Raw genomic sequence first — 115343 nt, 5'->3', positions numbered from 1 at the left:
CAGCAGGGAGGGCTCTCCCGCAGCGGATGCCGGCTGCCAGACGTAATTGCCGTCCTCGTCCTTCATCTTGCGGATCGCGGCCTGCGTGCCGCGATTGAAGACGAAGGTGCCGCCTGCGCGATAGCCGGACTTCAGCGTGTAGATGAGATCGATCAGCTTGTCGGCCGGGTTGGTCGCGGGGAAGCCACCGTCAACGCCGGTCTTGATGAAACCGATGTTGCCCCAGCTCCACGAGCCGTCGGCGACCTTCGTATAGTCGAGGAAGCCTTTCGGCTTGTTGGTGCCGTCGCCTGAAACGAAAGCCGTGCCTTCCTGCTGGGCGAAGGTGTCGCGCACCTCTTCGGCGATCCACTCGTCGATGTTGACCGCACTGTCGTCGAGCAGCGTCGCCGTCGCCGCCGGCATGGCGTAGAGCTCCATAGTCGGGAAGGCGAGCTCGGCCAGCGCCGGCGTATTGGTCTGGGTGCGCGCTGCAGTCTCGGCCACCCAGCCGGTGGCGAAGCCCGAAGTTGCGAACGGCTTCTTGAAGACCGATCCGGAGACCTGCCGCACGCTCGCGATGGAGCGGATCGGCGAGATGTCCTTCAGCGCGGAGATCACGGCCCGCTCTGTCTCGGGCGGCACCAGATAACCGCCATCGGCGCCGCTGTTGGTCGTGACCGCGAGCGCCTTGGCTTCGAGCCGCGACAGGTTTGCGGTCTCACCCTTGCGTACGTAGTCGTCGAAGGCACGGCGATGCTCGCGCACGGCCGCGGTCTCGATCTCCCCGCCAACCAGATGCGGCCGCTGAGCCTTCACCGCCAGCCGGTCGGCGACGCGCTTGGTCTCGTCCAGCGCGCGGTCGAGGCGGGCGAGCTTGTCGTCGATCAGGGGGTCCGACGACGATCGGCGCTCCAATTCCGAGAGCCGCTCGTCGTTGGTGTCCTTGTAGGCCTCGAATGCCCGCATGAATTCCTCGAATGCCGCGCCGACGCTGCCGCCAGCTTTGGTTTCGAGACGTTGGGTCTCGACGTTGGTGTTGTCTGTCATCTCTGTGGGATCCTTTGCTCTCGAACTCAGTGCTTGAAAAGCGTCGCGGCTGCCCGGCGCATCAGCGCGGCCAGCCTCGTCTCCTCGCTTGCGCCTTCTTTTGTGCCTTGGCCCGCATCCCGCAGGGCCTTGAGGCCAGATAGACCCGAGCGCATCAACGCGCGGGCCTCGCTTCGCGTCAGCCCAGCATCCCGCGTGAGCCAGCGTTCAAATTCGCGCTCCGTCGGCGGGGCCGACGCGAACGGCCTGGTCTTGGTCGACGTGATGCGCGCTTCAGGGAGGAGCGGAAAGGTCACGATCGAAATCTCCCAGAGGTCGATCTTCTCCAGGTGGCGCACGCCGCTCGCGCGGTCACGGCGCGCCTTCACTGTCTTGAATCCGATCGAGAGCCCGTCGAGCGCGCCCTCGCGCATCAGCGCCATGACCTCACGGGCCTTGGCGACATCACGCATCAGGCGGCCTTGCGCATAGAGGCCCCGGCTGTCCTCCTCCAGCGTGGTCCAGACTCCGATCGGCTGATTGGCATCGTGCTGAAACAGGAGCTTGATGCCGCGTGCTCCACGTGCCGCCAGGCTTTCGCGGAAGGCGCCCGGCAGCACGACGTCTCGCCCCAGGTCCTCGCGATTGAACAAGCTCGCGTAACCCTCGAAGCTGCCGTCGGCGTCGGCCTGCTTGAAATCGAGGGAGATGAACTTCACCTCGGGAACTGGCAGCATTTGCGTCGGCGGCGGCGCAAAGCCGCTCCGTTCCCATGTGCGAAAGGCCATGAGGCGTACTCTCCAGGTTGTTATGTGGTGTCGGCTGGCGCAGCGGAAATGAAAAAGCCCGAGCGGGGCTCGGGCTGGATTGAGGTCAGTTCATCTGGCCTGCCAACGGCGGCTCGTTTCCAGAACCCGACGCGTCACGAACCACAGGTAGCCCCATTCAGGATTACCACCACAAGCTTCAAGCCATTCGGCCACAATCGCGTCGGCATTCTCTTCTCTCGTCATTCCGTATTGGGTTTGCTCAACCCACTCAAGCTCACCAATTTCCCGGTGTTGGCTTCTTCGTAAGAAAGTCGGGAAGCTTTTCCGGAATTTTCGGTTTGACTGCAAACAGACGACGCGCCAATTCCTGGAGAAGCTTAGCCCTATTGGCGACCTGAGTTCTCGGTTCGGTCGGCTCTTTTTTTCGTGGCGCACCGACGCCGCTGGCGACGCTCGTTCCGAGACGGCTGCCGCTCCCGCCGCCCTCGTCCACCCACTCGCCGCCATCGGAGGTGCCGGCGGGTGCGCGGGCCTGGTCAGGGCGATACTTTCTCAGAACGGACGATTGCTCGACTTCCGTCGCTCGCTCCGGCGGCGGTTCGTCGAGGGGCGCATATCCCACCGCCCTTTTGCTTGCCCGCCTTCGGCAGGACGCGCTTCTCGTTCAGGGTCAGGAAGCTCACTTTCTCGTCATCGCGGAGCGATGCTTCGCATCGACGCGCGCCCACAGCGCCTCGCGCTCCGCCGTCAAAGCCTCGATCTGGTCGAGGTCCGGGCGCAGCTCGATCTACGACGTTAGCTCGGAACGTATCGTCCTTCGTCGAGCGCATCTAGCATGCTGCCCGCGCTAACAGCTTGCGGAAATTCTTTCTGATCTACGATTTTTTGAAGCGCCTCACGCGCTGCCTTGGGCTCTATCGCCAACGTTGCGATTGCCGCTTTCAAACGTACTTGCGCGTTTTTATGATCAAGCAACGGCAATAATGCGCGTCGTTGATCGCCTTCTCGCACCTTCAATTCCTTTTTCAAGGCATCCATTTGGTCGTATATGCGATTGTATCTCGCCAATTCGTCCATCAGCAACGCTTCGTCCTGATCAAGGGCCATCGTCGTGAAGCGCTCTACCAACTCCTCGTCGCCCATATCTGCAAACCGGTTGCGCTTCATGGCTTCAGAACCTCATTCCTGATAAGTGCTTGATGGCCCACACGCATCCTTTCATCCCAATCTTTGCCGCGCAAATATTCACGAGGAGACAGGCCGCCATAATCGTCTTGTTTCGTTCCGAACCAACTGTTGATCTGCCAATGCTTCAGCGTCGGAATGCGTACTAGGTTGTCCGGTCCGTCAATAATAGTTCGATCGCCCATCCTTCTCGGCGGCCGTTTGCTCGACGATATGATGGATATCATATCCCCTCGCGGGAGCGGCAACTCGCTTCTGCAGTTCCTCCAGAGTTTGCGGCTCGTCGAGGTATGCGGCGACGTAGGGTTCGAGCTCGTACGCTCAGACTACACCCTCCACGATCTTGCCGACGGCACCTCCATAGCGGCCCACCCATCTGGCCACTTCCTTGATCACACGGTTTCGTTCCCTTCCGCTTTCGGGGCGATTTTTCGGAATCTTTGGAGGATCACCATCGTTTTGTGCGACTTGCGCGCCCGGCTTCCAGAAGTCCGCGTCGTCGGAGTTCGCATCGGACAGGCTGCGATTGTCTGAACTGCCGCTGCCCCCACTTCCACCGCCCTCGTCCACCCACTCGCCGCCATCGGAGTCGCCGCTCGGGGCGCGAGCCTGGTCGGGACGGTACTTCTGTGAAACGACGGGTGCGTTGCTTTCCGTCGCTCGCTCCGGCGGCGGTTCGTCGAGGGGCGCGTAGCCGACCGCCCGTCACTTGCCCGCCTTCGGCAGGACGCGCTTCTCGTTCAGTTAGGAACGCGTCGACATACGCCGCCCTCATTCATACTCATCGGCGAACCCAAGAAATATTTCTCGCAGCTCCTCGTCACCCTTGTCGCCAAGCTGATTGCTCAGCTCTTCATACTCGTGCGGCTCAAAAAATCCCCACTCCATCAATGCAGCGAGGTACCCCTTCCACAGGAGAGTAACGATATCGCTATCTCCCCGTCGTTTGAGGTGTATTGAAATTCGGCTTCGTCGGGACGCTCGCCATGTCTCACGGTCTCCTCACCCGCCGGAATGTAACATCCGCTTACCAGCGCTACTCCTGCTCCTCGAAATTCTGAAAGTTTGGATGCTTTTCTAGCCTTTCGCGTATAAGCTTGAGAAGCTTAACCGTGCCTTCGCTATTGAAACAATAAGTACTGACTGGCGACTTAAGCCACATTTCGTGCAACTCGTCATCCGTAAGCGCGCCGGAAAGGGCTTCGTCGAGAAACCGCTTTAGCTTATTCACATCTCGATGCTCTACGATCGTTAGAGCAGCGTCGATCGACATCTCGACCGATTCGTCAAAAACAAAGACGTCCTGACCAAAACCGCTCGCCATATTCAAAAACTCAGGTGAAGGCTTCATGCCTCGCTCCTAATCAGGATTCAGCGGATAAGCCGAATGCACGTAAAAACCCTTGGGTGACTTATTACTTCGGACTAGACGGACCTCGACCGAATAAGTCTGTCGCATATCCGGTCCTTTCCCTTCCGGCCCGTAAGCCTCCTTGCCGGTCACCGAGTCAAAACTTTTCCGCACGTAAAGAACCGGAAGCATGTAGAGAAGATCACGCCGCACGAATGCTTCAATCTTTGCTACGTTCTCCGGCTCCGCAATTGTTGCATTGACGAGCTTATTCGCTGCGTCAACCGAGGTGAAGGAGCCCGCTCTTTTTTCTCCTAAGCCACCTAGCGCTGTTACATTAAAGCGGTTGCCGACGATTCTTGCCTTAAGATACTCATCCGATTTTCCAATGTGCCTTTTGAACGTATGGCCTCCATACTCTCGATCCTCCTCGGTAACGTCTATCCCATAGTTGCCGCCCGCCTGCGCGACACGAACATTCTCATCCCTTGCTCCCTCGTTGCGGGCCGGCGCACCGACGCCGGCCGCCCTCGCTCCGCTAAGTGGTTCCCTCGTCGTCCTCGTAGTACCACCACCGGTACCCGCGCTCGCCGAGGACCTCTTTACCTGCGAGCCTCCCGGCGTCGGTCAAGACGGCATAGGTGTAGACGAAAGGATCAAGTGTCCAATGCAGATCGTCGGAGCCGAAATAGAGCGAACCCAGGATCTCGGAAAGCATCGCCCGTGATTGTGCGGCATCAACCTCAACCGTCTGTTGCCCGGGCTCGTTCTCGGGGGCCATTAGCACCAGACCTTTGTCTATCAACTGCTCCATCGCCTCGCGAAATAGCGCCACTTCCTCAGGACGACCCTGCGTTTCGTCAATCACCGTGTTCAGGAGCGCCACAAGCTCCTGCTCGGCGGCGCATTCTTCCACCTCCGCCAGAACGCGCGCTTGTATTTCGTCTCTTGAGATCATGGTTCGCTCTTTCCCTTTTTGTCAGGGATCGCCATGTGTGCACCTTCACCCTTACCCGACCCCCGGCGATATCTGTAATAATAGCTATTCGCACGTTTCTCGGATGGATCCGTGCGCCACGGTGTTGCTTCTGGCCGTTGCATAATCCTCACTTCCTCACCGGTCGCCGGATTTTTGTATATCAACCCTGGGTCTCTCGCGGGCTTTTCAAGTCCGTAGCCCCGCGCTTGGAGTTCTTTCACTAGTCTGTTCACACCCCAATCCGGATTGGTGTCAGGGATCGTGCTCAGCTCCTTGATCCGGGCCTGGGCCGCTTCATTCCACGCATGAAGATGCCTGATCCGCCCGTCGAGGTTGTCGGGATCGACGACGCTGACCGGACCTTTCCATTGCGGGTCCAGCTTTCGCAGATCCTTCCGCAGCGGCGTGGCTGTTGCCGCCAAGTCATTGAACTGTTTTTCCTTCGCGATCCCTGACTGAATCTGCTCGTCGGTCTCGTCCCTCAGCCGGCGACCTTCTTCCTGGGTCGTCGGCGGCCGCCCTCTGCCGCCGGCGCGGCCGCCGCGGCCACCTATAAGATGGACCAGCCCTCCGCCGCTTCCTCCACCACCGCCCTCGTCCACCCACTCGCCGCCATCGGAGGTGCCGGCGGGTGCGCGGGCCTGGTCAGGGCGATACTTTCTCAGAACGGACGATTGCTCGACTTCCGTCGCTCGCTCCGGCGGCGGTTCGTCGAGGGGCGCATATCCCACCGCCCTTTTGCTTGCCCGCCTTCGGCAGGACGCGCTTCTCGTTCAGGGTCAGGAAGCTCACTTTCTCGTCATCGCGGAGCGATGCTTCGCATCGACGCGCGCCCACACCTTTGGTTGCTCGCCTTCGGCAGGATCGCGCTCAGACTAGGATGCTGGCCACGTCACTTGCCACCTTTCTCACCACCGTTTTGCCGCCACCACTGATAGCCACGCTCGTCAAGAATCTCGAACGCAAGCTCTCGCCCCTTCTCCGTTGCGACGATCTCAACCATAGGCAACTTTTCATTCCATTTCCATAAACGCTCTTCGGGCGCAAAACTGACGCTTGACTCCAATTCCGATAGCATTTCAAACGATACATCAGGCGATTTCTCTGACTTGTACTCAACACGCAAGACCGCAAGCCCGGATTGAATCAGCTCCTTCAAAGCATTTACACTGTCATCAATCTCAGCTTTCTCGCCTAGTGGGTCCATGACGGTATTGACAGTGGACGAAAAATTTTCTGCTCCTGCCTCTTCCAGCTCAGATAAGATCCTTGCTGCAAGCTCACTCAAACGTTTAATCTCATTCATATCTAGTCTTCCGATTGTACCTTGTTAGGCAACGGTATAGGCTGGCCCCAACGATCGCTCTTATTTTTTCGATAGCGGTAGTAATATTCGAATTCATGCTTCTGCTGTGGATCTGTTCGAAATCTTTTTGTTGGCCTTACCATAATTCGAACTTGAGCACCTGAATCGCTCTCAAAGAAGGATCCAGGAGCGTCGGTTGGCCTCGTGAATCTATAGCCTTGTACGCCAAGCTCTTTACGCAGTCGATTTGCACCCCATAATGGGTTAGTGCTCGGCACGGCATCTCGCGTGAGCTCGGCCCATCGCGCTTGTGCTTCGGCCAATTCTCCTTCAGCTCGACGAATTGCACCTTCTGCCGTGCCCGCCGATACGCTCGGGCGGGGATTCCAACTCGGATCAAGCTGCCGTACTTGGTCTCGCATCCGCCGCGCGGCCTCGCCGGTAATTCTGAGTTGCGTCTCCTGCGCCGGAGAAGCCGTCCAAGTATCTCCCCGCCTTCTCGTTGGTCTCGATGGCGCCTGTGCGACACGAACATTCTCCTCCCTCGCTCCGTCGTCGCGGGCGGGCGCACCCACACCGCTCGCGACGCTCGTTCCGAGACGGCTGCCGCTCCCGCCGCCCTCGTCCACCCACTGGCCGCCATCGGAGTCGCCGCTCGGGGCGCGGGCCTGATCGGGCCTATATTTCCGCCCGCCTCCGGCAGGATACTTTCTCAGAACGGACGATTGCTCGACTTCCGTCGCGGGCTCGGGCGGCGGCTCATCGAGCGGCGCGTAGCCGACCGCGGCGCGCTTCTCGTTCAGAGTCAGGAAGCTCACCTTCTCGATGCGCGCCCACAGCGCTTCCCGCTCCGCCGTCAGCGCCTCGATCTGGTCGAGGTCGGGTTTGAGATCGAGACTTGTTCCGTATGCTGGCGCGAGCCACGACGCCAGCGCCTTCGCCGTCCGCGTCACCAGCGGCAGCACCGTGGATCGCCAGAACGCGCGCTGCGCCTCCTGGTAATTGGAAAACGTGTTGTCGCCCGGGATGCCGAGCAGCATCGGGGGCACGCCGAACGCCAGCGCGATCTCGCGCGCCGCGCCATTGCGGGCCGCGATGAAGTCCATGTCCTTCGGCGACAGAGACAGCGGCTTCCAGTCTAGGCCGCCTTCGAGCAGCAGCGGGCGTCCGGCGCGGCGCGGGCCCTGGAAGCCATCCTCCAGCTCCGCTTTCAGGCGCTCGAACTGCTCTGGCGTCATGCGCCCGTCAGCGCCGCCGTAGACCAAGGCACCCGAGGGACGCGCCGAGTTGTCGAGCAGCGCCTTGTTCCAGCGGCCGGAGGTGTTGTGAATGTCGATGGCCTGCGCCGCCGCCTCGACCGGGCTCATGCCGTAGTGGTCGTTGGCGGGATGGAACAGACGCACGTGCAGGATCGGGCGCACGCCCGAGACCGGCTCCTCCTCGAAGCGCACCGTTCTTCCCGCGCAGGTGTACTCGTAGGCTTCCGGCCAGCCCTCGGCGCCGGGCACCACCTTCATGCGGTCCGGGCGCAGCGCGTGCAATTCGCGCAGGCGGCCGTCGAGCGCGACCGCTTCGACGTAGGCGTTGCCAGCGACGAGGAGATAGCCGTACCAGGCTTCGAGAAAGTCAGTGCCGGTCTGGTCGAGGCTGGGCTTCGCGAGGAGATCGAGCAGCGGATGATCCTCGTGCTCCTCATCGCCCTCGAACAGCATCAGCGGCACCGAGGCGGCGGCTTCCGCGATCATGCGCACGGCGCGGTAGACGATCGCGTTCTGCATGAAGCCTTCGCGGGCGAAGGCCTCGTAGTCGCGCGGCGTCCAGACCGGGCGGCCCAGCGTCTCCAGCACGATCAGCGGGCCGGTGGCGCTGGCTTTCGACTCCTCCACACCAGCGTGGAGCGGAGTGACAGCGGCAGCAGCGGGCTTCGCCCGGCCAGGCCAGAGGCCCGCCAGCGTTTCCAGAATACGCGGCATTGAGAGATCCTTTTAGGGGGCAGCGGGCAGCGGGCAGCCGGCAGCAAAACGGAAGGCGCGCCTGGAACGTATTCCTATGCGCTGCCTGCTGCCGGTTGCCTGCTGCCTCACCTTCAGAGTTGCCGGATGGCGGGGGCGGCCTGCCGGTCGATCATCAAGTCAGTCAAGGCCCAGACCAGCGCGTCGACGCGATCCGGGCTGCGTCCCTTCGCCAAGCCGTCCGCACCGAAGGCGAGCATCTGCTCCTCCAACGTGGCGTGCACGCCCACATGAGCAATTCGGCCTTCCGCATAGAGAGCGGCGACCGGCTCGGCGCGAAGCCACTTGCCGCGCGTTGCCCGCACGGTGCGCACCGCGACGGCCTCGTCGATCTGACGCAGGATGGCGATGACGAGATCGCCGCCCTGATTGACCTCGGCGACGACGCGGTCGGCCATGAACTCCCGATAGGCACGCACGGCGGCGCGGGCCCACACCTGCGGCTCGCGGCCCTGCAGAGAGCGGTCGGCCGCGATGTAGGCACGCCCGTCGGCCGCGAGGCCCGCCACGATGATGCCGCAGGCATCCGAGTTGGCGGTGGCCGTCACCGGCGGATCGACGGCGACGACGATGCTGGTCAGCTCCGGACAGTCCTTGACGCGATGGCGCTCGATCCAGTCTCGCCGCCACAGGCTGCCCGACTGCTCGTCGACGATCTCGCCGAGCAGCTCCTGGCGTCCCAGCGCGGTGCCTGCGTAGCGGCGCTCCATCTCGGCGATGAAGGCGGGCGCGAGGTTCGCGGCGTTCGCGACCGTGGCAGCACGCGTGATCACCGTCGCGGGGTCGGCCATGATGGTCTTCAGCAGCGGCAGCGGACGCGGCGTGGTGGTGACGGCGATGGCGGGATTTTCGCCGAGGCGCATTCCGAACTGCAGCATGTCCCACGTCTCCTCGGGCCGGCGCCACTTCGCCAGCTCGTCGCACCAGGCGGTATCGAATTGCGGTCCGCGCAGACTGTCCGGATCCTCGGCGGAGAACATCTGCGCGATGGCTCCGTTGGGCCAGACGAGTTGCGACTTCGAAACCTCGAGCTCGGGGCGCTCGTCCTCGCCGTGGATCGCGAGCAGACCCGAGACGCCGTCGATCATCACGCGGCGCACGTCGGCCAAGGTCTCCCCGACGAGGGCGATGCGGCGCGCCGGCTCTTCGCCCAGCGGGGGAATGCCGAGCGCTTTCGCCCGCACCCATTCCGCCCCTGCCCGCGTCTTGCCCGCGCCCCGTCCGCCGAGGATCAGCCACACGCGCCAGTCCGCGCCGCCTGGCGTCGTCGCGGCTGGAAGCTGATCGTCGCGCGCCCACACCTGCCAGTCGGACAGGATGAAGCGCAGCGTCTCAGGGTCGAGGCTTGCGAGATCCGCGCTCAAGCGTCCCGCCTGCACCGAGGCGTTCAAGGCGCTCCGCAATCTCGCGGCGCATGCGCTCCGCATCGGCGCGGCTGCGGACGGCGGCGCGTCCGGTGTCTCTCGCCTGGTCGAATTCAGCGACGGCCTCCGTGATCTTCTCGAAATTGTTGATCAGGGTGGCGAGGGCGCGGCTTTCGCGTTCCTCGTCCTGGGCCGAACGGATCTCCCCGCTCGCCATTCTCTTCTCCATGTGCTCGAGCTTCAGACTGATGGCGCGGTAGAGGCGCCCGACGATCGATTTTCGCGCCCCACGCGTCGGCAGGCGGCTCCCGGTCTTCGGTGCGCGCCCGGCAGCGGCGTCACCGTCCGGCGGTGTCTCCCCGGTGGCGGGCCGGACGACGGCAGGCCCTGCCCCCCTTCCACCGCGCCGTTTCCTGACCGGCTCTCGCGGCGGCCAGCCTTCCTTTCGTGCCCTCGCCGCGATGCGTTGGTGCGTGAGCCCGAAGCGGGCCGCGATTTCGGTGAGCGGCACGGACGCATCGGCATAGGCCGACCTCACAGAGGCCCACGTCTCCTCGTCGACCTGCATGCGCCGCCACGCCGTTCCGGCTCGAATGTGTTCAGGAAATCAGGAAAGCCGAAAGCGCCCGGACCGGACATATCCAGCCAGGCCCGCGCTCACGTTACTTCCTGATGTTTGGGTGTTTCGCGCCGAGAGCGTCATCGACACTTTCCCGACCATACAAAAACACTATCACTCTACCGTCGCGCTGTCAACGATCTACCGTATAGATTTCTATGTTTATTTTATATTAGATGGGTAAACTTTAATTGTACTTATTGAATACAAAACACACCACAGTAATCGTGGGAGGGTCCCCGGGGATAAGTTTTATGATCGCCATCCCCCGCGATGGCTCCAGCCTATCCCCAGCCGCCGCGCACAAGGCTCTCGCTCGGCGTCGTGCCAGCGTATAAATAACCATAATGGCGTGGTGATTTGAGTCCGCGACAGGCGGGACGGGAGAGGCTCGCCTTCCCGCCTTTTCGTTGTTCGCGTCCGCCGGAAAACGGGACTCTACTGACAGGATTGGCACGTTGAGCGACTGGTTCTTCAAGCGCGGACGGCGTGAAGGCATCGACTGGATGAGCCTCGACTCGCGGCTCGACTCGTCGGCCTCCGAGTTCTGGTCGCGCTGCAAGGATCTCTGGGACGCCGGGTCGAGCTTCTTCGCACGCTTCAAGCTCTCCGGCTGGCGGCGCCTCTTGAACGAAGCCGCGTCCGAGGGCTTCACGCTCGCGTTGGGCGGCCTCTTCGTTCTCTATGCGCTCGCGCTGCCTGCCTTCCTCGAATTCGACGAAGGGCGCTTCCTCACCGGCAAGTATAGCGTCAAGTTCCTCGACGCGGACGGCAACGAGATCGGCCAGCGCGGCATCCTGCACAACGACGCGGTACCGCTCGAGGAAATCCCGGACGCCGTGATCAGGGCGACGCTGGCCACGGAAGACCGGCGCTTCTTCGAGCACTTCGGTGTAGATTTCCTCGGCACTGCACGCGCACTCGTCGAGAACCTGCGCGCGAACGACGTGGTGCAGGGCGGCTCGTCGCTCACGCAGCAGCTCGCCAAGAACCTGTTCCTTTCCTCCGAGCGCTCGATCGATCGCAAGATCAAGGAGGTGTTCCTCGCCTTCCTGCTCGAGACACGCTTCACCAAACGCGAGATCCTGAAGCTCTATCTCGACCGCGCCTATCTCGGCGGCGGCGCGTTCGGCGTGGAAGCCGCCTCTCAATTCTACTTCGGTAAGTCCGTGCGCGAGGTCAATCTGGCTGAAGCCGCGTTGCTGGCCGGCCTCTACAAAGCGCCCACCAAGTACGCACCGCACGTGAACATGCCGGCCTCGCGCGCGCGCACGAACGAGGTGCTGCAGAACCTCGTCGAAGCCGGTTTCTATACGCCCGCGCAGGTTCATGAGGCACGCCTGCACCCCGCGCAGATCGTGGAGACGCGCGCCACCACGAGCCCCGACTGGTTCCTGGATTGGGCATTCGAGGAGGTGCAGCGGCTCGCCGAAGGCAAGAACCAATACGTGCTCACGGCCCGCACTACGGTCGACCTCACCATGCAGAAGCAGGCGGAGGAAGCGCTCGTCACGTTCCTCAAGCAGCGGGGGCGCAGCTTGCGCATCAACTCCGGCGCTCTCGTCGCGCAGGAGACGGACGGCGCCGTGCGCGCGATCGTCGGCGGACCGGACTACGGCGAGAGCCAATTCAATCGCGCCACGCACGCCCGCCGCCAGCCGGGCTCGTCGTTCAAGATCTACGTCTATGCCGCAGCCCTCGAGAACGGCTACTCGCCCGATACGATCGTGCGCGACTCCTCGCGTGCCTGCGGCCGCTGGCATCCGCAGAACTATGGCGGCAGCCATGGCAGCGGCTCGCGTATGCCGCTCTGGATGGCACTGGCAAAATCGTTGAACACGGTCGCCGCCGAGTTGTCGTTCGCAGTCGGCCGCGAAAAGGTCATCGAGATGACCCAGCGGCTCGGCATCACCGGCGTCCGCAAGACGTGCTCGATGGCGCTCGGCGATTACGGCATCGTGCCGATCGAGCACGTGGGCGCCGCGGCCACATTCGCCAACGGCGGCAAGAGCGCGAAGCCCTACGCCATCCTGGATCTGGTCAACTCGCGCGGCGAGGTGATCTACAGCCGCGAGCGCGACGAGCCCGAGCCCGCCCAGCTCGTTTCGCGGAAGGTGGCCGAGGGCATGAACCAGATGATGAACAAGGTGGTGACCGACGGCACCGCGCAGAAAGCGGCACTCGACTTCACCCACGTAGCCGGCAAGACCGGCACGAGCAGCGGACCGGTGGACGTCTGGTTCGTCGGCTACACCGGCAAATACGTGGCCGGCATCTGGCTCGGCAACGACGACAACCGTCCGATGGCTGGCGGCAACACGGGCGGCCAGCTCGCAGCTCCGCTCTGGCATTCCTTCATGTCGGTTGCCCATCGTGACATGAACATCCCAACGCTTCCCGGCCTGCAGCCCCACCCTGTGCAAGTCGCAGAGATGCAGCGCATCGCCGAGCTGAAGCGCGCCAATCCTGCGGCAGCCGCAGCGGAGCTCGGCAGCGCGAAGGCGTCCTCGCCGATGATGTCCTCCTCGGCGCGCGATGCGCTGAAACGCATCACCAGCGCCTTGCGCAAGGCCGCGGGCGTTGCCGAGCCGCCGTCCACAACACCCGGCGCGCCGTCCGGGCCAACGCCCATCGATGGCCAACCGCACGAGCCCGCAACGCCGGGACCGCGCAACAACAGAGCCGACGCGGAACCGTTCGGCTCAATCCTGAGATCCGAGCGCTCCGCATCGCCACCGGGCGCAACTCTCGCCCAGCGCGCGGGCGGCGATCGCAATTCTGCCTCTCCCGCCGTGCCCTGATCCATGACCGTCGCAAACGCGCTCCGCTCCCTCACGTCCCTGAACTTCATGAGCTTCACGCTTCACAAGCTGAAGAAGCGGCTCATCGTGTTCATGACCTACACAACGGACTGGGCTCTGTTCATTGGCGTCGTGCTGATCCTCGGGCTCGGATCGAGCTGGTACATGATCGAGCGCGGCTCCTCGCTCACGACGCTGACCGTCGGGCCCTGGGTTTCGTGGACCGCCGCGGGACGCACCGATGCGGATCCCTACACGCGTGCGCATGAGGCGCGCCTCGGCATCCTCCCGCTCAGCACGGAGGTGGCGCAGACCTTCATCGCCCGTGTCGACAGCGAAGGGCGGACGCTTCACTCGTCTTGCGACTACGTGATCGAGGGCGTGGAGGATTCCGCGTTCTGGTGGAGCCTCACGGTGTTCGACGCCAACGGCCGGCTCATCCCCAACGTGCTCGGCCGCTACGGCTTCACCAGCGACACGATGGCCATCAATCCCAACGGCACCTACGCCGCGAGGCTTTCACGCGACGCGCATCCCGGTAACTGGCTGCCGATCGGCGGTGCTGGGCGCCTCGCCATCGCCTTCACGGTTCTCGATCTCGACACCCGCACCATCGCGCAGGACGGCGAGGTCGAGCGGCTGATCCCCACCATCACGCGCAAGGGGTGCTGAGACATGCTCAAACGCCTCTGGGCCCGCATCACGTCGATCAATGTGCCGCTGGTGGCGGCCGCGCTGTTCGCGAGTGCCATCCTGCACATCCTCGCCACGCTCGCGACCCCGCTTCTCACGCCGACCTCGGGATACGGGCGGCTAGCAGGCGAGTTGCCGGAGAACGCGATGCAGATCGTCCCGCCGGTGACGCCCGATGCGCAGCCCTTGCCGTTCATGTCTCCGGATGCCCGCTATGCGATCTGCAGATTCGACACCACGAACGGCGCTGTGAGCCTTTCGGCGGTGCTGCCCGAGCCGGGCTGGGCGCTCTCGCTCTTCTCGCCGTCCGGCGACAACTTCTTCAACTCGGTTGCAGGCCCCGGCCGCAGACCCGAGGTTTCCATTCTGCTTGTGCCGGGAGAAGATGCGTGGCGCACGGGCGGGCAATCGTCACCCGCAACGGCCATCACGCGGGATGCAACGCTCACGATCTCGGCCAACGAAGGGATCGCGGTCGTGCGCGCACCGGAAAAAGGCGAAGCCTATCGCGCGCGCGCGATGGCGGATTTGAAGCGGGCGCGCTGTCAGGTTCAGCGCACGCGCGCCTCCTAATCCGCGAGACGGTCAATCTTCGAGATCGAGCCGGTCGCGCCTGCGCGAGCGGCGGCTGCGCGGCTTGCTCGCGGCCTCCTCCTCGCTCCAGCGCTCATAGCGAACGCCCGGGAAGAGAACGATATCAGCCGAGCTGTTCGCTCCGCGCTGATCGGTCAGAGGTCGATAGCGGAACGGCGACCGTCTGAATTCCAGAATGCTGGCCATCGCGTGTGCTCCCTCACGCCGTCGGTCCTGGTGGTGTTTCCCCGCTCGTCTGTTCTTTTCCGGGGCTCTTTTCTGTCCCGCTCGTGGCGAGACGCGGCGCCCGGTTATGCTCGCGACCAATACCGTCGTATTGGGCTGCTGCTTTGGTTAATGAAATGTTAACGGCGCGGCTGTTGCGCTTTGCGATCCGGGCGAGCGTGGCCGGGAAGACTCAGAGGTCCGCGAGCCAGCCGTCTAGGCCGTGCGCTCCGTCGCGCGCTTCCACCTCGACAATCCAGAGGTCGGGATCGGTGCGCACCTCGCGCTCGAGATAGAGATCGACGTCGGCGTCGGGGCGCGCTTCGCCCTTGAAGCACCCGAGCCAGCGCCTGTCCGTTTCGAGCCCAGCAAGAGTTGCGGGCGCGGGTCCGAACAACGACGATGTCCCGTCGAGGCGATTGATGCGGATGTAGATCGCGCCCGCGTCGTCGTCGCCGTGGCGCACGACGTAGGCTTGCCTGCCGCCGGACGCGCAGCGGCGCACATAGGCTTTCACCCAGATTTCGGATTTGAGCCGCATTGCTTCGATCTGGTTTCCGTGCGGGAATCCGGCGCAGCGCCGGTGCGCGCGTCCGCTCGCGTTTCAAGGATAAGGGCTATTACTGGGTCGCGCGCAATGCGTCACCGGCGAGCGTCGCCAGCTTGGCCAGCAGCTCTCCGGAAATCCGGCCCGTCTCGCTCATCTTTCGGTCGACTTCGAACTTCCGGATCGCACGTCTCGTCTGATCGTTCAAGCGTCCATCCGGCAGTGTCGAGATATAGCCGAGCTGGCGGAAGGCGCGCTGCACCGCGCGGATCACGGCCTCCGCCTCGGGGCCTGGAGGCGACTTGCCCGTATCGGCGGCCTGAAGCTCCGCCGAGCCGAGCACGATATGCTGAAGAAGAGCCTGGCGCGGCTCACCGGTCAGCGGCAGGCCCGCATCGCTCTCGTACGCCATGATGGCGCCGCGGGTCACGAGCCCGATGACACCGTCCACGGCTCCGGCCTCGTAGCCTTTTGCCTTGAGCTCGCGCTGGATGGCACGGGTGAGATCCGAGCGATCGACTGTTTCCGGAATGGGCTTCACGGCACCCGTCTCGATCGGCGGCACCGTCGCGCCACGTTCGCCCGCCGCTGCGTCGGGCCTCGATAGTCCGGAAATGGCGGGCGGCTGGCTCGACCAGCCATCGCCGACTGACGTTCCCTGGCGCGCGGCATCGATCCCGGCGATCTGGCGGCCCGGCGGCTGAAACACGAAGATGTTGGTGGCCATCGCTCCCGAGAGGACCGCGAAGGTCAGGAGCGTCAACCGCACTGCAAACGGCGTCATCCTCAGGTCCGGCCTGCGTTCATTGTCCCGCCAAGAACGGAGTATCGTGGGGCGGCTGTTAAGATGGCGTTAACCTGCCCCGGGGCGGTGCGCCGGAATTCTGGCGTTGCGTGCGGGTAGGCGCGTCAGATCGATAAAATTTGCCGATGTTTTTCGGATAACTCTCTTAAATGACGTCTTAAATTGTCATGCTCGCGGCCGGGCTTCCTCAAAATTTTTGCCGTAGCGTCCGTGTATCGGGACCTTCTGGGGTCATTGTGTCCGAGACCGGAGTTGCACGAGCCATGTCCTTGTTCAGGATTGCAGTCGTTCTTTCGCTTGGCGTCGCGCTGATGCCATCCGACAGGGAACAGCAAGAGGCGCTCTACGAGCGCGCGGCCACAGCTGCCCACTGGACGATGACCTACTGCGACCGCAACGGCCAGCAATGCGTGATGGCCGGCGAGCTTTGGGAGGCGTTCCTGCGCAAGGCCGAGTTCGCCGGAAAGCTCGCCTACGACGTCGCGATCCGGAGCTCCGTGGACCAGGTTCTCCCGGACGGGCCGCCAGCGCCGATTTCCGCCAAGGCCCGCGGCACGCTGAGCCCGGATGACCTCCGGCCAAACTGGCGGGGCGACAAGGTGGAGGAAGGTGGCGCCTGAGGCGCCTCTCCGAGGCGCCGCGTCGAGATCAACTCTTGCGCTGGCCCCAATGCGGCGCCTATGTCCTATTTGTCGGCACCTCGAGCCGGCCGACAGAGGACACTTGCTTATGAATCTTGTCAGCCTTCAGTCCGACTTCGAGCTTCTGGACGACTGGGAAGACCGCTACCGCTACATCATCGAGCTGGGGCGGTCGCTCGAGCCGCTGCCTGAAGAACTCAAGACCGAAGAGACGAAGGTGAGAGGCTGCGTGAGCCAGGTGTGGCTCACGAGCGAGACGACGCCCGGCCAGAACGGCGACGGTCCCGTGTTGCATTTCCGAGGCGACAGCGACGCTCACATCGTGCGCGGCCTCATCGCCGTGGTGTTCGCGCTCTACAACGGGAAGCCTGCCCGCAAGATCCTGGAAATCGAACCCGGCACGGTGTTCGAAGCGCTCGGTCTCAAGGATCACCTGACGCCCCAGCGCTCGAACGGGCTCGCCTCGATGGTGGAGCGCATCCGCTCCGATGCGCGCGCCGCGCTCGCCACTTAGATCGGCAGTCCCCTCCCCTACGCGCCCTCGCCTGCGCCTTCCGGATCTCTTCCGCCGTCGATGGCGGGACGAAAATCGCTCGCGCCCCAATGGCGCACGACCGCGTTGCGCGGCGGCAAAGTGGCGGGCGCTGCAAATCCATAGTGGCGCGCGAGCGCATCCAGCGCCACTCCCAGCACGACCTTACCCGATCGCTGCGGCCAGCCGGCCCGCTTCTCCACCTGCTCGAGGCCCTTCAGATGGCAGCAGACATCGATCAGAACGCCTGACAGCTCAGGGCCTACCGCTGCCAGGGCACGGCGTACGCGCTCGCCCGCTGCAATCACGTTGTCTGCCAGATCCACTCCGGCGCCCGGCGCACCGCGCCTTCCACCTCCTGCCGTCGCGGCCAGGTTCCAGCTTTGCGTGACGCTCGGCGACATCTGCGCGAACCAGAAGTCCGCGCGCAGCCGCTCGCCTGCGTTGTACTGGGCTTCGCTGATCAGCGGGTTGCCATCGCCGTCTTTGCGATTGAACAGCCACGCTATAGGACTTTCCGCCGGGTTCCGCCCGGGGCGTGCGCGATCCGCGCGGGACGCAGACTTGCGTGCGCGCGGCGAGGCGTTCGGCGATGGGGATCGCGCGTTCCGTGTCATGGCTTTCTCCAGGACGTGTCAGATGGTGGCGTGCGTGTGGAGCAGGCCGTTGCCTACGAGGGATGGGACGATCCACTCCATCAACTCTAGGGCGCGATCGAACACCGGATCGTCGCGGCGATCCTCAATCACGGCGCAAGCATGGGCGACCGTCGTGCGGTCACGTGCGAAGATGTGGCCGACGTCCGTAAGGCTCAATCCGCACGACACGTGGGCGATATACATTGCCGCCTGCCGGGCGAGCGCGACGGAGGCTTTTCCTCGCGAGGGCTTGGAGAGATCCGCACGCTTTACTCCGAACACGTCTCCGATGGCCTGCTCGATCAGGTGGCGCAAGCGGGCAGCCTCGCGATCCGAAAGCGCACGCACCGGCTTCGCCGCCGCCTCTTCACGCGCGCCATGTCCGTGGTCGTGCGGGGAACCGAGGAACCAGGCGGCAATACCTTGCGGATCGGCGTTCGGCACAGCGGCGGGATCGGTCGCGGGTCTAAGGCTCATCGAGGCACCGTTCAGCATGGTCTCTGTTTCGTGCGAGGAGCGTTTGTCGTGTCGGATCATACGCGGCGATCGCGGCCGGCCCAGACCGAAACTACCGGAGCAGTGAACGGCGAGGATAAGTGCTAAGCGAGGCCTCTCGTGTTGCGTCGCGGCATACAATCCCCGCAGCGCGCACTCATGGGAGAGTGGGATCTTCACCAGAGGAGTCCCCCTCTTGCCCGATTGCCCCGCTTCCCGCGAGCCGCGCGCCGATGACGAACGCGCGCGGGAGCTAGCCCGGCTCATCCCGCTCTGGCCCTCGGAAATCGCGGACACTTCCCGCGAAGGACGTACACGTCTCGTCGCCAAGCTCGAATGTGCCCTCAAGGCAGAGCGGAGGCGCGGACGCAGCGGACACTGGACCTATGACCTCGCGCGCCATGCGGCCCTGGTCCGCATCTGGCGGCACGAGCGCGCCGCGCTCGCGGCGCTCACGAAACAGGCATCCTCGCAAAAAGAAAGCGCGCGGACCGCTGGTGCCGCGCGCTTGTCTGTTGTTCGCCGATCGAACTTTCAGCCGAGCTGAAGGCGCTCGCTTGCGCCTCTCTGCCGAATGCTTCGCTCTACTTCTCGCGGCGGGTGCCGAGGCCCATCTTCTTGGCGAGATCGGAGCGCGCACGCGCGTAGTTGGGCGCAACCATCGGATAATCATGCGCCAAGCCCCACTTCTCGCGGTATTCCTCCGGCGAGAGGTTGTAGTGCGTGCGCAGATGGCGCTTCAGGGATTTGAACTTCTTGCCGTCCTCGAGGCAGACGATGTGATCGGGCATCACCGACTTCTTAACCGGAACCTTCGGCTTCAGCTCCTCGCGCTCGGGCTGAACCGTATTGCCGGTGGCGCGGCTCAGCGCGGCGTGCGTGTCATTGATGAGCTGCGGCAGGTTCTCCGCCCCGATCGTGTTGTTGCTCACGAATGCCGACACGATCCTCGCAGTCAGCTCGACCAATTCCGGCTGGGCCCCGTCTTCCATCGATCCATTCCTTCCAAGCAAACCCACAGCGATCCGCGACTGCCGAAATCTTCACCGGGGGAAGTCAATCGCAAGGCTATTATAGTCTATGCGTAACAGCCTCAAGCTGAATTCAACATGATCTTACTGTCGCGCCCCGGCTGTGTTGTAGCGTGGACGCCGAGGTCTTTGGACATCATTCCCAACTTGATGTCAACTTGAGGTCTCCGGAACTTGCCCAAATCCCTAACCGCGTCAATGCGCTCCAGGGATTACCCGAGACCGGAGGTTGCTATCGGCTAAATTTGCGCGGGTGGTGACTTCAAGCTTTACCGGCGTGATTTCGCACCTATTCCAAATAAATCTGACGCGCACCTGCCTTGCTTGCATCACCAATTGTTCGTTAAGATTGACATCCGGCTGACGAAGGAGCGGTGCTTTTTGGGCCGTTGCCGCCCCGCATTTATGGCAACTCAACATGTTGCAGAGCAACACGCCGGTTCGGCTCGGCTGTGACGCGCCGTTACCTCGCTCGCTGCGGGAAACCGCCATTTGACTTTGGCCGCGCACTTTGCCGAAACATGACATCCTGACGTAGAGGCGCCGCCTGGCGGTGGCCCCGGTCACCACTTTTCCACCCTCACAGAAGGCTGCCCCATGCACGCCCCCGTCTCCCGCACCGAACTTCCTGCCCCGCCCGTCGCGCAGCGCAAGCCCGTCGTCTCCACCCATCACGGCGTGACGCTGACGGATGACTATGCGTGGCTGCGCGCGGACAACTGGCAGGACGTCATGCGCGAGCCGGCGCTGCTCGACGCGGACATCCGCGCCTACCTCGAAGCGGAGAACGCCTACACGCAGGCCGCGCTCGGCTCCACGGCCGCGCTCCAGGCGGAGCTGTTCCAGGAGATGAAAGGCCGCCTGAAACCCGACGACAGCACGGTGCCGGCGCCCGACGGGCCGTTCGAGTATTTCGCGAACTACGTGGCCGGCGGGCAGTATCCGCGGCTCTGCCGGCGCGCGCGCAACAGCGAGGGTGAGCACGTCCTGCTCGACGGGAACGCTGAAGCCGAAGGGAAACCCTATTGGGATCTCGGCGGAAAGGCTCACAGCCCGGATCACCGCCTGCTGGCCTATTCGGTCGACGACAAGGGATCGGAGCTCTACACGATCCGCATTCGCGATCTCGAAACGGGCCGGGATCTCACCGACGAGATCCCCGACACGCGCGGCGAGATCGTGTGGGCGAACGACAGCCAGACGCTGCTCTACATCCGTCTCGACGCCAATCACCGGCCGCTTTTCGTCTACCGCCATCGCATCGGCACGCCAGTCTCGGAGGACGTGCTCGTCTACGAGGAGAAGGACATCGGTTTCTATGTGGGTCTCGACAAGACGCTGTCAGGCAAGTTCCTGATCGTCGATGCCCACGATCACCAGTCGAACGAGGTCTACCTCATCGATGCGGACAAACCGGACAGTCCGCTGGTGCTCGTCGAAAAGCGCGTGCACGGGCACGAGTATCAGGTCGATCATCATGGCGACCGGCTGATCATCACCACCAACTCGGGCGGCGCGGAAGATTTCCGGATCTGCGAGACGCCGGCCGACAAGCCTGGCCAAGCCAACTGGCGTGAGATTCTCGCGCACAAGCCCGGGCGGCTTATCATCGACGTCGCCGTGTTCAAGGATCATCTCGTGCGGCTCGAGCGCGAGGACAGCCTGCCGCGCATCATCGTGCGCGCGCTCTCGGATGGTGCGGAGCATGCCATCGCCTTCGGCGAGGAAGCCTATGCGCTCGGCATGTCGGAGGGCTACGAGTTCGACACGACGACGCTGCGCTTCACCTACTCGTCGATGACGACGCCGGCCGAGACCTACGACTACGACATGGCCAAGCGCACCCGCGTGCTGCGCAAGCGCCAGGAAATTCCTTCAGGCCACAATCCGGCAGACTACGTGACGCGCCGCCTGTTCGCGCCCGCCGCCGACGGCGAGACGGTTCCGGTCTCCATTCTCTATCGCAAGGGCACGCCGCTCGACGGATCGGCGCCGCTGTTCCTCTACGGCTATGGCTCCTACGGCATCTCGATCCCGGCATCGTTCTCCACGACGCGCCTCTCGCTGGTGGATCGCGGCTTCATCTTCGCCATCGCGCATATTCGCGGCGGGAAGGACAAGGGCTATCACTGGTACACGGACGGCAAGCTCGACAAGAAGCTCAACACCTTCACCGACTTCATCGCGTCGGGCGAGCATCTCGTGGCGCAGGGGCTGACAAAGCGCGGCCGTATCGTGGCCAACGGCGGCTCTGCGGGCGGTATGCTGATGGGCGTCGTCGCCAACATGGCGCCCGATCTGTTCCTCGGCATCATCGCCGACGTGCCGTTCGTCGACGTTCTGAACACGATGCTGGACAAGGATCTGCCGCTCACGCCGCCGGAGTGGCCGGAGTGGGGCAACCCCATCGAGAGCGCGCGCGAGTTCGAGATCATCCGCTCCTACAGCCCTTACGACAACGTGGAGGCGAAAGCCTATCCGCACATCTTCGCCTACGGGGGCCTCACCGATCCGCGCGTGACCTACTGGGAGCCCGCCAAGTGGATCGCAAAGCTGCGCAGGCTCAACACCAGCGACAACCTGGTGCTGCTCAAGACGAACATGGAAGCGGGTCATGGCGGCGCGTCAGGGCGCTTCGAGCAACTGCGTGAGATGGCGCTCGACTATGCGTTCGCGCTCAAGATCACCGGACTGGCGGCGGTTTGAGGGTGCTCGCCTCACACCCCTTTAATTCCGTGAGTCTGGATCTGCCCTCTGCGCTGCTCATGGCGCCGCCACGATGCTGGCGGTGACGAGCGGGAGAACTCCGCCGCGATCTGGACCCCGACCTCCGTCGGGGTGACGAGACACGTTTCCGCAGCGCACCTTTGTGTATCCCTCCGCGAGAGGGCGGTCATGGTGTGTTGGGAATATCGCCGCGCAGCAGACGGTCGACGTAAGCGGGAACCACCTGCGTTGCGGGGCCATAGATCGCCTCCGCGAACAGGGAGCGGCCTTCCGAAGGCTCCAGGTTGAGCTCGACCGTGTGGGCGCCGCAGCTCCGCGCCTCCGCGACAAAGCCTGCCGCCGGGTAGACATTGCCGCTGGTGCCGATGGACAGGAACAGATCGGCGTCCTCGAGCAGCGTGCGAATGCGCTCCATGTGGTAGGGCATCTCGCCGAACCAGACCACGTCCGGGCGCATGCCGCCCGCCTTGCCGCACGCGGCGCACTCCGTTTCGAGCCAGAGGTCGCCGGTCCAGCGGCGGCGATCTCCGCAGGCCGCGCACAGCGCCTGGAAGATCTCGCCGTGCATGTGGATGAGGTTGCGGCTGCCCGCTTCCTCATGCAGCGCGTCGACGTTCTGCGTCACGATCCAGACCTCTCCCTCGTGCTCACGCTCGAGGCGGGCCAGCGCATGATGAGCCGCATTGGCGTGGACCCCGCCATGCGCGCGGCGGCGCATGTTGTAGAACTCGTGCACACGCACGGGATTGCGTGCGAAGCCCTCGGGCGTCGCGACCTCGCGGTAGTCGTACTTTGCCCAAATGCCGTCCCTGTCGCGGAACGTCGAAATGCCGGACTCGGCGGAGAGGCCGGCGCCGGTGAGGATGACGATGCGCTCCTGGCCCATCGCTCGGCTCCATCCAAAGAAAAAGCGGCCGCCCGCGAGGACGACCGCCGATCGCTTCGATCTCGCGAAACGGTTCTACTTCTTCTTCACCGTGACGACGAAGGAAATCTCGGCCTTCTTCGGCTCGCTTCCAGCGCGGCTGATGGTCTGACCGGTCTTGTATGCCTTCGAGAAGCCCTCGATACGGCCGGTGTTGGTATCGACCGTGAAGTCGAGATCGCGCTTCTTCGCGATCTTGTTGATGTCGATCGGATCATCGACGCTGACGTCCTTGTCGATCAGCTCAAGCTTGACGTTATGGACGCCCGGCGAAACGGCCTTGGAGAGCTTCCAGTCCGGCTTCACCTCTTTCTTGTCGCTGATCTGCGAGGTGGTCTGGGCCGCACCGTCAATGGTGACGCGCGCGAAGAAATCGCCGCTCGAGAGCTCGTCGGCCTTGTCCAGCGCCTTGAACTTGACGATCGAGACGGTGATCTCGTGATTGTCCTGAGCGACCGCCTCTACGGACACTGCGAGCGAAAAGCCCAATCCAACTGCCATCAGTCCGGCGCCCAACGCGATCGCGTGCCTCGCCGTTGCCCTGCCAATAACTCCAAACATCTGTCACTCCCCAAGAAAATGCCGTAGCAGCTCCGGCATTCCTTGGCGCCCCCTCCTGCCGAGGGCGCGCGCAGAAGGTCCGGCCGCCTGGATTCAGGCTAGCAGCAAAAGGACGCCCGTGTCGCCCGGCGGGCCGGGCCCGGGGATTGATCCTTGGGGTGCCGTTGCCGATCTGCGACAATTACCGAGGGGGACGCCTTCCCTCCTGGGGGCGTCCCACCTCATACCTTTGATCTGTTAGCTTATTTTCTTCGATGCTTACGACAATTTCCGCGTGCTCTCACTGGCTGCGACGCGAAAAGGAGATCGCGTAGGCCGGAGAACGGATCTGGAAAATGCCGTCGTTCTTTGGGCCTTCAATTCCGTCCACAACATTCGTGGGGTCGAACATCCCGGCGTCGCAGGTGGCGTCCTTCTCCAGGGCCGTGATCGTCAGCGTGCCAAGGTTCACGGCCTTCCGGTCCTCAGGCCAGAGCGCCGTCGGATCGTCGAGGGCGTCTCCCTCCTGCCCGAGGATCGCGGCCAGCTCGAACTCCGCGGGTCCCTTTGCCAGCCGCTCGGTCAGCTCCGGCTTGTAGAAGTCCGGTGCCTTGGCCTTGGCATCGTCGTCCGAAAGTCCGACCTCCCCACCCTTGGGCACGAGCTTCCACTTGATGATCTGGCTCTTTCCGGCTGCGTTGGTGAGCGTGAACGTGTGCACGCCGAAGTAGCTCGCAGTGGCATAGCTGGCAGGAACCGGGCGCGCGGTGAGCCACGTCTTCTGATTGGTCGATTCCGGATTTGCCTTGAAGAAGGCGTCGATCTTGTCCTTGTCCTTGGTCGCGACCGTCTGCAGGAGCTCCAGGAACTTATCGGGCGACTTGGCGACGAACACAGGCGCGGAGATCATCACGAGATCGGTGGTATTGCCGTTGCCGATGTCGAAATGGAGGGCGAGACCGCGCGCGTTGTCCTTCTGGTTGTTGGGCGCGTCCGGATTGCCGCCGCCCATGGAGAAGCGACCGACGACGGGCCATGGCCCCTTACCCGAGAGGTGGGGCGCCTTGGAATAGTCCGCCGCCGCGGCCGTCGGCGCGAACGATCCCTTGACACAAAAACCGTTGGTGTGGGCCGTGCGCTTGCCGTCGTGCCGGCCGAACACGCTATTCAGCGCGTTCACAAGGGCTTCCGGATCGGTATCGGCGGTGGCAATCGTAGGGAATGTCGCGGCGAGAAGACAACAAAAGAAAGCAGAACCGGTAAAGCTTCCGTGTTTCATGGCAATGTCCTTCCGAGGATCACGACCCCGTTCGTACGACATTTTCCCGACGTGAAAAAGACACGGGTCCTTGAGCCCACCTCGCGCTCCGGCTGTGGCGTGCGGGCTTCATGCCGTGGGCGGAGCAAACGGGCGCACCATACGCCTCAAGGTCGCGTCGCGGTCGACGAGATGATGCTTCAGGGCAGCGCCGATGTGCAGCGCCAGGGCCACGAGCAGCGCGTAGGCCAGGGTGGCGTGCAGCCATGAGACGATCTCATTGAAGACCACGCTCTTCTCCTCGAGCAGCTTCGGCACGACAAGGACGCCGAAGACGTGCACGGGCCGCGCATAGGACACCGACTTCAACATGCCGGTGAGCGGGATGGCGATCGTCATGACCAGAAGGGCGAGGTGCATCCGGTGAGCCGCGCGCGCTTCCCATGCAGGAAGCCCCGGGACCGGGGCGGGAAAGCCCTCGCGCACGCGCCAGACGAGCCGCAAGAGAGCGAGCGTGCCAACCAGAACTCCGAACGACTTGTGGACCTGGATCATCGCCGTTTTGTCGGGCCCGCTTTCCATCGCGCCGACTAAGAGCCCAAAGCCGAGCATCCCGACAATTCCGAGGGCCACGAGCCAATGGAGCACGATGGCGGTCTTGCTAAATGCTGCGGCTCGCGGCGTCATTCGGACTCCTCCGCCTTCGGCCGTAACAGCTCCAGGCTGTCGAAGCTCTTCGGCTGCGTCTCGATCGTGCAGTCGCGGTCGTCGTGCGGGTCCTTGCAGGTCACGAAGATCCCGTGCGGATAGGCGTTCACATCACGGCATGCCGCCTTGAAACGCTGCCAGCCCTTCTGAGGCGGCGGGAGCTGCTCCAGGTGCTGCACGCCGCAGGACGTTCCGAGATAGAGCAGCCGCAGGATCATGTAATCGGGAATCTCTGCGGCGGCGGGCGCGGCAAGCGCTGTGAACCACGCCCAAGCGAGCGCGGTCCGCCGGGCACAGGCCGCTCTATTGTGGCTGCGCATCGATATAGGTGCGGATCGCCCAGATGGCTTCCTGATTGAGGAGACCTTCGAACGGCGGCATCTTCTGGCGGCCGCTCACGACGGCGCCCTGCAACACGCGCGAGATGAACCACGCATCCTCGCTTTCGGTCTCACCGAGCTCGCGGAGATCCGGCGCCATGCCGCCGGACTTCGCTTCGAGACCGTGGCAGCGCGCGCAATTCGAATTGTATCCGCGTGAGCCGATCTCGACGGCGATGTCGTGCTGCTTCTTGTCGTTGCGATAAGGATTGGTCGCGCGCCATTCGTCGCCAAGCGGCTCGAGGCCGGTGGTGTCGACCGGCTGGGGAGCGCCGTCACCGTGCGCGAGGGCCGCCGTGGCCGGAAAAGTGATTGCGAAGAAAATGGCCAACGCGGCCTGTCTCAGTATCATCGTGCTGCCTCGTCGTTAATTCGTGGTCGATTGGTCCTGCGGCTCGAGCCAGATCCGCCAGCTCTCGCTTCCGCTGACATCCAGAAAATAGGTCCCGGGCTTCTCGATCAGGTAGCTGTCCTCGCCCCCGCCGCCGATGTGCAGGTTCTGGACAACCTCGTTGGTGTCGGACTTCAGATAGAGGACGAAGATCGCTCCGTCGCTCTGGTAGCGAAGGCGTGTGGGCCGTTCGATCAGGAAGCGGTCCGTCACCTTGTTGAGACGTCCGGAGAACTGCGGCTCGATGAGTTTGCGCACCTCGCGGTCGTAACAGACGAGCCTCTCTTCGTTGTCCGCGATTGCGAGACACGCGCGCGGCCCTTCCGGCCGATCGCCGGCCAGAGCCTGCGGCGCGCCGAGCACGGCAAAGCCGAGCGCGAGAACGGCGATCCCCCGAGCCCGGCCGAGCGTGCTCATTGTCCGGGTGCGGCTGGCTCCCATTTGTCCTTGTCGTTTTCCCAAACCCTGTCGCCTGTCTGCCAATGGATCGGACAGCCGGTGCATCCTTCCATGAAGGCATCCTGGAAGATGGCGAACCTGATCTTCACGCCTTCGAAGACTGCGTTCGAGAGATCGGCCTCGTAGAACTTGGTCTCCTGGACATCGGTGTTGATGAACTTCGTACCGATGAACTTGACACCCTTGGCCATGGCCTTCTCGAGCGTCGCGGCCGTGAGATCGGCGTTGGTGAAGTCAGCCTTCGCCATGCGGACGAAAGAGAGATCCGCGCCCTTCAGCGTGGCGCCCGGTAGCTTGGCGCCGCCCATGAAGGCGATGGTAAGACGCGCACCATCGAGGTTTGCGCCCGACAGGTTCGCGCCCTGGAGGTTTGCGTGGCGAAGATCGGCGCGAGCGAGGATCGCGCCCTTCAGGTTCGCACCTTCGAGGTTCGCGTTCCTGAGATCGGCGTGGCGGAGATCAGCCCCTTCACAGGAGGTCTTCGGTGCAATGGTGCAGCCGTTGATGATCCAGGGATCGGGACGCTCCTCGGTATTGACGATGACGGGATAGCCTTGCGCGTCAGCTCGCACGGGGACGGAATCGGCGATAAGGATCGCCGACAACGCCAGCAAGAGCGGCCGCACGCCCAGACGGAGTGGACGTGACATCATGGTGATGCCTCATGTTCCGAGTCATGCAGGAGAGGGCAGCCGGCCCCGCGTGGCCAAAGCCGGCTGCCAGTAGCTCAAGCGGGCCGAGAGGAAGGGTCCGCCCGCTCGAGTGGTTTATTCGGCGGATGCCGTGGTACGCGGCACCTCGAATACCCAGAACGAGCCGCCCTGGCTCACCTGCTTGGTCTGGTCGGCCATGTCGCCGCCCCACAGCGGAACAGCACCGCCGTAACCCGACGCGAGACCGATGTACTGCTTCCCGTCGCGTTCCCAGGTGACAGGCTGCGATACGACGCCCGAGCCAGTCTGGAACTTCCACAGCTCCTTGCCGGTCTTCGCATCGAAGGCCTTCACGAAGCCGTCGCTCGTGCCCGTCATCACCCAACCGCCCTTGGTCGTGAGCGTGCCGCCCCACAGCGGCATCTCTTCCTTGTGCTCCCAAACGATCTTGCCGTTCGTCGGATCGAGGGCGCGGAGGACGCCGACGTGCGTGTCGAACTGGCGCTTGATGCGGAAGCCCTGGCCGAGGTAGGCGGCACCCTTCTTATAGGTGACGTTCTCGGTCCAGTAGTCCTCAGACCAATCGTTGGACGGGATGTAGAAGAGCTTGGTCTCCTGGTTGTAGGACATGGGCATCCAGTTCGTACCGCCGAGGAAATTCGGGGTGACCTTGATGACCTTGCCCTTCGTCTCGCCCTCAGCCGGCGCCGGAGGACGCTGACCCTCGACCTCGTTCGGCCGGCCGGTTGCGAGATCCCAGCTCGTCGCCCAAGAGATGTTGGGAACGAACGGATAGATGCCGAGCGCGGAGCCGGCCTGCTTCGAGATCTTGCCGTCTCGTGCGGTCAGCTTGTCGAGGTCGGTGATGAACAGGTAACCGTTGCGGTCGGCGTGGGCGCCGGCGCGAATGGTCTTTCCATCCTTCTCCATCTCGAACAGCGTGATCGGGTTGTTGCCCGAGTAGTCCCACGCATCGTTCGGCGTGTGCTGGAAGAAGCCAACGGGCTCGCCCGTCGACGGCTCGATGTAGACCTGGCCCGACGTGTAGAGGCTGTCGTAGGGCTTCCAGTCGCCGTTCGGACCCGAGCGGTAGTGGAAGTTCCAGGGTGCCGGGTTGCCGGTGCCGATGACGATCGTGTTGGTCTTCTCGTCATACGTTGCCGTCTGCCAGGGGGCGCCGCCACCGTGGTTCCAGGCCTCGACCTTCTTGCCTTCCTTGTTGTTCGGCCACGACGGCGCCTTGGGATCGCCGGTCGGGGTCGACTCCTTGCCGTTCAAGCGGCCAACGTGGCCCTCGACGAGCGGGCGCATCCAGATCTCTTCGCCGGTGTCGGGATCGCGCGCATAGAGGCGGCCGACAACGCCGAACTCGTCACCCGACGAGCCGTGAATGAGGAGAACCTTGCCGGTCTTCTGGTCTTTGACGATGCTCGGCGCGCCGGTCATCGTGTAGCCAGCGGTGTGGTCCTCGAACTTCTTGCTCCACACGACCTTGCCGGTCTTGCGGTCGAGCGCGACGATGCCTGCATCGAGCGTGCCCATGTAGAACTTGTCGCCGTAGAGCGCGCCGCCGCGGTTGACGACGTCGCAGCAGGGACGGATGTCGTCCGGCAGGCGGTGAGCATACGTCCAGAGACGCTTGCCGGTCTTGGCGTCGAGCGCAAATGCGCGCGAGTACGAGGCGGTCACGTAGATGACGCCGTCATGGACCAGCGCCTGGGTCTCCTGACCGCGCTGCTTCTCATCGCCGAACGAGAACGACCAAGCGGGCTTCATATTGGCGATGTTGTCGACGGTGATCTGGTCGAGGGTGCTGTAGCGATGGTTGCGAACGCCCATGCCCCAGCTCACGACGTCATCCGTCGTCTTCTCGTCGTTGAGAATGTCTTCCCACGAAACAGGCTTGCTGCCAGGTGCTTCGGCGTTGGCCACAAAACTACCGGCAAAAGCGGCGAGCGCGAAAGTCGATGCAGCAGCGAAAAGCGTCGCGTTGACGCCCCGGAGGGGGTGTCTACGTTGCATGGCGTTTCTCCCATTTTAATTTTATCAGAGGCGATATATTTCGCCGCCTCATCTGCACAAATCAAAAAATTGGAACAGATGTCCATTCGCCTTTTGGCGAAACTCTGATGTATTTACTGGTATCCCTAGACCATCGTCTAAGGCCTAACTTCCTGTTTTTCCCACCTCAGTTCGAGACTACTTCCCTGCTTGGGCTGGGATTTACTTGCGTGTTATCGGAATTACTTCCCGACCCCTGTTTTCCGGTCCATTTCGCCGAAACTTTACCGGGCTGGAAAAAACAAAAAAGCCGCCCCGATTCCGAGACGGCTTCCAGAAATGCGAAAGGGCCCCGTTTCGGGGCCCTTTCTAATCCGTTGCCTATTTCTAGGCAGCTTCTGCGCGGTAGGCCGGCAGCTTCTTATCCTCCTCGAGTTCGAGATCGGATTTCAGTGCGATGCCAACGTATCTGACACCATCCTTCTTTTTGACTTTCTGTATTCCGAACTCGGCAATCTCGCGACCAAAGGTCGGCAGTGCTAGAGGCTCCTTCTGTCGTTCTTCACACCATACGCAGTAGGCTTCGTAGAGTGATGTCGCTGAGACGGTGTGTCCGTCCTGACTGTCGACGCTCTCCTTGTAGAAGCGCTGGACGTCCGTTTCGGGGACCAGCAGCTTATTCGGCGGCAACGAGCGATTGTCGTTGGCTCCGAAACGCGGCTTTCTGATTGCCACAGCCGCCTGCTGAGGGGCTGCCACCGCTGCCGCAGCGGTGCTCTGTACCGTCGCCATCTTGGGCGCGGCAGGGGCTTCACGGTCGTAGAGGCGCCACTGGCTGAAGGCAATGTACATGCCGAAGCCAGAGCCGATCTCAAGGAGCAGAGCGATAAAAATAGTCATCGCCATCTGAACCTGATCGACGCTGAGGCCGGAGAGCTTCGCAAGCACGGTTGCCTGCGGATCCGCCTCGCCCATGACCGTCATTGCATCGGTCTTGCCGAGCTTACCCTGGATCTCTGCGATCCGGGCTTCGAGGGTCTGCGCCTGCTGGCCAGAGGCCATCTCGGCGGTCAGACCGTGGTACTTCTGACAGAAGTCGCGACCGACCTTGCCAGTGACATCCGTGCAGGCCTTGGTGAACGTCCAGGCGCGCTGGTTCTTGAGACCATCGATCTCACCTTGCACGGTGGCTGCCGGACGGTGCTGCGGGATCCAGGACAGCTGGTCCTGTGCCCGCTTCAGGTCGCCACGCAGGTCCTTGTAGACCTGGGCTTCGACGGCGCGGTGACCGGTCGTATCGAACCGGTTCAGCGCGGCATGGCCGAGCGCAGAGGTCAGCGAGTAAGCCGTGACCACGAGGCCGACGATGGCAGAGGCCGCTGCTTGCGACCACATCTTGTTTCGAATTGCGGCGAAGAAGAAGAATGGGATCAGCGCTTTGAGACAGTCTGCTGCGACGCTGGCCGCACCATAGATCTGTCCGTCGAACTCAGTTCGACCGAGGCTGAAACCAAAACGCCAATTCATAGCTGCTGAGACGGCGAGTAGTACGCCGGCAGCTAGAATTCCGAACACGCCTAGAGCATGTCGTATTTTCATTGCCCTCTCCATTGTCGACTCGCGCGCACTGCCCGATTGGCAGGCGAAACGAGCCTCGTGCAGTCTGCTGATCTGGAGGGTAAGCAGACCGGCCAGCTCCGACCCCGTACTGGCGCCCGACCAAGCAGCGTACCGTTCTTGCCCGTTGAGCTAGAACTGCCCCCCAAGGCAGTCCATCAGGCCGACCGGCACTCCCCCTGCGGCGAGCGCACATGAGCTGAACCCGCTCACCGTGACTTCTGGCTTGTGCACAGGGGACACCGCCGCTCGATGCCAATGTGCAAAACAGAAGCTCACGTGAGCCTCGATTACGCAGAACACATCCCTCGACGGGGAGGCTACTGCGATTCGAGTGAAAGCCGTCTACCTTTTATTAAGAGAATCAGTTTGCTAGATGATCTGCGCGCAGAGGCAATGCCGAAGTGCATCACATGTGGCTCATTTGCACGCTGATTCTCATCCACAAGATGCGGCGCCCTTATGCACCGGTTGTCCGCAGATTTGCATTGAAAATCCACAGACTACCCCCAGCCTTCACCGCAGGCTGAAAGCGGCTGACATCCGACAGGCCGCCGTCTCGTTCCGGACACGCGCCAGCAGAAAATTCAGGCGCCCTATCGAGGGCCGCGCCGGGAGACGGCCCAGAAACCGACATCGAGATTTTGCGTGGGCGATGCATCGTTCAGCATGGCCGCGCGGGCCTCGATTTGTTAGACTTCCAAAATCGGCGCGAGGATGGGTGCCGGCATGAATGGTGCGTTGACGGCGTATCCAGCCGGCCGGCGTCCGCTGACGAGGGTGGTTCCCTGGTCGGCACCGTGCGTCCCGGATGTTGTCTCGTGGCGTCCGTGTTCGGGAGTGTCGTTTCATGCGGTGGTACATCAGCTATCCAATTCTAGCCGCTGGCCTTGTATTCGGCGCCCACACCTTCTTCCCTGGGGAGGCCAGTCTCTCCCGTTCCTTTGCAGATCCCGGCGCGGTCAGCGTCGTCGCGCCCCCGCCGGTAGCCACCGTGGTGCTGGCATCCGAGCACGAGCGGGCGCCGCAATCCCGGCTGGCCGCCTTCTCACCGGGCGAGCGGCTGCTGTTGGCGGAACGGCCGAGGGCTGCGGTGCTCGACTATCTGGCGCATAAGCTGGCCCCGCTCGACGTTGTTCCTGCCGCCCCGGTGCCCGCGCCGCAGCCGGTCACCGCCTCCACATGGAAGAGCGCAGTGATCCGAGAAGGGCGCGCTCCCTTACAAGACAAGGCCACGGCCGGCGACACGCCGCGGGTGGCGCTCGCCCGCGACATCCAGCGCGAGCTCAAACGCGTGGGCTGCTATCTGGGTGACGTCGACGGGCGGTGGGGCGGTGGCTCCAAGCGCGCAATCCTCACGTTCATGGACCGCGTGAACGCCTCGCTGCCGACGCGGGAGCCCGACGTCTTCATGCTGTCGCTGCTGCGCGCCCAGAACGAGTCGGTCTGCGGCCCGTCGTGCCCGCTGGGCCAGAGCTTCACGGAAAGCGGCCGCTGCCAGCCGACGACGCTCGTCGCGCAGGGCGGAAAGGCCGTGAACGACGGGGCACAGCGGCTCGCGATCGCGGAGGAGGAAGCCGACGCAACGTGGGAGCCCGTGGTCGCCGACGCCTCCACGACCCGCAAACCGCCGCTCTATGGCCGCATGAGCATCGGCGGCCCGAAGCCGGACGACGCGGACACGCTCGGAGGCGCTTGGCCCGGCGGCACGGGCGTCTCGGCCGTGACATCCGGGCACCTGGAGCGGACCGCCGCGCTCGAAGCGCTGCCGGGTCCCGGCGGGCTCGGCGAGGACACCGCGGCACTGACTGCGAAGGTCGCGAAGACCTCGTTCGATTCCTTCGACGCTCCCCCGGCACGGCGCAACAAGGCGGCCAGCAGCGGACGCTCGAAGTCCGCACGCGCGGCGCCTGCGCGAATGAGCAACTACCGCCACGTCCAGCGCCTGTTCGAGCATCCGCTCGGGCGGATGTAGCCCGGGCAGGCTTCTGATCGGTCCAGCTTTCAATCCCCCGGATTACCAGGGGATTGCGTCTGGGTCTGAGAGAGTATCCATGCCAGGAAGTCGGGAGAGCCGTCCTCCACCGGCAGCACCATCAACGCCGGGTTCTCATAAGGATGGCGGCGGCGGGCTTCCTCGATCACGCGGGCGGACAGCGAGCGCCGCGTCTTGATGATCATCACCACCTCCGCGTCCCGGTGGCGGGCGCCCTTCCAGGTGTAGAGGGACACCATGCCCGGCAGGATGTTGACGCAGGCCGCGAGCCCGGCATCCACGAGGGCACCCCCGCATTCCTCCGCGGTTTCAAGCGAGGGAAATGTCGAATATACGAGAACGGCCTTGTCGTTTTCCTGCAAGTAGGCGAGCCTCCCTGTCCGGGCGATCCAGGTTTTCGAGTGTAGCGCCTGCCCCGGCGATCCCCAACCGCTGCTTCAAGCCGAAAGGCGGCGAGCCGCCAACGGACCCCACCTCCGCAGCGACGCGTTTCAAATCATCATGGCCAAATCGAAAAGCAAGTTCGAGAAGATCGCATTCGTCGCAAGCGAAGTGGCCGAGGCGCAGGACGCGCTGGCGCGGCTCTCGGCGCGTTATGGCTCGGCGGAGCCGCGCGAGGCGGACGCCATCGTCGCGCTCGGCGGCGACGGCCTCATGTTGCAGACGCTGCACCGCTTCATGAACGACAGGATCCCGATCTACGGCATGAACCGCGGGTCGGTCGGGTTCCTGATGAACGAGTACCGCGAGGACGGGCTTCTCGAGCGTCTCGCCGAGGCCGAGATCAGCCGCGTTCATCCTCTGTCGATGGTTGCCTACGATGCGCAAGGCAAGGCCAGCAAGGCGCTCGCCATCAACGAGGTGTCTCTCTTCCGCGAGACGTTCCAGGCGGCGAAGCTCAAGATCTCGATCGACGGCACGGTCCGGATGGAGGAACTGATCTGCGACGGCGTGCTGGTGGCGACGCCCGCAGGCTCGACCGCCTACAATCTTTCCGCCTACGGGCCGATCGTGCCGATCAACGCGCAGCTTCTGGCGCTCACACCGATCAGCCCCTTCCGGCCGCGGCGCTGGCGCGGGGCGCTGCTGCCGAACAAGGCCCGCATCAGCGTCACCGCGCTCGAATCCGACAAGCGGCCCGTGAGCGCGGTGGCCGACGCCATCGAAATGCGCAACGTCGTGAAGGTCGAGATCGAGCAGGCCCGCACCATCGACCTCTTCATGATGTTCGACCCCGGCCACAGCCTGGACGAACGGATCCTGGCGGAGCAGTTCCGCTACTGATCCGCCGCCGTGCCTGCGCGCACGGCCGCGGGCGTCTCAGGACGCCGGCTTCCAGTGGCTGACGATGTCGTCGAGGTTCGGGCGCTCGCGCTCCTCGGGCTTCTCCTTCGGGGTTCCGATGTGCACGAAGGCCGCGATGCGCTCGTTCTCGCCAAGGCCCAGGCCCTTCTTCACCGTGGGGCTGTAGGCCACCCATTCCGTGAGCCATGAGGTTCCGTAGCCCAGCGCGTTGGCGGCAAGGCAGAGGCTGAAGGCGGCGGCGCCTGCCGAGAGCGTCTGCTCCCATTCTGGCGCGCCGGGGCGCGGCACGATGCGGGACACGACGGCGACCACGAGGGGCGCTCTCATGAAGCGATTGCGCTCCGTCTCCAGGCGAATGCGGGACGGCTCCTTCTCCTCGGCCTCGCAAGCCGCCGCGAACAGCTCGCCCGCCGCCTGGCGCGCCTCTCCTTCGAACACGATGAAGCGCCAGGGCACCAGCTTCTTGTGATCGGGCACGCGGGCAGCGATGGTCAGGATACGGCGCAGCTCGTCGCCCGACGGCGCCGGGGCCTCGAGCCGGTCGGGCTTCACGGAGCGCCGGGTTGCCAGGGTTTCGAAAAGGGCTTCGTTCATTGCAGATGCTTCCCTGAGACTTAAATTCGAAGGGTGGGGCTTGCCGGCCTCGCTATCGCAGTTGCGCGTCTGATACAATCTCCCCATCGCGATTGAGCAAAACGGATTCGTTCCCCGATGCTGGTCCTGCGCCGCCTGGCCCCTTCTCTCCTGCCGTTTTTCGGGTTGCTGCTGCTTTTTGTCCCTGGCGCCCGCGCCCAGACGGCTCCCGAAGGCCCGGCCATCGTCATCCTCGACGGGTCCGGCTCCATGTGGGGCAACATCGGAACGGAGCGCGCCTCCAAGTTCGATCTCGCCCGCGGGGCACTCCGTCAATCCCTGTCCGACATCTCCCCGCGCGTGCGCCTCGGATTGATGTCGTTCGGGCAGCGGCGGCGCGCCGATTGCAGCGACGTGGAGGTGCTGGCCGCTCCGGAAGCCGGGCCGCCTGAGCGCATTCTCTCGATCGCCGACAAGCTCAATCCCAAAGGCAAGGGGCCGCTGGCCCTGGCGCTGCGCGAAGCCGCCAAGCAGATCCAGCCCGGCGAAGCCGGCTCCATCATCGCGATCCACGACGGAATGGACAATTGCGCGCAAGACCCGTGCGCGGTTGCAGCCGACATCGCCAAGGCCAACGCCAAGACGCGCGTGTTCCTGATCAGCTTCGGCCTCGAAAAGCCGGACGTTCAGCGGCTCGCCTGCGTCGCCAAATCGACCAACGGCAAGGTGATCGAGGCGCGCGATTCGACAAGCCTCGCAGCCGGCCTCTCCGAAGCGCTGACGCTCGCCAATCTCGAGCGGATCGATCCCGCAACGGGCGCGGCCGTGCCGCTTCCCAAGGCCGCCCCGCCACCAAACCCCGAGGGCGCTCCGGGCCTTCGCCTCTCCGCTTCGCTCGCCTCCGGCTCGCCCCCTCTCGCCGCTCCGGTGCACTGGACCGTCGCCAAGGCCGACAAGCCGGACGCAGTGCTGAAGTCGGTCAAGAACCGCGAGCTTTCGGTGGACCTCGACCCCGGCTCCTATGTTGTCGAGGCGCGCTTCGGGCAGGCCTCCGCGCGGCAGACGCTCGAGGTCGCGTCCGACAAGCCGACGGCCGCGCGGCTCTCGCTCGCAGCCGGACTGCTGAAGATCAAGGCGCATGCCGACAAGGCGGGCGCACCGCTCACCAATCCCCTGGTGACGATCTCGGTCAAGACCGCCGATGGCAGCCAGCGTCCGTTCTGGGTCGGACGCGCCGCCGATACCGAGATGGTGGTTCCGGCTGGGCAATACATCGTGCGGGTGCAGGATGGCCTGGCTGAGCAGACGACGGAAGTAACGCTCACCGAAGGGGCGGGCGCGGATGTGACGCCGGTGCTCGGCACGGGGCGCCTCGAGCTTTCCGCCGTTGCGGCCGCCAACGGACAGCCGCTGACCGACGTGATCTACCTGATCGAGGAGGACGATCCCGACGCGCGGAAAGGACGGCGCGAGGTGGCACGCTCGGCGGATCCCGCGGCGGCCTTTACGCTACCGGCCGGAACCTACTACGTCGTCGCCCGCCAGGGCGTCGCCGAAACGCGCGACCGCATCGCGCTCGGAACCGGCGACGTCGTCAAGCACGTGGCGACCTTCAGCCTCGTGCAATTGACGGTGACGGCCAACGCCGGCGGCGGAGCAGACCAGCCCGTTCTGATCCGCATCCTGAGCGAGGACCAGACGCATCGCGAGATCGCACGCGCCAACGGGATGACCGGAACGTTCCTGCTGCCGCCCGCGCGTTACCGGGTGGAGGCGACCGTGAGCGGCCTCAATATCAAGGCGCTCGGCACCGTCGACATTTCCAACGGCCGGGGCGGCGGCGTTCAGCTCACGCTGGAATCGGGCGAGGTCGCCGTCGGCGCGAGCGCGGCACAGGGGCGCCATTGGCGCATCAAGGACGCCAGCGGACGCACGGTCCTGCATTCCGGCCCAGGCGAGGCCACGTCCGCGCGGCTGGCGCCGGGGCGCTACGTGCTGCTGACAGACGGGGGCGAGCGCAGGACCGAGCAGGCCTTCGATCTCAAAACCGGGGAGCGGCGCGAGCTTTCGCTCGGTTCGCCGTGATGCGTCGGGGGACTGTGCCATACTTCAACCAAGGTCTCGCGGCGTGATCCGGCGATCGCAACTCCCAAACCCGAGCAAGTCTGTCCCGATGCGCATGGCCATCATGAGGGAACACCGTTCACGCGTCCGCCCGCTCACCGCGGCGGCGTTGGGTCTGCTCAGCCTCGCGTGGGTCCTCTCGCCCGGCGTCGCGCGAGCCCAATCGCCCGCTGACTGGCTGACGGGACTGCAGGAGCACGTCGCACCTCCCGGACAAGGCACTCCTTCTCCGCAACCGGGCCGCGAGAGCTCCGGGCCCGAGCAGAGCGAGGAAACAGCCTATGTGCGGATGGTGGCCCGGCTTACGGCCGATGGCGAGGAGATCGAAGAGGGCCTCACCTGGCGTGTCTACGGCCATGCGGCCGGTGAAGGAAAGACTTCGCTGATCGCAACCAAGCAGGACGCGCGGCCCTCGTTCAAGCTCAAGGTGGGCGACTACATCGTCAACGCCGCGTTCGGGCGGGCCCACATCACGCGGCGCATTTCCGTAAAGCCGGGAGGACCGGCAGACGGGACGATGGAAGAGTTCGTGCTCAACGCGGGCGGCCTGCGCGTCAAGGCGCTGGTGTCCGGCGCGGACGCTCCGCACAACACGGTGAGCTACGCGATCTATTCGGATCGCGACCAGACCGACAATCGCAAGCTCGTGCTGTCAGCCGCCAAGCCGAACCTCATCATTCGCCTCAATGCGGGCATCTATCACATCGTCTCGACCTACGGCGACTGCAACGCCGTCGTGCGCAGCGACGTCACTGTGGAAGCGGGCAAGCTCACGGAAGCGACCGTTACGCATTCTGCGGCGAAGGCCACGCTCAAGCTCGTGCACCGGGCTGGCGGCGAAGCGCTGCCCGACACGCAGTGGACGATCCAGACCCCGCAGGGCGATGAGGTGAAGGAGAGCGTCGGCGCACTCCCGACGCATATCCTCGCGCCCGGCAACTACACGGTGATCGCGAAATCACAGGGCCGCGTGTTCCAGCGGGATATCGCGCTCTCGAATGGCGAGACCACGCAGGTCGAGCTGATCATGAAGTGACGGGGCAGTAGGCAGTGGTTAGTAGGGATTCCTGAGTCCGGCTGCTCTCAGAAGTCGTTCAGCACCCAATCGGTGGGGCAGCCGTGCTTGCGCATCAGGTTCTCGGTCTCGCCGAGCTCCGCCTTCTGCTTGAGGTCGTGAAAGAGCGCGCGGGCGATCTGCCAGTGCTCACACGCGGTCGTCAGGTCTCCCGCCGCGCGCGCAAGCTCGGCAAGCTCAAGGCGCGCCTCGGCCTGGATGGCGGCGAAGCGGCTCTTTGCGGCCGAGCGGACGCTGGACCTTAGATGATCGGCTGCCTGATCGACGCGTCCTGCCGCGATCTCGTCGCGCGCAAACGACAGATAGAGGCTCGCAAGTGCGGCTTGGTTGTTCTCCGCCTCGGCGGCCCGGATGAGCTCTGGCCAATCCGCGCTCTCCGCCGCCATGGGCTCGGCCTCGAGCGCGCGCTCCTCCGCGACGGCCGCGGACGCGTCCTCGCGGGGCGCGGCTTCGCCCGGGGGCGTATCGGAGGATGGAATTGCGCGCAGCACTGCGGTTGCCTTTTCGGATCTCGGCTCTGGCGGCCGGCGCGTTCTGAGGATGACGATCAAGAGCAGGACGATGGGAACTAGAAGGGCAAGTGTTCCGGCGAGGCCGGTGATCTCGATGACGGCGACCACGAGGCCCGCCATTGCGACGCTCACGCTCACGCGCGGTTCTCCCTCATCACAGTCTCATATCTGCAAACAGCCTCTCCTCAGCGCAGCGGCGCCGCGGACAGAAGCCCCCCCCTCGTCCAAAGATTGTTGAGGCCGCGCTCAAGCGCAAGCGCGGATCTCGATCCGACGTTGCGATCGAACAGCTCTCCGTAGTTCCCGCCCTGCTTCACGAGCTGATAGCTCCAGTCGCGCGAGAGACCCATGGGCTGACCGAGATCCGCCTCGAGCCCCAGGAAGCGGCGTACATCCAGATTGTTCGAGCTGCGCAGGCCTTCGATGCCCTGGCTGGTGATGCCGAGCTCTTCGGCCGCGATCAGCGCCTCCACGGTCCAGCGGACGATGGAGAACCATTGCTCGTCGCCCTGGCGGATGACGGGGCCGAGCATCTCCTTGGTGATCAGCTCGGGCAGAATCACATGCTCGGCCGGATTGACGAGGCGGCTGCGCTCGGCCGCGAGGGTGGTGATGTCTCCGGTCAACAACGTGCAGGCGCCATCGGCGTAGGCCTTCGCTGCGTCGACCCACTTCTCGGACGCGACGAGCTGGTATCGCATCTTGCGGGTCTGAAAGTAGGTCTCGAGGCCGCGCTCGGCGCTGGTGCCGGTCATGACGCAGACGGAGGCGCCGGACAGCTCGAGCACGCTCGCCACCGCATGGCCGCGCCTCACCAGGAAGCCTTGGCCGTCGTGGAACAGGGTTCCGACGAACCGCACGCCGTATTCGGTGTCGCGCGAAAGCGTTCTGGCGCTGGCGCGAGGCAAGAGGTCCACCTCGCCGGAGGTCAGAACCTGGAACCGGTTTGCCGAGGACACGACCCGGTACTTCACCGCATCCTTGCGGCCCAGGACGGCTGCGGCCACGGCGCCGCAGAAATCGATGTCGAAGCCGGCCCAGGTGCCGTCGGCGGCGACGGCGGCAAAGCCGGGCATCCCCTCGGTCACGCCGCAAACCAGATGCCCCCGGGTGCGCACCTCGTCGAGCGTCGACGCGTTGCCTGCCGTGGAGGCCGCGGGCAGGCCCATCAGAGCGGCAGCCATGACCAGGACCAGCCCGCGCGCTCCCTGAGACCTAGGGTGCGCGAGATCGGTCGTCTGGCGATCAGGCGTCACGGGTGGGGGCCTCCGGATCAGTGGAACGTCGGCGGCAAACCCAGCGCTCTGGCGGGCCCGCCGGCATTTCGTGTACCGTCGCGTGGGTCGCGAAGGGCGGCCGCGCCGTACGCATCCCGCCCGTCACACATCCCGCGTTGCGCCCGGATGGTCAAGCCCTTGACCACAGTGGAAACTTGCGTCAAAGGGCGCTCGGCTCACCCCTCCCGTGCAGGTGGCGCCGGATCGATCTCCGCACGGCCCGATTTATGATTTTCTGCTGCTTTTCAAGGCGGCTCGGACGGCACGTCCTGCCGATCCGCCCGAGGGATCCGAACCTATGACGAAACCGAAAGATGGCTCCGGCAAATCCCGGCGTCCGGAAACCGAGATCCTGCACAGCGGGCGCGACCCCGCCCGCCAGCACGGCTTCGTCAATCCGCCGGTCTATCGCGGCTCGACCGTGATTTTTCCCACGCTGGATGCCATCGAGGCTTACGATGAGCAGCCGTTCAAGTACGGGCGGCACGGAACGCCCACGACCGCCGCGCTGGAAGAGGCGATCTGCAGCCTCGAAGGCGGCGCGCGCACCCTGCTCACCTCCTCGGGGTATCAGGCCGTCATAACCGCCATCCTCGCATTCGTGAAAGCCGGCGATCACGTGCTGATGGTGGACAGCGTCTACCAGCCTACGCGGCGCTTCTGCGATACGCTGCTCGCGCGCCTCGGCGTGGCGACGACCTATTACGACCCGCTCGCGGGGGGTGGCATCGCGGAGCTCATTCAGCCGAACACTCGCGTCATCTTCACGGAAAGTCCGGGCTCGCTGACGTTCGAAATGCAGGATATCGGCGCCATCGTGCAGGCGGCGCGCGCACGGGACGTCACCGTGCTGATGGACAACACGTGGGCGACGCCGCTCTATTTCCGTCCCCTCGACCACGGCGTGGACGTGTCGATCAACGCCGCCACGAAATACATCGTGGGTCATGCAGATGCCATGCTGGGTGCGATCACGGCGAACGCGCGCACGGCAAAGCTCGTCGAGGATGCGCGCGCCACGCTCGGCGGCTGTCCCGGCACGGAAGAGACCTATCTCGGGCTACGCGGGCTCAGGACGCTCGCCGTTCGCCTCGAGCGCCACCATCGCTCGGGCCTCGCGGTCGCCGAATGGCTGAAGGCACGGCCCGAGGTGGAGCGCGTGCTTCACCCCGCCCTGCCCTCCGATCCCGGTTATACGCTGTGGAAAACGCAATACTCCGGTGCGTCGGGCCTCTTCTCCATCATCCTGAAGCCCGCGCCCCGCAAGGCTCTGGCTGCCATGCTCGACGGAATCGAGCTTTTTGGCATGGGCTATTCGTGGGGCGGCTTCGAAAGCCTCATCGTTCCGTTCAACCCGAAACGCTACCGCACTGCAACGCAGTGGACGGCGGAAGGACCGGCGCTGAGGTTGCATGTGGGTCTCGATGACGTGGGCGATCTCATCGCGGACCTGGACGCAGGCTTCGCCCGCCTCAACGCGGCGCGTTAGCGTTTCTGAAAACCGGCGAGTTCGGGAACGAGCTTCTCCGGCATGGCGCATCCAGACCTAGCCGGTGAAAAGTGGTTGCCTGATCCGGCGTGTTTCCAAGCACGCTCCGAAGCGTCCGCGAAGTTGAACGATGAATTGCTTGAGGCGAAATCGTCTGCTTTCAGGCTCCCGGCCTCGCGCGCCGTAAGTGAGATTACAGTTAGCACATGCACAAAACTGCATGGCAACTGACGATCATTCGCGACTTATTCTTTTCACAATCGAAGAGCCTAAGAAACTCAGGCTGGAGCTTGATCGCAATCACCACGATCTAGACCTTCGTGGTATAGACGGAGCGTGACGGCCTCACTAATTAAGCTGCATATTAGCCAGAATAACAAAGAACCAGGCCTGCCTCGGCACACCTGGATTACGCACCCTCGAGGAGGAGCCCCCCATGATCCAACAAGCCCTGAACGAGCTTTCCCAGCAGATCCGGATTCGTCCGCGCTATGACAACTTTATCGGCGGTCAGTGGGTGGCCCCGGTCAAAGGCCAGTATTTCACCAACCTGACGCCCGTCACCGGCAAGCCGCTCTGCGAAGTCGCGCGCTCGTCGGCAGAGGACATCGAACTCGCGCTGGACGCCGCCCACAAGGCCCGCGCCGCATGGGGCAACGCCTCTCCGGCTACGCGCTCCGGCGTGCTGCTCAAGATCGCCGATCGCATGGAGGCCAACCTCAAGCTGATCGCCATGGTCGAGACGCTCGACAACGGCAAGCCGATCCGTGAGACCATGGCGGCCGACATTCCGCTCGCCATCGACCACTTCCGTTACTTCGCTGGCTGCCTGCGCGCCCAGGAAGGCTCGATCGCCGAGATCGATCACGACACCGTCGCCTATCACTTCCATGAGCCGCTGGGCGTCGTCGGCCAGATCATTCCGTGGAACTTCCCGCTGCTGATGGCCTGCTGGAAGCTCGCACCCGCACTCGCCGCCGGCAACTGCATCGTGCTCAAGCCCGCCGAGCAGACGCCCATGAGCATCATGGTGCTGATGGATCTCATCGGCGACCTGCTGCCCCCGGGCGTCATCAACGTCGTCAACGGCTTCGGCATCGAGGCCGGCAAGCCGCTCGCTCAGAACAAGCGCATCGCCAAGATCGCGTTCACGGGCGAGACGACGACCGGCCGCCTCATAATGCAGTATGCCTCGGAGAACATCATTCCGTGCACGCTGGAACTCGGCGGCAAGTCTCCGAACATCTTCTTCGCCGACGTCGCCGATCAAGACGACGACTTCTTCGACAAGGCGCTCGAAGGCTTCGCCATGTTCGCGCTGAACCAGGGCGAGGTGTGCACCTGCCCCAGCCGCGCGCTCGTGCACGAGAGCATCTACGACCGCTTCATGGAGCGCGCCGTCAAGCGCGTCGAGGCCATCAAGCAGGGCCATCCGCTCGATGCTTCGACCATGATCGGCGCCCAGGCGTCGAACGACCAGATGGAGAAGATCCTCTCCTACATCAAGATCGGCCAGGACGAAGGCGCCAAGGTGCTGACGGGCGGCGAGCGTAACATTCTCTCGGGCGAAGCGTCCGAGGGCTACTACGTGAAGCCGACCATTCTGGCTGGCCACAACAAGATGCGCGTGTTCCAGGAAGAGATCTTCGGACCGGTCGTGTCGGTCACGAAGTTCAAGGACGATGACGAGGCGCTCGCCATTGCCAACGACACGCTGTACGGCCTCGGCTCGGGCGTGTGGACCCGTAACGGCACCCGCGCTTATCGCTTCGGCCGCGCCATCCAGGCTGGCCGCGTGTGGACCAACTGCTACCACCTCTACCCGGCTCACGCCGCATTCGGTGGCTACAAGCAGTCGGGCATCGGCCGCGAGACGCACAAGATGATGCTCGATCACTACCAGCAGACCAAGAACATGCTGGTCTCCTACAGCCCGAAAGCTCTGGGCTTCTTCTAGGGTCTGGCCGGACCTTCCGAAGTCGGTTCCTTCCATCACAGCGCGGCCGAAAGGCCGCGCTGTTTTTGTTTGGAACAGGCACCGGAAGCCCGCGCCTTTCGAAAGCTCATGCCCGGCATGACGACGCTTACCGCGACCAAGGCCGCACGAGAGCTGATCGCAGAGCTCAAAGGCGAGCATGGCTCCCTCACCATTCACGTGTCCGGGAGCTATGGGGTCACGGTCATCTGCCTCAAGACGGACGAGCTCAACCTTGGCGCCCGCGACGTGCTGATGGGAACGATCGACGAGGTTCCTCTTTTCCTGATGACGAGCGAGATCGAGTACTGGCGTGGCAGCACGCTCATTCTCGATGTCGCGCACGGACTGGGACCGGGCTTTTCGCTCGAAGGGCCTCGCGGCGTTCACTTCACGTTGCGCAAACGGGCCAATCCCAGCAAACGTGTCTGGGACGCGAACGCAATCCTGGCGGCGGGCGCGCCGCCTTCACTTCCATTCAAGGACACCAACCGATGACTGATACACGCCCTACCCTCCGCTCGCTCCTCGCTCTGCCGGATACGCCCGCGCCGCTCTCGCAATCGGCGCTCGTGCTGATCGACTGCCAGAACACCTACCGTGAGGGCATCATGCAGCTCGAAGGCGTGGAGCCCGCGCTCGCGCAGTGCGCCAAGCTTCTGAAGCGCGCGCGCGATTCCGGTGCGCCCGTCATTCACATTCAGCATGATGCAGGACCGGGCAGCCCCTACGACGTGCGCGCGCACATCGGCTCTATCGCCGACGTGGTGGCGCCGGCCGCCGGCGAGAAGGTCATCACCAAGGCGTTTCCCAGTTCGTTCGAGCAGACCGATCTCGACGCCGAATTGAAGCGCCTCGGCGTTACGGACCTGGTGCTCGCGGGCTTCATGACCCATGTATGTGTGAACTCGACGGCGCGGGCAGCCTTCAATCACGGCTACCGCACGACGGTGGTGGGCAATGCCACGGCCACGCGCTCGCTCAAGAACCCCGTGGGCGGCGATCTGTCGGCCGAAGAGCTGCACAACGGCGCGCTGACGGCGTTGAGCGACATCTTCGCGATTGTGGTACCGTCCGAGGACAAGGTGCCGGCTTAACAAGGCGCCTCGGTCGGGAGGCATGAAGGAGGTCACAATGGTCGAACGAGTTTCGGCAACGCCGGAAGCGCTCGCGATGATCGAGAAGATCAAGGGCATGCACGGTCCGCTGCTGTTCCATCAGTCGGGCGGATGCTGCGACGGCAGCGCTCCCATGTGCTACCCGCGCAAGGAATTCCGCGTCGGCGCGCAGGATGTCTATCTGGGGGAGATCGGCGGGCAGCCGTTCTACATGGGCGCGGCGCAGTTCGACTATTGGCAGCACACGCATCTCATAATCGACGTGGTGCCCGGCCGCGGATCGGGCTTCTCGCTGGAAGCCCCCGAGGGCGTCCGCTTCCTGACGCGCTCGCGCGTGTTCACGGAGGCCGAATACGACGAGCTGGACAAGATCGGCCGTCCGCCAACCGGCGCCGAGCGCGAGCCAGTCCTGTCGTAACAAAGATTTGCCGGCCGCGGTGGTGCTGCCTGTGCAGCGCCGCGGCCGGCCCGTAACTCTGTGCGGGACGTTCTGCGCGAGACGGGGTTTTAGCGGCGCGCGCTTTTGCGCCCGGCGCCCGCAGCCTTCGCTTGCGCCTCAGCCTCGATCGCGGCCTTTGCCTCGGCCGCCGTGGGCTTGCCACGCATATCGAACTTGAGCTTCTCGAGCGCCTTCAACGCCAGCGGATCGAGCCCGGCGCCGCCTTCGTCCAGGTGCTCGAAGATCTGCTTCTTCATGCGCGGCTCCCAGAACTTCTGGATGTGATCGGCGATGCCGACCACCGCGCGCTCCTCGCCCTGAGAGCGGAAGAACTTGCCGATGTCGTTGGCCATACGGACGAGCGCGTCAGAGGGGGAGTGCATGCGTTTGGGTCTCCTGGCGAATGCCGTCGCCAGGCTGCGCGGCAAGTGCGATACGATGAGGGTGGGTGAAAATCTCGAATGCGTCGGGACGCGCGACAGCGACAAGGGTGATCCCGGCCGTCTCGGCGACGCGCAGAGCCAGCGCGGTGGGCGCAGACACGGCGACGAGGATCTCGACGCCGAGCGCTGCCGCCTTCTGAACCATCTCGACGGATACGCGGCTCGTGAGAACCACGAAGCCCTTCGCAGGATCCAGGCCAGCGCTCATCACAGCGCCGACGAGCTTGTCGAGCGCGTTGTGGCGTCCGACGTCCTCGCGGAGAAGCGCGATCGTGCCCTTTGCCGAATCCCAGAACGCCGCCGCATGCACGGCCCGCGTTGCGATGTTGAGCGTCTGCTGGGGCTGCATGGCGGCGAGGGCCTTCTGCACCTCGTCCGCAGTCGCCGAAGCTGACTTGCCGACGCGCCGAGGTTCCGGTACGGCGGCATCCAGGCTCTCGACGCCGCAGAGACCACAGGCCGTCGGCCCGGCAATACGGCGGCGGCGGGCGGCATGGTTGCGCCCGCTCTGCGGCGCGAGCCACATCCGCGCCTCGATGCCCTTCTCCTGCTCCACGATCTCGATCTCCCGGATCTCGGAGCGGCCTGCGATGATCCCTTCGGTCACCGAGAAGCCCACTGCGAAATCCTCGAGGTCGGCCGGCGTCGCCATCATGACGGCATGTGTCGAGCCGTCATAGACGAGCGCCACCGGCACCTCTTCCGGGATGAGCCGCTGTGTGTCCTCGACGCGGGCTTTAGACACCCGGCGCGAGGGCACGCGCGCAGACGTCTCCGCCATCGAAGCTACTCCGCGGCTTCGGCCGGCACGATGCGCCGGGTGAGATCGGAGAACTCCTCGTACTCCTGCTGATACGTGGTCGGGCCATTCGAGCGCGAGACCTCGACCGCCGTCACCTTGTACTCGGGGCAGTTGGTCGCCCAGTCCGAGAAATCCGTGGTGATGACGTTGGCCTGGCACAGCGGATGGTGGAACGTCGTGTAGACGACGCCCGGCGCCACGCGATCGGTGATCAGCGCATGGAGCGCCGTCTCGCCCGCGCGGCTCTTGATGGCGACCCAGTCGCCGTTCTTGATGCCGCGAGCCTCCGCGTCGTGCGGATGGATCTCCAGCACGTCCTCGGGATGCCAGACGACATTGTCGGTACGCCGCGTCTGCGCGCCGACGTTGTACTGCGACAGGATGCGGCCGGTGGTGAGGATCAGCGGATACCGCGGTCCGGTGCGCTCATCGGTCGGCACGTACTCCGTCATCAGGAAGCGGCCCTTGCCACGCACGAACTCTTCGATGTGCATGATCGGGGTGCCCTCGGGGGCCTCGTCGTTGCACGGCCACTGGACCGAGCCGCCGAGCTCCTCGATGCGCTTGAACGAGATGTTGGTGAAGGTCGGCGTCAGACGCGCGATCTCGTCCATGATCTCGCTCGGGTGCTTGTAGTTCCAATCGAGGCCGAGCTCCTTGGCGATGAGCTGGGTGACCTCCCAATCGCCGTAGCCATTCTTCGGCTTCATCACGCGACGCACGAGCTGCACGCGGCGCTCGGCGTTGGTGAAGGTGCCGTCCTTCTCGAGGAAGGTGCAACCCGGCAGGAACACGTGGGCATAGCGCGCGGTCTCGTTCAGGAAGAGATCCTGCACGACGACGCACTCCATGGCCTCGAGGCCAGCGGCGACGTGATGCGTGTTGGGATCGGACTGGAGAATGTCCTCGCCCTGGATGTAGATCGCCTTGAACGAGCCCTCGACGGCCGCATCCAGCATGTTGGTGATGCGCAGACCCGGCTCCGGATCGAGCTTGCAGTTCCACTCCTTCTCGAAGAGCGTCCGCGTCGCGGTATCCGAGACGTGGCGATAGCCCGTGAGCTCGTGCGGGAACGAGGCCATGTCGCAGGAGCCTTGCACGTTGTTCTGGCCGCGCAGCGGGTTCACGCCGACGCCGGGCCGGCCGAAGTTGCCGGTGGCCATTGCAAGGTTCGCGATGCCGATGACGGTGGTGGAGCCCTGCGAGTGCTCCGTGACGCCGAGGCCGTAGTAGATCGCGCCGTTGCCGCCGGTGGCGTAAAGGCGCGCGGCTCCGCGGATGTCAGCCGCCGGAACGCCGGTGTACTGCTCCATCGCCTCCGGAGAGTTGCGCTCCTCGGAAACGAAAGCCTTCCACTCCTCGAACGCGTCGATCTCGCAGCGCTCGCGGATGAACTTCTCGTTGAGGAGGCCCTCGGTCACGATGACATGAGCCATGGCCGTGACGACGGCGACGTTGGTGCCCGGCTGGAGTGCCAGATGGTAGTCGGCCTTGATGTGGGGCGACTTGACGAGATCGGTGCGGCGCGGATCGACGACGATCAGCTTCGCGCCTTCACGCAGGCGCTTCTTCATGCGGCTGCCGAACACGGGATGGGCGTCCGTGGGGTTGGCGCCGATGACCATGATGACGTCGGACTCTTCGACCGAGTCGAAGTCCTGCGTACCGGCCGACTCACCCAGAGTCGTCTTGAGACCGTAGCCCGTCGGCGAATGGCAGACGCGGGCGCAGGTGTCGACGTTGTTCACGCCGAAGCCGGCGCGGATGAGCTTCTGCACGAGGTAGGCCTCCTCGTTCGTGCAGCGCGAGGAGGTGATGCCGCCGACAGCGGTGCGGCCGTACTTGTCCTGGATGCGCTTGAACTCGGATGCGACGCGGCCGATCGCCTCTTCCCAGGTGGTCTCACGCCAGGGATCGGTGACCTTGTCGCGCACCATCGGCTTCATGATGCGATCGGGATGGGTGGCGTAGCCGTAAGCGAAGCGGCCCTTGACGCAGGAGTGGCCGCGGTTGGCCTTGCCGTCCTTCCACGGAACCATGCGCACGACTTCCTCGCCGCGCATCTCAGCCTTGAAGGAGCAGCCGACGCCGCAGTAGGCGCAGGTGGTGATGGCGGAATGCTCGGGCTGGCCGATCTCGATGACGGGCTTCTCGATCAGCGTGGCAGTCGGGCAAGCCTGCACGCAGGCGCCACACGACACGCACTCGCTGTCGAGGAAGGCTTCGTTCATGCCGGGCGACACGCGGCTGTCGAAGCCACGGCCGGAGATGGTGAGCGCGAAGGTGCCCTGGACCTCCTCGCAAGCGCGCACGCAGCGATTGCAGACGATGCACTTGGAGGGATCGTAGGTGAAGTACGGGTTGCTCTCGTCCTTTGCCAGCCACTGGTCGTTGGCGGCGCCGTCGACGCGGCTCTTTGCGAAGACGTGGTTCGCACCATCGTAGCCGTAACGCACGTCACGCAGGCCGACAGCGCCGGCCATATCCTGCAGCTCGCAATCGCCGTTGGCCGCGCAGGTGAGGCAGTCGAGCGGATGGTCCGAAATGTAGAGCTCCATCACGCCCTTGCGGATGGCTGCAAGACGCGGGGTCTGCGTCTTGACGGAGATGCCCGGTGCGACCGGCGTGGTGCAGGATGCGGGCGTGCCGTTGCGGCCCTCGATCTCCACGAGACAGAGGCGGCAGGAGCCGAAGCTCTCCAGCATGTCGGTGGCGCAGAGCTTGGGGATGGTGGTGCCCATGTCCATAGCGGCGCGCATGATGGACGTGCCTTCGGGCACCGTCACCTCGACGCCGTCGATGGTCAGCGTCACGAGCTTCTCGGACTTGGACGCCGGGGTGCCGAAGTCGGTTTCTTTGATCAGGCTCATGGGTTACTCCGCTGCCTCGGCCAGCTTCTTGCCAGGCCGGCCGAAATCTTCAGGGAAATGTGTCAACGCGCTCATAACGGGATATGGGGTGAACCCACCCAAAGCGCAAAGCGATCCGAATTTCATCGTGTTGCACAGATCTTCGATGACGGCCAAGTTGGCGGCCGTATCGACGCCCGCCATCACCTTGTCCATCGTCTCGCGACCACGGGTCGAACCGATGCGGCACGGCGTGCATTTTCCGCAGCTCTCGACAGAGCAGAACTCGAAGGCGAAACGGGCCATCTTGGCCATGTTCGCAGTCTCGTCGAAAACCACGATGCCCGCGTGACCGATGAGGCCATCGCGCGCGGCGAAGGCCTCGTAGTCGAACGGCGTGTCGAACAGGCCGCGCGGGAAATAGGCGCCGAGCGGGCCACCGACCTGAACGGCCTTTACAGGACGCCCCGACAGGGTGCCGCCGCCGATGTCGTCCACCAGCTCTCCCAGCGTGATACCGAACGCCGTCTCGAACAGGCCGCCGAACTTCAGGTTGCCGGCGAGCTGAATGGGCATCGTGCCGCGCGAGCGGCCCATGCCGTAGTCTGCGTAGGCCTTCGCGCCTTCCGCGAGCACGAACGGCACCGCGCAGAGCGAGAGCACGTTGTTGATCACGGTCGGCTGGCCGAAGAGACCTTTGTGGGCCGGAAGCGGGGGCTTGGCGCGAACGAGGCCGCGACGGCCTTCGAGGCTCTCCAGAAGCGACGTTTCCTCGCCGCAGACGTAGGCGCCAGCGCCGATGCGCACCTCAAGCTCGAACGCGTGCTGGGAGCCAGCGACGCTGGACCCGAGGTATCCGGCCGCCTTCGCCGCGTCGATGGCGGCGTTGAGCGCGATCGCCGCGTGCGGATACTCCGAGCGCAGGTAGATGTAGCCGCGCGTGGCGCCCACCGCGATGCCGGCGATGGTCATGCCTTCGACCAGCAGGAAGGGATCGCCTTCCATGATCATGCGGTCGGCGAAGGTGCCGCTGTCGCCCTCGTCCGCGTTGCAGACGATGTACTTCTGCTGACCCATCGGCGTGTCGTGGACCGTCTTCCACTTGATGCCGGTCGGGAAGCCGGCGCCGCCGCGGCCGCGCAGGCCCGACTTCGCCACCTCGTCCACGATCTCGATGGGCTTCATCGCGAGTGCGCGCTCGAGGCCCTTGTAGCCGTCGTGGGCGCGGTAGTCCTCGAGCGAGACGGGATCGGTGATGCCGCAGCGCGCGAACGTCAGGCGCGTCTGGCGCTTGAGATAGGGATGGTCGTCGACGACGCCGATCGAGAGCGGATGCTTGATCTGGTCTACGGGCTTGCCCTGCAGAATGCCGGCCTTGACCAGGCTCTCGACATCAGAGGGCGCGACCGGGCCGAAGCCGTAGCGCACGCCTTCACGCTCGATTTCGACCAGCGGCTCCAGCCAGAGCATGCCGCGCGAGCCGTTGCGGACGATCTGAACCTGCACGCCGGCCTTTTTGGCGGCTGCGCCGAGCGCGGTTGCAACCTCGTCTGCGCCGCATGCGACTGCCGCGGCGTCGCGCGGAACAAAAATGCGAAGCGTCATGACTGGGCCTCCTTCAGGAGCTGGTCCAGACGGTTCGCGTCGACACGGCCGACGATGCGGCCATCGATCATCGCGGAGGGGGCGGTGGCGCACAGGCCGAGGCAGTAGACGGCCTCGAAGGTCACCCGGCCGTCAGGAGTTGTATTGCCGCATTCGACGCCGAGGCGAGACTCGGCGCGCTCGACCAGCTTCTCGCATCCCATCGACTGGCACGCTTCAGCTCGGCACAACTTCAAGATGTGCTTGCCGGGCAGTTGATGGCGGAAGTCATGATAGAAGGTGATGACGCCGTGCACCTCGGCACGCGAGAGGTTAAGTTCCCGCGCGAGCACGGGAGTTGCCTCTTCCGGAACGTGGCCGAACGCTTCTTGAAGAGCATGGAGAATGGGCATCAACGGCCCCTCCAGCCCTTTGTGATCAGCGACGATCTCGACCGTGCGCTCTTCGCTCCACGGTTCGAAACGGCTCATGGCGGCCCTCCAATGTATTTATAGTTATTTCAATGTAGATCAGGTTAGCGACCCCAAAGATCAATAGACGTGTTTCGTGCCACGATAGATTGTTTCTATCGGGTGACGCGAATTCTTTCCCCTAATCGTCAAGTTTCTTTGCGGGAAGTTGTTGCTTTCGTTAGGTTTCCTATGCGCTTTGCTAGCGCAATGAAGGCCGCGACCACAGGCGAGTGGGGTTCGCGCTTGGTGACGATCAGCCCGATCTTGTGCGTAACAGTCGGATTGACCAGGGAGATCGACCGCAAACGACTCGGTCGATCGAGCGTTTCGGCGAGCCGCGACGGCAAGATGCTGGCCCATTCCCCCGACATCACGTGGGCATAGAGGATGAGCATCGAGTTGCTCTCAAGCGTCGGCTTCTGATGCACGCCCGCCTCCGCCAGATGATGATCGATCAGGCGGCGGTTCTGCATGTCCGGGGTGAGAAGGCACAGCGGAAGCTGCCCGGCCTCTGCCCAAGTCACCTGCTCGCGCTTGGCCAGCGGACTTTCAGGCGCAACCAGCAGCACGTAGTGCTCATCGTAGAACTGGATGGTCTCGAAGCGCGGCGGGGGCTCCGCGTCAACGTAGGAAATCCCGATGTCCACCTCCAGATTTTCGAGCCGGGTCAGGATCGAATCCGAGGTCATGGAGAGGATGGTGAGATTGACGTCGGGGTACCGGCGGCGCATGGGCACCGTCAGCTCGGCCAGAAACGGCAGGGACGTGGGGATGACCGCAAGCCTGAGATGGCCCGACAAGCCCTTCTTGAGGGCATCGATCTCCTGGCGCATGGCGCGGGCGTCGCCCACGATCCGGCGCGCCCAATCGAGAACACGCTCCCCCTCCGGGGTGAAGCATCGAAACCGCGAGCCACGCTCGACGATCAACACACCGAATTGATCTTCAAGGCTTTTCAGTGCCGAAGAGAGTGTTGGCTGGGTGACCCCAGACGCGTCTGCCGCTCGGCCGAAGTGACGTTCACGTGCGAGGGCCAGGAGCAGTTCAAGCTTATCGATCATGACCTAACTGGGAGCCGCTGGGCTTAAACTATAGACTACAGGGCTCGCCAGCGCACGGCACAGTTGTCGGGCACTGCCCGCTTTTTTCTCATCGAAGCCGATTTGGCGCCGGCATTGTCGACAATAACGCGAATGTTAACGGAATTGTCGTCCGGACGAGGCCACGCGCCGTCCTGGATCCCGCTGCCCGGCGTCTTCCCCCGACGGCGATCGCTCAAATTGCAGGCAATGCGTTTCCCGGCGATTCACCACATCGGGAGGATTACATCCTGCCGAGGACCAGAGGACTGCGGAATTTACGAGTTCTAAGACGTTGCCGGATGAACGTTAGCGGACCTCATTCCGGAGACAGCTCCATGTTTGCGTTCATCGCGTCTCAAATGGCCTCGTTGCTCGGCAATCCCACCGCCGACGACCGGCGCCGCCGCAACCGTGCCTCGTCCCGGATCGCGAACCGCGCGCAGGAGTTCGCGGGCGACCAGAACGGTAGCATCGCCATCATTTTCGCGTTGTCGCTGGTCGCGTTCTGCCTGTTCGTGGGCGCGGGCGTCGATTTTGGCCGCTGGCAAGCGGCGCGTCAGCAGACCATCGCCGCCATGGACGCGGCCGTGCTGGCGGGTGGACGCATTCTCCAGCTCAACGACAAGGACGTCACCGGCGCCCGCGAGGCCGCGCTCAAGTATTACCAGGAGAACACCAAGAACCGCCCCGAAGTGATCGACGATACGATTGCCTTCGACGCCGTCGACAACAACACCGCCTTTGCCGCGACCGGAAACGCCTACATCAAGACCGCGTTCCTGGGCTTTGCGAACATTCCGAGGCTCGCGCTGCTCGACGTCTCCGAAAGCCAGTACTCGAAGGCCCTGCTGAAGGCCGGCGGCAAGGAGAACACGCCCGTCGAGATCTCGATGATGCTCGACGTCACGGGCTCGATGGGCGGCACCAAGATCAGAGATCTGAAGACCGCGGCCACCGACCTTGTCAACATCGTGATCTCGGACAGCGCCAACGCAAATCCGGTGCGCGTCGCGATCGTGCCGTTCGCGGAAGGCGTGCGCCTCCCCTCGAGCGCCAACACCAAGGCCCGCGGCACCCCGGCATCCTCTGTGACCTACCCCTACTCGACGCGAAACGGAACTTCATCGATCTCCTACTACCCGACGGAGTGCGTGGTCGAGCGCACGGGTGCCAACAAGTATACCGACGTGGCGCCCGGTAGCGGCAACTACGTCATGACCCTGTTCAACAGGGCAGGCGGCAGCTACGGCATTTGCGGCCTGCCCGCCGCCGACGAACTGGTTCCGCTCACGAACAATAAGACGACGCTGACGAACAAGATCGCCAACCTCGTGCTGTCGAATACGACGGCGGGCCAAATCGGCACGGCGTGGACCTGGTATACGCTGTCACCGAACTGGAACTCGCTGTGGTCCGCCTCGAGCGCCGCCGCCGCCTATGGCAGCGACACGCGCAAGATCGCGATCCTGATGACGGACGGCGAGTACAATCTTCAGTACGACGCCAAGGGTGTTCAGACGAGTTCGACCGGAGCCGGCAGCGCGGCCAACGGAGATTCCGCGACACAAGCTCGCGCTGTCTGCACCGCCATGAAAGCGAAAGGCATCACCGTCTACACGGTGGGTTTTGCTCTCGGCGGCAACGCGACCGCGATCCAGACGCTCGACCATTGCGCCACGGACCCGTCCAAGGCGTACACGCCGAACACGGGCAGCGAGTTGCAGCAGGCCTTCCGCGACATCGCGCTCAAGATCAACCAGCTCTATCTGACGCACTGACCGGCCTCTCCCCGCCATCAGTCCGCCACCGACGCGCCGGATGCTGAAAAGCCCGGCGCGTTTTCTTTTTCGTTGGCCAGGCGACTTCTCCACAGGATGGCCGATGGGATGCGTGCCTGACGCGGCGCGGCGTGCCAGACTGGCATTCGACCGACGAGCTTGAAGGGCCCCTTCATTTGACCACCAGACCCGTGTTTGCCGCCGCAGGGCTCGTCCTCGCGCTTCTGCTCATGGCCGGATGCTCGTCCGGCCCCTCCAACACCGCGCCGCCTCCGGCACCGGACGCGGCGGGAGGCGACGGCGTGAGGCGTAGTCCCGTCGTTGCGGGCCGGCGCGCGCGCGTGTTCGTCATGGCGGGCTTCGGGGCCAAGTGCGAGAGCCTGCCCGCGCCCGCCATCGCCATCACGGCGGCGCCGAGCAAAGGCACGGTCACCTTCGAGCCCGGTCAGGAAACGACGATCAATACGAGCGCCTCCGGGACCTGCATCGGTCAGCGGGTGCTCGGCACCGGCATCTACTACACCGCCCGGGAGGGCGAGACCGGCGCCGACACGTTCTCCATCCAGGCCGAGCTTGGCGGGGACGTCACACAGCGGACGTTTTCCGTGGAGATCGTTCAGTAAGCGCAACAGGCTTTGGGCGCCCGGCCTGCATTGGGCGCGTTTGTCTCGTCCAAAAGTCGCAGGAATGCCCGGTTGTCCCCTCCCCCTCGCGACCGTAGGCTAGACGCCCGCTGTTCGTTCCCGGAAGAGAAGCCCCCTATCGCGTCCTTCTTATTCGGGACACCGGATCAGAGTAACGACAATCTGTTGCTCTGAGCTTCCTTCGAGTGCCTGACCGTCGTTTCCGATGTAGGCCGCACGCTTGCATCCCGGCCGATCAAGCCCTCGCACCAAGATCTGTCGTGCTTCTGTTCCGGAAACCCGGATCATTCCTTCTTCCGGAAGCACGCTGCCCGTCCGCCAGGCCTCGCTTCGCCCCGGCCTCGTCCTTTGTCCATTCGCTCGATATTCATGGCCAACAAATCCCAGCGCACGCGCATCACCGCCCAAGAAGCGTTGCAGTTCCACGCTCAAGGCAAGCCCGGCAAGCTCGAAATCACGCCGACGAAGCCGCTCGTCACCCAGCGGGATCTGGCGCTGGCCTATTCGCCGGGCGTCGCGGTTCCGGTGGAGGCCATCGCCGAGAACCCCTCGCTCGCCTACGACTACACCAACAAGGGCAACCTGGTTGCGGTCGTCTCCAACGGCACGGCGATCCTCGGTCTCGGCAATCTCGGCGCGCTCGCGTCCAAGCCGGTGATGGAGGGCAAGGGCGCGCTGTTCAAGCGCTTCGCCGACATCGACGCGCTCGACCTTCTGGTGGACACCGAGGACGTCGAGGCCTTCATCAACTCTGTGCGCTACCTCGGACCGAGCTTCGGAGGCATCAACCTCGAGGACATCAAGGCGCCGGACTGCTTCATCATCGAGGAGCGTCTCAAGGAGCTGCTCGACATTCCCGTGTTCCATGACGATCAACATGGAACCGCCATCATCGCGGCTGCGGGTCTCATCAACGCGCTCGAACTCACGGGACGCGACATCGAGAACTTCACGCTGGTGGTGAACGGCGCGGGTGCGGCGGGCATCGCCTGCATCGAGCTTCTCTGCGCGCTCGGCATGCCGAAGAAAAACGTCATTCTCTGCGACACCAAGGGCGTCATCTACCAGGGCCGCAAGGACGGCATGAACCAGTGGAAGTCGGCGTATGCGTCGAAGACAAAGGCACGGACGCTGGCGGAAGCGCTTGCAGGCGCCGATGCCTTCTTCGGGCTCTCCGCAAAGGGTGCCGTAACGCAGGACATGGTGGTCTCGATGGCCGCGAAGCCGATCATCTTCGCCATGGCCAATCCCGATCCCGAGATCACGCCCGAGGAAGTGCAGGCCGTGCGCGACGACGCCATCGTGGCGACGGGACGGTCTGACTATCCGAACCAGGTCAACAACGTCCTCGGCTTCCCCTTCATCTTCCGCGGCGCGCTGGACGTGCAGGCGCGCACCATCAACGACGACATGAAAATCGCGGCCGCACGCGCACTCGCGGCCCTCGCGCGCGAGGACGTCCCGGACGTGGTGATGGCGGCGTTTCTCGGCCGCCGCCCGACGTTCGGGCCGGAGTACATCATTCCTGCGCCGTTCGATCCGCGCCTCATCAGCCACGTGTCGCCCGCGGTTGCGCAGGCGGCGATGGATTCCGGCGTCGCGCGCCGCCCCATCGTCGACATGGACGCCTATATCTCCCGCCTCAAGGGGCGGCTTGATCCGGTGTCGAGCTGGCTGCAATCGGTGTTCGAGCAGGTGCGGGCTGCTCCCAAGCGCATCGTGTTCGCCGAAGGCGAGGATCCGGCCGCGATTCGCGCCGCCAACAGCTTCTATTCGCAAGGTCTCGGCGTTCCCGTGCTGGTGGGGCGCGAGGATGTGATGCGGGAGCGCTTCCGCGAGCTCGGCATAAAGTTGCGCAACGAGTTCGAGATCATCGATCTCAGGAACTCGCCGTTCAAGGACGAGTTTGCCGATGCGCTCTATGCGCGCCTTCAGCGCCGCGGCTTTCTCAAGCGCGACTGCGTGCGCCTCGTCACCAACGAGCGCAACGTCTTCGCGGCGCTGCTCGTCGCCAGCGGACATGCCGACGGCATGGTGGCGGGCGTCACCCGCAACTGGACCAGCGTGTTCCAGGACGTGCTGAGGGTCATCGACCCCAAGCCGAACCGGCACGTGATCGGCGTGAACCTCGCACTATGCCGCGGCCGGGGCGTGCTGGTGGCGGACACCAATGTCAACGACGTGCCCACGGCCGAGCAGCTTGCGGACATCGCAACCGAAGCCGCAAATGCCGCGCGCAAGTTCGGCATCGATCCGCGCGTCGCCCTCCTCAGCTACTCGACCTTCGGCCAGCCGCCGAGCGAGCGTTCCGAACAGGTGCGCGAAGCCGTGCGCATCCTCGCCGAGCGGGATGTGAACTTCGAGTTCGACGGCGACATGGCCGCGGACGTGGCGCTCTCGCAGGATCTGCTCAGCCTCTATCCGTTCTGCCGCCTGACGGGGCCTGCGAACGTGCTGGTGATGCCGACGGTGCATGCCGCCTCGATCTCCATCAAGATGCTGAAGGAGCTTGGTGGAGCGACCATCATCGGACCGCTGCTGGTGGGCCTCGAGAAGAGCGTGCAAATCTCCACGCTCGGCGCGAAGGATTCCGATATCGTGAACCTGGCCGCGCTGGCGGCCTACGACTTCGGCGGCTGAGCGGATCGTCTGGTCCCTATTGCGTCTGGCGGTCGTCTGAACATTCGGCGCGCAACGGGGTTTTGCCCAGATGCACACGCACTCACATCCGCATTCCCGCGGCGGCGGTCATGACCAGGACCACCGGCACGACCATGACCACAGTCCTGCTCACAGCCATGCGCACGTGGGCGCGGGGGTGAGCGAGCGGCGCGTGGGGCTCGCGGCGCTGCTCACTGGCTTGTTCATGCTGGCCGAGTTCGCGGGCGGCCTGATCTCGGGCTCGCTCGCACTCATCGCGGATGCCGGCCACATGCTGACCGACTCCGCCGGTCTCGCGCTCGCCTGGCTCGGCTTCCGGCTGGCGCGCAGGCCGGCCGACTGGAAGCGATCCTACGGGTATGACCGCTTCGGCGTTCTGGTTGCATTTGCCAACGGACTCCTGCTGTTCGCCATCGCGGGGTGGATCGTGATCGAGGCCGTGCACCGCATCCGCGATCCGCAGCCTGTCATCGGCGGCGTCATGCTCGCCATCGCGCTCGCAGGACTTCTCGTCAACGTGCTTGCCTTCTGGCTGCTTCAGGGCGGCGATCATGACAACCTCAACGTCCGCGCTGCGGTGCTGCACGTGATCGGCGATCTCCTAGGGTCGGTCGCGGCGCTCGTGGCGGCGTTGATCATTCTCGTCACCGGCTGGACGCCGATCGACCCGATCCTCTCCGTTCTCGTTGCCGTGCTCATTCTCGGCTCCGCCTGGCGGATCGTCCGCGACAGCGCGCACATCCTGCTCGAAGGCACCCCGAGCGGGCTCGATCCGCGACAGATCGGTGACAGCCTCAAGGCCGCGATCCCCTCGGTCCATGACGTGCATCACGTTCATGTATGGTCGATCAGCCAGGAGAGGCCCATGATCACGCTGCACGCCCGCGTGAGCGACACCAGCGCGCCCGAGACGATCTCGGCCGCGATCAAGGAGCACCTGCGCGCGGAATACGGCTTCGATCACGCGACGGTCGAGCTCGAATTCGAGCGCTGCGCGGGCGGTCACGCCGATCATGCCGACCACGCCCCTTCGCCCGCCGCGCCGAGGCCCTGACCACTACGCGGGGATACCTATTGCGCTCGCGGGGAGGCCCCGCAATACTTGTTCCCCTAGAGACGAAAAGGGGGGAAGGAATGGCGTCTGGCGGGGAGGTGACACGAAGGAACGCCTTGAAACTCGGCCTTGCCGGCGCGGCGAGCGCGGCTGGCCTCAAAGCGGCGGAAGCAGAGACGGCGGCGCCTGCGGCTCAGGGAGGGGCCCGGAAGCCGAACATTCTCTTCCTGCTCGTCGACGAGCAGCGGTATCCGACCGTTTACGAGAGTGCCGCACTCAAGCAATTTCGTGCGTCATATCTTCCCGCTCAGGGCAGGCTGGCCCAGCAAGGCGTCTCGTTCGAACGCCACTATGTGGCCTCCGTCGCCTGCGTGCCGAGCCGCACCTCTCTCTACACGGGTCACTATCCTTCGCTGCACGGCGTCGCGAATACTGACGGGGCGGCCAAGGCAGCCAACGACCCCGACATGCACTGGCTGTTGCCCGGCTCTGTGCCGACGCTCGGGCATTACCTGCGGCACGCCGGATACCGGACGTTCTGGAAAGGCAAGTGGCACGCCACCGAGGCCGATCTCAAGGTGCCGGGCACCGAGCAGGTGATCACCAGCTACGACGCCAAGGGCGTCGCCGATCCCGCCAAGGAGGAGATCTACCTCAAGGCCGACACGCTGGACCCGTTCGGGTTCTCGGGCTGGGTCGGCCCCGAGCCGCACGGCTCAGATCCGTTGCGCTCAGGCTCGTCCGCGGCTCCGGGCAACCAGGGCCGCGATCCCGCCATCGCCGCTCAGGTGGTGCGCACGCTGAAGGAGCTCGATGCCTCCAAGGACGAGAGCCCCTGGTTCCTGATGGCGTCGTTCACCAACCCGCACGACATCGCGCTCTGGGGCTTCTTCACGCGCCTCGCCGCAAAGTTCCAGGAGCAGTACGATTTCAGCGTGCCGGAGACGGTTCCTGAGGAGGTGTTCGACCGCGCTCTGTTCGCCCGCACGCGCCTCGAGAAGCTCGACGACAAACCCTCGTGCCAGAAATCCTATCGCGACGCCTACAGCCAGTTCATGCAGGCGAGCGCCGCCACGCGCGAATACTACCGTCTCTACTATCGCCTCCACGCGGACGTGGACCGTCACCTGGGCGAAGTGCTGGCGGCGCTCGAGACGACGCGGTTCCTCGATAACACCATCATCGTATTCACCTCCGATCACGGTGATCTTCTCGGCGCTCACGGCGGCCTGTTCCAGAAGTGGTACATGGCCTACGAGGAGGCGCTGCGCGTGCCGCTCGTGGTGGTGATGCCGGGAAAGGAGGCCACGCCTCGCACCATCCCGATGCCGACCAGCCACATCGACATCGCCCCTACGCTCCTGGGGCTCGCGGGCGTCGACCCCAAGGCCGCGCTGGAAGCGATCTCGCCCGGCTTCACCGACGCGCTGCCGCTCGTCGGGCGCGACCTCTCTCCGCTGCTGCGCGGCGAGGTGGGGCCGGAGAAGCTCGCCGAGCCCATCTACTTCATGTCGGACGACGATCCGAGCCGCGGGCTCGACCAGAAGAACTTCATCGGCCTCTCCTACGATTCCGTGACGCAGCCGAACCACGTCGAGACCGTGATCGCGGACATCGGCGGCGAGATCTGGAAATACTCGCGCTATTTCGATCACCCCCGCTACTGGAGCGCGCCCGGCACCCCCGGAACGGAGGGCGTGCGGGACGTGGTCAACAAGCTCAAAGGCCGGGAGGGCGACGAGGAAGGCAAGTCCCGGCGCATCTACGAGGAGAAGGTCAAGACGGTGCCTCTGCCGAGCGAGTACGAGATGTACAACGTCTCGGCGGACCCGATGGAGCTAGAGAACCTTGCCGGGAAGCCCGAGTGGAAGGAGCGGGAGAGCTCGCTGCGTGATCTCCTCGTCGAGCAGTGCGCGCGCAAGCGGCTCACCCCGCAAAGCGGCGCCGTGCCGGGAGAGATCGGCTGCCGCCAAGCCTGATGCCACCGGTGTCGCTTGCCAGGACCGCCGGCACTGGATAAGTCAGTGGTGCATCGGCTGGCGACGGCACGGAGCCGAGGCCGTATGACCGGTCCCATGAAAATCTTCGTGATTACAACACGATCCCATAGCTCAGTCGGATAGAGCACCTGCCTTCTAAGCAGGGGGTCGCAGGTTCGAATCCTGCTGGGATCGCCAAAATTCAGGGTGTCAGAGCCGTTTGGGAGGGGCGCACGCGGTGTGCGCCGCGATCGAGCCCGCCTTTCGGGGGGGGTGCGCTGGCTGGCTAACGGCCGTGTGTCCGGCCCTCGCTGGCTGGCGTTTTCACTCGCGCTCCTTACGCGGAAGGAGCCTGAGGCTTGCCGGCCACAACCGGGAGGTGGGCCTCGACCAGGGCCTGAACGCGTGCGAATGCGGCTTCGGCACCGGCGACGACGCGGCTTTCTTCCGCATCGGTCAGTGAGACGGCATCGAGCGCCGCCGTGAACGTGCGCCAATGCAGGCCACGGCCTTCCGGAGCGCCCGCGAGATGGCGCGCACCGAAGGTTTCGCCGAGGCCGAGCTTGATCGCCTCCTTCAACAGGAATGCGGCGCCGAGGTTGGAGCCTTCGGCCACATAGAGCCAGCCGAGGGCGGTGGGAACATCGGCGATCATTCCGGCCTTGAAAGCGGGTGCGGCGTTGTAGCTCGGCAGCGCAGTGCCGAGATCGTTGAGGTCCTCCGCGATCTGGGGCAACCGACGGCGGCCGGCGAGATCCGGCAACAGACGATCGAGCACCGCGTTATCGTAGAGCGCGTCGATATCGCGGTGGAACGCGTGCTGCACGACGGCAAACTGCGCATATCGTTCCTTCGAGCCGAAGGGGTCTGCCGCCATGACGCGGCTGTCGAGCCGCTCGTGCGCGGCGTGCGTCCGCGCCTTGAGGCGCTTGGCGCGGCTCGTTTCCGATGGAGCTTCAAGTTCCGTTGTCGTCATAAATGTCCTTTCGTCAGGTGGTGGCGCAAGACGCTGCCGCGCAGCGGTCGTATAACGGCATTCCCGCGATGCCTATTCAAAGCGACATTGCCCGCCGTGCAAGTCTCGCCTGTGAGGCGTCGTGGCCGATGGGCCACATTATACATAAGACGGTGCCCACGGCGCGCCCTTCGCGCAACTTCGTCAGCCTCAAGCGTTTTTCGTTGCCGGACACGGAGCATGTCCGAACGCGGTGCAGCCCGCTTCGTATGCTCGATACGTCGTAGATGCGTGATATATTGGCATCCAACTGGAAGCGTGGATGGGTGGCGAACTGATGTGGTCGCAGGTTTATGACCCATTCGGCAGCGTGGTCCTCTCGACTGCCGTAGCGGCCATTCCCGTCGTCGTGCTGCTGGGTGCGATCGGTCTTTTCGAGGTCCGCGCTCACATCGCAGCCATGCTGGGCCTTGCCGCGGCTCTTGCCGTCGCGGTGCTCGCCTATGGGATGCCCGCGCATATGGCGGGGCTCGCCGCGGCCTACGGCGCCGCTTTCGGGCTGCTTCCCATCGGATGGATCATCCTCAACGTCATCTTTCTCTATCAGCTCACGAGCGAGAAGGGCGAGTTTGCGATCCTGCAACGCTCGATCAGCGCCATCAGCGACGACCGGCGGCTGCAGCTCCTGTTCATCGCCTTCAGTCTCGGCGCATTTTTCGAGGGTGCTGCGGGCTTCGGCACGCCGGTCGCGGTCACGGCGGCGATGCTGATCGGCCTCGGCTTCTCTCCCCTCGCCGCCTCGGGCCTTTCCCTGATCGCCAATACGGCGCCCGTCGCATTCGGCGCGCTCGGCACGCCGGTAATCGCGCTCGCGGCGGTGACGGGGCTCGATCTCCACGAGCTTTCCGGCATGGTGGGACGGCAGTTGCCGTTCTTCTCCGTGATCGTGCCGTTCTGGCTGGTGTGGGCCTTCGTCGGCTTTCGCAAGACCTTCGAGATCTGGCCGCCGATCCTGGTGGCTGGGGTTTCGTTCGCCGTGCCGCAGTATCTCGTCTCGAATTTTCATGGCCCCTGGCTGGTGGACATCGTGGCGGCCCTCGTGTCGATGGTCGCGCTCGCGGCGTTCCTGCGCGTCTGGCAACCGTCCGAGCCGATGCGCGCGATGCCGCGCACACCGTCCGAAAGTCCGTCGTTCACGGAGCCCGAAGACATTCGTCCTCTGAGCAATCCGGCCATCCGCAGGGCGTGGACGCCATGGATCGTGCTCAGCGTGTTCGTGTTCCTGTGGGGCACACCGCAGGTGCGCGCGGCACTCGACGGCCTATGGGTGGCGAAGATCCCGGTCACGGGGCTCAACGAGCGCGTGCAGAAGATGCCGCCGGTGGTCGCGGCCCCACACGTGGAAAGCGCCGTCTACACGCTCAATCTCATGTCGGCGACGGGCAGTGGAATACTGCTGGCTGCCATCGTCTCGGGTCTCTTTCTCGGTTACAGCCCCGGCGGGCTTCTGCGTATGTACGGGCGGACGATCCATCTCGTGCGCTACTCGCTCCTCACCATCGCCTGCATGCTGGCGATCGGCTTCGTGACGCGCTACTCTGGCACCGACGCCACGCTCGGCCTCGCTTTGGCCAACACCGGGTGGCTCTATCCGTTGTTCGGCACCCTCATCGGTTGGCTCGGCGTGGCGCTGACCGGCTCCGACACCGCTTCCAACGTGCTTTTTGGCGGCTTGCAGCGGGTTACCGCGGAGCAACTCGGCATCAATCCAGTCCTCATGGCGGCGGCCAACAGCTCCGGCGGCGTCATGGGCAAGATGATCGATGCGCAATCCATCGTCGTCGCCTCAACGGCCACGCGCTGGTACGGGCACGAAGGCTCGATCCTGCGCTTCGTGTTCTTCCATTCGGTGGCGCTTGCGACGCTGGTCGGACTTTTGGTCATGGGACAGGCTTACGTCTGGCCGATGACGTTACTTGCTCCGCAACCTTAGGGACTTCGGAAGAGTCCCGCGACGGGAGACCTGAACACACCATCACGACGCAGTTGGCGGCTTCCAGCCGCCGGAAAATCGGGAGACGACAATCATGGCGACCATCACCGTGAATGGCGAAAGCCGCACCGTGGACAGCGATCCGGGCACGCCGCTGCTCTGGTATTTGAGGGACGAGGCGGGGCTGACGGGAACGAAGTACGGATGCGGCGCGGGGGTATGCGGCGCCTGCACCATTCATCTCGACGGCGTGGCCGTGCGCTCGTGCATGACGACCATCGAGATGGCAGACGGAAAATCCATCACGACGATCGAGGGCCTCAGCGCCGACGGCGAGCATGCCGTGCAGAAGGCATGGCGGGAACTCAGCGTGCCGCAGTGCGGCTTCTGCCAGGCGGGGCAGATCATGCAGGCCGCCTCGCTGCTCGCCAAGAACAATGCGCCATCGGACGACGAGATCGTCGAGGAGATGGGCGGCAACATCTGCCGGTGCGGATGCTACCAGCGCATCCACGCGGCCGTGCGCCTTGCAGCCGGAGGAGTGTGAGCCATGCTGCATTACATCGAAGAGCATACGAAGACATCGAGCCAGCCCGTGGGGCAGAGCGCCATCATCGAGAATGTGAGCCGGCGCACGATCCTGGGCGGCGCACTGGTGGCGTCCGGCCTCGTGCTCGCGGTCAAGATCCTGCCTGCCTATGCGCGCGAACCGATGACGCCTTACCCGACCGGCGCCGAGGGCATGTCCGACAAGACGGTCAACGACCCGCATGTCTTCATCGCCATCGACAAGAGCGGCGACGTGAAGATCGTCACCCATCGCTCGGAGATGGGCACGGGCATCCGCACGAGCCTGCCGATGGTGGTGGCTGACGAGATGGAGGCCGACTGGTCGCGCGTCTCGCTGGTGCAGGCGCCCGGCGACGAGCCGAAGTACGGCAACCAGGACACCGACGGCTCGCGCAGCATGCGCCACTTCATCCAGCCGATGCGCCAGTGCGGCGCAGCCATGCGGCAGATGCTGGAAGCCGCAGCGGCGGCCAAGTGGGGCATCGACGCCAAGCTCTGCCGGGCGAAGGCGCACAAGGTGATCCGGCTCGATGCCTCCGGCAAGGAGACGGGAGAGACGATGGGCTTCGGCGATCTCGCGGAAGCGGCCATCGCCTTGCCGACGCCCAAGGTCGAGGATCTGCTGTTCAAGACGCCCGACGAGTTCACCCTGATGCGGAAGGGCGAGACGAAGATCGCGGACCTGCGCAATATCACCACGGGCAAGGCGATCTACGGCGCGGACGTGCGGCTGCCGGGCATGAAGTTCGCCGTGATGGCGCGCCCGGACGTGCTCGGCGCGAAGATCGTGAAATACGATGCCTCCGAGACGCTGAAGACGCCCGGCGTGGAGAAGGTCGTGGAGATCGAGGGCTTCTACGACGTGCCCCGCAAGTTCCATCAGCTCGGCGGCATCGCCGTGGTGGCGAAGTCGACCTATGCGGCACTCCTCGGCCGCGACGCGCTTCAGATCGAGTGGAACAACGGCGAGAATGGCAGTTACAATTCCGCAGCCTACAGCAAGGAGATGGAGGCAACCGCCGCGAAGCCCGGCAAGGTGATCCGCAACGAGGGCGACGTGGACGCCGCATTCGCCGCGGCCAAGCAGGTGTTCACCGCCGACTATCACGGCCAGCATCTCGTGCAGGCGCCGATGGAGCCATTGGTAGCCGTGGCGCGTGTTGCCGACGGCAAAGCGGAGATATGGGCGCCCGTTCAAAGCCCCTACGGCGCACGCAAGGACATTGCGGAAGCGCTCAAGCTGCCGCTCGAGAACGTGACGGTGCACGTCACGCTGCTGGGCGGCGGCTTCGGCCGCAAGTCGAAGTGGGACTTCATGATCGAGGCCGCGCTGCTCTCGCAGAAGCTCGGCGAGCCCGTGCTGCTGCAGTGGAGCCGGGAGGACGATACGCGCCACTCGTTCTACCACACCACATCGGTCGAGCGGATCGAGATGGCGATCGACGACAAGGGCAAGGTGACCGGCTGGCGGCACCGGACCGTGTCGCCGTCCATCCTTTCGACGTTCGCGCCCGACAGCGGCTACCAGTTCCCGATCGAGTACGGCATGGGCTTCGTCGACGTTCCGTTCGACGTGCCAAATTTCCGTTGCGAGAACGGGCCTGCCAAGGCGCACACGCGCATCGGCTGGTATCGCTCGGTGTCCAACATCCAGCGCGCGTTCGCTGTGCAGTCGGCCGTGTGCGAGGTAGCCCATAAGCTCGGGCGCGATCCCAAGGACTTCCTGCTCGAAATGATCGGGCCGGACCGCAAGATCGACCTCAAGGCGTCCGGCTTCCCGGACGACTTCTGGAACTACGGCGAGCCCTACGAGTCGTTCCCGATCGATACGGAGCGGCTCAAGAACGTCATCCGCGTCGCGGCGGAGAAGGCCGGCTGGGGCAAGACGCTGCCGGAGCGGCAGGGGCTCGGCATCGCCGCGCACCGTGCGTTTGCGAGCTACGTGGCGAGCGTGGTGCACGTCGTCATCGACGACGACGGCACGATCCGCGTTCCGGAAGTGACGACGGCCGTCGACTGCGGCTTCTACGTCAATCCGGAGCGCATCCGCTCGCAGATCGAAGGGGCCGCGGTGATGGGCATGTCGAATGCCGTCTACAGCGGCATCACCTTCAAGGATGGCGCGGTGGAGCAGTCCAACTATTCGGACTTCAACGTCGCGACGATGCACAACTACCCGAAGAAGGTGAACACGATCATCATCGAGCCCAAGACCGCCTCGTGGCACACGGGCGGCATCGGTGAGCCTGGCGTGCCGCCGTTCGCGCCCGCGCTTGCGAACGCGATCTTCGCAGCGACGGGCAAGCGGCTGCGCAGCCTGCCCATGGGTGAAAAGGTCACCTGACGTCCTTTGGGCGAAGGCAAAAAAATCGCGCCGGTTTCGCAGAGACCGGCGCGGTTCTGTTGTTAGGGCGCGGTGCCGGGCGGCTCAGTGCGTCCAGGCGCCGATGCGGCCAAACTTGAAGTTGTCAGCGTAAGCCTTGCGGATGAGGGCGCGCGGCTTCGGCTCGTCCAGACGATAGGGGATGCCGTTGCGCTCGGCGTAAGCGATCGCCTCTTCCTTGGTGTCGAACTCGAGCCGGACCTGGGTGCGCGTATCGGCAGAGCCGGTCCAGCCCATCAGCGGATCGATCTGACGGGGAACATTGGATTCGTGCTCCAGCACCCACTCTTTCGTGCGGGCAAAGCCCGACTGCATGGCGGTTTTGGCTGGCTTGAAAATGCGTGCCGACACGGAGGGCCTCGCTGATTCCTGTACCTCGTCTGTCCTTAGCGCCGCGGGCGGCTTCCGGCAAGCCGGTGTGGCATTCGCTGCGTGGGACGCCCTCGTATCACGGCGCGAAAAGGGCCGATTTGATGTGGATCATCCGGGCGGGCAGGCAAGATCAGCGCTTCAGGATCAGCTCGTCGCCCGGCGCGCGGTCCTGCCATCCGGCACGCTCCAGTTCCGGGTCGAGGTGTTCCTCCACCGGCCAGCCGATGCAGAGGTAAGCGACAAGCGTCCAGCCTTCGGGAACGTCCAGCGCCTTCGTCACGATGTCCGGCTCGATGATCGAGATCCAGCCCATGCCGACCCCCTCCGCCCGCAGAGCAAGCCACAGCGTGTGGATGGCGCCGACGACCGAGTAGCGCAACGCCTCCGGCATGGTCTGGCGGCCGAGACCCGCGCCGCGCTCCGTGGTTTCGTCGGCGAACACGGCGAGCTGGACGGGAGCGGCGTCGAGGCCATCGAGCTTGAGGCGCGCGTAGAGCGCGCGGGCTTCGCCGTCGTAGCCTTCGAGGGCGGACTGGTTCGCCCGCCGGAAGGAGGCGCGGACGACGTCGCGGCGTTCCTCCGAGGTGACGTGCACGAAGCGCCAGGGCTGACAGTTCCCGACGGATGGCGCGTGGCAGGCCAACGCCACCAGCTCGTCGATGAGACCGTCCGGCAGGGGATCGGTGCGGAAGCGGCGGACGTCGCGCCGCCACAGGATGAGATCGCGGAAAGCCGCAGCAAAGCCCGAGCCGAAGGCCGGCGCATCGCTCATGGTTTCGCCATCCCGGGTCCAAGCAAGGCGCGCAGGCTCGCGGTCGCGCCGACGACGATGACGGCCGGAGCCTCGATGCCGTGCGTGCGCACGTCCGCAACGAGATCGCCGAGCCGGGTTTCGAGAACACGCTCGCTCTCGCTCGTGGCATGGGAAATGACGGCAACGGGCGTCGCGGAGCTCAAGCCACCACGCTCGAAGGCTGCCGTAATCTGGGGAAGCTGGGCCAGCGCCATGTAAAGGATGATCGGCTGGCCGGTGGCGGCAAGCAACTCCCATTCACGCGCCGCGCGGTCTTCGTCCGCACGATGACCGGCCGCCAGGATGACGGCGTGGTTCGTGTCCCGCGTGGTGGCCGGGATACCGGCGAGGGCGGGCGCGGTAAGGCCGGAGGTGAGCCCCGGCACGATGCGGAACGGAATGCCTTCGCGCACAAGGGCCGCGGCTTCCTCCCCTCCCCGTCCGAACACGAAGGGATCGCCGCCCTTGAGGCGCAGCACGCGGCGCTGCTTCTTGGCCTCGGCGATGATCAGCTCGTTGATGTCACGCTGATGCGGCGAGGGACGTCCGCCGCGCTTGCCCGCGAAATGGATTTCGGCGCCGCCGTGCGCCAGGCGCAGGATGCGCGGATCGACCAGCGCGTCGTGAATGATGGTGTCGGCCGAGCGGAGCGCATGAATGGCCATGACCGTCAGAAGGCGCGGGTCGCCCGGACCGGCACCCACGAGCCAGACTTCGCCCGGGCGCATATCCGGGAAGGGCGGAAAGATGTCCGGCGGAAAGTTCATGGCGGGGAGACGGGCTCGGGTTCCTGGAACGGGTTCAGACGACGGCTCGGTGGGGCGGGAGACAGGACACTACACCTCCGGGCGGCGCGCGTCCGGTCCCTGTCCTCGCGACGTTCGAACGCAGCGCGGGACTTGGCCGCCCGGAACACCCCGGGTTGCAGAGCCAGCTCGGCCCGCTCGCAGCGCCGCGATGCGGTGATCCGCCGGCCGATTGGAGGTAGCCATCGACGCGCTGGCCTGTCAAACAGGGCTTCCTCCTTCCACTTGGGACCTCCTTGGCCATGGCCGCCGCATCGCTCCCTCGCCTCACCCTCGTTCTCGGCGGCGCCCGCTCGGGAAAGAGCCGGTTCGCGGAGGATCTGGTGACCTCGCTACCCGCCCCCTGGACCTACGTGGCGACGGCGGAGGCTTGGGACAGCGAGATGAAGGAGCGCATCGCGCACCACATCGCGCGGCGGGGGGACGGCTGGGTGACGCGTGAGGCGCCGCTTGGACTTGGCGACGTTCTCCTCACCCAGGCCGGAAATCCGAGCCCGGTGCTGATCGACTGCCTGACGCTGTGGCTCACCAACGTGATGCTGGCCGAGCGCGATGTCGCGGCCGAGCGGGAGCGCCTGCTCGACGCACTCGCGGCGCCCGGAGGCCCGGTGGTGGTGGTCTCGAACGAGGTGGGCCTCGGGATTGTGCCCGACAACGCGTTGGCGCGTGCCTTCCGCGACGAGCAAGGCCGGCTCAACGCCGCCGTGGCCCAGCGCGCCGACCGGGTAGTGCTGATGGCCGCCGGGCTTCCGCTCACGCTGAAGCAGCCGTCGTAGTCTAGAAAAGCAGGAGCGCGATGAGCGCGAGCAGGCCGATGGTGACGGCCTGGAGCACGTAGGCGATGCGGAACAGCCGCAGCGCGCGGTGGATGTCGGCAGTGGTGGCCTCACGGCGGCCCGAGCCCATCCAGGCGTCGTCGATGCGCTTGCCGCCGTAGCTGCGGGGGCCTGCAAGCGCCAATCCCAGCGCGCCCGCCATCGCGGCCTCCGGCCAGCCCGCGTTGGGCGAGCGGTGACGCGGTGCATCGCTCAATGCGGCCGTGGCGGAGGCACGCCAGTCGGCCCCTGGCATCAGACGCGCCGCCGCGACGATCCAGAGCGCGGAGAGACGCGAGGCGGGCAGGTTCACGAGATCGTCCAGCTTGGCTGCCGCCCAGCCGAACGCGAGATAGCGTTCCGACTTGTGGCCGATCATGCTGTCGGCCGTGTTGATGGCCTTGTAGAGCGCGCATCCCGGAAGGCCGCCCACGACCAGCCAGAACACCGGTGCCACGACACCGTCGGAGAAGTTCTCGGACAGACTTTCGATGGCGGCGCGCGATACGCCAGCTTCGTCCAGGGTTTCGGGGTCGCGTCCGACGATGCGGCTGACGGCCGCGCGCCCGCCACGCAATCCGCGCTGCTCCAGCTCCTCGGCCACGTGGGAGACGTGCTCGTCCAAGCTGCGGCCCGCGAGGAGCGAGCTCGCCAGCACCGCCTTGACCGCGAGCGCGGCGAAAACCGGCAGCACGAGATCGAGGCCGACATCGATCAGCATGACGGCAGAGAGCGTGACCAGGAGCACCGTGGCGAGAGCGAGGATGCCGCGCAGGCGCCGCCGCGGAAACGTCAACTGCGCCTCGTTCCAGGCGGTATCGGCGCTGGTGATCAGCGCGCCCATCCACGTCACGGGATGGCCGATGCGGGCGACCAGCTTCTGCGAGTAGCCCGCGAGGGCCTCGATGAAGAGGGCGAGAAAAGCCAGCGCGAATGTCATCAGCTCACCGTCGGGCGATCAGAGCAGGCGTGCTATCATAGGTGACAGTGCGGCGAAACAAGCTCGTTACGCGAGAAGCAGGGCAAAGAGCAACGCGCTCTCCGTAATTTCGATGCTGGCACCGTGGCAATCGCCGGTGATGCCACCAAGGCGAACCCGCCAATAGAGAGCGAGGGCGAGTGTCACGGGCAAGGCAGTGAGCAGAACCGGCACGAGAAAGGCGGTGGCGAGGGCAAGGGCCGCCCCTTCGAGCACGACGACGCGTGTCGAGATCCCTGCCGCAAGGCGGCTTGCCATGCCTTCCGTGAGCGGTGGAACGGCGCGGCCGAGCGCCAGCGTTCCCCAGCGCGCCCAGACGGCGATCAGCAGAATGCCGATCGCGGCGGCTTTCATGCCCAGCGCCTCGATCACCGCCGCGAGAAGGACCAGCTTGGCGGCGATCTGAAGCGCGATGGCGATCGTGCCGAAGCTGCCGGTGTGGGGATCGCGTGCCACCTCGACGAAACGCTGCGGATTGCCGTGCGCGGCGCCGAGGCCGTCCGCCACGTCGCCGAGGCCATCGAGATGCAGCCCGCCGCTCACGGCCACCCAAGCCAGGAGAGCCAGCAGAGCGCCGACCCAGGGACCGAGGCTCGCGCCGAGCGCGGCGAACACCGCCACCAGGAGGCCGACCATGGCGCCCGCCGCGGGCAGCCAAGGGGCCGCCAGTGCAAGGCTGCCTGCTTTCTCAGGCGCGAGCGGCGGCACCGGCAGGCGCGTCAGGAACGAGAGGGCGACGAAAAATCCGCTCATGCGCCCTCGCCTTCCTCGGGCTGCGCGATCTCGACGATCTCGCCCCACAGACCATGCTCGGGATGCGTCCCCATCTCGACACGCACGCGGGTGGCGCAGGCGATGCGCACTGCCCATAGGCGCTCGAGCGGCAGGCCGACAAGAATGGACAGGGCCATGCGGATGGTGCCGCCGTGCGCGACGACGAGCACGGGGTCGTCCCGGCGCGCCGCGAGGCGGCGCAGCGCGGCATCCACACGCGCCCTCACCGCGCTCGCGTTCTCGCCGTTCGGGGGCGGATTTGCCTCGGGGTCCGCGTAGAAGGCCGCGAAGCGATCGTCGGCCGCGAGGTCTGCGCGCGACCGGCCTTCCCAATCGCCGAAATCCATCTCCCGCCAGTCCGGATCAACCTCGACGTCCTGTGCGCTCCAGTGGGTGGCGATCTCCGCGGTCTCTCTCGCACGCGCAAGCGGTGACGCGACGACGGCCGCCCAGGTGCGCCCGGCGAGTTGCCGCGTCACGGCCTTGCGCCCGGCGCCCGACAATGGCGGGTCCGACCGGCCCAGCAGGTCGTTTGCGAACGCGGTCTCTCCGTGGCGAAGGAAATCGACTGAGGTCATGGCTCGGCGCGGCCGGAGACGGCAGCCTCCTCGAACGTCGCCATGCCGTTGTGTAGCGCACAGGCAAGCCGCAGCACGGCGAGCGCGGTCGCTGCGCCGGATCCTTCGCCGAGCCGCAAGTTGAGATCGAGCACGGGGCGGGCCTCCAGGGCATCGAGAACGATGCCGTGACCCTGCTCGGCCGAGCGATGGGAGAAAATGAGCCAAGGCCGGCAGCCCGGATTGATCCGCGTCGCCGTCAGCGCGGCGACGGTGACGATGAAGCCGTCAACGAGCACGGGAACCCGTGCCTGGGCCGCTGCGACCATGGCGCCCGTGAGCGCCGCGATCTCGAAACCGCCGACCGACTGCAGAACACGTACGGCGTCGCTCACCGGTCCCGCGAGGCCGTGGCGTTCGAGGCCGGTCTCGATCACGTGGACCTTGTGCGCTATCCCCGCGCTGTCGAGCCCGGTGCCCGCGCCCGCGATCTCGCCCGGCGCCTTGCCGAGCAGCGCGGATGCGATGGCTGCCGCCGACGTCGTGTTGCCGATGCCCATCTCGCCGAACAGCACGAGATCCGGCTGCCTCAAAGCCTCGATCGCTCTCCGGCCGGCTCCGAGCGCCGCGTCGCATTCCTCGGCCGTCATCGCCGGCTCGACGCTGAAATCGCGCGTGCCGCGGCGCGTCTTATCGGTGACGACTCCGGGTAGCGGGTCCGCCGCCAGCGTACCCGCGTCGATCACGGAAAGCGGTACGCCGAGTTCGCGCGCAAGCACCGAGACGGCTGCACCGCCTGCCGCGAAGTTCTTCAGCATCTCGACGGTCACGGCTGCGGGAAAGGCGGAGATGTTCTGCGCGGTGACGCCATGGTCTCCGGCGAACAGGATGATCGGCGCGTTGGTGGCGCGCGGGCGCTCCGTTGCCTGAAGGGCCGCCAGCGCGATGGCGAGCGTCTCCAGCACGCCGAGAGAGCCTGCGGGCTTTGTCAGGATTGCCTGCCGCGACCGTGCAGCCTTTTCGTAGTCCGAGGACGGAGCAGGGCACGGGTCATATATCCAGGTGCTGGGCATGGGGCTCGCCGAGTTTTGGGCCGCGTCCGCTGCATGGCATGCCCTGCGGCCCCCGGCAACTGCGATGGCGGCGGCGCGCGGACATGCCGATTGATCTCGATCCAATACTGTGGGAGCGGATGGGCCGTTCCGCCCGCTCCGGGCGCCTTCCGACGTTAACCTCAAGGACCGCCCATGAAGCTCAGGCGCATTCTGGAAGGTGAGACGCCTGTCGTCCAAATCGCCGCGAACACCGGGTGGGTGCGCGTGTCCCGGGCGCTGGCCGCGCTCGCGCCCTCTCATTCTGAGGCCGAGACCGCGCTTTGGTCGCGGGACACCATCGCGCTTCTGGGTGCGCCCGAGGAAGTTCGTTCCGGGCTGACCGAGGCAGCACTCGGCCTCGCGCCGGACGACGCCATCGCGGGCCGCCCGCTGCTGCCTTTCGAGCCCAGGTCGTTTCGCGACTTCATGCTCTACGAGCGCCATGCGATCGATGCGGCGCGCGGGTTCGTGCGCCGGTTCACGCCGCGCGCCTGGCCGGTCGTGAAAGCCTATGAGGCCGTATTCCGCCGGCCGTTTCCGGCACTCAGGCCGGATGCGCTCTGGAACCGGCAGCCGATCTATTACATGGGCAATCACCTGGCCTTCGCGCTCGACGGCGAGCCGCTCACAATTCCTTCGTACACGCGCGCCCTCGACTATGAGCTCGAGCTCGGCTTCGTGCTGGCACGCCCGCTTTACAATGCCACGCCGGAGGAAGCGGAAGCGGCCATCGGCGGGCTCGTGGTGGTGAACGACTTCAGCGCGCGCGACGTGCAGCGTGCGGAAATGCGCTCGGGCTTCGGCCCGCAGAAGTCCAAGCACTTCCGAAACGGGATTTCGCGCGTCGTCGTCGGCGCCGACGAAATATTGCCGCGCTGGCGCGAGCTTTCCGGATTCGTGCGCCTCAACGGGCGCCTCGTGGCCGAGCCCAGGAGTGCGGGGCCGCGCTGGTCTCTCGGCGAGGCGCTGGCGCATGCATCGCGCTCGGAGCGGCTCTATTCTGGCGAGTTGTTCGCCACGGGTACCCTGCCCGGAGGCAGTGGCATCGAGACGGGCCAGCTCCTCTCCGACGGAGATACCCTGGAAATCGGCATCGAGGAGATCGGGAGCATCACGACCCCGATCGTCGCAGAGGAGACACGAAGATGAAGGTCATCGATCTCTCGAAGCCGGTGCAGTTCAATCGAGACGATCCGTTCTTCATGCGGGTCAAAGTGAAGCACAAGCCGCACCGGATGGCGAAGCTGCTGGTGCGGCTGCTCGGGCTTCCTTTCCGCCTGTTCCCGCGCGACTTCGCAGGCTGGGCCGACGACACGGTGACGATGGGCGTGCACGCGACGACGCACATCGATGCGCCCTGGCACTACGGTCCGCTTTCGGGTGGCGCGCGGGCGGAGACCATCGACGAGATGCCGCTCGACCGCTGCATCGGTCCAGGGGTCGTACTCGATCTCTCGCACAAAGCTGACGACGATCCGATCACGGTCGCCGACATGGAGGATGCGCTCGCCAAATCCGGCGCGACGCTCACGGATCGCACCATCGTGCTGATCCGCACCGGTCGCGACCGCCTGATGGGCACCAAGGACTTCTGGCAGACCGGCACCGGCATGAGCGCGGCGGCGACGGAGTGGCTGCTCGATCGCGGCGTCACCGTGATGGGGATCGACCAGTGGGGCTGGGATCTGCCGTTCCGGGCGCAGATCGCCAAATCGAAAGCCACGGGCGATGCCTCATTGTTCTGGGAGGCGCACCGGGTGGGGCAGCGACGGCCTTACTGGCACATGGAGCAGCTTACGAATCTCTCCGCACTGCCTCCGCACGGCTTCGAGGTGGCGGTGTTTCCCTTGAAAATCGTCGGGGCCTCGGCCGCGCCCGCCCGCGTGGTTGCCATACTGCGCTGAGCCTCACGCTTCAGAGCGCGGGCTTTTCTTTTGTTTTCATTCTGTTTTACGCGCTTCGGCGCGCGTTGCCGGATGCGCACGCGCGTAATTTTCTTCCCCACGGCACTGTTGGATCGGGAATTTTTCCCTGTATAACGGGATAACATTTCTACGCCGTCCGCAGGCCCATAATGAAAAAACCGACGCCGGAACCGCCCCTTACTCAACTCGACCCGAACCATCCCAACTACGATGCCATCCTCCTCAAGAGGGCGCGGCTCGAAGCGCATCGGCGCAGGCGCCGGGAGAACCGCGGGGAACTGGACGTGCCGGACCGGAAACAACCGCCTGCGAAGCCCGGCAAGAAGCCCTCCCGGCGGCGGGAGGACTGACGAGCGGACGCGATCTCCGGCCTTTTCTCCCGTTTGCGTGCTTGATCCCTCCCGTGCGGGCCCCATCTTTGGTGCGTCGGCGATGCATTCCAAGATGAGGGACCCCGAGATGACCGATCGCACCTCCCACGATCCGGATGACGCCAACCTCACGGCGGATCGCAGAAGCCTCGTTCCCTCGTTCGAGATGTCGCGCCGTCAAGCGGTGTTGACGACGCTCGCCACCGGGTTCGCACTCGCGACGCAGCCGGTCTCCGCCGAAACGACGATCACGACCGACACGAGCGGCCTCGTCGCGGGTGAAGTTCAGATCCCCGCGAGCGATCGCGAGATCCCCGCCTATCGCGCGATGCCGGCTACGGGCGGACCGTTTCCTGTCGTGCTCGTGGTGCAGGAGATCTTCGGGGTTCACGAGCACATCAAGGATATCTGCCGCCGCCTCGCCAAGGAGGGCTATTTCGCGCTCGCGCCGGAGATGTTCGTCCGCCAGAGCGACGTCTCACAACTCAAGACGATCGACGAGATCCGCCCCATCGTGGCCAAGGTTCCGGATGCGCAGGTGATGAGCGATCTCGATGCGGCCGTGACCTTCGCGGCGGCTTCCGGCAAAGCCAACGCCGACAAGCTCGCCATCACCGGCTTCTGCTGGGGCGGGCGCATCACCTGGCTCTACGCCGCGCACAATCCGAAGCTCAAGGCGGGGATCGCCTGGTACGGGCGCCTCGCGGGAGAGCCGTCGCAAACCACGCCCAAGCATCCCGTCGACGTGGCGGCAGATCTCAAGGCACCGGTGCTCGGCCTCTATGGCGGCGCGGACCAGGGCATCCCGCTCGACACCGTCGAGGCCATGCGGGCTGCCTGCGCGAAGGCGGGAAAGACATGCGAGATCGTCGTGTTCGAAGGAGCGCCGCACGCGTTTCACGCGGACTACCGGCCGAGCTACCGGGCCGAGCCCGCCAAGCAAGGCTGGGCGCGGCTGCTCGCCTGGCTCAAACAGCATGGCGTCAGTTGAGCCGGCTGCACGTGCTCAGTCGGGCGTGCCTTCATCCGCTCCCGACTTCGGGCGGAACCAGTCGCGTATGCTCTCCCAGAATGCGGCGAAGGCGACGAGCAAGGTCACCAGCAGCACGGAGATGACGAGTTGAACGACGCCGAAGTTCGCGGCGTCCTCCGCCACGAACCATCCCGCGATGATGGCGGCTACGAACATGATGGGTCGGATGAGCCAGTTCAGCATGGTCGTCAGGCCTGTTTCAGATACGAATTGCGCCTATCCTGTCCAAAGTCAGCGCCCGGCCGTTTGACACGGAACAAACGCACACCTGTACGCCCCTCCTCCGGGAGCGTCAGGCGCCCGGAGCCGGATCCTCTGCCTCCTTGGCTTGCCGCGAGCGGCCTTCCACGAGGCGCTGGAATACGACGTACAGCATCGGGATCAGGAAGATGCCGAAAATGGCCGCCGCGAGCATACCGGCGAGCACCGGCACGCCGACCGCGATCATGCTGTCGGCGCCGGGGCCGTTGGCGATCACCAGGGGCACGAGTCCCATGATGAAGGCGAAGCTCGTCATCATCACCGGACGGAAGCGCAGCCGTGCGCCGTCTATGGCGGATTCGAGCAGCGTGTCGCCCGCCGCGCGCCTCTCGATGGAGAAGGCGACGATCAGGATCGCGTTCTTCGCAGCAAGCGCGATGAGCACGACGAGGCCGATCTGCGCATAGAGCGTGAAGCTCATGCCCAGAACCCACAGCGCTCCCATCGCACCCAGGATGGACACGATGACCGATAACAGCACGGGCACCGGCACCATCCAGCTCTCGTACAGCGCGACGAGGAAGAGATAGGCAAAGACGAGCGCGAGACCGAGCACGATGGTGGTCTGCCCGGCGGACTCGATCTGCTCACGCGCCTGCCCCGTCCACTCGTAGGCGTAGCCCGCGGGCAGCGTGGTCTTCGATACGTCCTGCATCGCGTCGATGGCTTCGCCAGGTCCACGTCCGGGGCCGGGGCTGCCGTTGATCGAGATGGCGCGATAGTTGTTGTAGCGGGTGAGCGTGCGCGGTCCGACGTCGAGTTGCACATCCGCGATGCTCGACATTGGCGTCATCTCGCCCGCGGCGTTCTTCACGTAGATCGCGGAGATGTCGGTGATCGAGCTGCGGTATTTGGTTTCCGCCAGCATCCGCACCGTCCACGTGCGGCCGTAGAGGTTGAAGTCGTTGACGTAGTAGCCGCCAAGCGTCGCCTGGAGCGCGGCGAACACGTCGGAGAGCGTGATGTTCAACGTGCGCGTCTTGTCGCGATCGATGTCGAGGCGGATCTGAGGTGTCTCGGCTTCGAAGGTCGAGAACACGGCCGCCAGCTCGGGCCGCTGATTGGCCGCCACCGTCAGGGCGCGCATGACGGCGGCCATGTCGGCGGGGCTCTGGCCCTGCAGCGCCTCGAGCACGTACTCGAAGCCGCCCACCTGCCCGAGACCGGAGATCGAGGGTGGGTTGAGGGCGATCAGATTGCCGTCCGGAATGCCGGCGAGGGCACCCGTGAGCCTGCGCGCGACGACGGTCGAGTGCATGTCGCGGGCCGTTCGCTGCTCATAGGGCTTCAGGCGGATGAACATCACGCCACCGTTCGAGGCCGAGCCGCCGCCGAGGAAGTCGAGGCCGAGAATGGTCGTCACTGCGTCGACGGCGGGTTCCTTCTCGATGATGGCGGCCGCCTTGGCAGCCGCATCCGACGTGCGGTTGAGGGACGCGCCCGCCGGAAGGTTCAGAACGGCGATGACAAAGCCCTTGTCCTCGTCCGGCAGGAAGCCCGACGGGGTCTTGGAGAAGATGAAGTAGGTGGCGCCTGCGATGAGGCCCAGCGCGATGATGCTTGCCGAGGCCACAGCAACGAGCCGGCGCACCACGCTGGCGTATCCGTCGGCCACGGAATCTATGGCGGCCGTGACGCGCTTCATGAGGCCGACGGGATGCCCCGGCCGCAGCAGCAAGGTGCAGAGTGCCGGAGACAATGTGAGCGCGTTGATGGCGGAGATCACCATCGCGGCGGAAATGGTGATGGCGAACTGACGGAACAACACGCCGGAGGAGCCGGGCAGGAACGCCACGGGCACGAACACCGAGAGGAGCACGAGCGTGATCGCGATCACAGGCCCCGCGATTTCCGACATGGCCTTTCGGGTGGCGTCCGCGGGTGAAAGATGCGGCTCCTCGTGCATCACGCGCTCGACGTTCTCGACCACGATGATGGCGTCGTCCACGACGATGCCGATGGCGAGCACGAGGGCCAGCAGCGAGATGGTGTTGGCGGAATAGCCCATCGCATAGAGCACCGCCAGGGCACCGATGATGGCTACTGGCACGGCGATGAGCGGGATCAAGGTGGGGCGCAATCGGCCGAGGAACACGAAAACGACGATGGCCACCAGCACGAAGGCTTCGATCAGCGTGTGGATGACCTTCTCGATCATCGCGGAGACGAAGTCGGCCGTGTTGTAGACGTAAGCGAACTCGACGCCGGGCGGGAACCTGTCCCGCAGCTCATCGAGACGCTTCGATACCGCGGTCGCCACGTTGACGGCGTTCGCGCCGGGAGAAAGATAGATGCCGACTGGCGCGGCAGGCTTGCCCTGATACTTCGCCTCGCTGTCGAACGTCGCGCCTTCGATGTCGACGCGGGCCACATCGCGCACGCGCACGAACGAGCCGTCGCCCGTCGCGCGCACGATGATGTCGCCGAACTCTTCAGGCGTGGACAAACGGCCCTTGGTGGTGACGGTGAGCTGGAGGCGCTGGTCCGGAGACAATGGCGCTGCGCCGATGCGCCCGGCTGCTGCCTGGACGTTCTGCGATTGCACGGCGGCGATCACGTCCTGGGTCGAGAGCCCGAAGTTCGCGAGCTTGCCGGGATCGATCCAGATGCGCATCGAGTAATCGCGCGCACCGAAGATCGACGCGTCGCCGACGCCCGGCACGCGCTTCAGCTCATCGAGAATGTTGAGCGTGACGAAGTTCGAGAGAAACAGTCCGTCCTTGTCGCCTTCAGGCGAGTAGAACAGGAAAACCTGCAAAAGATCGGTCGAGACCTTCGAGATCGTGAGGCCCGTTCGCCTCACCTCCTCCGGCAGCTTGGCGGTGGCGAGGTTGGCCCGGTTCTGCACGTTGACCGTATCGATATCGGGGTCCGTGCCGAGCAGGAAGGAGACGGTGAGCGAGTAGGATCCGTCATTGGCGGAGGTGGACTTCATGTAGCGCATGCCAGTGACGCCATTGATGGCGTTCTCCAGAGGCTGCGCGATGCTCTCCTCCACCGTCTTCGCATCGGCACCCGCGTAGGAGGCGCTGACGCGGACGGTCGGCGGAGCGATCTCGGGATACTGGGCGACCGGGATGACGCCCATGGCGATCACGCCCGCAAGGGTCAGCACGATGGAAATGACCATCGCAAGACGCGGGCGGCGGATGAAGACATCGAAGATCATGGCGCCGCCTAGTTTCCGGGCTGTTCGAGGCCACCGGCCTGGAATTCGCTGGGTTCCACTACGATACCGGGACGAACCTTCTGATGGCCGCTGATGATGACGCGATCACCTTCGGCAAGGCCCTTCGTCACGATGATGCGCGGGCCGCGCTGCTCTCCGACCTCGATGCGGCGGATCTCGACCTTGTTCTCCGGAGTGACCGCCAGAACATAGGCCCCCTGCTGATCGAGCATGATCGCGGACTGGGAGACCATTAGCTTGTGGTCGGGGTTCTTGGAGACCACGTTCACGCCGACGATCTGCTGATCCACCAGAAGGCGGTCCGGATTGGGGAACTCCGCCCGCACCGTCACCGTATCCGTGCCCGCGTTGCTCTCGACCTCGGAGAACTTGATCACGCCGTCGTGGTCGTAAGCCGTGCCGTCCGGCATCTTGAGGCGTACGACAACATCCGCAGCGGTGAGCTTTTCCTTCCGCACGATCAGCAGTACGCGCTGCGGCACGGGAAACGCCACGTACATGGGATCCTGGCGCACGACCGTGACGAGCGGATTGCTGCTCGGCCCCACGTACTCTCCGACCGAGTAGGTCGCCCGGCCGGTGCGGCCGTCCATGGGCGCGCGGATCTCGGTGTAGCTGAGATCGAGCTGGGCCTTGGTCAGCGCCGCCTCCTGGGCCTGCACGTTGGCGCGGGCCTGGGATAGCTTCGAGGTCGCTTCGTCGAGCGTGGACAGTGAGGACGTGCCACGATCGGCCAGCTCCTTCGTGCGTGCGAAGGTGGCCTGCGCCAATTCGAGACCGGCCTGCGCACTCGCGAGGTTGGCCTTCGCTGCGTCGAGAGCGGCTTCATAGGGTGCGCGTTCAAGTGTGAAGAGCGTCTGGTCGCGCTTGACCTCCTTGCCCTCCTCGAAGCCCCGCTTGTCGAGGAAGCCATCGACGCGCGCACGGATCGCCACCTTATCGATGGCCTGCACGCGTCCGATGTAGGTGCTCTGGTCCGCCACGTCGTAATTTCGCACCGTCTCGACCACGACGCTCGGCGCAGGCTGGGCGCCGCCGGGCGGGGCCTGGGCGAAAGAGGCGCCTGCACTCAAAGCGGCAGCGGCGGCGACACCCCACCCTAACAGCGTGCGCCCGATCGGGCGGAGGAGGCCGGCAACATCATGAGCCATCATTCGCAAAGCCTATCGTTTCAAACAATGACACTGGTCTGACAAAACGCCCGGGAAGGCAGGGATGACAGTATCCTAGAAAGCACACGCACTGAGACGGATTGCGAAGCCCCAGCATATCCGCTATGTTTTTAGAAACGGAAACGTTTCCTAATGTCAAGCCTTTTGAACCGAGCCCCGGACACACACGCCTCCACGCCCAAGCGGCGGGGACGGCCTCCCGCGCTGTCGCTCGACGCGCGCCGCCGCCTGATCCTCGAAGCGGCCGAGGAGGTTTTCTTTGCCTCGGGCTACGGCGCGGCGAGCATGGAGGAGATCGCGCGTGTCGCGGGCATGTCGAAGAAGACGGTCTATGGGCTCTACCCGGACAAGCGGCAGATGTTCGGAGCTCTGATCACTCACGGCAGCGCGTTTCTCGAGAGCGATGCGGTCACGACGGACGAGCCCGATGAGATCGTGGCCGAGTTGCGCCGGCGCCTGCTCAAGCTCGCCGAATATGCCCTGCTACCGCGCCAGATCGAGATCACGCGCCTCGTGATCTCGGAAGCGCGTCATTGGCCGGAGCTGGCCGACGAGTTTCACGCGCGCGGCATGACCCGCGGCTTGAGCTACATCTCCGAATGCCTCGCGCGGCTGAAAGTTGCGAAGCCGGATGCCGCGATCGCCAACGTCACTCAGACGGCAACCGCGCTCTGCGGAGCCGTCATCGGCGACTTTCACCTCAGGGCCTTGTTCGAGAAAAAGCGGCCCCTTCGCCGCGGCAAGCTCATGGCGCAGGTGGATCTCGCGATCAGGATCGTGCTGCCGCGGGTCGCGGATGCAGCGCCCGGCGGCGGGCGGCACAAGCGCCCAGCCTGAGCCCCTCCTCTCGCGTCTCCTCCTTGGCCGCACATCTCACTCGGCGGCCGGTCACTTGGCGGCCGGAGCGGCCCGCGCCGTCGGCGTGACGATCTCCACCTGATCCCCCGCGCGGAGCAGCGCATTGGGGCTCACGATCACCCGGTCCTCGACCGTGAGGCCCGACGCGATGACGACGCGCTCGCCAAGATCGCGCGAGACGGCAACAGGCTTCAGCCGGACGCGATCCTCGGCGTCCACGATGGCGACCATCTGGCGGCCCTCCCGCGTGACAAGCGTGTTGGTGGGGACCGTGACGGCGCCTTCGGCGGCGCCGAGATCGATGGAGACCTGGCCGCTCAACCCTGCGGGAATGCGATTGCCGGGGTTCGGCATCAGAAGCTCGGCGCGCATGGTGCTCGACGTCTGATCGATGAGGCCGGATGCGCGCACGACGCGCGCGCTGAATGTCTGATCCGGTAATTCCGCGAACGATACCCTCGCCTGCGCGCCGGGCTCGACCTTCAGCGCGTAAGACTGCGGCACGTCGATCTCGATGCGAAGCTCGTTCAGGCGGCCGATGCGGAGCAGATAGCTGCCCTCGCCCGCCGCCGCCGACGTGACCTTGTCTCCGCGCTCGACCTGCCGCGCCACAACCGTCCCGGCAAAGGGAGCGCGGATGGTCTGGAAGCTCTGCACCTCTTCGAGCCGCTTCACCTCGGCGAGGGCGGCGGCGAGATCCGCGTCGGCGGACATCTTGGTCGCGCGGCGCTCGTCCACGGTCTGCTCGGAGACATGCCCTTTTCCGACAAGGCTTTCGGCACGGTCGAGGGTGGCGCGTGCGAGCTCGAGCCGGGCCTTCATCTGATCGGCGGAGGCGCGCGCCCGCAGCAGCTCCTGCTCAACCTCGGGCGCCTCGATGACGACGAGCACGTCTCCTTCCCTCACGTGGTCGCCGATGTCCACGTGCCGCTCGGCGACGACGCCGGTTGCGCGCGACGAGATGAGCGCCTGCTCGGCCGGCGCAGTGCGGCCCGCGAGCGTCAGCGTCGAGCCTCCCTTGGCTGCCTCCGGTCGCACGACGCGGACCGACCGCAGCGTCACCTTCTTTTCCTTTTCCTTTTCGGGAGCGGCTTCCGCCACGGCCTTCTCCGTCCGCAGGCCGAGTGTCTTCAGGCCCTGGCTGAAAAGTGCGCCGCTATCCTTCTGCGTGGCGAGCCAGACGCCTCCGCCTACGATCGTCCCGATGGCGAGGTTCGACACAAGGATGGTTCTGAGGCTCATTCACGGTGCTCCGTCGTTCACTCGGCCGGGGCGTGAGCGCCCGCGGGGGCGGCTTGCACGGCGGGTTCGGGTTTCGCTTTGCGCCGGCCTAAACCGGCCAGCGTCGAGAAAAGGAACGGCACGAACGTCAGCGTCGCGCAGGTGCCGAAAACGAGACCGCCGACGACAGCGCGTCCCAGCGGCGCGTTCTGCTCGCCGCCTTCGCCATGCCCCAGCGCCATCGGCAGGATGCCGACGATCATCGCCGTGGCGGTCATCAGAACCGGGCGCAATCGCGTGCCCGCCGCGTCAACGGCGGCTTCGGCGGGTGTTGCGCCTTCGAGCAGACGGTCGCGCGCGAAACTCGTGACCAGCACGCTGTTGGCGGTCGAGACGCCGATCACCATGATGAGGCCGGTGAGAGCGGGAACCGACAGCGGCGTTCCGGTGACGAAGAGCGCGAACATGGCGCCCGAGATTGCGACCGGCAGACCGCCCATGGCGATGAACGGCATCATCCACGACTGGAAATTGACGACCATGACGAGATAGACGAAAACCGCAGCCATCATCAGGCCGCCAAGCATCTCGGAATAAGCCTGGTCCATGGACTGAGCCTGGCCGGCGACCTCGATGCGGTTGGCGGGCTTCAGGCGGGGGCGAAGCTGGTCGATCGCCGCCGTCACGTCCGCATAGACGCCGCCGAGATCGCGGCCCTGGACGTTGGCGAGAATGGTCGTCGTCGGTTGCAGCGTGGTGCGGTCGATGTTAGCCGGAATGTTGCGGAGCTGAAGCGAGGCGAACGAGCGCAGCGTCACCGGCTGGCCGCCTGCCGCAGGGCGCACGGGCGTGTTCAGCAACTGCTCGAGCGACGTGAGGTTCGAGGGCGGCGCGACCACCTGCACAGTATAGGAGGTCCCCTGTGTGGGATCGACCCAGAAGCTCGGCGACACGGTTCCGGACGCGCCCAACGCGGCGAGCAGCGCGGTTGCGGCATCTTGCGGTGTGACACCGATCTGAAGCGCGCGCACGCGGTCGATCTCGAGGTAGTAGGACGGCAGATCCCGCACCTGGCGCATGGCGACATCCACCGCGCCGGGGATCTCGCGCATTCGGGCCATCAGATCGCGCGCGATCTCGGCGTTGCCGAGGACGTCGCGACCGATGAGCCGCACTTCAATCGCCGTCTGCGCGGCGCCCGCGAGGGTTTGCGAGGTCGCGTCGGCAGGCCGGAAGTAGACGGTGAGCGCGGGGAATTTCTCACGCAGCATGTCGCGGATCTTCGCGATGTAGAGCGCGGTCGGCGCGTGCTTGTCGGCCAATTGCACCAGGATCTCGCCGTCGAACGAGCCAATCACGCCACTCTCGATCCAGGCGAGGTTGATGGGTTCGGGGCTGCCGATATTCTCGGCGATGAAACCCACCTCCTCGGGCGGGATGACGTTGCGGATCTCGCGCTGCACGTCGGCGAAGGTGCTCGCAGTCTCCTCCAGCCTCAACCCAGTCTGCGCGCGGACATAGATGCGGATCATGCCGGCATCCGTCTCGGGGAAGAACTCGCGCCCGAGCTTGGTCGCGGATACCGCACCGAGGCCCAACGCAAACACCAGTCCGGCGATGGGGATGATCTTCCACTCGAGTTGTAGCTTCGCGAGGCCGGCGACGAGCCGTTCGAGAAAGCCGAGCAAGCGATCGACGCCCGCGGCGAAGCGCCCGGACAGGCTCTTCCCGTGACTTCCATGCCCCGACGACGAGGACAGCATGAGCGTCGCCAGCGTCGGCACGAGCGTGCGGGAGAGGATGTAGGAGGCAACCATCGCGAACACGACGGAGAGCGCCAGCGGAACGAAGACGAACGCGGCCGTACCGGTGAGCAGAAACAACGGCGAAAACACGATGCAGATCGCAAGCGTCGAGACGAACTCGGGAAAGGCGACCTCGCTCGCGCTTTTCAGAACCGCCTCGTTCAACGGATGGCCGAGATCGAGATTGCGGTTGATGTTCTCGATCTCGACGAGTGCGTTGTCGACCAGGATGCCGATCGCGAGCATCAGCCCGCCGAGCGTCATCAGGTTGAATGTGTTTCCGGTGGCGGCGAGACCCGCGATCGACGCCAGAAGGGCAAGCGGAATCGAGGTCAGCACGATCAACGACGAGCGCCAGCTTCCGAGGAAGACGAGCACGACGAAGGCGACGAGCAGTCCCACGATGATGGCCTCGACCATCACGTTATTGATGGCGCTGGTGACGAACACCGACTGGTCGAACACCGGGGCGATGGTGATCCCCTCGGGCGCGGCCGCCTGCAGCTCGGGCATGCGCGCCTTGATCTGATTGATGATGTCGAGGGTCGAGGCGTTGCCGAGCTTCAGGATCGAGACAATCACCGCGTTCTGGCCGTTCAGGCGCGCGATGTTGCTCTGGACGGCCTGCCCGTCGCGGACGCTCGCCACTTCCGACACACGGATCACGCGCCCGTCCACCGAGCGCAGCGGCAGGTCGGCGAAGGCCCCGACCGTCTCGGGGCTCGCGTTGGTCGTGATGGCGATCTCGCGCGTGCCGACGCGCAAGGCGCCGGACGGCAGCGTGAGGTTCTGCGTGGCGGTTGCGCGTGCGATGTCGCTCGCGGAGATGCCGTAGGCCTGGAGCGCTTCGGGCTTGAGGTCGATCATGACCTGGCGGGACGCGCCGCCATAAGGGAGAGAGAGGCGGATGCCGCGGATCGACTGAATCTGTGCGCGGAGCTGAAGCCGGGCATAGTCATAGAGGGCGCCGTCCGTCAGCGTATCGGAGGCCAGCACGAGCTGAATGATCGGCACGCTCGACGGCACGTAGGGAACGATCAGCGGCGGGTTGGTGCCGGCGGGCATGCGCCGCAAGATCGTCTGGCTCACGGACGTCACCTGGGAGAAGGCTCCCGTCACGTCTGTGCCGGGCTGGAAGGCGACCCGGACTATGCCAACGCCGTTGATGGTCTCGGAGCGCACCTCACGCAAATTGTCGACGTTGTTCATGATGGCAAGCTCGCTGAACGAGGTGAGCTTGCTCGCCATTTCCTGCGGGTTGAGGCCCTGATAGGTCCAGATGACGTTGATGGCGGGAATGTTCACCGGGGGCAGAATGTCGGTGGACATGCCACGGCCGGACAGCGTGCCGATCAGCAGAAGCAGGATCGCCAGCACGCCGATGCTGTGGCGATGACCGACGGCATACCTGACGATCCACATGCTTGGTTCCCAATCCCCGTGAGCGGGCGTTCGCCCTTCGGCTCGTCAAACTTTCGATCGGAGCGACTGCCCTCTCTGCGGGCGTGCTCCAGCGTGAATTCGAGATCGCTTCCCACGGCCACAATCCCAGCGCCGGAGATCTAACATCTCAGATTAAGGCAAGCTTAAAGGCTCTCGCGTCCCCGGAACGCGAGGCGTTTTGTCAGACCGGCTCGATAGCCGCGCCTGCGATCTGCTCGAAATTGCGCTTCTCCTCCTGGTGCAAGGTCACACGTGACACGTCGATGACAATCTCAGCACGCAGGCCCGGCGCCGGGGCTCTGTTCTGCAAGCGCAGGGCAAGGCCGTCCTTCTGCAAGGCTGTATCCGCGATCGAAAGGCCGAGCCCGCTTCCCAGCGCGCTCTTGTGGCGGCCCCTGAAGAACCTCTTCGTCACCATGCCGATCTCGTCCGCCGGGATGCCCGGGCCATCGTCCTCGATGGTGAGCAGAACCACCCCCGCCGCCTGGGCCAGCGACCAGCACACCGGCTCGGGACCCCTGCTGTACTGGATGGCGTTCTCCGTGAGATTGCGCACGGCGGCATGGAAGGCATCCGGATTGACCCGAATGCGGCACCCGAAAAGGCGGTCATCGATGGAGGCGGGTGACGGGTTCTCTTTCGTTCGCAGATCGTCGCAGACGGCGCGAATGCGCGTGCCTGCGTCGATCCATTCCTGCGGCGACTGCGTGCCCGCCGCATCGATCTGCGCGAGCGCGAGAAGCTGGCGGGCCATCCGCGTCGTGCGGTCGGCCGAGACGAGCGCATTCTTGAGCGCGGTCTCCCTCACCGCCGGGTCCTGCGCCGCGAGCGCGACCTGAACCTGCGTGCGAAGCCCTGCGAGCGGCGTTCTCAGCTCATGGGCGGCGAAGGCGGTGACGCTGCGCTCATGCTCGCGGGCGATCACGACCTTCTCGAACAGCCCGTTCAAGGCATCGACCACGGGGCTGATCTCGCGCGGGGTATCGCCGATGTCGATGGGGTCCAGCGCGTCCGCGTTGCGCCTGGAGACGGCCTGCGTGAGACGCCGCAACGGGGCGAGGCCCTGGCGGATGGCTGCCCAGATCAGGCCACTCAACACGATGAGAACGACGACGCCGGGACCGGCGAGGCCCCACATCAACTCTCGCACGAGGCGCTCGCGATGGCTGACACTGTCGCCGACGAGCACGCGGATTCCCCGCTCGCGGTCCTCACGCGCGAAGACGCGCCAGCGCGCGCCGTTGATCTCCTGGTTCGAATAGCCGCTGCTCACGTGCGTGAGCTGCGTCATGGGCGCGGCGCTGGACTTGCCGACGAGGCGGCCGTCGATCGACCACACCTGGCAGGCAAGCTGGAAGTCCGAGATGGCGGGGTGAGCCGTCGACTGCTGATTGGGCAAGCGGAGGCCGGACACCTCCGTCGTCACCCGCACGTCGGCATTGTCGATGAGCGAACTCACCATGCGGGTCGCTTCCTCGAGGCGGGCGTCCAGCACCCGCTCGAGCTCTTTCCGGCTCCCCGAATAAATCCAAGCCATGCCAAGAGCCCACACGAGGCTCGTCGCGATGAGAAGGAGCGCAAACAGGCGTGCATTCAACGAGTTCATGAGGAGACCCACATCGTGGACATACGACGCCCATTCATAGCCGATCGGAGGCCCGCAAGCTTAAGGCAGGCTTAAGAAAGTGAGCCCCTGGATTTCCTCAAGAAAACCTCCATAACTGACCCAAGACGCAGGTAAGAGGATCGATATGCGGGTTCTGGTCGTAGAGGATGACCCGGTTCTTCAGAACGGCCTGACGGTCGGCCTCGGCATCCACGGGATCACCGCGGAGGGGGTCGGCACGTGCGCGGATGCGCTGGCCGCACTCGGCACGACGACGTTCGACGGCGTGGTGCTGGACGTCATGCTGCCGGACGGATCCGGCTTCGACGTGCTGCGGGAGCTGCGCCAGCGCAACGATGCGGTGCCGGTTCTGCTGCTCACCGCGCTCGACGCCGTGGCCGACAGGATCCGGGGGCTCGACAACGGGGCGGACGACTATCTCGGCAAGCCGTTTGACCTCGACGAGGTGGCCGCGCGTCTGCGTGCGTTGCGCCGCCGGGCCGTGGGCCGCGCAACGCCGACCATCCTTTGGCAGGACATCGTGCTCGACACGGAGCGGCGGACGGCCACCACCAACGGCGAGCCGATCAATCTCTCACGCCGCGAGTTCGCGCTGCTGCTGGCGCTCGTGGAACGGCCGGGCGTGATCCACTCCAAGGCCGATCTGGAGGCGATGCTCTACGGCTGGCAGGAGGAGATCGAGAGCAACGCGGTGGAGGTGCACATTCATCACCTGCGCGCGAAGATCGGGCGCGACCGCATCGAGACGGTTCGCGGTCTCGGCTATCGCGCCAAGGCCTGACGCCCCGGCGTAGCGCGCAAGTCTTCGTAGCTTCCTCTTACATATCAGACTTTCTGCTTTTCATTTTCGATCTTCGTATTTGCCTAGCGCTTGTGCACGCGCGACTAGTCTGCCCATCCGGACAGACAACGCTCAGCGCAAGGATCTGCTATGGCGCGACTTCCACTCCGCACCCCCGAGGACGCACCGGAGGCGGCACGCGCCGCGCTGGAGACAGCGCAAAAGAACAATGGCTATCTGCCGAACCTGCTGCGCGTTCTCGCCAACGCTCCGGTTGCGCTCGAAACCTATCTCACGGTCTCCGGCATCAATGCGCGTGCCTCGCTGTCCCTTCCCGAGCGGGAGGTGGTGCAGATCACGGCGGCGGCTACGCATGGCTGCGGGTTCTGCGTTGCCGGGCATACGGCAATCGCAACCAAGAAAGCCGGGCTCGACGCGGCGACGGTCTCGGCGCTGCGCAGCCTCTCGCCTCTGGAAGATCCGCGGCTCGAGGCCATCGCCATCTTCACCCGCGCGGTGATCGCGGGACGCGGCGCCGTTTCGGACGACGCGCTTCGAGCCTTCCGCGAGGCCGGCTTTGACGAGGCCGCGGCGCTCGAGGTGGTGCTGGGTGTCAGCCTCGCCACGCTGTGCAATTTCGCCAATAACCTCGGCCAGCCCCCCCTCAATCGCGAACTCGAGCCCTATCGCTGGGACGGCCCCGTGGCGTCCGGCACACCGGCAGCGGCCGCCGAATGAGCACACTCGAACATCTCGCGCGCCCGCCGCGTCTCGCATCCGACGTCAGCGGCTGGCTGGACCAAGCGGCGGACGGGCTCGACACCGGCCGCGAGCCAGCGGCGGGGGTGCTTCCGGCGCTGAGCCGGGCAGGCCTCGCAGCGATCGGCGTGCCGAGGGAGCTGGGAGGCGCCGGGGGGCACCTCACTGACGCGGTGGCGGCAATCGCGGACGTCTCCGAGCGCTCACTCTCCGCCGGGTTCGTGCTGTGGGGACACCGCACCTACATCGAGTACCTTCTGCAGAGCCCGAATGCGGCCCTTCGCAATCGCCTTCTTCCGGGCCTGCTCGCGGGAACGGTCGCAGGCGCAACCGGTCTTTCGAATGCGATGAAACATCTCGAAGGGTTGGAGGAGCTTTCGTTCGAAGCGCGCTCCGAAGCCGGACGGCGCCTCGTGAGCGGGAAGCTGCCGTGGGTGACGAACCTGCGCGGGGATGATTTCCACGTCGCGGTTGCCGTGGCGCAGGGGGATGCGCCGCCTTTCATTGCCTCGCTGTGGTCGCAGACGCCCGGCGTCGCTCGTTCGGCCGATCTCGATCTCATCGCGCTCCGCTCCACCAACACGGCGGCGATCACGGTCTCGAACACCGAGCTCACGCCGCAGGATGTGATCCATCCGGATGCGCGCGCCTGGCTGCCTCAAGTGCGGCCAGCGTTTCTCGGTCTCCAATGCGGCATGTCGATCGGTCTCGCGCGGCGGGCTCTCGCCGAAGCGCGGACCGCCTCGGGCGCGGGACGAAGCGTTCTCGCGGAGCCGATCTCGGACCTCTCCAACGCGCTACTCCACCAGGAGCGCGCGCTGCTCGACGGGTTGCAGCTCGGCGTCTTCGAGACGAATGCCGCCGCGCTCTTCCGCATTCGCATCGCGCTCGCCGACCTGGTGTCCGAAGCCGTGGGGCTGGAGCTGCAGGCGAGCGGCGGACGCGCGTATCTCAGCGCGCCGGGCCAGCACTTCGCGCGCCGCTGGCGAGAATCCGCGTTCATTCCGGTCATCACGCCGAGCATCGTCCAGCTGAAGACGGCTCTTGCCCGGCATCCGGCGGTCCAGGCATGACTCAAGCGGGGCCCTCACCTCTACTCGCGGCCCGCGCGCTGTCCCTCGCCTATCCCGGGGTATCGCGGCCGGTTCTTGCCAGCTTCGACCTTTCGCTGCTGCCGGGCGAAGTGGTCACAGTTCTCGGCCCCAGCGGCGTCGGAAAATCGAGCCTGCTGCGCGTGCTGGCCGGGCTTCAGCAGCCGACGTCTGGGGTCGTTCAGATCGATGGAGCGCCTGTTCGCGATGTCCATCCCCGCGTCGCCATTGCGTTTCAGAACCCCGGACTTCTGCCCTGGCTGTCGCTCGAACGCAACGTGGCGTTCGGGCTCGATTTCAAGCACCAGCCGCATCTTTCCGCCAAAGAACGCGCGGCTCGTGTAGAGCGCGCCGTGGCAGAGGTCGGCCTCGCTCATGCACGAACGCTGCATCCTTCCGCTCTCTCCGGCGGCATGGCGCAGCGCGCTTCCCTGGCCCGCTGCCTCGCGCGGCAGCCGAAGGTTCTTCTGCTCGACGAACCGTTCGGCGCGCTCGACGAGATCACGCGCGCGGAGATGCAGCAGCTCCTGCTCAAGGTGGTGCGCGACTTCGGAACGGCGGTGGTGCTCATCACCCACGACATCGACGAGGCGCTGCTCGTTTCGGATCGCGTCGTGCTGATCGGCGGCTCGCCGGGGCGGGAAGCCGGACAATGGCGGATCGATCTTCCGCATCCTCGAGGTGAGCAGGTCGCGGAGCTTGGCCGGATCCGCGTCGAGATCGTGACGCGGCTGCGGCAGGCGACATCGCGGCTCAACTGACTGGATCTGACTGGAGGGACCACACATGAACGAAGACTTCTTCTCGCGCCGCGACATCGTCAAACTGTCAGCGCTGCTCACCGCCGGCGGCGCGCTGCCGTTCCTCGATGCGTTCAAAGCCCGCGCGCAGGCTCCGGACGAGCCGGTGAAAATCGGCTACCTGCCGATTACCGACGCGACCCCGCTGCTCGTCGCCCACGCCAACGGCCTGTTCGAGGCGGAAGGGATCAAGGCGGAAAAGCCCGTTCTGCTGCGGAGCTGGGCGCAGCTCGTCGAGGCCTTCATCTCGGGACAGGTCAACGTCGTTCACGTGCTGTCGCCGATCGCCGTTTGGGCGCGTTACGGCAGCAAAGTGCCCGCCAAGGTCGTCGCCTGGAACCATACGTCGGGCTCGGCGCTCACGGTCGGCAAGGATATCAGCTCGGTGAAGGATCTCGGCGGCAAGACCGTCGCCATTCCGTTCTGGTACTCGATCCACAACATCGTGCTGCAGGAGCTTCTGCGGGCGAACGGGCTCACGCCGGTCACGAAGAAGACGGACGTCGCGCCCAACGAGGTCAACCTCGTCATCCTTGCGCCACCGGACATGGTGCCGGCGCTTTCGGCCAAGCAGATCGCAGGCTACATCGTGGCCGAGCCGTTCAACGCCGCCGGCGAGACGCTCGGCGTCGGCAAGGTTCTGCGCTTCACCGGCGACGTGTGGAAGGATCATGCGTGCTGCGTCGTCCTCCTGCACGAGCGTGATCTCAAGGAGCGCGCCGCGTGGTCGCAGAAGGTGGTCAACGCGATCGTCAAGGCGCAGGTCTGGACGCGCGAGAACCGGGTCGAGACGGCCAAGCTTCTCTCCAAGGACGGCAGCAACAAATATACGCCGCACACCGTCGAGGTTCTGACGAAGGTGCTCGCGCCGGAAAAAACCGACATCACCGGCTACCTTGCTTCAGGTGCCATCCTTCACAAGGACTGGAACGAGCAGCGCATCGATTTCCAGCCCTACCCCTATCCCAGCTATACTGAAGAGCTGGTGCGCCTGCTCAAGAAGACGCTCATCGAAGGCGACAGGGGCTTCCTCGATGCGCTCGATCCGGCGTTCGCGGCGAAGGACCTCGTCGACGACAGCTTCGTCAAGACGGCGATCACGGCCAACGGCGGCCTCACAGCGTTCGGGCTTCCGGAGGGCTTCGAGCGCAAAGAGGTGATCGTCACGTGAGCGACATCGCAGGCGAGCTGAGAGAGAGTGAGGTCGAGACAGCCGTCTCCGCACCGCGTGCGGTGCCGGGACGCCAGGACGCGGGTCTCCTGCTTGGCCTGACGGGGCTCGGCAGCATCCTTCTGCTCTGGTGGGCGCTGATCCACTTTCTCGCGGCGCCGGGCGGATTGGGCGAGCGGTTCAGTCCGCTCGCCGCCTTCGCGAGCCTCCGCGATCTCGTCACCGGCTCCGATCTCTTTCTGCACGTGGCCGTGAGCCTGAAGCGCATTCTGGTGGCGCTCGGCTTCGCGCTGCTCATCGGCGTGCCGGTGGGGCTTCTCGTGGGGCTCAACCGAACCTTCGAAGCCGCAACCTCACCGGCATTTCAGTTCCTGCGGATGATCTCGCCGCTGTCGTGGATGCCGATCGCCGTCATGGTGCTCGGCGTCGGCGACACTCCGATCTATTTCCTGCTGACGTTCGCGGCGGTCTGGCCGATCCTGCTCAATACGGCGGCGGGCGTGCGCAACCTCGACCCCGCGTGGCTTCAGCTTTCCCGCAGCCTCGCGGCAACCCGCTGGGAGACGCTTCTCCACATCGTCATCCCCGGCGTGCTCGGCCATGTGCTCACCGGCGTGCGGCTTGCGATCGGAATCCTTTGGATCGTGCTCGTGCCGTGCGAGATGCTCGGGGTCTCTGCGGGGCTCGGCTACTTCATTCTCGATACCCGCGACCGGCTCGCCTACTCCGAGCTGATGGCGATGGTGCTCGTCATCGGCGCGCTCGGTTTCCTGCTCGATTGGACAACGCGCATGCTGCACCGGCATTGGGGACATGCGGGCTGAGTGGCGGGTCTACTCGAACACCACCGGCATCACCGTGCGGCGTGCCAGCCAATCCGGAACCGGCAAGCCCTTGGAGGCGAGGAAGGCGGGGTTCAGCAGCTTCGACTGATAGCGTGTGCCATGATCGCAGAGCATGGTGACGATGATGTGCCCCGGCCCCAGCTCGCGGGCAAGCGCGATGGCGCCGGCGATGTTGACGCCGCTCGACCCGCCCACGCACAGGCCCTCCTCCGTGATGAGGCTGTGCAAAATAGGGATCGACTGAGCGTCAGGAACCTCGAATGAGAAATCGGGCGTGAAGCCTTCGAGGTTCTTGGTGATGCGGCCTTGGCCGATGCCCTCCGTCACGGACGATCCGTGAGAAGCGAGCACGCCCTTGGTGTAATAGGAGAACAGGCTGGCGCCCGGCGGATCCGCGAGCGCGATCTTGACCGATTTGCTGCGCGCCCGCAGGCCGAGCGCGACGCCCGCCAGCGTTCCCCCCGTGCCGACGGCAGAGACGAAGCCCGCAACTTTGCCATCGGTCTGCGTCCAGATCTCCTCGGCGGTGCTGCGTACATGCCCGTCGCGATTGGCGACGTTGTCGAACTGATTGGCCCAGACGGCACCGCCCGCCTCCGTCTTCGCGAGCGCTTCCGCCAGACGGCGCGAGTAGTGCACGTAGTTGTTGGGATTGGCGTAAGGGACCGCCGGGACCTCGACCAGCTCCGCTCCGAGCGCGCGCACGGCATCCTTCTTCTCGATGGACTGCGTGTCGGGCATGACGATCACGGCGCGGAGGCCGAAGGCGCGGCTCAGGGCTGCAATGCCAATTCCGGTATTGCCGGCCGTGCCTTCCACGATGACGCCGCCGGTCTTCACGGCACCACGCTTCAGCGCATCCTCGATCAGGAACAGCGCGGCGCGATCCTTCACAGATTGCGCGGGGTTCATGAACTCGGCCTTGCCCAGGATCGTGCATCCCGTCAGCTCGGACGCGCGCCGCAACTTGATCAGCGGCGTGTTGCCGACAGCGTGCACGATACTTTCGGCAAAGGTCACGAGCGCATCCCCCTCATCTGCTTTCCGGCAATCCACCGGCCCCGATCCGTAGCGCGTATCGAGGTGACGGCGGCCTCACAACGCGACACGACGAAGCGCTGCGCGCCCGGTCGAGGCTGATTGAGGCCCCGACCTTCGCCCGCGTGATTTGCATAGTCCCGATCGTGCTATCGCTCAGGCGCGACGACGCGCGGGCCACGATCGGCTTTCGCGACGGTAGCCCCCTTTCCACGCATTATGAATTGAATTTGGGAGGATCGTGCGAGGTTTCGCCGGGCATCGGGGCACGGACTGCATCCGGCGTCATCCCTGCGCCCTGAACGAAATCGTCCGCTTTCCCGCGCGCGGGCTGCACCCTCCTTGAGGATCGCTCCCTCCGGAATTTTTCTTTGCCTCGCCCGCGGAACACTTCGCGCCAAGTCACGTTGTTGGGCTGGCGCGTCGCATCGCGGCGCAGACCGTTAAGGGCACCGGACCTGGCACGCGCCGTCCGGTGCCCTATTGGTATGGGCGGTTTCCAGGATCTTTCGCGAAGCCGAGGCTCAGGCGCGGAGCACGTCCGCCAGCTCCAAGATGCTGTCGATGACGACGTCCGCGTGCGGCTCGAGGTCTTCGCGGAGCGACGGCCCGGTGAGCACGCCGACACGCAGGCCGAAGCCAGCGCGCGTGCCCATCTCGAGATCGTGGATGGAATCTCCGATGATCGCACAAGAAGAGGGGTGCAGCCCCGTGGCGGCCGCGAACGCGAGCCCCATGCCCGGCTCCGGTTTGGCACCGTGGCCGCTGTCGCAGCCCACCAGAAATTCGAAGTGCCTGACGAGATCGCCGCACCGGCCCATCGAGGCGTGCAATCCTGCCACCGTATCGTTCGTCGCAAGCCCAAGCCGGTAGCCCAGCGCACCGAAGCGCGCGATCTCGCCGGAGGCGCCCTCGATCAAGGTCGCGTATTTCCCGCCGCCATCGCGAAAGTTCCGCGACACGATCTCGACCAGATCCGGAGGCGCCCGCTCGCCAAGGGCGTCTGCGAAGCACTTCGCGATTCCAATCACGCCCGCCGCCGAGAGGACGGCTCCGGGGGCGACGATGTTGGTATCGGGATCGTGTCCGCCCGCACGCAGGAGCTCCGCGGCAAGGATCGCGTCCCCGCCCGCCGCGTCGATAGCCATGTCGCGGTTGATGGGGATCCAGGTCTTGTAGAAGTCCAGGATGGTCCCGTCCTTGTCGAAGAGAAGACCTGTGATGCGGCTCATTGAGGGCTCAACCGTCGCTTATGTGTTGGATTTTCAACCGAGGCCGCGGGCGACCTGGCAGATGCGTCACGCATACCTTCTGACCGGGCGTGGCACCACCAAACCTTAGCACGCTTAAATGTTGCAACAATCACATTTTTTGTTGCGGACCACTCATGGGTAGATTGGCGCAAATTGGGGACCAACCGGCGCACGCGCCGTACTTAAAGCGCGAAAATCGAGTCGCGAGGCCGGGCGCGGGCTATTCGCTATCGGCGACGACGATCTCGACGTCCGCGTCGCGAAGCGCTTCGAGCAACTCGCCCTGGGGCGCCACATCCGTGATGAGCATGTCGACCTCGTCCAGCTTGCACACGAGCTCGAGGCTCGTATTGCCAAACTTGGCGTGGTCGACCATGAGCACATTGCGCGCCGACTGCGCGACGATGGCCCGCTCGCTCCAGGCAATACCCGACACGACCTCGGTGCCGCCATCCGGCGTCAGTCCACTGACGCTCAGCAAGCAGGTATCGAAGCGGAACTTGTTGATGAAGGCCGTCGCTTCGGGCCCCCACGTGCAGCCTTCGGCCGGATCGAACTCACCCGGCACGATGACGAGACGGGTGCGTGAATCCGGTGGAAAACAAAAGCTTGCCGCGAGATTGTTCGTGAAAATGGTGAGGCGGCGGTTCTCGGACGCGAGGTGCTTGGCAAACGTATAGGCCGTGGCACCAGGCCCCAGCATCAGCACATCCTTGTCGGCGAACAGCTTGATGGCCTGACGCGCGATCGCGGCCTTGCCTTCCGCGAAGGCAGCGAGGCGCTCCGACCATGGCGGCTCCGAGCCGACGGACTTCGCGACTGCGCCGCCGTAGTGGCGCTGAACCAAGTCGCGCTCATGCAGAAAATCCAGATCCCGCCGGATCGTCTCGGTGGAAACGTTGAGCGTGCGCGCAAGCTCAGTGATGCGCAACGACGCGTTGGCGTTGATCGCCTTCAAGACCCGCTCACGCCGATCTTCTGGCCTCAGCTTGGTCATCGTCCGTAATCCCTCGGTTGCCATGGAGAGCGCCTCTTGTTGGCCCCGTTTGCGTGGACTTGCCAAGAGATAATCATAAAATATGGCACTTCCAACAAAAGATGTTGAAGTGACACATGCGACATGTTAGAACCGCCACATAAAGTTCTGACGTTGGCTCTCCAACCGAGGGGGTTTCCAAGATGATGGATGCGGCGACGCCCGACGTTGATGTCAGGAGCCACATCGCGGCCCTGCCCTTCTGGCGCAGCCCCGTCTCGATCGAGCCCCTCGTCGGCGGCCTCTGCAATAAGAACTTCATCGCCGAGGCTTCGTCTCAGAAGTACGTCGTGCGCGTGGGGCGGGACATCCCGGTCCACGGCATCTCCCAGGCTCTCGTGCAGAACGCGATGCGGGCTGCGGCGGAGGTCGGCGTTTCGCCCGCCCTTCGTTTTGCCAGCGGCCCCGTCACGGTGAGCGACTTCATCGACGGGCGCCACCTCAGGCCCGACGACATGCAGGATGACGCAATCCTTGCCGGGCTCGTGCGCCGCATCCGCGAGCTGCACGCAGGCGGGGCTGCGATCGATGGGCTGCTTCCCTACTTCTGGCCCTTCCAGGTCGTGCGCACCTACGCGCGCTACTTGAAGGAGAACAAGTCACGCATCGTGGCCGACGTCGACGCATTGGCCAATCACGCCAACGCGCTCGAACGTCTCGTCTCTCCCTTCCATCCGGTCTTTACGCACAACGATCTCGTTCCGCAGAACATCATGATCGACAAGGCCGGCACACTGTTCCTGATCGACTGGGACTATGGCGCCTACGGTCATCCGCTGTTCGACGTCGCGGCCATCACCGCCAACATCGACGACGACAGCGAGGCGATCGACGCGAAAATCCTCACGCACTATTTCGGCGGCTTGAACGACGAGATCTGGAAGCAGTTCCGCATTTTCAAGCTGGTCGTGAATTTGCGGGAGACGCTGTGGGGCGCCGTCCAGGAGCTCGCATCGAAGCTCGATCGCGAGATCGTGGAAGCGGGCATGTCGTCCCTCTATCCCGATCAAGAGCAGGGCTATGCCGGCTACACCGAAATGAACCGCAAACGGTTCCTCCGAAACCTCGAACACTTCAAACGCCAGCACGGCTGAGGATCATTTCCTCAGCCATTTTCTTGGCCGCCTCGCCACCAGAACAGAAACGCCTACAGGGTGCACATGAGCAATAAAATTCCCGCGCAAGCACGTATTGTCATTATCGGCGGCGGTATCGTCGGATGCTCGGTCGCCTACCATCTGGCGAAGATGGGCCAGAAGGACGTGGTTCTTCTCGAGCGCCACAAGCTGACCTCCGGCTCGACTTGGCATGCGGCCGGTGCCGTCGGACAGCTCCGCTCCAGCGCGAACATCACGCGCCTGCTCGGCTACTCGGTCGATCTCTACGAGAGCCTCGAAAAGGAAACGGGCCAGGCGACCGGATGGGTGCGCTGCGGCTCCTTGCGCCTTGCCCGCACCAAGGACCGCCGCGCCGAGTTCGAGCGCGCTTCAACGACGGCCCGCTCGTTCGGGCTCGAGTTCGACATCATCACGCCGGCCGACGTGAAGAAGATCGTGCCGCAGCTCAATGTGGAGGGCCTCGATTGCGCGGCCTTCGTGCCGAGCGACGGCGTCGCCAATCCGAGCGATATCACCATGGCGCTCGCCAAGGGTGCGCGCATGGGCGGCGTCAAAATCCTCGAAGACGTCGTCGTCACCGGCATCGAGACCGAGGCGGGCGTTGTCAAGGCGGTCAACACCAAGGGCGGCCGGATCGCTTGCGAGATCGTCGTGAACTGCGGCGGCATCTGGGCTCCCGAGATCGGGCGGATGGCGGGCGTGAACGTTCCGCTTCAACCCTCGTATCATCAGTACTTCGTCACGGAGAAGATCGAAGGTCTCGCCCGGCACATCCCGACCGTCCGCGACACGGACTACCAGACCTACTTCAAGGAGGACGTCGGCGGCCTGCAGGTGGGCGGATACGAGTTCAATCCCATTCCGTTCGACGTGCCCCGGATTCCGGAAGGCCATGAGTTCAAGCTCATGGAGCCGGATGTCGATCACTTCGAGCCGCTGCTCAAGAACGCGATGGAGCTGGTGCCGGATCTGGCGAACGTCGGCGTGAAGACCTGGTTCAACGGCATCGAGTCCTTCACCGAGGACGGCATGTTCATCCTCGGCGAGGCGCCGGAGGTGAAGAACTTCTTCGTTGGCGCCGGCTTCAATGCTTTCGGCATCGCGGCAGGCGGCGGCGCGGGACGGGCGCTCGCGGACTGGATCATCGAGGGCGAGCCTGCCTACGACATGTGGGCCGTCGACATCCGCCGCTTCGGCAATCATCACCGCTCGCGGCGCACGGTCATGGCCCGCTCGCTCGAAGGACAGGCGCAGCACTACGCGATGGGTTGGCCGCACCTCGAGTCGCAAGCCGCGCGACCGCTGCGCAGAAGCCCGATCTACGATCGCCTCAAGGCGCAGGGCTGCTCGTTCGGCGCCAAGTTCGGATGGGAGCGCCCCAACTGGTTCGCACCCACCGGCGTCGAGCCGCGCGACATCTACAGCTTCGATCACCAGAACTGGGTGAGCCATGTCGCGGCCGAGCACAAGGCGGCGCGGACACGCGCGGCGGTGTTCGACCAGAGCTCGTTCGGCAAATTCCTCATCGAGGGTCCTGCGGCAGAAGCCGAGTTGCAGCGGCTTTGCGCAAACGACATTTCGAAGCCGGTGGGCAGCATCATCTACACGCAGATGCTGAACCGCCGCGGGGGCATCGAAGCCGACGTCACCATCAGCAGGCTCGACGAGCAGCGTTTCTATCTCGTCACCGGCACGGGGTTCGGCACCCACGATGGCACCCATCTTCGCCGCAACATCTCGCGCGCGGCTCCCGTATCGGTGCATGAGGTCACCTCCGCCTACGCATGCTTCTCGGTCATGGGGCCAGCCGCGCGCGAGATCCTTCAACCTCTCGCGGAAGCGGATCTCAGCAACAGCGCCTTCCCGTTCGCGACGTGCCAGCAGATCTTCATCGCGGGCGCTCCCGTGATCGCGGCACGCGTCACGTTCGTGGGTGAGCTCGGCTGGGAGCTGCACATTCCGACCGAGTACGCACTCACGGTCTACGAGGCCATCATGGCCTCGGGCGCGGCGCATGGCATCCAGAACGCGGGCTACCGCGCCATCGATTCCCTGCGGCTCGAGAAGGCCTATCGCGTGTGGTCGGTAGACATCGGCTCCGACTATACGCCCTACGAAGCGGGCCTCGGCTTCGCTGTGCGCCTCAACAAACCTGCGGACTTCATCGGCCGCGAGGCGTTGCTCAAGGCCAAGCAGGCCCCGCTCACCAAACGCCTTGTCACGTTCAGCGTGGACCCGAGCGTCGTGCTGCTCGGCCGCGAGACCATTTACCGGGACGGCAAGCGCATCGGCTGGCTGACGTCGGGCGGGTCCGGTCACACGGTCGGCCGCAGCATCGGCCTCGGCTACCTCAGATCCGACGGCGACCTCGACGATGCGTCGCTGCGGGCCGCCAACAACTACGAGCTGGAAGTGAGAACGCGCCGCGTTCCCGCAACGCTCCATCTCGAGCCGCTCTACGACGCCGCAGGAGCGAGGGTCCGCGCCTGATGCGTCTTCCGCCGGGCGATCCGGCTCCCAGCAAGTATCGACAGCCGTGTAGAAAAGGGGACTAAAAATGGGAAAGTGTAGTTGGCCTCAAGCACTGTGCGTCACCGCCGTCGCGATGTCCGCGGCATTCGGGAGCGCCGCTCATGCAGCGGAGTCCTCAGAGCCGATCAAGTTCGTCCTGAATGACTGGACCGGCCAGCTTCTCAGCAGCCGGATCATGGGCGAGGCGCTGAAGCGCAACGGCTACAAGATCGAATACACCACGGCTGACACGATGGCGCAGTTCCAGGGCCTCGAGACCGGCGATCTCCACGTTCAGATGGAAGTGTGGACAACCACGACGAAGGACGTATTCGACGCCGCGATCAAGACCGGCGGTGTCGAGAATCTCGGCGAATCCGGCATGAACGCCCGCGAGGAGTGGTGGTATCCCGAGTACATGAAGGAGAAATGCCCCGGACTTCCGAACTGGGAAGCGCTCAAGAGCCCCGAGTGCGTCAAAGCTTTCTCCACGCCTGACACCGAGCCCAAGGGGCGCTATCTCGGCGGGCCGGTGACGTGGGCCGGCTTCGACGATGAGCGCGTGGCCGCGCTCGGACTCAATTTCGAGGTCGTCCACGCAGGCACCGATGCGGCGCTGTTCGCCGAGCTCGAGTCCGCCTACGCCAGAAAGGCGCCGATCATCCTCTGGATCTACTCGCCGCATTGGGCGCCCGCCATCTACAAGGGCGAATGGGTCGAGTTCCCGCCCTACACGCCCGCCTGCTACGAGGAAAAGCGCTACGACTGCGGCAAGCCCAAGGGGCCGATTTTGAAAGCCGCCTGGGCAGGCCTGAAGAAGAAGTGGCCGAAGGCCCATGCCGCCATCTCGAAGTTCAAAGTCGATACCGACGAAATGAACGCGCTCATCCTCAAGGTCGACCGGGACAAGAGCTCGGTCGAGGATGTGGCCGATGGCTGGCTCAACGCCAACGAGGCGCGCTGGCGCGCTTGGCTGGAGTAGGCATCTCCGTCTTGGGCGGACGGATGCCGTTCGCCCAAGACCGGTCTCGTTTCTGCCGCTCCTTGGATTCTCGCCTCTCTCCGGAACGATGCGTCAATGAAATATGCCCCGCATATCCTAGCCGAACGGGCTGTCAAACTGAGCTGCCGCGACCTTTGGAAGGTCTACGGCGCCCACACGGACACCTTCACTGACGCAGCCGAGCTCAAGGCGAGCTCCGAGAAGGCCGGCACGCTTGCCGCCCTGCGCGATGTCCATCTCGATATCCGGCACGGAGAGATCTTCGTGATCATGGGACTGTCGGGATCCGGCAAGTCTACGCTTCTGCGCTGCCTCACCCGCCTCGTGGAGCCGAGCTTCGGCAAGATCATGCTGGACGGCGTCGACCTGATGACGCTCTCCCCCAAGGATCTCATGGAGGTGCGCCGGCACAAGATGGCGATGGTGTTCCAGCACTTCGCTCTGCTTCCTCATCTCTCAGTCGCCGACAATATCGCACTCCCGCTGCGCATTCGCGGCGACGAGACGTCCCAGATCACGAAAGTCGTATCCGAGCTGACGGCCCTGGTGGGCCTCGCCGGAATGTCGGAACGCCTGCCGCATCAGCTATCGGGCGGCCAGCAGCAGCGTGTGGGCCTTGCGCGCGCACTGGCGGGAAATCCCGAGCTGCTGTTTCTCGACGAGCCGTTCTCCGCGCTCGATCCGCTCATCCGCCGCGAGCTTCAGGATGAGCTGATGCGGCTCCAGGCGCGGCTTCACAAGACAATGGTTTTCGTCACACACGACTTCAACGAAGCCGTTCGTCTCGGAGACAGGATCGCCATCATGAAGGATGGCAAAGCCGTGCAGACGGGAACGCCGGAGGAGATCGTTGCCGAGCCGACCGACAGCTACGTCGCTTCTTTCGTCGCCGGCGTCGATCAGACCCGCGTGATCAGTTGCGGGCGCATTGCGGCACCCGCGCGGCCCTTCCCTTATGACGTCACCGTGGACGGCAGAAAGAAGATCATCGAGATCGCATCGCTCGTCGCCGGTGCCCACGGGCCTGTCGGCGTCAAGGACGCGAGCGGACAGGTGACGGGCGAGATCGACGCCGCCACCATCCTGCGCATGATGTCCGTCACCGCTGCGGAAAGGTCGGCGTCATGAGGGGAGCCGCGACCCTGACAGTTCTGCGCGACAAACGGCTCTGGGCGGCTGCGGCGATGCTTGCCGCACTGAGCGCCGTCTCGTCGCTGGTCCCGTGGACGGCGAGCTATCCCGCCGCGTGGAAGCTGCCGATCGACGACGTGATCACCACGTGGCTCAAATACATCGTGTCCCACATCTCGCCGGTGACGCGCGCGCTGGCCTCGGTGGTGCAGCTGCCGCTCGACCTCGTGACTGCGCTCCTCGTCAAGGGCTTCGCGTTCAACATCGGAGAGACCCACATCGAGCTGCCCGCGCTGTCCTGGCTCGGTCTCTCGGGACTCCTGGTGTGGGCCGGATACTGGGCCAGCGGCTTTCGCCTCGCAGCGCTGCAAGCGGCCGGATGCGCCTACCTGCTTCTGTTCGGGCAATGGGACGGCGCGATGCTGACGCTGGCATCGGTTCTGGTTTGCGTACCCATCGCCGTCATCACCGGTCTCCTCGTGGGCGTGCTCGCGCATGCGCGGCCGAGCGTAAACACGTGGCTGCTGACGCCGGGCCTCGACATCATGCAGACGGTGCCCGCCTTCGCCTACCTCATTCCGACGCTCCTTCTGTTTGGCTTCGGCCCCGTTGCCGCGATGATCGCGACCGTCATTTTCGCGATGCCGCCAATGGCACGCGTCACCGCGCTGGTGCTCGATCAGGCTCCGCAGGAGATCCGCGAGCTTGCCACGATGATCGGCTGCTCCAAGCGTCAGGCGATCTGGCGCATTCTCCTGCCGTCGGCGCGACCGATGCTGCTGGTCGGCCTGAACCAGACCGTGATGATGACGCTCAACATGGTGATCATCGCCTCGATGATCGGCGCGGGCGGGCTCGGCTTCGACGTGCTGCGCGCCCTGCGCCAGCTCGACATCGATCGCGGCTTCGTCTCGGGAACGGCCATCGTCGTGATCGCCATCATGCTCGACCGCCTCGGCGCGGCGGTCGCCAATCGTGCGCGCCCCGATGTGGAGCAGGCGCCGGGCTGGGGGCAATCGTTGATTCTCCCCCTCGGCTGGCTTTTGGCTGCGACCCTGGCCGGCGTGTGGATCGAATGGCTCGCCAAATTCCCCGATGCGCTGCGTCTTTCCACGGGCGGCGTGCTGAATGCGACCGTGAGCTGGATCAACGTCAATTTCTTCGACGCGATGGAGGCTCTCCGCATCTTCACGCTGAAGAACCTCATGAACCCGATCAAGTTTTTTCTGGCGGACATGCCGTGGCTGGTGCTCGCCGGTCTCGTCACGCTCGCAGCCTATTTCATCGCAGGGCTCCGCTTGGCGCTTCTCAGCGTGCTGGTGCTCGGCTTCTGCCTCGTCACCGGCCTCTGGGACAAGGTGATGATCACGCTCTATCTCTGCCTGTCGGCGACGGTGGTTTCGGCGCTGATCGGCATTCCGCTGGCGGTTGCGGCCGCGCGCTACGATGCGCTCTACCGCGCGGCCAACGTGGCGGTCGAGCTTCTGCAAACGTTGCCGAGCTTCGTCTACCTCATTCCCGTTGTGATGCTGTTCCGCGTCGGCGATTTCGCAGCGCTTCTCGCCATCGTCGCGTTCGCCATCACGCCCATCGTGAAGTTCACGATGACCGCGCTCAGGACTGTACCTTCCGATCTCGTCGAAGCCGGACAGTCCATGGGATGCTCCAGATTCCAACTCGACCGGCTCATCCGGCTTCCGGTTGCGCTTCCGACCATTCTTCTCGGCATCAACCAGGCGATCCTGTTCGCACTGGCGATGGTGGTGATCACAGCGCTCGTCGGCACGCGCGATCTCGGCCAGGAGGTCTACATCGCGCTCACCACCGCAAATCCGGGACGGGGGCTCGTGGCCGGACTGTGCCTCGCCTTCCTAGGAATCTTGATCGATCGCATGTTCCGCGCCGGCGCGAGCCGCCTGCAACACACCACGACGGCGGGAGCCGCGTAGGCGGTCCGGATCGTCCACATCATCTAACGAAGCACGCAAAGAGGATTGCTCAGAATGACAGTTGATGCCGCAGAAATCGTGATCATCGGAGGCGGGGTGATCGGCTGCAGCATTGCCTACCACCTCGCGAAGGCAGGCAAGACCGACATCGTCGTGCTGGAACAGTTTCAGTTGACGCACGGCGCGACATGGCACGCAGCCGGCGTGGTGGGACAGCTCCGCCCTTCGCGCAACGTCACGCGCATGCTGCAGAAGAGCATCGCGCTCTATGATGTGCTCGAGAAGGAAACCGGCCAGCCCATCGACTGGAAGAAAGTCGGCAGCCTGCGCATCGCGTCCTCCAAGGACCGCATGAAGGAGTTCCGCCGCTCCGCCACGACCGCCAAGTCGTTCGGCCTCGATATGCAGCTCCTGACGCCGAAGGAGGCGCAGGACCTGTTTCCGATCATGACGCTGGACGGCGTGGAAGGCGCGACGTTCATCGACTCGGACGGCTACGTCGATCCGGCAAGCCTCTGCCAGGCGCTGGCCGCGGGCGCACGCCAGCGTGGCGTCAAGTTCATCCAGAACTGCGAGGTGACGGGGTTCAAGGCGGAGGGACGCCGCATCGTCGAGGTGCAGACCAGCAAGGGTCCCATTCGGGCTGAAACGGTGGTGAACACTGCCGGCATGTGGGGGCACGAGCTCGGCAAGCTGATGGGATGCCGCGTGCCGGCCTTCGCGGTCGAGCATCAGTATCTGATCACGGACCCCATCCCCGATCTGCCGAAGGGCATGCCAACGGTGCGCGATCCGGATCTTCTGCTCTACTGGAAGCCAGAGGTGCGCGGCATCGTGGTGGGCGGCTACGAGCCCAACACCCCGGCCTTCGCCCGCGACGGCATTCCCAGGGGCTGGGACCAGCAGCTCCTCCAGGAGAATTACGAGCGCTTCGAGCAACTGGCGCTCAATGCGGCGAAGCGGACTCCCGTCGTCGGAACCGTCGGCGTGCGCGCGATGATCAACGGCGCCATCCCCATTTCGGCAGACGGCGACTTCGTCATGGGCGGCGTCTCCGAATTCGATAACGTGTTCGTGTCGTGCGGGTTCATCTACGGCATCGCCGCAGCCGGCGGCGCGGGCTCGGTGATGGCGGAGTGGATTATGGAAGGGCGGCCGGCCAACAACCTGTGGCCTCTCGATGTGCGGCGCTTCAACTTCCACCACAACACCAAGTACTTCATGTACGACCGTGCCATCGAGATCTACGCCAAGCACTACGCGATGAAGTGGCCGGTCGAGGAACACGAGTCCGTCCGCAACATCCGCTGCTCGCCGCTCTACTACCCGCTGAAGGAGCAGCGCGCGGTTTTCGGATCGCGCGCCGGATGGGAGCGCGCGAACTGGTTTGCGCCAGCTGGCGTCGAGCCTGTCGACAAGCCCTCGTTCGACTGGCCCAACTGGTTCGAGCACGTGGCCAACGAGCACAAGCAGGTGCGCGAGGGCGTGGCGATGATCGACCTCTCCTCGTTCGCCAAGATGGAGCTTTTCGGCCGGAACACGCTCTCTTCGCTGCAGCAGCTCGCGGTTGCGGACATGGACCAGCCGGTGGGCAGCCTCATTCATACCCAGCTCCTCAACGAGCGGGGCGGCATCGAGGCGGACATGACCTTCTGCCGCCTGGAGGAGGACCGCTTCTACGCCGTGACCGGCACCGCCTATGGCGAGCACGATTTCGGCTGGATCCACCGTCATCTGCCGGACGACGGCTCGGTGCGCACCGTCGACGTCACCTCCGGCTATGCGGTGATCAACCTTTGCGGCCCGAAATCGCGCGCCGTTCTGGCGAAGGTGGCGGAAGAGGATGTAGGCGCCGCGGCCTTCCCCTATGGGCAGATGAAGGCGCTCACCGTGGGCGCGGCCCCCGTGCGGGCTATGCGCGTCTCGTTCACGGGTGAGCTCGGATACGAGCTGCACATTCCGACCGAGTATGCGCTGCACGTCTATCACGTTCTGCGGGAAGCGGGCGCGGAGTTCGGCCTCTCCAACTTCGGCTACCGCGCGCTCAACAGCCTGCGCATGGAAAAAGGCTATCTGCTCTGGGCGAGCGATATCTCTCCCGACTACTCGCCCTATCACTGCGGAATGGACTGGCTCATTCCCAAGACCAAGGGCGACTTCAAGGGGAACGCAGCCCTGAAGAAGATTGCCGCGTCCGGACCCGATCGCAAACTCTGCATCCTGGCGCTCGACGGCAAGGCTCCTGTCAACGGCGGCGAGGCGATCCTGCGCAACGGCAAGGTGCTCGGCGTCACCACGAGCGCGGACTACGGACATACGGTCGGCGCGCCTATCGTCTACGGTTACGTGGCAGCCGAGGAGGCCGAGCACGACACCTACGAGGTCGAGGTGTACGGCGAAGTCTATGGCGCCAAGCGCGCGGCAAAGCCGCTCTACGATCCCGAAGGACTTAAGATCAACGCCTGAGACGTGAGGAAACAGGGATGGATACGCAGGAAATCGACAGACAGAAACGTGCGCGCGAGATCGCGGCCTCGGTGATCTCGGGCGGCAGCGTGCGCCCCGGGGATGTCGCCATCGAGCTGCTCGGCGGCATGACGAACCGGAACTACCGGGTGACGGTCTCGGATGTGAACTACGTGGTGCGCATTCCGGGCGAGGGCACTGAAGAATACGTGGACCGGAAGGCGGACGAGCAGGCGAGCCGCATCACGTCGGATCTCGGTGTGAACGCCCCGCTCGTCTACTACGACTCGGCAACCGGCGTGATGATCACCAAGCTCATCGAGAACGGCGTGACGATGAATGCCACGGTGTTCAAAGATCCCGATGCGGTTCGCCGCGCCGCCCTCGCGTTCCACAAGCTTCACACGAGCGGCGCGAAATTCCGCAACAGGTTCGACGAGAAGGTCATCGCCCAGAGCTATCTCGATCTTTTGCGCGGGAAGAATTCGCCACTTCCCGAAGGCTATGACCGCGTGCAGCGGGAAGCCGACACGATCCGCGAAGCGCTTGCCAAGGCCTGCACCGAGCACGTGGCCTGCCACAATGATCCCGCGCCCGAGAACCTGATCGACACGGGAAAGCGCGTGCACATTCTCGACTGGGAGTTCGCCGGTAACAACGACGCGTTCTGGGATCTCGCCGATCTCGCCGTCGAGACGAATTTCTCCGAGGAGCAGGACCGCATTCTGCTGACGGCCTACCTCGGCCGGGAGCCCACGCTTTCCGAATACGGGCGCATCGTGCTGCACAAATCCATGGTGTTCCTGCTGTGGACGCTGTGGGGCGTTCTGCAAGAGGCGAACAAGAACCCGCGTCCCGCCTATCACTTCAAGAGCTACTGGGACTACGCGATGGATCGCTTCGTGCGCTGCCAGGAAATCATGAACGCAGACAATTTCGGCAAGCTTCTGGAGGCCGTGCGCAAGGGGAGCTGACGCTCCCCTGCGCGCCTACGAGCAGCTCTACACTTGAGGACCTTCGACTATGAAAATTCTGGTGCCCGTGAAGCGGGTGGTCGACTTCAACGTGAGGATCCGCGTGAATCCGGACGGTTCGGGCGTGGATCTCTCCAACGTCAAGATGTCGATGAACCCGTTCGACGAGATCTCCATGGAGGAGGCGCTGAAGCTGAAGGAGGCCGGGAAGGCCGCGGAGGTGATCGCGGTCTCCATCGGACCTGCCAAGGCCGAGGAGACGCTCCGCTCCGCCCTCGCGATGGGTGCCGACCGCGCGATCCTGGTCGAGACGGACGATAGCGTCGAGCCGCTGGCGGTGGCGAAGATCCTTAAGGGTGTCGTGGACGCCGAAGGCCCCGGCCTCGTCATCGTCGGGAAGCAGGCCATCGACGACGACTCGAACCAGACGGGCCAGATGCTGGCTGCGCTGATGGGGCGGGCGCAAGCGACATTCGCCTCGAAAGTGGAGCTCGAGGGCGGGAAGGCTGCGGTCACGCGCGAGGTCGACGGCGGGTTGCAGACGATCGAGATCGAGTTGCCCGCGGTCGTCACCGTCGATCTGCGCCTCAACGAGCCGCGCTATGCCTCGCTTCCGAGCATCATGAAGGCGAAGAAGAAGCCGCTCGAGAAGAAGACCCCAGCTGACTACGGCGTCTCGACGGCGGCCCGCCTCAAGGTGCTGCGTACGGAAGAGCCGAGCACGCGCAAGGTCGGCATCAAGGTGAAGTCCGTGGCCGAGCTGATCGACAAGCTCCGTGCCGAGCCCGGCGTCCTCTAGCTCAAGAAAGGGAATGCGAAGCCATGGCCATCCTCCTGCTGGCTGATCACGACAATACCGCTCTTTCGGAGCAGACCGCCAAGGCGCTGACCGCCGCCCTCCAGATCGGGCGCGACGTGCACGTGCTGGTCGCGGGCAAGAACGCCAAGGCGGCGGCCGAAGCTGCCGCGAAGCTTTCCGGCGTCACAAAAGTTCTCTTGGCCGAGAGCGACACGCTCGCAAACAACCTTGCAGAGCCCCTCGCCGCTCTCATCGTTTCGCTTTCGGGCGGATACGACACGCTGATCTCGGCCGCGACGTCCGTCGGCAAGAACGTGATGCCGCGCGTGGCGGCGCTACTCGACGTGGCCCAGGTCTCCGAGATCATCGAGGTCCAGTCGGCGGATACCTTCAAGCGGCCCGTCTATGCGGGCAACGCCATCCAGACCGTGCAGACGACGGATGCGAAGAAGGTGATCACGGTGCGGTCCGCTGCGTTCGCGTCCGCGCCGGAGGGCGGGTCCGCTCCCGTCGAAACCATCACAGCCGCGCCAGATCCGGGTCTCTCGAAGTTCGTCCGCGATGCGATTGCGACGTCCGACCGGCCGGAGCTGACCTCGGCCAAAATCGTCATCTCGGGAGGCCGTGCGCTCGGCTCGGCCGAAAAGTTCAAGGAAGTCATCCTGCCCGTGGCCGACAAGCTCGGCGCCGCGGTCGGCGCCTCGCGCGCGGCCGTCGATGCCGGATATGCGCCGAATGACTGGCAGGTGGGCCAGACCGGCAAAGTGGTGGCGCCCCACCTCTACATCGCGTGCGGCATCTCGGGCGCGATCCAGCATCTCGCGGGCATGAAGGATTCGAAGATCATCGTCGCAATCAACAAGGACGCGGAGGCGCCGATCTTCCAGGTGGCAGACTACGGCCTCGTGGCAGATTTGTTCGAGGTTCTGCCGCAGTTCAAAGAGGCGCTGTGACCGAGCGAGATTCCCGATGGAACGAACTCGAACCACGCTCCGCGCCATCCGCCGGATCGGCTTTCTCGCCCTGAACGATTTCACCATGGTCGCCCTCTCGTGCGCGATCGAGGTGCTGCGGATGGCGAACCAGATCTCGCAGAAGGAGGACTACGCGTGGTCCGTCATCACGCCTTCGGGGCGCACCGCCTACGCGGGTGACGGACTGACCCAAGCGCGCGCCGTGAGCTATCCGGACGCCGGGAAGCTCGATGTCGTTCTGGTCTGCGGCGGCGCCAAGCGCCCGGCTCATTTCGACGACGCCGTGCTCGCGCTCCTGCGCCAGATCGAGCGCGACGGCGTGGTGCTCGGCGGGTTGAGCGGGGGCACCTATGCTCTTGCGGAGGCCGGTCTGCTCGACGGCTACAAGTGCGCAATCGATCGGGACGACGCGGAACTCGTGCGTCAGACCTATCCGCATATCACGATCCAGGACTCTCCCTTTGTGATCGATCGCAACCGCATCACGTGCACGGGCGGCATCGCGCCCATCCACCTGATGCTGTCCCTCGTCGCCAGCGGCTTCGGCTACGAGCGCGCTGTCGAAATCTCCGATCGCCTCGCCGCCGAGAAGGCGCGGGATCGGGATCCCCACGACAAGATCGCGACGGCGCGGCGGTTCGGGCTGGAGCACATGGCGCTGATTGAGATCGTGTCGCTCATGGAAACGAACCTCGAGGAAGTCCTGCCGCTCACGGAGCTCGCGCGGCTGGCCGGCATTTCGCTTCGCCAGGCGCAGCGGATCTTCCAGGACTCGCTCGGAACGACCCCGACGAAGCACTATCTCAGCTTGCGTCTCAAGCGCGCGCGGGAATTGATCTTCCAGACTCCCCTCTCCATCACGCAAATCTCCGTGGCCTGCGGCTTCGAATCTCCAGGGCACTTCAGCAGATCGTACAAGGCGTTCTATGGCGTCACGCCGAGCGGCGAAAGAAAGCAGAAGCTAGACGGGGAGCGGGGCGCAAAAGGATCTTCGTCGACGACGGCCGTTGAACCCTATCGGGTCGCGCAAAACCGGCGATACGCACCTTAGATACCCCCGAATTCGACGCCAAAATTCGCCAAACCAGAACGGCCGCGACATTCCCTCGCTCGCGCCTTGCATTTTCACGACTTCATTCCGCCTCAAATACAAAATGTTTCACAAATGCAACAGTCCTCTATTTTTCATTCCATGTCGCTCAAAGCCAACAATACGTCGCTCTGAGATTATCAGCTCGCGCCGTGTTGAGGCATGTTTCTCCCAGAAACGAGAAGCGCGAATGCCCTCCTCGTTTTTGATGGCTCATCTTCCGTGCGCTTCACCGGCCGCACGCCAGACCAGAACTGGGGGGACTACAATGAAGGCTTCCGATCTTCGCCATTCTTCGTCCATGAAAGCCTTGCGGCGCGCTTTGAAAGCGAGCGGCGCGGCTTTGCTCGTCACGGCGGGTGGACTCTATGCGGCGCCGATCGCTTCGGCGGTCGAAATCTACAAGGCGCACGGCACGATCGTCGAATTCACGGCTGAGATCGGCTTTGGCGGCTTCAACGTCTCACAGGACTACAACCTGTTCGGCCTCGCAAATCGCAAACCTCTCGACGATGTGGCGTGGGCCGAGGGCTACGCCATCATGGGCTTCAAGTTCGAGCGTGCCTTGAACGCGAACTGGTCGGTCTTCGGCACGCTGACAGGCGTGGTCAACGGTGTGCGCGGCGACGGCGACGCGATTGCGTCCACGATCGGCGAGGAGGACGGCGCGCAACTCCAGGACGCTTCGGGCGGCGTGAAATGGACGGATGGCCGCGAGGGCGGCGCGAGTATCACTCTTTCGGGCGGCCGGCAGAAGTGGGTGCTGGGAGACGGCTTCCTGATCGCGGGCGATCAGCCGAGCTCGGGCATCGGCTACGGCGCACAGTACAACGAGGGCGGCGCCTACTACCTCAACCCGCGCCGCGTGTTCGGCCAAACCGCGATCGCCAACATAGAGACCGGCACGCCTTTGCGCTTCGATGCGTTCTACATCGAATCCGAGAAGGGCTGGAACGGCAAGCGCGCGATCGCAGGCGGCAATGTCGATTACGTCGACAAAACTTACGGAACACTGGGTTTTACTTACATTCGCGGCCTCGACGTGCAGGATCCCCAGAATACCGTGCTGCCGTTCACGCCGGCTTCGGACGGCATGAACCTCTACAGCATTCACGGCAACTCGAGCCTAGGCGTGAAGGACTTCAACCTGTCCTTCAATTACGTGAGCGAGAAGAGCGGCGCGGTCGATGTCTGCGCCACTCCGGTTCAATGCCAGGGGCTTGACGCTTGGGCCTGGTACATCAAGCCGAGCTATACGTTCTCCGATGCGACCTGGACGCCGAGCGTCTACTACCGGTTCGCCAGCTACTCCGGCGACGATCCGACAACCGCGAAGAATGAAGGCTACGATACGCTCTTCTACGGCGCGACTGGCTACAACGGCTGGTTCATCGGCGAGATCGCAGCCAACTATTCCGGCCCTTTCAGCCAGAACGCGGACGTTCACTCGATCGGCCTTTCGACGGTTCCCAACATCGACATCGGCATCGGAAAATGGACGGGGCTCAGCGGCTATATCAACCACTACTCAGTCCGTGAGACAGCGCCCGGCACCGACAGCAATTGGGGTACCGAGCTTGCCGCATATGCGGAGTTCCAGATTTTCGAGAAACTCTACCTCGCGCCACTCTACAGCGTGCTGCTCCCCGAAAAGGGCTACGAGGCTGCCTACGGCACGGACGACACCGTGCACAACTTCCAGATTATCGGCATCTTGACCTACTGATCCGCGGGCAACACCGCATTCTTCTCACCTTTGAGCGGCCGATCTCCCACGGCCGCTCAACGCGCGGGGTCCATCCCCAGACGAACGAGCGGGGGGCAATGTTCCCATGCCCCCCGCTCAAAACCCGACTTATACTTTTTTATCTTTGAGCGAGCCGAGGCTCGCACCTTATGCACGCTCACTTTTCGGGTGTGCTCGACAAATCCCGCACCGCAGCGCGATTCCATGCTTCACTATTATGCAGATCATTTATGCTTCAGCGCATAAATGAAGCATTTCGCATTTGCTAAATGCGAAAATTTCTTTGAGCCATCGAATTTCAGAACAAATACGATCGATGCCGTCTTGCAATGGCGTTTTGATTGTGATGGTATAGACCAGAATCTGGTATACACCAGGCATTCCGGAGCCAAGCAATGACAGCGTTTCCTTCCCAAGCGGACATCGTCGTGATCGGCGGCGGCGTTCTCGGCACATCGATCGCCTATCATCTGGCGAAGGCAGGCGCGAAGGACGTCGTCCTGCTCGAAAAGAACGAGCTGACACACGGCTCGACCTGGCATGCTGCGGGCATGGTCGGGCAATTGCGCGCCTCCCGCAATCTGAGCCGCATGCTGCAATCGAGTGTGGAGATCTACGAGACACTCGAAGCTGAGACCGGGCTCGCGTCGGGCTGGCGGCGAACCGGCAGCTTGAGGCTGGTCTCGAACGCCGAGCGCCTGCTCGAGGCGAAGCGTTCCAACACCATCGCCAAGAGCGTCGGCCTCGAAGCCGATATCATCAGCCCCGAGGAAGTCCGCAACTTGTTTCCCATCGCGGAAACGAGGGATATTCTCGGCGCGCTCTATGTTCCTGGAGACGGCGTCGCGGATCCCACGAGCCTCACGCTGTCCTTCGCGGCCGGCGCCCGCAAGCACGGCGCCAGGATCATCCAGCACGCCGCCGTGACCGGGTTCGAACGGAAAGACCGGCGCCTCACGCAGGTGCGCACGACACAGGGCGATCTCACGTGCCGCATCGTCGTGAACGCGGCGGGTGTGTGGGCGCGCGAGATCGGCAAGCTGATGCAGGTGAACCTCGCCTGCTGCGGGCTGGTTCACCAGTATCTTATCACGGAGCCGATCGAGGGCATCAACTCCAGCATGCCTTCAGTACGCGATCCGGACCTCTCGATCTACTACAAGCCGGAAACCAACGGCTTGGTGTTCGGCTGCTGGGAGCCCAACACAGCCACCTTCGACGCTGAGCCCATTCCCAGCGCTTTCGGGCAGGAGCTGCTGCCGCCCGCCATGGATCGCTTCGAGCCGTTCATCGAAGCTGCGATGAAGCGAACGCCCGTTCTCGGCAAGATCGGCATCCGCGACTTCGTCACCGGGCCGATCCCGTTCTCGGCCGATGGCGACTTCGTGATGGGACCGATCCCGGGGCTCGACAACGCGTTCGTCGCCTCGGGTTGTGTCGTCGGCATCGCCGCGGGAGGCGGCATCGGCAAGGTGATGGCCGAATGGATTCTGGAGGGACAACCTTCGCTGGATCTCTGGCCGGTAGATGCGCGGCGGTTCGGCGCCCATCACGGCACCAAGTCCTATATCTACCCCCGTGCCATCGAAGTGTACGGGGCGCATTATCGCCTGCAGCCTCCGGGCTACGAGCACACATCCGCCCGCGGGCTGCGCAAAAGCCCGCTCTATCCGCTGCTCAAGCAACGCGGAGCCATCTATGGCGCGAAGTTCGGCTGGGAACGGCCGAACTGGTTTGCGACCCGCGGCGAGACCGAGGACCGGCCGAGCTTCGACCGTCCAAACTGGTTTTCGACGGTCGCGGAGGAGCACCACGCCGTCCGCAACAACGCGGGCATCCTGGATCTCACCTCGTTCGCGAAATACGAGATCCACGGGCCCGGCGCTCTCGGCGCGCTGCAATACCTCTCGGTTCGCAACCTCGACAAGCCCGCCGGGACCGTGAGCTACACGCAGCTTTGCAGCAAGCGGGGCGGCATCGAGGCCGACGTCTCGATCACGCGGCTTTCGGACGATCGCTTCTACTACGTGACCGGCACCGGCAACGGCACGCGCGACATCGAATGGATCCGCGCCAACGCCCCGGCCAACGCGCGCTTCACGATCGAGGATGTGACGTCCGCCTGGTCCGTGCTGCTGGTGACAGGCCCCAAGGCGCCCGACATCGTCACTGTCGCCATCGACACCTACGAAAGCGCGCTCAACGGGCGTGATCTCAGCCATATCGTGATCGGCGCGGCCTCCGTTCGCGCGCTGCCCATCAGCTTCGCTGGCGAGGCGGGATGGGAGTTGCACATCCCGGCCGAGTTTGCCTGCGATGTTTACGAGCGCCTGATGGAAGCCGGGAAGCCGTTTGGCCTGCGCAACGTGGGCTATCGCGCGCTCGACTCCCTCAGGATCGAGAAGGGCTACCGGTATTGGGGCAGTGACATCACGCCCGACTGCAACCCTTACGAAGCCGGTCTCGGCTTCTGTGTCGATCTCGATCGGGATCCCTTCCTCTCGCAGGCCGCGCTCCGCAAGATAAAAGCCGAAGGACCGTCGCGGCGGCTCTCAACGTTCATCGCAGGGAGCCTCGGCAACGCGTTCGGCGGCGAGGCCGTCTACGCCAACGGCGAGATCATCGGGGCCACGACGAGCGCGGCTTTTGCCCATTCCATCGGCAAGACGGCGGTGAACGCCTACGTGCCCGCCGCGCTGGTTTCGTCAGGCACTTTCGAAATCGAGAGCTTCGGCGAGCTGAGCCCGCTGCTACGCACCACGAAACGCGACCTTCTAAAAGAAATCTAGAGAAACGGGGAAATGACATGGAGACTTCAGAGACCACACGTCTGCAAGCGACGTTGGCGCGCGTGCCGCAACTGCGCACGTTTCGGCCCGAGGACATCCAGATCCTGAAGGTCGGCGGCCTCACTAATCGCAACTACAAAGTGACTGCGGGAGGCAATTCCTATGTGCTGCGCGTTCCGGGCGAAGGCACGGAGCAGTACGTCGACCGGCGCGCGGACGAGCAGGCCGGCCGGCTGACCTCCGAGCTTGGCGTCAATGCGGAGCTCGTATTCTACGAGGCTGGCACAGGCGTCCAGCTCACCCGCTACATCGAAGGCGCCACCATGATGACGCCCGCCTTGTTCAAGGACCTGACGATCTGCGCGCGAGCGGGCGCGGTGTTCGGCACGCTTCATCGCTCCGGGGCCACCTTCCACCAGGAGTTCAACGACGTCGAGAAAGCCAAGGAGTATCTCGACGTTCTGAAGCAGATGGGCGGCCGCTTTCCAGACGGCTACGACGTCATGCAGAAGGAAGCGCTCGTGGTTCGCGATGCGCTCAAGAAGGGTGCGCTGC

The 115343-nt window shown here is 64.7% G+C and carries 103 protein-coding genes, 1 tRNA gene and 1 pseudogene (2 of these 105 only partly in view); 51 read left to right on the top strand and 54 right to left on the bottom strand.

Translation table 11 applies throughout. The annotated features are described in order from the left end of the window. Both F812_RS0112890 and F812_RS0112885 read right to left on the bottom strand, forming a co-directional pair. Window positions 1-1029, bottom strand: partial view of a phage major capsid protein gene (locus F812_RS0112890; protein WP_020086398.1) — the 5' portion only. Its footprint begins 231 nt before the window's first position; 1029 of the gene's 1260 nt are visible here — the first part of the coding sequence; it begins with the start codon at window positions 1027-1029; its stop codon lies off the left edge, out of view. Window positions 1030-1055: 26 nt separating this feature from the next. Further along, the gene (locus F812_RS0112885; protein WP_026868105.1) at window positions 1056-1745 is read right to left on the bottom strand and encodes an HK97 family phage prohead protease; all 690 of its coding nucleotides are present in this window, start codon (window positions 1743-1745) and stop codon (window positions 1056-1058) included. A 99-nt stretch (window positions 1746-1844) separates the two neighbouring features. On the opposite strand from F812_RS0112885, the gene F812_RS26560 reads away from it, so the two are divergent. After that, entirely contained in the window at window positions 1845-2084 is a 240-nt protein-coding gene (locus F812_RS26560; RefSeq protein WP_156827403.1) for a hypothetical protein, read from the top strand. Window positions 2085-2573: 489 nt separating this feature from the next. Here F812_RS26560 and F812_RS0112875 read toward each other — a convergent pair whose 3' ends face one another. The 9 genes and pseudogenes from F812_RS0112875 to F812_RS0112830 form a co-directional block, all read right to left on the bottom strand. Next, window positions 2574-2945, bottom strand: a complete 372-nt coding sequence (locus tag F812_RS0112875; RefSeq protein WP_020086395.1) for a DUF2019 domain-containing protein — start codon at window positions 2943-2945, stop codon at window positions 2574-2576. A 1054-nt stretch (window positions 2946-3999) separates the two neighbouring features. After that, complete coding sequence (locus F812_RS0112860; protein ID WP_020086392.1) at window positions 4000-4314, bottom strand: hypothetical protein; 315 nt, start codon at window positions 4312-4314, stop codon at window positions 4000-4002. A gap of 9 nt (window positions 4315-4323) precedes the next feature. Next, the gene (locus tag F812_RS27300; RefSeq protein WP_198011203.1) at window positions 4324-4758 is read right to left on the bottom strand and encodes an RNase A-like domain-containing protein; all 435 of its coding nucleotides are present in this window, start codon (window positions 4756-4758) and stop codon (window positions 4324-4326) included. Window positions 4759-4852: 94 nt separating this feature from the next. Beyond that, window positions 4853-5272, bottom strand: a complete 420-nt coding sequence (locus tag F812_RS0112855; protein WP_020086391.1) for a hypothetical protein — start codon at window positions 5270-5272, stop codon at window positions 4853-4855. Beyond that, on the bottom strand, window positions 5269-6024 hold the full coding sequence (locus F812_RS0112850; RefSeq protein WP_020086390.1) for a hypothetical protein: 756 nt from the start codon (window positions 6022-6024) through the stop codon (window positions 5269-5271). The genes F812_RS0112855 and F812_RS0112850 overlap by 4 nt, the downstream gene beginning before the upstream one ends. A 161-nt stretch (window positions 6025-6185) precedes the next feature. Beyond that, on the bottom strand, window positions 6186-6599 hold the full coding sequence (locus tag F812_RS0112845) for a hypothetical protein (protein WP_020086389.1): 414 nt from the start codon (window positions 6597-6599) through the stop codon (window positions 6186-6188). A gap of 767 nt (window positions 6600-7366) precedes the next feature. Further along, window positions 7367-8551 (bottom strand): annotated as a pseudogene (locus tag F812_RS27025) (phage portal protein); the annotation flags it as partial. A 134-nt stretch (window positions 8552-8685) separates the two neighbouring features. Then, entirely contained in the window at window positions 8686-10038 is a 1353-nt protein-coding gene (locus F812_RS0112835) for a DNA-packaging protein (protein ID WP_026868104.1), read from the bottom strand. Then, complete coding sequence (locus F812_RS0112830) at window positions 9944-10543, bottom strand: hypothetical protein (RefSeq protein ID WP_020086386.1); 600 nt, start codon at window positions 10541-10543, stop codon at window positions 9944-9946. Before F812_RS0112830 ends, F812_RS0112835 begins: the two co-directional genes overlap by 95 nt. A gap of 509 nt (window positions 10544-11052) precedes the next feature. Here F812_RS0112830 and F812_RS0112825 point away from each other — a divergent pair. Genes F812_RS0112825 through F812_RS0112815 form a run of 3 tightly spaced genes read left to right on the top strand, consistent with a single transcriptional unit; the run spans window position 11053 to window position 14661 of the window. Beyond that, window positions 11053-13395, top strand: a complete 2343-nt coding sequence (locus tag F812_RS0112825) for a transglycosylase domain-containing protein (RefSeq protein WP_020086385.1) — start codon at window positions 11053-11055, stop codon at window positions 13393-13395. 3 nt (window positions 13396-13398) lie between these two features. Continuing rightward, complete coding sequence (locus tag F812_RS23810; RefSeq protein ID WP_020086384.1) at window positions 13399-14067, top strand: DUF1214 domain-containing protein; 669 nt, start codon at window positions 13399-13401, stop codon at window positions 14065-14067. A gap of 3 nt (window positions 14068-14070) precedes the next feature. Next, a complete protein-coding gene (locus F812_RS0112815; RefSeq protein WP_020086383.1) occupies window positions 14071-14661 on the top strand; it encodes a hypothetical protein in 591 nt (196 codons plus the stop codon). A gap of 12 nt (window positions 14662-14673) precedes the next feature. Here the strand turns inward: F812_RS0112815 and F812_RS0112810 are convergent, their stop codons facing one another. From F812_RS0112810 to F812_RS0112800, 3 genes are all read right to left on the bottom strand, one after another. Then, on the bottom strand, window positions 14674-14868 hold the full coding sequence (locus tag F812_RS0112810) for a hypothetical protein (protein ID WP_020086382.1): 195 nt from the start codon (window positions 14866-14868) through the stop codon (window positions 14674-14676). Window positions 14869-15079: 211 nt separating this feature from the next. Next, the gene (locus F812_RS0112805; protein WP_020086381.1) at window positions 15080-15427 is read right to left on the bottom strand and encodes a DUF1491 family protein; all 348 of its coding nucleotides are present in this window, start codon (window positions 15425-15427) and stop codon (window positions 15080-15082) included. 79 nt (window positions 15428-15506) lie between these two features. Then, the gene (locus F812_RS0112800; protein ID WP_020086380.1) at window positions 15507-16217 is read right to left on the bottom strand and encodes a peptidoglycan-binding domain-containing protein; all 711 of its coding nucleotides are present in this window, start codon (window positions 16215-16217) and stop codon (window positions 15507-15509) included. Window positions 16218-16501: 284 nt separating this feature from the next. Between F812_RS0112800 and F812_RS0112795 the strand changes: the two genes are divergently transcribed. After that, window positions 16502-16858 carry a hypothetical protein gene (locus F812_RS0112795; RefSeq protein WP_020086379.1) on the top strand — a complete coding sequence of 119 codons (357 nt, stop codon included), beginning with the start codon at window positions 16502-16504 and terminating at the stop codon, window positions 16856-16858. Window positions 16859-16967: 109 nt separating this feature from the next. Then, complete coding sequence (locus F812_RS0112790; protein WP_020086378.1) at window positions 16968-17393, top strand: SufE family protein; 426 nt, start codon at window positions 16968-16970, stop codon at window positions 17391-17393. A gap of 17 nt (window positions 17394-17410) precedes the next feature. Here F812_RS0112790 and F812_RS0112785 read toward each other — a convergent pair whose 3' ends face one another. Both F812_RS0112785 and F812_RS23805 read right to left on the bottom strand, forming a co-directional pair. Next, window positions 17411-18028, bottom strand: coding sequence for a DUF6456 domain-containing protein (locus F812_RS0112785; RefSeq protein ID WP_020086377.1), 618 nt, complete (start codon window positions 18026-18028; stop codon window positions 17411-17413). 18 nt (window positions 18029-18046) lie between these two features. Beyond that, entirely contained in the window at window positions 18047-18544 is a 498-nt protein-coding gene (locus F812_RS23805; RefSeq protein WP_020086376.1) for a helix-turn-helix domain-containing protein, read from the bottom strand. 196 nt (window positions 18545-18740) lie between these two features. On the opposite strand from F812_RS23805, the gene F812_RS23800 reads away from it, so the two are divergent. After that, entirely contained in the window at window positions 18741-19091 is a 351-nt protein-coding gene (locus tag F812_RS23800; RefSeq protein WP_020086375.1) for a hypothetical protein, read from the top strand. A gap of 37 nt (window positions 19092-19128) precedes the next feature. Here the strand turns inward: F812_RS23800 and F812_RS0112770 are convergent, their stop codons facing one another. After that, window positions 19129-19536, bottom strand: coding sequence for a Ros/MucR family transcriptional regulator (locus F812_RS0112770; RefSeq protein ID WP_020086374.1), 408 nt, complete (start codon window positions 19534-19536; stop codon window positions 19129-19131). 636 nt (window positions 19537-20172) lie between these two features. Between F812_RS0112770 and F812_RS0112765 the strand changes: the two genes are divergently transcribed. Next, window positions 20173-22281 carry a S9 family peptidase gene (locus tag F812_RS0112765; RefSeq protein ID WP_020086373.1) on the top strand — a complete coding sequence of 703 codons (2109 nt, stop codon included), beginning with the start codon at window positions 20173-20175 and terminating at the stop codon, window positions 22279-22281. A gap of 187 nt (window positions 22282-22468) precedes the next feature. On the opposite strand, the gene F812_RS0112760 is transcribed toward F812_RS0112765, so the two are convergent. The 10 genes from F812_RS0112760 to F812_RS0112715 all read right to left on the bottom strand — a co-directional run bounded on the left by F812_RS0112760 (window position 22469) and on the right by F812_RS0112715 (window position 31216). Further along, a complete protein-coding gene (locus tag F812_RS0112760; RefSeq protein ID WP_020086372.1) occupies window positions 22469-23188 on the bottom strand; it encodes an NAD-dependent deacylase in 720 nt (239 codons plus the stop codon). A 75-nt stretch (window positions 23189-23263) separates the two neighbouring features. Beyond that, window positions 23264-23728 carry a hypothetical protein gene (locus tag F812_RS0112755; protein WP_020086371.1) on the bottom strand — a complete coding sequence of 155 codons (465 nt, stop codon included), beginning with the start codon at window positions 23726-23728 and terminating at the stop codon, window positions 23264-23266. Window positions 23729-24068: 340 nt separating this feature from the next. Continuing rightward, window positions 24069-25046, bottom strand: a complete 978-nt coding sequence (locus tag F812_RS0112750) for a catalase family peroxidase (RefSeq protein ID WP_020086370.1) — start codon at window positions 25044-25046, stop codon at window positions 24069-24071. 108 nt (window positions 25047-25154) lie between these two features. Beyond that, window positions 25155-25712 (bottom strand): cytochrome b, encoded by a 558-nt coding sequence (locus tag F812_RS0112745; protein WP_020086369.1) that lies wholly within the window; start codon window positions 25710-25712, stop codon window positions 25155-25157. Further along, window positions 25709-26053: a hypothetical protein gene (locus F812_RS0112740; RefSeq protein WP_020086368.1), complete on the bottom strand. Its 345-nt coding sequence runs from the start codon at window positions 26051-26053 to the stop codon at window positions 25709-25711. Before F812_RS0112740 ends, F812_RS0112745 begins: the two co-directional genes overlap by 4 nt. Further along, window positions 26037-26465 (bottom strand): cytochrome c-550 PedF, encoded by a 429-nt coding sequence (pedF, locus tag F812_RS0112735; protein WP_051113818.1) that lies wholly within the window; start codon window positions 26463-26465, stop codon window positions 26037-26039. The genes F812_RS0112740 and pedF overlap by 17 nt, the downstream gene beginning before the upstream one ends. Before the next feature lie 15 nt (window positions 26466-26480). After that, window positions 26481-26921, bottom strand: coding sequence for a hypothetical protein (locus F812_RS23795; RefSeq protein WP_020086366.1), 441 nt, complete (start codon window positions 26919-26921; stop codon window positions 26481-26483). After that, on the bottom strand, window positions 26918-27616 hold the full coding sequence (locus F812_RS0112725) for a pentapeptide repeat-containing protein (RefSeq protein WP_020086365.1): 699 nt from the start codon (window positions 27614-27616) through the stop codon (window positions 26918-26920). Before F812_RS0112725 ends, F812_RS23795 begins: the two co-directional genes overlap by 4 nt. A 114-nt stretch (window positions 27617-27730) precedes the next feature. Further along, window positions 27731-29638, bottom strand: coding sequence for a methanol/ethanol family PQQ-dependent dehydrogenase (locus F812_RS0112720; protein WP_020086364.1), 1908 nt, complete (start codon window positions 29636-29638; stop codon window positions 27731-27733). 366 nt (window positions 29639-30004) lie between these two features. Then, window positions 30005-31216, bottom strand: a complete 1212-nt coding sequence (locus F812_RS0112715; protein ID WP_245257675.1) for a primase-like DNA-binding domain-containing protein — start codon at window positions 31214-31216, stop codon at window positions 30005-30007. 868 nt (window positions 31217-32084) lie between these two features. Here F812_RS0112715 and F812_RS0112710 point away from each other — a divergent pair. Next, window positions 32085-33209: a peptidoglycan-binding domain-containing protein gene (locus F812_RS0112710; protein WP_156827401.1), complete on the top strand. Its 1125-nt coding sequence runs from the start codon at window positions 32085-32087 to the stop codon at window positions 33207-33209. 29 nt (window positions 33210-33238) lie between these two features. Here the strand turns inward: F812_RS0112710 and cutA are convergent, their stop codons facing one another. Then, window positions 33239-33592: a divalent-cation tolerance protein CutA gene (gene cutA, locus F812_RS0112705; protein ID WP_020086361.1), complete on the bottom strand. Its 354-nt coding sequence runs from the start codon at window positions 33590-33592 to the stop codon at window positions 33239-33241. Window positions 33593-33731: 139 nt separating this feature from the next. Between cutA and F812_RS0112700 the strand changes: the two genes are divergently transcribed. After that, the gene (locus F812_RS0112700; protein WP_020086360.1) at window positions 33732-34514 is read left to right on the top strand and encodes an NAD kinase; all 783 of its coding nucleotides are present in this window, start codon (window positions 33732-33734) and stop codon (window positions 34512-34514) included. Window positions 34515-34550: 36 nt separating this feature from the next. Here the strand turns inward: F812_RS0112700 and F812_RS0112695 are convergent, their stop codons facing one another. Continuing rightward, window positions 34551-35129 (bottom strand): nitroreductase family protein, encoded by a 579-nt coding sequence (locus F812_RS0112695; protein WP_020086359.1) that lies wholly within the window; start codon window positions 35127-35129, stop codon window positions 34551-34553. 117 nt (window positions 35130-35246) lie between these two features. Between F812_RS0112695 and F812_RS0112690 the strand changes: the two genes are divergently transcribed. Continuing rightward, entirely contained in the window at window positions 35247-37193 is a 1947-nt protein-coding gene (locus F812_RS0112690; RefSeq protein WP_020086358.1) for a vWA domain-containing protein, read from the top strand. Between the two features lie 103 nt (window positions 37194-37296). After that, window positions 37297-38268: a hypothetical protein gene (locus F812_RS23790; protein WP_051113831.1), complete on the top strand. Its 972-nt coding sequence runs from the start codon at window positions 37297-37299 to the stop codon at window positions 38266-38268. 47 nt (window positions 38269-38315) lie between these two features. Here F812_RS23790 and F812_RS25515 read toward each other — a convergent pair whose 3' ends face one another. Both F812_RS25515 and F812_RS0112675 read right to left on the bottom strand, forming a co-directional pair. Beyond that, on the bottom strand, window positions 38316-38957 hold the full coding sequence (locus tag F812_RS25515; protein WP_156827400.1) for a hypothetical protein: 642 nt from the start codon (window positions 38955-38957) through the stop codon (window positions 38316-38318). 47 nt (window positions 38958-39004) lie between these two features. Then, window positions 39005-40075 carry an amino acid ABC transporter substrate-binding protein gene (locus F812_RS0112675; RefSeq protein ID WP_245257674.1) on the bottom strand — a complete coding sequence of 357 codons (1071 nt, stop codon included), beginning with the start codon at window positions 40073-40075 and terminating at the stop codon, window positions 39005-39007. A 319-nt stretch (window positions 40076-40394) separates the two neighbouring features. Here F812_RS0112675 and metC point away from each other — a divergent pair, with 319 nt between their 5' ends. The 5 genes from metC (at window position 40395) to F812_RS0112650 (ending at window position 45096) form a co-directional block, all read left to right on the top strand. Next, the gene (metC, locus tag F812_RS0112670) at window positions 40395-41585 is read left to right on the top strand and encodes a cystathionine beta-lyase (RefSeq protein WP_026868099.1); all 1191 of its coding nucleotides are present in this window, start codon (window positions 40395-40397) and stop codon (window positions 41583-41585) included. A 436-nt stretch (window positions 41586-42021) separates the two neighbouring features. Beyond that, window positions 42022-43542, top strand: a complete 1521-nt coding sequence (gene adh / locus F812_RS0112665; RefSeq protein ID WP_020086353.1) for an aldehyde dehydrogenase — start codon at window positions 42022-42024, stop codon at window positions 43540-43542. 117 nt (window positions 43543-43659) lie between these two features. After that, complete coding sequence (locus F812_RS0112660; protein WP_083929197.1) at window positions 43660-44058, top strand: DUF779 domain-containing protein; 399 nt, start codon at window positions 43660-43662, stop codon at window positions 44056-44058. Further along, entirely contained in the window at window positions 44055-44657 is a 603-nt protein-coding gene (locus F812_RS0112655) for a cysteine hydrolase family protein (protein ID WP_020086351.1), read from the top strand. Before F812_RS0112660 ends, F812_RS0112655 begins: the two co-directional genes overlap by 4 nt. Window positions 44658-44694: 37 nt before the next feature. Then, window positions 44695-45096: a DUF779 domain-containing protein gene (locus F812_RS0112650; protein ID WP_026868098.1), complete on the top strand. Its 402-nt coding sequence runs from the start codon at window positions 44695-44697 to the stop codon at window positions 45094-45096. Window positions 45097-45185: 89 nt separating this feature from the next. Here the strand turns inward: F812_RS0112650 and F812_RS23780 are convergent, their stop codons facing one another. The 6 genes from F812_RS23780 to F812_RS23770 form a co-directional block, all read right to left on the bottom strand. Beyond that, the gene (locus F812_RS23780; RefSeq protein ID WP_020086349.1) at window positions 45186-45500 is read right to left on the bottom strand and encodes a formate dehydrogenase subunit delta; all 315 of its coding nucleotides are present in this window, start codon (window positions 45498-45500) and stop codon (window positions 45186-45188) included. After that, complete coding sequence (gene fdhD, locus F812_RS23775) at window positions 45484-46341, bottom strand: formate dehydrogenase accessory sulfurtransferase FdhD (RefSeq protein ID WP_020086348.1); 858 nt, start codon at window positions 46339-46341, stop codon at window positions 45484-45486. The genes F812_RS23780 and fdhD overlap by 17 nt, the downstream gene beginning before the upstream one ends. A gap of 5 nt (window positions 46342-46346) precedes the next feature. Further along, window positions 46347-49232 carry a formate dehydrogenase subunit alpha gene (fdhF, locus tag F812_RS0112635; RefSeq protein WP_020086347.1) on the bottom strand — a complete coding sequence of 962 codons (2886 nt, stop codon included), beginning with the start codon at window positions 49230-49232 and terminating at the stop codon, window positions 46347-46349. 3 nt (window positions 49233-49235) lie between these two features. Next, entirely contained in the window at window positions 49236-50816 is a 1581-nt protein-coding gene (locus F812_RS0112630; RefSeq protein ID WP_020086346.1) for a formate dehydrogenase beta subunit, read from the bottom strand. Further along, a complete protein-coding gene (locus tag F812_RS0112625) occupies window positions 50813-51286 on the bottom strand; it encodes a formate dehydrogenase subunit gamma (protein ID WP_020086345.1) in 474 nt (157 codons plus the stop codon). The genes F812_RS0112630 and F812_RS0112625 overlap by 4 nt, the downstream gene beginning before the upstream one ends. A gap of 128 nt (window positions 51287-51414) precedes the next feature. After that, window positions 51415-52329 carry a LysR family transcriptional regulator gene (locus F812_RS23770; protein WP_051113817.1) on the bottom strand — a complete coding sequence of 305 codons (915 nt, stop codon included), beginning with the start codon at window positions 52327-52329 and terminating at the stop codon, window positions 51415-51417. A 356-nt stretch (window positions 52330-52685) separates the two neighbouring features. On the opposite strand from F812_RS23770, the gene F812_RS23765 reads away from it, so the two are divergent. The 6 genes from F812_RS23765 (at window position 52686) to F812_RS0112585 (ending at window position 60664) form a co-directional block, all read left to right on the top strand. Beyond that, window positions 52686-54128 (top strand): TadE/TadG family type IV pilus assembly protein, encoded by a 1443-nt coding sequence (locus F812_RS23765; RefSeq protein WP_020086343.1) that lies wholly within the window; start codon window positions 52686-52688, stop codon window positions 54126-54128. Between the two features lie 176 nt (window positions 54129-54304). Then, window positions 54305-54751 (top strand): hypothetical protein, encoded by a 447-nt coding sequence (locus tag F812_RS0112610; RefSeq protein WP_156827399.1) that lies wholly within the window; start codon window positions 54305-54307, stop codon window positions 54749-54751. Between the two features lie 390 nt (window positions 54752-55141). Beyond that, window positions 55142-57412, top strand: a complete 2271-nt coding sequence (locus F812_RS0112605) for an NADP-dependent malic enzyme (RefSeq protein ID WP_020086341.1) — start codon at window positions 55142-55144, stop codon at window positions 57410-57412. 70 nt (window positions 57413-57482) lie between these two features. After that, window positions 57483-58487, top strand: a complete 1005-nt coding sequence (locus F812_RS0112595) for a cation diffusion facilitator family transporter (protein ID WP_083929180.1) — start codon at window positions 57483-57485, stop codon at window positions 58485-58487. A gap of 98 nt (window positions 58488-58585) precedes the next feature. Continuing rightward, window positions 58586-60466 carry a sulfatase family protein gene (locus F812_RS0112590; protein ID WP_198011192.1) on the top strand — a complete coding sequence of 627 codons (1881 nt, stop codon included), beginning with the start codon at window positions 58586-58588 and terminating at the stop codon, window positions 60464-60466. Between the two features lie 121 nt (window positions 60467-60587). Then, window positions 60588-60664, top strand: a tRNA-Arg gene (locus tag F812_RS0112585). A 139-nt stretch (window positions 60665-60803) separates the two neighbouring features. Here F812_RS0112585 and F812_RS0112580 read toward each other — a convergent pair. Continuing rightward, window positions 60804-61442 (bottom strand): biliverdin-producing heme oxygenase, encoded by a 639-nt coding sequence (locus tag F812_RS0112580; RefSeq protein ID WP_020086338.1) that lies wholly within the window; start codon window positions 61440-61442, stop codon window positions 60804-60806. 313 nt (window positions 61443-61755) lie between these two features. Here F812_RS0112580 and F812_RS0112575 point away from each other — a divergent pair, with 313 nt between their 5' ends. The 3 genes from F812_RS0112575 to F812_RS0112565 all read left to right on the top strand — a co-directional run bounded on the left by F812_RS0112575 (window position 61756) and on the right by F812_RS0112565 (window position 66328). Continuing rightward, a complete protein-coding gene (locus F812_RS0112575; RefSeq protein WP_026868097.1) occupies window positions 61756-63414 on the top strand; it encodes an L-lactate permease in 1659 nt (552 codons plus the stop codon). 94 nt (window positions 63415-63508) lie between these two features. Further along, window positions 63509-63961: a (2Fe-2S)-binding protein gene (locus F812_RS0112570; protein WP_020086336.1), complete on the top strand. Its 453-nt coding sequence runs from the start codon at window positions 63509-63511 to the stop codon at window positions 63959-63961. A gap of 3 nt (window positions 63962-63964) precedes the next feature. After that, a complete protein-coding gene (locus F812_RS0112565) occupies window positions 63965-66328 on the top strand; it encodes a xanthine dehydrogenase family protein molybdopterin-binding subunit (RefSeq protein WP_020086335.1) in 2364 nt (787 codons plus the stop codon). 84 nt (window positions 66329-66412) lie between these two features. On the opposite strand, the gene F812_RS0112560 is transcribed toward F812_RS0112565, so the two are convergent. From F812_RS0112560 to cobA, 3 genes are all read right to left on the bottom strand, one after another. After that, the gene (locus tag F812_RS0112560) at window positions 66413-66718 is read right to left on the bottom strand and encodes an ETC complex I subunit (RefSeq protein WP_020086334.1); all 306 of its coding nucleotides are present in this window, start codon (window positions 66716-66718) and stop codon (window positions 66413-66415) included. A gap of 151 nt (window positions 66719-66869) precedes the next feature. Beyond that, entirely contained in the window at window positions 66870-67511 is a 642-nt protein-coding gene (bluB, locus tag F812_RS0112555) for a 5,6-dimethylbenzimidazole synthase (RefSeq protein WP_020086333.1), read from the bottom strand. Beyond that, complete coding sequence (gene cobA, locus F812_RS0112550; protein ID WP_020086332.1) at window positions 67508-68299, bottom strand: uroporphyrinogen-III C-methyltransferase; 792 nt, start codon at window positions 68297-68299, stop codon at window positions 67508-67510. The genes bluB and cobA overlap by 4 nt, the downstream gene beginning before the upstream one ends. A 281-nt stretch (window positions 68300-68580) precedes the next feature. Between cobA and cobU the strand changes: the two genes are divergently transcribed. Beyond that, window positions 68581-69114, top strand: a complete 534-nt coding sequence (gene cobU / locus F812_RS0112545) for a bifunctional adenosylcobinamide kinase/adenosylcobinamide-phosphate guanylyltransferase (protein WP_020086331.1) — start codon at window positions 68581-68583, stop codon at window positions 69112-69114. Window position 69115: 1 nt separating this feature from the next. On the opposite strand, the gene cbiB is transcribed toward cobU, so the two are convergent. The 4 genes from cbiB to cobT form a co-directional block, all read right to left on the bottom strand. Beyond that, entirely contained in the window at window positions 69116-70093 is a 978-nt protein-coding gene (gene cbiB, locus F812_RS0112540) for an adenosylcobinamide-phosphate synthase CbiB (protein WP_020086330.1), read from the bottom strand. Window positions 70094-70159: 66 nt separating this feature from the next. After that, entirely contained in the window at window positions 70160-70885 is a 726-nt protein-coding gene (gene cobS / locus F812_RS0112535) for an adenosylcobinamide-GDP ribazoletransferase (RefSeq protein ID WP_020086329.1), read from the bottom strand. Continuing rightward, window positions 70882-71484, bottom strand: coding sequence for a histidine phosphatase family protein (locus tag F812_RS0112530; protein WP_020086328.1), 603 nt, complete (start codon window positions 71482-71484; stop codon window positions 70882-70884). The genes cobS and F812_RS0112530 overlap by 4 nt, the downstream gene beginning before the upstream one ends. Beyond that, the gene (gene cobT, locus F812_RS0112525; protein ID WP_020086327.1) at window positions 71481-72536 is read right to left on the bottom strand and encodes a nicotinate-nucleotide--dimethylbenzimidazole phosphoribosyltransferase; all 1056 of its coding nucleotides are present in this window, start codon (window positions 72534-72536) and stop codon (window positions 71481-71483) included. The genes F812_RS0112530 and cobT overlap by 4 nt, the downstream gene beginning before the upstream one ends. A 174-nt stretch (window positions 72537-72710) precedes the next feature. Between cobT and F812_RS0112520 the strand changes: the two genes are divergently transcribed. The 4 genes from F812_RS0112520 to F812_RS0112510 all read left to right on the top strand — a co-directional run bounded on the left by F812_RS0112520 (window position 72711) and on the right by F812_RS0112510 (window position 75844). Further along, complete coding sequence (locus F812_RS0112520) at window positions 72711-73706, top strand: fumarylacetoacetate hydrolase family protein (RefSeq protein ID WP_020086326.1); 996 nt, start codon at window positions 72711-72713, stop codon at window positions 73704-73706. Next, window positions 73703-74461 carry a cyclase family protein gene (locus F812_RS0112515; RefSeq protein ID WP_020086325.1) on the top strand — a complete coding sequence of 253 codons (759 nt, stop codon included), beginning with the start codon at window positions 73703-73705 and terminating at the stop codon, window positions 74459-74461. The genes F812_RS0112520 and F812_RS0112515 overlap by 4 nt, the downstream gene beginning before the upstream one ends. A gap of 170 nt (window positions 74462-74631) precedes the next feature. Next, window positions 74632-74832, top strand: coding sequence for a hypothetical protein (locus F812_RS26550; protein WP_156827398.1), 201 nt, complete (start codon window positions 74632-74634; stop codon window positions 74830-74832). A gap of 109 nt (window positions 74833-74941) precedes the next feature. Then, window positions 74942-75844, top strand: a complete 903-nt coding sequence (locus tag F812_RS0112510) for a dienelactone hydrolase family protein (protein WP_020086324.1) — start codon at window positions 74942-74944, stop codon at window positions 75842-75844. Between the two features lie 15 nt (window positions 75845-75859). Here F812_RS0112510 and F812_RS0112505 read toward each other — a convergent pair whose 3' ends face one another. The 3 genes from F812_RS0112505 to F812_RS23755 all read right to left on the bottom strand — a co-directional run bounded on the left by F812_RS0112505 (window position 75860) and on the right by F812_RS23755 (window position 80491). After that, window positions 75860-76069, bottom strand: coding sequence for a hypothetical protein (locus tag F812_RS0112505; protein WP_020086323.1), 210 nt, complete (start codon window positions 76067-76069; stop codon window positions 75860-75862). 109 nt (window positions 76070-76178) lie between these two features. Further along, a complete protein-coding gene (locus F812_RS0112500; protein ID WP_020086322.1) occupies window positions 76179-79316 on the bottom strand; it encodes an efflux RND transporter permease subunit in 3138 nt (1045 codons plus the stop codon). A gap of 8 nt (window positions 79317-79324) precedes the next feature. Beyond that, a complete protein-coding gene (locus tag F812_RS23755) occupies window positions 79325-80491 on the bottom strand; it encodes an efflux RND transporter periplasmic adaptor subunit (RefSeq protein WP_020086321.1) in 1167 nt (388 codons plus the stop codon). A 150-nt stretch (window positions 80492-80641) separates the two neighbouring features. Here F812_RS23755 and F812_RS25510 point away from each other — a divergent pair, with 150 nt between their 5' ends. Beyond that, window positions 80642-81346 (top strand): TetR/AcrR family transcriptional regulator, encoded by a 705-nt coding sequence (locus tag F812_RS25510; RefSeq protein ID WP_020086320.1) that lies wholly within the window; start codon window positions 80642-80644, stop codon window positions 81344-81346. Window positions 81347-81397: 51 nt separating this feature from the next. Here the strand turns inward: F812_RS25510 and F812_RS23745 are convergent, their stop codons facing one another. The 3 genes from F812_RS23745 to F812_RS23740 form a co-directional block, all read right to left on the bottom strand. Further along, the gene (locus F812_RS23745) at window positions 81398-82609 is read right to left on the bottom strand and encodes an efflux RND transporter periplasmic adaptor subunit (protein ID WP_020086319.1); all 1212 of its coding nucleotides are present in this window, start codon (window positions 82607-82609) and stop codon (window positions 81398-81400) included. A gap of 17 nt (window positions 82610-82626) precedes the next feature. Next, window positions 82627-85815, bottom strand: a complete 3189-nt coding sequence (locus F812_RS0112475; protein WP_020086318.1) for an efflux RND transporter permease subunit — start codon at window positions 85813-85815, stop codon at window positions 82627-82629. A gap of 202 nt (window positions 85816-86017) precedes the next feature. Then, entirely contained in the window at window positions 86018-87442 is a 1425-nt protein-coding gene (locus F812_RS23740; protein WP_020086317.1) for a HAMP domain-containing histidine kinase, read from the bottom strand. Between the two features lie 145 nt (window positions 87443-87587). Between F812_RS23740 and F812_RS0112465 the strand changes: the two genes are divergently transcribed. From F812_RS0112465 to F812_RS0112440, 6 genes are all read left to right on the top strand, one after another. Then, on the top strand, window positions 87588-88244 hold the full coding sequence (locus F812_RS0112465; RefSeq protein ID WP_020086316.1) for a response regulator transcription factor: 657 nt from the start codon (window positions 87588-87590) through the stop codon (window positions 88242-88244). A 150-nt stretch (window positions 88245-88394) separates the two neighbouring features. Next, a complete protein-coding gene (locus F812_RS0112460) occupies window positions 88395-88982 on the top strand; it encodes a carboxymuconolactone decarboxylase family protein (RefSeq protein WP_020086315.1) in 588 nt (195 codons plus the stop codon). Beyond that, the gene (locus F812_RS0112455) at window positions 88979-90076 is read left to right on the top strand and encodes an acyl-CoA dehydrogenase family protein (RefSeq protein ID WP_020086314.1); all 1098 of its coding nucleotides are present in this window, start codon (window positions 88979-88981) and stop codon (window positions 90074-90076) included. The genes F812_RS0112460 and F812_RS0112455 overlap by 4 nt, the downstream gene beginning before the upstream one ends. Beyond that, entirely contained in the window at window positions 90073-90855 is a 783-nt protein-coding gene (locus F812_RS0112450) for an ABC transporter ATP-binding protein (RefSeq protein WP_020086313.1), read from the top strand. Before F812_RS0112455 ends, F812_RS0112450 begins: the two co-directional genes overlap by 4 nt. Before the next feature lie 25 nt (window positions 90856-90880). Next, complete coding sequence (locus tag F812_RS0112445; RefSeq protein WP_020086312.1) at window positions 90881-92065, top strand: ABC transporter substrate-binding protein; 1185 nt, start codon at window positions 90881-90883, stop codon at window positions 92063-92065. Further along, window positions 92062-92889: an ABC transporter permease gene (locus F812_RS0112440; RefSeq protein WP_020086311.1), complete on the top strand. Its 828-nt coding sequence runs from the start codon at window positions 92062-92064 to the stop codon at window positions 92887-92889. The genes F812_RS0112445 and F812_RS0112440 overlap by 4 nt, the downstream gene beginning before the upstream one ends. Before the next feature lie 9 nt (window positions 92890-92898). Here the strand turns inward: F812_RS0112440 and F812_RS0112435 are convergent, their stop codons facing one another. The 3 genes from F812_RS0112435 to F812_RS0112425 all read right to left on the bottom strand — a co-directional run bounded on the left by F812_RS0112435 (window position 92899) and on the right by F812_RS0112425 (window position 96198). After that, window positions 92899-93930, bottom strand: coding sequence for a cysteine synthase A (locus F812_RS0112435; protein ID WP_020086310.1), 1032 nt, complete (start codon window positions 93928-93930; stop codon window positions 92899-92901). Window positions 93931-94472: 542 nt separating this feature from the next. Next, window positions 94473-95180, bottom strand: coding sequence for an HAD family hydrolase (locus tag F812_RS0112430; RefSeq protein ID WP_020086309.1), 708 nt, complete (start codon window positions 95178-95180; stop codon window positions 94473-94475). 241 nt (window positions 95181-95421) lie between these two features. After that, on the bottom strand, window positions 95422-96198 hold the full coding sequence (locus tag F812_RS0112425) for a DeoR/GlpR family DNA-binding transcription regulator (protein WP_020086308.1): 777 nt from the start codon (window positions 96196-96198) through the stop codon (window positions 95422-95424). Window positions 96199-96380: 182 nt separating this feature from the next. On the opposite strand from F812_RS0112425, the gene F812_RS0112420 reads away from it, so the two are divergent. The 13 genes from F812_RS0112420 to F812_RS0112360 all read left to right on the top strand — a co-directional run. Continuing rightward, window positions 96381-97331 carry a choline/ethanolamine kinase family protein gene (locus F812_RS0112420; protein WP_020086307.1) on the top strand — a complete coding sequence of 317 codons (951 nt, stop codon included), beginning with the start codon at window positions 96381-96383 and terminating at the stop codon, window positions 97329-97331. Between the two features lie 66 nt (window positions 97332-97397). Further along, the gene (locus tag F812_RS0112415) at window positions 97398-99845 is read left to right on the top strand and encodes a GcvT family protein (protein WP_020086306.1); all 2448 of its coding nucleotides are present in this window, start codon (window positions 97398-97400) and stop codon (window positions 99843-99845) included. A 67-nt stretch (window positions 99846-99912) separates the two neighbouring features. Further along, entirely contained in the window at window positions 99913-100848 is a 936-nt protein-coding gene (locus F812_RS0112410; RefSeq protein ID WP_198011191.1) for an ABC transporter substrate-binding protein, read from the top strand. A 96-nt stretch (window positions 100849-100944) separates the two neighbouring features. After that, the gene (locus F812_RS0112405; RefSeq protein ID WP_020086304.1) at window positions 100945-101997 is read left to right on the top strand and encodes a betaine/proline/choline family ABC transporter ATP-binding protein; all 1053 of its coding nucleotides are present in this window, start codon (window positions 100945-100947) and stop codon (window positions 101995-101997) included. Further along, a complete protein-coding gene (locus F812_RS0112400; protein WP_020086303.1) occupies window positions 101994-103949 on the top strand; it encodes an ABC transporter permease in 1956 nt (651 codons plus the stop codon). The genes F812_RS0112405 and F812_RS0112400 overlap by 4 nt, the downstream gene beginning before the upstream one ends. Before the next feature lie 54 nt (window positions 103950-104003). Further along, window positions 104004-106415: a GcvT family protein gene (locus F812_RS0112395; protein WP_020086302.1), complete on the top strand. Its 2412-nt coding sequence runs from the start codon at window positions 104004-104006 to the stop codon at window positions 106413-106415. 17 nt (window positions 106416-106432) lie between these two features. Then, complete coding sequence (locus F812_RS0112390) at window positions 106433-107389, top strand: choline kinase family protein (RefSeq protein WP_020086301.1); 957 nt, start codon at window positions 106433-106435, stop codon at window positions 107387-107389. Between the two features lie 49 nt (window positions 107390-107438). Beyond that, complete coding sequence (locus tag F812_RS0112385; protein WP_020086300.1) at window positions 107439-108188, top strand: electron transfer flavoprotein subunit beta/FixA family protein; 750 nt, start codon at window positions 107439-107441, stop codon at window positions 108186-108188. A gap of 23 nt (window positions 108189-108211) precedes the next feature. Beyond that, the gene (locus F812_RS0112380; protein ID WP_020086299.1) at window positions 108212-109141 is read left to right on the top strand and encodes an electron transfer flavoprotein subunit alpha/FixB family protein; all 930 of its coding nucleotides are present in this window, start codon (window positions 108212-108214) and stop codon (window positions 109139-109141) included. Between the two features lie 16 nt (window positions 109142-109157). Then, window positions 109158-110213 carry a GlxA family transcriptional regulator gene (locus F812_RS0112375; protein WP_020086298.1) on the top strand — a complete coding sequence of 352 codons (1056 nt, stop codon included), beginning with the start codon at window positions 109158-109160 and terminating at the stop codon, window positions 110211-110213. A 307-nt stretch (window positions 110214-110520) separates the two neighbouring features. Beyond that, a complete protein-coding gene (locus tag F812_RS0112370) occupies window positions 110521-111978 on the top strand; it encodes an alginate export family protein (protein ID WP_020086297.1) in 1458 nt (485 codons plus the stop codon). Between the two features lie 416 nt (window positions 111979-112394). Continuing rightward, a complete protein-coding gene (locus tag F812_RS0112365; RefSeq protein WP_020086296.1) occupies window positions 112395-114788 on the top strand; it encodes a GcvT family protein in 2394 nt (797 codons plus the stop codon). A 17-nt stretch (window positions 114789-114805) separates the two neighbouring features. Then, window positions 114806-115343, top strand: partial view of a choline kinase family protein gene (locus tag F812_RS0112360; protein WP_020086295.1) — the 5' portion only. The gene runs 416 nt beyond the window's last position; the window shows 538 of its 954 coding nt (coding positions 1-538); the start codon lies at window positions 114806-114808; its stop codon lies beyond the right edge, outside the window.

It is taken from the genome of Hyphomicrobium zavarzinii ATCC 27496, assembly GCF_000383415.1.
GTDB classification, from domain to species: domain Bacteria; phylum Pseudomonadota; class Alphaproteobacteria; order Rhizobiales; family Hyphomicrobiaceae; genus Hyphomicrobium_C; species Hyphomicrobium_C zavarzinii.
The sequence above is the reverse complement of the archived record's forward strand: the minus strand, read 5'-3'. Positions and strand labels throughout refer to the sequence as shown.

Coding starts and splice junctions, on each gene's coding strand:
- F812_RS0112605 (WP_020086341.1), top strand. CDS start 55,142: ATGGCCAACAAATCCCAGCGCACGCGCATCACCGCCCAAGAAGCGTTG.
- F812_RS0112760 (WP_020086372.1), bottom strand. CDS start 23,188: ATGGGCCAGGAGCGCATCGTCATCCTCACCGGCGCCGGCCTCTCCGCC.
- cobA (WP_020086332.1), bottom strand. CDS start 68,299: ATGAACTTTCCGCCGGACATCTTTCCGCCCTTCCCGGATATGCGCCCG.
- adh (WP_020086353.1), top strand. CDS start 42,022: ATGATCCAACAAGCCCTGAACGAGCTTTCCCAGCAGATCCGGATTCGT.
- F812_RS26550 (WP_156827398.1), top strand. CDS start 74,632: ATGAAAAAACCGACGCCGGAACCGCCCCTTACTCAACTCGACCCGAAC.
- F812_RS0112385 (WP_020086300.1), top strand. CDS start 107,439: ATGAAAATTCTGGTGCCCGTGAAGCGGGTGGTCGACTTCAACGTGAGG.
- F812_RS0112475 (WP_020086318.1), bottom strand. CDS start 85,815: ATGTGGATCGTCAGGTATGCCGTCGGTCATCGCCACAGCATCGGCGTG.
- F812_RS0112815 (WP_020086383.1), top strand. CDS start 14,071: ATGCTCAAACGCCTCTGGGCCCGCATCACGTCGATCAATGTGCCGCTG.
- F812_RS0112745 (WP_020086369.1), bottom strand. CDS start 25,712: ATGACGCCGCGAGCCGCAGCATTTAGCAAGACCGCCATCGTGCTCCAT.
- F812_RS0112625 (WP_020086345.1), bottom strand. CDS start 51,286: ATGAGCCGTTTCGAACCGTGGAGCGAAGAGCGCACGGTCGAGATCGTC.
- cobT (WP_020086327.1), bottom strand. CDS start 72,536: ATGCCCAGCACCTGGATATATGACCCGTGCCCTGCTCCGTCCTCGGAC.
- F812_RS0112380 (WP_020086299.1), top strand. CDS start 108,212: ATGGCCATCCTCCTGCTGGCTGATCACGACAATACCGCTCTTTCGGAG.
- F812_RS0112725 (WP_020086365.1), bottom strand. CDS start 27,616: ATGATGTCACGTCCACTCCGTCTGGGCGTGCGGCCGCTCTTGCTGGCG.
- F812_RS0112720 (WP_020086364.1), bottom strand. CDS start 29,638: ATGCAACGTAGACACCCCCTCCGGGGCGTCAACGCGACGCTTTTCGCT.
- F812_RS23805 (WP_020086376.1), bottom strand. CDS start 18,544: ATGCTGAACGGTGCCTCGATGAGCCTTAGACCCGCGACCGATCCCGCC.
- F812_RS0112445 (WP_020086312.1), top strand. CDS start 90,881: ATGAACGAAGACTTCTTCTCGCGCCGCGACATCGTCAAACTGTCAGCG.
- cobS (WP_020086329.1), bottom strand. CDS start 70,885: ATGAGCGGATTTTTCGTCGCCCTCTCGTTCCTGACGCGCCTGCCGGTG.
- fdhD (WP_020086348.1), bottom strand. CDS start 46,341: ATGGCGGAGACGTCTGCGCGCGTGCCCTCGCGCCGGGTGTCTAAAGCC.
- F812_RS0112875 (WP_020086395.1), bottom strand. CDS start 2,945: ATGAAGCGCAACCGGTTTGCAGATATGGGCGACGAGGAGTTGGTAGAG.
- F812_RS0112365 (WP_020086296.1), top strand. CDS start 112,395: ATGACAGCGTTTCCTTCCCAAGCGGACATCGTCGTGATCGGCGGCGGC.
- F812_RS0112595 (WP_083929180.1), top strand. CDS start 57,483: ATGCACACGCACTCACATCCGCATTCCCGCGGCGGCGGTCATGACCAG.
- F812_RS0112570 (WP_020086336.1), top strand. CDS start 63,509: ATGGCGACCATCACCGTGAATGGCGAAAGCCGCACCGTGGACAGCGAT.
- F812_RS0112700 (WP_020086360.1), top strand. CDS start 33,732: ATGGCCAAATCGAAAAGCAAGTTCGAGAAGATCGCATTCGTCGCAAGC.
- F812_RS23780 (WP_020086349.1), bottom strand. CDS start 45,500: ATGCACTCCCCCTCTGACGCGCTCGTCCGTATGGCCAACGACATCGGC.
- F812_RS23795 (WP_020086366.1), bottom strand. CDS start 26,921: ATGAGCACGCTCGGCCGGGCTCGGGGGATCGCCGTTCTCGCGCTCGGC.
- F812_RS0112430 (WP_020086309.1), bottom strand. CDS start 95,180: ATGAGCCGCATCACAGGTCTTCTCTTCGACAAGGACGGGACCATCCTG.
- F812_RS0112370 (WP_020086297.1), top strand. CDS start 110,521: ATGAAGGCTTCCGATCTTCGCCATTCTTCGTCCATGAAAGCCTTGCGG.
- cbiB (WP_020086330.1), bottom strand. CDS start 70,093: ATGACATTCGCGCTGGCTTTTCTCGCCCTCTTCATCGAGGCCCTCGCG.
- F812_RS0112655 (WP_020086351.1), top strand. CDS start 44,055: ATGACTGATACACGCCCTACCCTCCGCTCGCTCCTCGCTCTGCCGGAT.
- fdhF (WP_020086347.1), bottom strand. CDS start 49,232: ATGAGCCTGATCAAAGAAACCGACTTCGGCACCCCGGCGTCCAAGTCC.
- F812_RS0112765 (WP_020086373.1), top strand. CDS start 20,173: ATGCACGCCCCCGTCTCCCGCACCGAACTTCCTGCCCCGCCCGTCGCG.
- F812_RS0112520 (WP_020086326.1), top strand. CDS start 72,711: ATGAAGCTCAGGCGCATTCTGGAAGGTGAGACGCCTGTCGTCCAAATC.
- F812_RS0112465 (WP_020086316.1), top strand. CDS start 87,588: ATGCGGGTTCTGGTCGTAGAGGATGACCCGGTTCTTCAGAACGGCCTG.
- F812_RS23755 (WP_020086321.1), bottom strand. CDS start 80,491: ATGATGGCTCATGATGTTGCCGGCCTCCTCCGCCCGATCGGGCGCACG.
- F812_RS0112695 (WP_020086359.1), bottom strand. CDS start 35,129: ATGAACGAAGCCCTTTTCGAAACCCTGGCAACCCGGCGCTCCGTGAAG.
- F812_RS0112450 (WP_020086313.1), top strand. CDS start 90,073: ATGACTCAAGCGGGGCCCTCACCTCTACTCGCGGCCCGCGCGCTGTCC.
- F812_RS0112405 (WP_020086304.1), top strand. CDS start 100,945: ATGAAATATGCCCCGCATATCCTAGCCGAACGGGCTGTCAAACTGAGC.
- F812_RS0112375 (WP_020086298.1), top strand. CDS start 109,158: ATGGAACGAACTCGAACCACGCTCCGCGCCATCCGCCGGATCGGCTTT.
- F812_RS0112750 (WP_020086370.1), bottom strand. CDS start 25,046: ATGAAACACGGAAGCTTTACCGGTTCTGCTTTCTTTTGTTGTCTTCTC.
- F812_RS25510 (WP_020086320.1), top strand. CDS start 80,642: ATGTCAAGCCTTTTGAACCGAGCCCCGGACACACACGCCTCCACGCCC.
- F812_RS0112530 (WP_020086328.1), bottom strand. CDS start 71,484: ATGACCTCAGTCGATTTCCTTCGCCACGGAGAGACCGCGTTCGCAAAC.
- F812_RS0112755 (WP_020086371.1), bottom strand. CDS start 23,728: ATGGCAGTTGGATTGGGCTTTTCGCTCGCAGTGTCCGTAGAGGCGGTC.
- F812_RS23745 (WP_020086319.1), bottom strand. CDS start 82,609: ATGAGCCTCAGAACCATCCTTGTGTCGAACCTCGCCATCGGGACGATC.
- F812_RS0112650 (WP_026868098.1), top strand. CDS start 44,695: ATGGTCGAACGAGTTTCGGCAACGCCGGAAGCGCTCGCGATGATCGAG.
- F812_RS0112580 (WP_020086338.1), bottom strand. CDS start 61,442: ATGACGACAACGGAACTTGAAGCTCCATCGGAAACGAGCCGCGCCAAG.
- F812_RS0112855 (WP_020086391.1), bottom strand. CDS start 5,272: ATGATCTCAAGAGACGAAATACAAGCGCGCGTTCTGGCGGAGGTGGAA.
- F812_RS0112830 (WP_020086386.1), bottom strand. CDS start 10,543: ATGCAGGTCGACGAGGAGACGTGGGCCTCTGTGAGGTCGGCCTATGCC.
- F812_RS0112845 (WP_020086389.1), bottom strand. CDS start 6,599: ATGAATGAGATTAAACGTTTGAGTGAGCTTGCAGCAAGGATCTTATCT.
- F812_RS0112420 (WP_020086307.1), top strand. CDS start 96,381: ATGATGGATGCGGCGACGCCCGACGTTGATGTCAGGAGCCACATCGCG.
- F812_RS0112860 (WP_020086392.1), bottom strand. CDS start 4,314: ATGAAGCCTTCACCTGAGTTTTTGAATATGGCGAGCGGTTTTGGTCAG.
- F812_RS0112515 (WP_020086325.1), top strand. CDS start 73,703: ATGAAGGTCATCGATCTCTCGAAGCCGGTGCAGTTCAATCGAGACGAT.
- F812_RS0112690 (WP_020086358.1), top strand. CDS start 35,247: ATGCTGGTCCTGCGCCGCCTGGCCCCTTCTCTCCTGCCGTTTTTCGGG.
- F812_RS23770 (WP_051113817.1), bottom strand. CDS start 52,329: ATGATCGATAAGCTTGAACTGCTCCTGGCCCTCGCACGTGAACGTCAC.
- F812_RS0112500 (WP_020086322.1), bottom strand. CDS start 79,316: ATGATCTTCGATGTCTTCATCCGCCGCCCGCGTCTTGCGATGGTCATT.
- F812_RS0112885 (WP_026868105.1), bottom strand. CDS start 1,745: ATGCTGCCAGTTCCCGAGGTGAAGTTCATCTCCCTCGATTTCAAGCAG.
- F812_RS0112835 (WP_026868104.1), bottom strand. CDS start 10,038: ATGCGGAGCGCATGCGCCGCGAGATTGCGGAGCGCCTTGAACGCCTCG.
- F812_RS26560 (WP_156827403.1), top strand. CDS start 1,845: ATGAAAAAGCCCGAGCGGGGCTCGGGCTGGATTGAGGTCAGTTCATCT.
- F812_RS0112810 (WP_020086382.1), bottom strand. CDS start 14,868: ATGGCCAGCATTCTGGAATTCAGACGGTCGCCGTTCCGCTATCGACCT.
- F812_RS0112460 (WP_020086315.1), top strand. CDS start 88,395: ATGGCGCGACTTCCACTCCGCACCCCCGAGGACGCACCGGAGGCGGCA.
- bluB (WP_020086333.1), bottom strand. CDS start 67,511: ATGAGCGATGCGCCGGCCTTCGGCTCGGGCTTTGCTGCGGCTTTCCGC.
- cobU (WP_020086331.1), top strand. CDS start 68,581: ATGGCCGCCGCATCGCTCCCTCGCCTCACCCTCGTTCTCGGCGGCGCC.
- F812_RS23740 (WP_020086317.1), bottom strand. CDS start 87,442: ATGAACTCGTTGAATGCACGCCTGTTTGCGCTCCTTCTCATCGCGACG.
- F812_RS23765 (WP_020086343.1), top strand. CDS start 52,686: ATGTTTGCGTTCATCGCGTCTCAAATGGCCTCGTTGCTCGGCAATCCC.
- F812_RS0112425 (WP_020086308.1), bottom strand. CDS start 96,198: ATGACCAAGCTGAGGCCAGAAGATCGGCGTGAGCGGGTCTTGAAGGCG.
- F812_RS23810 (WP_020086384.1), top strand. CDS start 13,399: ATGACCGTCGCAAACGCGCTCCGCTCCCTCACGTCCCTGAACTTCATG.
- F812_RS0112785 (WP_020086377.1), bottom strand. CDS start 18,028: ATGACACGGAACGCGCGATCCCCATCGCCGAACGCCTCGCCGCGCGCA.
- F812_RS0112415 (WP_020086306.1), top strand. CDS start 97,398: ATGAGCAATAAAATTCCCGCGCAAGCACGTATTGTCATTATCGGCGGC.
- F812_RS0112510 (WP_020086324.1), top strand. CDS start 74,942: ATGACCGATCGCACCTCCCACGATCCGGATGACGCCAACCTCACGGCG.
- F812_RS0112395 (WP_020086302.1), top strand. CDS start 104,004: ATGACAGTTGATGCCGCAGAAATCGTGATCATCGGAGGCGGGGTGATC.
- F812_RS0112390 (WP_020086301.1), top strand. CDS start 106,433: ATGGATACGCAGGAAATCGACAGACAGAAACGTGCGCGCGAGATCGCG.
- F812_RS0112740 (WP_020086368.1), bottom strand. CDS start 26,053: ATGCGCAGCCACAATAGAGCGGCCTGTGCCCGGCGGACCGCGCTCGCT.
- F812_RS0112455 (WP_020086314.1), top strand. CDS start 88,979: ATGAGCACACTCGAACATCTCGCGCGCCCGCCGCGTCTCGCATCCGAC.
- metC (WP_026868099.1), top strand. CDS start 40,395: ATGACGAAACCGAAAGATGGCTCCGGCAAATCCCGGCGTCCGGAAACC.
- F812_RS0112805 (WP_020086381.1), bottom strand. CDS start 15,427: ATGCGGCTCAAATCCGAAATCTGGGTGAAAGCCTATGTGCGCCGCTGC.
- F812_RS0112710 (WP_156827401.1), top strand. CDS start 32,085: ATGCGGTGGTACATCAGCTATCCAATTCTAGCCGCTGGCCTTGTATTC.
- pedF (WP_051113818.1), bottom strand. CDS start 26,465: ATGATACTGAGACAGGCCGCGTTGGCCATTTTCTTCGCAATCACTTTT.
- F812_RS0112800 (WP_020086380.1), bottom strand. CDS start 16,217: ATGACGCCGTTTGCAGTGCGGTTGACGCTCCTGACCTTCGCGGTCCTC.
- F812_RS0112795 (WP_020086379.1), top strand. CDS start 16,502: ATGTCCTTGTTCAGGATTGCAGTCGTTCTTTCGCTTGGCGTCGCGCTG.
- F812_RS0112630 (WP_020086346.1), bottom strand. CDS start 50,816: ATGACGCTTCGCATTTTTGTTCCGCGCGACGCCGCGGCAGTCGCATGC.
- F812_RS0112715 (WP_245257675.1), bottom strand. CDS start 31,216: ATGAAAATACGACATGCTCTAGGCGTGTTCGGAATTCTAGCTGCCGGC.
- F812_RS23790 (WP_051113831.1), top strand. CDS start 37,297: ATGAGGGAACACCGTTCACGCGTCCGCCCGCTCACCGCGGCGGCGTTG.
- F812_RS0112410 (WP_198011191.1), top strand. CDS start 99,913: ATGGGAAAGTGTAGTTGGCCTCAAGCACTGTGCGTCACCGCCGTCGCG.
- F812_RS0112770 (WP_020086374.1), bottom strand. CDS start 19,536: ATGGAAGACGGGGCCCAGCCGGAATTGGTCGAGCTGACTGCGAGGATC.
- F812_RS0112400 (WP_020086303.1), top strand. CDS start 101,994: ATGAGGGGAGCCGCGACCCTGACAGTTCTGCGCGACAAACGGCTCTGG.
- F812_RS0112505 (WP_020086323.1), bottom strand. CDS start 76,069: ATGCTGAACTGGCTCATCCGACCCATCATGTTCGTAGCCGCCATCATC.
- F812_RS0112660 (WP_083929197.1), top strand. CDS start 43,660: ATGACGACGCTTACCGCGACCAAGGCCGCACGAGAGCTGATCGCAGAG.
- F812_RS0112565 (WP_020086335.1), top strand. CDS start 63,965: ATGCTGCATTACATCGAAGAGCATACGAAGACATCGAGCCAGCCCGTG.
- F812_RS0112790 (WP_020086378.1), top strand. CDS start 16,968: ATGAATCTTGTCAGCCTTCAGTCCGACTTCGAGCTTCTGGACGACTGG.